The organism is Mycolicibacterium insubricum, from assembly GCF_010731615.1.
Taxonomy (GTDB): domain Bacteria; phylum Actinomycetota; class Actinomycetes; order Mycobacteriales; family Mycobacteriaceae; genus Mycobacterium; species Mycobacterium insubricum.
The window spans coordinates 1,478,020-1,591,581 of record NZ_AP022618.1; the positions used below are offsets into that span (position 1 = coordinate 1,478,020).

Consider the following 113,562-nt stretch of genomic DNA (forward strand, 5'->3'; position numbering starts at 1 on the left):
GGGCCTGCGGCACCGCCGCGGCCTGCCGGTGCGCGGCCAGCGGACCAAGACCAATGCGCGTACCCGCAAGGGCCCCAAGCGCACCATCGCCGGCAAGAAGAAGGCCAGGTAAGCCATGCCCCCTCAGAAGAAAGCCGCCGGCACCGCCAAGCGCGGCAAGACCACCACCCGGCGCCGGGAAAAGAAGAACATCCCGCACGGCGCCGCTCACATCAAGAGCACCTTCAACAACACCATCGTCTCGATCACCGACCCGGCCGGCAACGTGATCGCGTGGGCCTCCTCGGGTCACGTCGGCTTCAAGGGTTCGCGCAAGTCGACCCCGTTCGCCGCTCAGCTGGCCGCCGAGAACGCCGCCCGCAAGGCGCAGGAACACGGTGTCAAGAAGGTCGACGTCTTCGTCAAGGGCCCGGGCTCGGGCCGCGAGACCGCGATCCGTTCACTGCAGGCCGCCGGCCTTGAGGTCGGCCAGATCTCCGATGTCACCCCGCAGCCGCACAACGGCTGCCGTCCGCCCAAGCGGCGCCGGGTCTAGGGCTAGGGAGGATAAAGGAAGATGGCTCGTTACACCGGACCCGTCACCCGCAAGTCGCGGCGCCTCGGCGTCGACCTCGTCGGCGGTGACCAGTCGTTTGAGAAGCGCCCCTACCCGCCCGGCCAGCACGGCCGCGCGCGGATCAAGGAGAGCGAATACCGCCTGCAGCTGCAGGAGAAGCAGAAGGCCCGCTTCACCTACGGCGTCATGGAGAAGCAGTTCCGCCGGTACTACGAGGAAGCCGTGCGCAAGCCCGGCAAGACCGGTGAGAACCTGCTGCAGATCCTGGAGAGCCGGCTGGACAACGTCGTGTACCGCGCCGGCCTGGCGCGCACCCGGCGGATGGCCCGTCAGCTGGTCAGCCACGGCCACTTCACCGTCAACGGTGTGAAGGTCAACGTGCCCAGCTACCGGGTGTCGCAGTACGACATCATCGATGTCCGCGACAAGTCGCTGAACACCGATCCGTTCATCATCGCCCGCGAGACCGCCGGTGACCGCCCGATCCCGGGTTGGCTGCAGGTGGTCGGCGAGCGTCAGCGCATCCTGGTGCACCAGCTGCCCGAGCGCGCGCAGATCAGCGTGCCGCTGTCCGAGCAGCTCATCGTCGAGCTCTACTCGAAGTAATCACCCCCCAACCGGCATCAAATAGCGGGTGCCGAGAAGGAGAAACACCCAATGCTGATCTCACAGCGCCCCACCCTGACCGAAGACGTGCTGGCCGAGAACCGGTCGCAGTTCGTCATCGAGCCGCTGGAGCCGGGCTTCGGCTACACGCTCGGCAACTCGCTGCGGCGCACGCTGCTGTCGTCCATCCCGGGCGCGGCGGTCACCAGCATTCGCATCGACGGTGTGCTGCACGAGTTCACCACCGTTCCCGGGGTGAAGGAGGATGTCACCGACATCATCCTGAACCTCAAGGGCCTGGTGGTGTCCTCGGAGGAGGACGAGCCGGTCACCATGTACCTGCGCAAGCAGGGCCCGGGCACCGTCACCGCCGGTGACATCGTGCCGCCGGCCGGGGTCACCGTGCACAACCCGGACATGCACATCGCCACCCTGAACGACAAGGGCAAGCTGGAGGTCGAACTCGTCGTCGAGCGCGGCCGCGGCTACGTCCCCGCCGTGCAGAACAAGGCGTCGGGTGCCGAAATCGGCCGTATACCGGTCGATTCCATCTACTCGCCGGTGCTCAAGGTGACCTACAAGGTCGAGGCCACCCGTGTCGAGCAGCGCACCGACTTCGACAAGCTGATCCTGGACGTCGAGACCAAGAACTCCATCAGCCCGCGCGACGCGCTGGCCTCGGCCGGTAAGACCCTGGTCGAACTGTTCGGTCTGGCACGGGAACTCAACGTCGAGGCCGAGGGCATCGAGATCGGCCCGTCGCCGGCCGAGGCGGATCACATCGCCAGCTTCGCGCTGCCGATCGACGACCTGGACCTGACGGTGCGGTCGTACAACTGCCTCAAGCGCGAGGGTGTGCACACGGTGGGCGAGCTGGTGGCCCGCACGGAGTCCGATCTGCTGGACATCCGCAACTTCGGTCAGAAGTCCATCGATGAGGTGAAGATCAAGCTGCACCAGCTGGGTCTGGCCCTCAAGGATTCTCCGGCCACGTTCGACCCGTCCGAGGTTGCCGGTTACGACGTCGCCACCGGCACCTGGAACAGCGACGCCGGCTACGACCTGGACGACAACCAGGACTACGCCGAGACCGAGCAGCTTTAACCACAGGGCTTTTCAGCCAAACCGTCCCGGTCCTACCTGATACGGGGGCCGGCCCCATTTAGGAGATAGTCGCAATGCCCAAGCCCACTAAGGGAGCCCGCCTCGGCGGGTCGTCCTCGCACCAGAAGGCGCTGCTCGCCAACCTGGCGACCGCGCTGTTCGAGCACGGCCGGATCACCACGACCGAGCCGAAGGCGCGGGCGCTGCGGCCGTACGCGGAGAAGCTGATCACTCACGCCAAGAAGGGTGCGCTGCACAACCGTCGTGAGGTGATGAAGAAGATCCGGGACAAGGACGTCGTGCACATCCTGTTCGCCGAGATCGCCCCGTTCTACTCCGACCGCGACGGCGGCTACACCCGGATCATCAAGATCGAGAACCGTAAGGGCGACAACGCCCCGATGGCGGTCATCGAGCTGGTTCGGGAGAAGACGGTGACCTCGGAGGCCAACCGGGCCCGTCGGGCCGCGGCCAAGGCTGAGGCCCCCGTCGAGTCCGTCGAAGAGGTCAAGGCCGAGGACGAGGCCATCGCCGACGCCCAGACCGCCGAGGCCGAGGCGCCCGAAGCCGAAGCCGACGAGTAACAGCGACGTCGTGAACATGCCCGCCATCGACTCCGGTGGCGGGCATGTTCCGTTGGACGCAGTGCGATTGCGCCTCGACATCTCCTACGACGGAACGGAATTCGCCGGCTGGGCCACCCAGGCCGAGCAGCGCACCGTCGCCGGGGTGATCGAGGATGCGCTGTCGACGGTGTTCCGGGAACCGGTGACCGTGCGCGCCGCCGGGCGGACCGACACCGGCGTGCACGCCACCGGCCAGGTCGCACACATCGATGTCCCGGTCGCCGCGCTGCCGCACGCCTATCCGCGCACCCGCCGCCCGGCCGGTGAACCCGAATTCGAGCCGCTGGTCCGCCGGCTGGCGCGGTTCCTGCCCCCGGATGTGCGGATCCGCGACATCACGCGCGCGCCGGCCGGATTCGACGCCCGGTTCTCCGCCCTGCGCCGGCACTACGTCTACCGGCTGACTACGGCGCCCTACGGGGTCGACCCGCAGCGCGCGCGGTTGGTCACCGGATGGCCGCGCCCACTGGACGTCGATGCGATGAACGCCGCCGCGCGGGAGCTGCTCGGGCTGCGGGACTTCGCAGCATTCTGTCGACATCGCGACGGCGCCACCACGATCCGTGAACTGCAGCGCCTCGAGGTCGTGCGCGACGGCGACGACATCACCGTGCACGTCACCGCGGACGCCTTCTGCTGGAACATGGTCCGGTCGGTGGTCGGTGCACTGCTGGCGGTGGGGGAGGGCCGCCGCGACACCGGCTGGCTGGCCACGCTGCTGGGTGCCGACCGGCGCTCCAGCGAGTTCGCCGCGGCACCGGCGCGCGGGCTGACGCTGGTGGGCGTCGACTATCCGCCCGATGGCCAGCTGGCCGCGCGCATCCGGGTGACCCGCGACCTCAGATCCGCGCCGCGATGAAATTCGCGGCCTGGTTCACCATTCCGGCCTTGATGTAGGCCGGGGCAAGGTGGTCGGGCCAGCGGGTGCGCCAGTTCTGCGGGATGGTCGGATTGCAGATCGGGTCATCGCCGTGGCACAGCTCGATGGTGCGGTCGCGGTACACCGGGGAGAAACTGGTGATCGGGCCCACCCACTGAAAACCGTTGCCGAACAACGCCACCGCGGCGATATTGGGCGCCGCGCTGGCGGGCAGCGGATTGCGGAAGGTGACGAACGGCAGCGGAACCGCCAGCACGACGTCGGACACCGCCGCGCCCAGCGAATACCCGCCCACCACGATCCGGGTGCTCGGGCAACGGGCGATCATGCCCAGGATGTGCCGGCTCATGTCGTTGGCGCCGATGTCGACCTCGGTGTTGGCCGGATAGTTCACCGCATACAGCGAGATGTCCTTGCGCGCCTTGACCCGCAGCAGGTTGTACAGGGTGGCGCCGATCTCGCCCGGACCGGGCGCCTCCATGCGCCCACGGGCGAAAACCAGCTCGGCGTGCGGGCACGCCACCGCCTCGGCATCCAGCGTCAGCCGAAGCTGCTGTGGCGCAACGATGGTGGAGAACGTAAACAGCGCTGCACCGATGATCGCCGACCAGCGGGGCACTCTCACTCGCCCCATGGTAGCCAGCCCGACGGCGGAAACCCCGTGCGCGAGATTACGGACCGGTTGCGTCTTCAGATCAGCCCGGCAACGACACCGGCCTACCCAGGGTATGGCCCGCTAAAGCAGACCCGCGATGAAGCCCGCCGCCTGGTAGGCGGGTCCGCCCGCGTAGGCGCGGTGTGCCTCGACGTCGGTGGCGTCGAAGATGCCGAGGTTGCAGACCGGGTCACCGGCGTTGCACAGGTCGATCGCGCGGCCGGCCCAGACCGGGCTGTTGGCCAGTGACATGCCGAACTTTCCGGCCGGGTTACCGAACGTCACCAGCCCCGCGATGTGCTCCGGGGCGTTGCCCGGCAGCGGTGCATCGAAGCCCAGACCGGGGACCGGGACTGCGGCGAGCGCATCCACCACCGCCGCGCCCTGCGAATAGCCGCCCAGCACGATCCGGGTGGCGGGGCAGTTGTCCATCACCCACTGGATGTGCCAGCTGGCATCGTTGGCGCCCGCCGTCGCCTGGAGGAAGTCGTAGCTGGCCGGGTAGATCACACCGTAGGCGCCCACGCTGCGACCGCCGACCTTGCCGCGCAGCGCCTGCACGAACGCATTGCCGACGCGACCCACGCCGGGATCCTCGGTGGTGCCGCGAGCCCACACCACCTCGATGTCATTACAGCCTGCAGCATGCGCCGACGGCACGGCGGTGGTGGGCAGGGCGGCGGACAGGCCGACGGCGACTGGGGCTGCCGCCAGCGCGATCAGGGCGCGGACGGCACGGAAACGGCGCGGGGAACGATTAGCGGGCACCCTCAGATGTTAGCCGGTCGGGCTGGAGTTTTCCGTGGTGGTCGACGAGCAGCACCCGGGGTTCGGGATCTCCGGAACGGGCCAGCGCCAGCCCGGCCAGCACCACCAGGCCGCCGATTCCCTGCACCCAGCTGATCGTCTCGCCGACCAGCAACCACGCCCAGGCCACCGCGAACAACACCTCGGTGAGCCCCAGCAGGGAGGCGAAGCCGGGCTTGAGCAGGGCGATCCCGATGATGCCGAGGGCGTATGCGGCAGCGCAGGCAACCAGCGCCAGGGTCAGCACCGAGACCAGCGGCGACATCGTCGCACCGGCCAGCACCACGTCGTTGCCGGTGAACCGCAGCGGCATCAGGCCGGATCCGCCGAGGGCGAGGACGGCGGCCGCGCCGACCCACAGGCCGCCGGTGGCCAGCGTCAGCGGCCGTAGCGGGGTGCCGTCGTCGGCAGTGGTCTCGGAGATGTCGCCCATCATGAAGTAGCAGGCCGCGCACACCGCGGCGGCCAGTCCCCAGGCGATGCCGACACCGTTGATCCGGGCGCCGTGGGCGACGTCGAGCACCACCACGATCCCGGCGACGGCCATGCCCACCCCGGCCAGCGTCCGGTTGCTGGGCCGGCGCCGGGTGGACAGCCACAGCCATGCCGTCACCAGGACCGGAGAGGTGTACTCCAGCAGCAGTGCCACGGCGACCGACAGATGCTGGACGGCGTTGTAGTAGCAGAGCTGGGCCCCGGCGATGGGGATCAGGCCGTAAGTCAGGACCGTCCCGGCGTGCTTGCCCACCTCCCGGAGCCATCCGCGGTTGACGAAGGCACACACCACCGTCAACGCGACCGCCCCGCCGGCGAGCCGGGCGGCCACCGCGGCGGACGGGCTCCAGCCGGCGTCCAGCAGCGAGCGGGCGAATGATCCGGACACCCCGAAGCACAACGCCGAGAGCAGCGCGAACGTCGCGCCCAGCCGGAACCGGTCGGCCGGTGCGATGCGCTGCAACACGAACGTCTCCCTATGTCATGGGTAAACTCAGATTTGCTCATGACGGTAGAGCCGGAAGGAGTCATGAGTCAAATGAGTTTCAGTCATGACACGGAGCTGTCGCTGCGGGCCGTCGCCGCCCTGGTCAATAGCGCGGACGACGACCGGGACACCCTCGCCGACGCCGGCGCACTGGCCGACTACCTGGCCGAATGGGGCTGGACCGGCCGCCACGACGGCGATGACGCCGAACTCGCCGACGTCCGCCGGCTGCGCACCCGGCTCGGCGACATCTGGGCGCACGCCGGTGACGAGGAGCACACGGTCACCGCCGTCAACGCGCTGCTGGCCGACACCGACGCCCGGCCCTGGCTGACCCGGCACGCCGAACTGCCCGACTGGCATCTGCACTTCGGCGACCCCGAGGACCCGCTGGCCCAGCGCATGGGTGCCGAGGCTGCGATGGCGCTGGCCGACGTCATCCGGGCCGGCGAACTGCGCCGGCTGCGCTCCTGCGCCGCACCGGACTGCGACGCCGTGTTCATCGACCTGTCCCGCAACCGGTCCCGCCGGTTCTGCGACACCGGAAACTGTGGCAACCGGCTGCACGTCGCCGCCTACCGGGAACGCAAGAACACCGCCGCCCACCGATAGCCCTGTGCACGACGGAACCGCCCGGGGGCCGCGTCGGCCGTAACGTCGGCGCATGAACCACGCGAGCGGCGACCTGCGGTTCCTGCGCCGCCGGGCCGCCGCGGCGCTGCGGCCACCGGATAACTCCGGGCCGGCGCTGACGGCGGGGGCCGTGCTGACCGCGATGCTGCTGGCCACCCGCGCCGTCGACCTGCTGGGCCCCGCACCCACCGTCGGCGACGGCGCCGTCGTGATGTCGGCGGACACCGGGGCGCGCTACGTGCGGATCGGCGACACCGTGCACCCGGTCCTCAACCTCACCTCGGCCCGGCTGATCGCCGACAACCCGGCCGCACCCCGCCGGGTCTCCGCCGCGGCCCTGGCCGGGACGGCCCGCGGAGCCACCCTCGGCATCCCCGGCGCCCCCGACGACGTAGGAACGCCGCTGCCGACGACGACCTGGGCGGTCTGCGACAGCACCGAGGCCACCACCGTCCTGATCGATCAGCGGCCCCCGGCCGGGGACAGCGCCGCGCTGGTCACCGGGCCGTCGGGGCGTCGCTACCTGCTGACCGGCGGGCACCGCCACGAAGTCGCCGCCGACCCCGGCGTGAACCGGGCGCTGGGCGTCGACGCGGGGCGGGCCCGGCCGGTGTCCGCCACCCTGCTGGCACTGCTTCCCGAGGGCCCCCCGATTACGCCGGTGCGCGTCCCGTTGGCGGGCAACCCCGGACCGGCGGCTCTCGGCCACGTCCGGGTCGGCGAGGTCATCGGCACCGAACGCGCCGGCGCCCGCCGGTACTACCTGGTGCTGGCCGGCGGGGTGGCGCCGATCGGCGCGCTGGCCGCCGACCTGCTGCGGTTCACCGGCGGAGACCCGGGCGCTCGGATCCGCCCGGTATCGGCCGCCGCTCTCGCCGCGGTACCCACCGCCGCGCTGCCCGCGGTGGCCGGGCTGCCCGAGGCCGTCGGGGCCATCGACACCCGGGCCGACGGCGTGCTGTGCGCGGGCCTCGACGCCGACGGCGCGGCCCGGACCTGGGTGGCCGACGCCCCACCCCTGCCACCGGGACGACACGCCGTCGCACTGGCCGGAGCCGATGGCCCCGGCCCGGCCGTCGACGCGGTCTTCGTCCCACCCGGGCGATGCGTGTATCTGTCCGGGCCCGACGGCCGCTCGGTGCTCACCGACACCGGGGTGCGCTATCCGGTCGACGACGACGCCGCCCGGGTACTGGCACTGGGGGAGCATCCGCTGCCCGCACCGCCGGGGCTGACGGCCGGGCTGCCGACGGGCCCCACACTCAACCGCGCCGCAGCCGCCGTCGCCCACTGAGCCCAACGGCCAGCAGCGCCGCGCACACCCCGGCGCCGGCGAACGCGGTACCCCGGCCCCGATCGGCGCGGGCGGCCGCCGGTGCCGCGGGCAACGTCACCGGTGCAAAAACACCGGCCGCCGGAGCTTGGCTCTCCGGGCGCAGCGCGGCGCCGACATCGATCATCCCGTTGCCGGACAATGGATTCCAGGATCCACCGACAGCCGTCGCCTCAATCCGGGCCATCACCTGCCGAGCGGTCAACTCCGGGAAGGCGCTGCGCACCAACGCGGCCAGACCGCTGACCACCGGGGCGGCATAACTGGTCCCCGACAGCGGCCCGGGACGGCCGAACATCGTCACCTCGTTCAACAGTGAACGGCCGTCCGGATTCAGCGACACCAGATTCTCGCCCGGCGCGGCGACGTCCACCCACGGGCCGGCCAAGGTGAAGGCCGAGGCCGCTCCATCGGCGCCCAGCGAACCGACGGTGAGCACATAGTCGTCGTACCAGGCGGGGCTGACCGCGACCGTCGCGGTGCGCCAGTCCAATTGCGCACCGGTGGGCTGCTGCGCCGGGCACTGTCCCGGCCCCCCGGTGTTGCCGGCCGCGGCCACCACCACCGCATCCTTGACGTCGACCGCGTAGGCCAGAGCTGCACCGAGCGCACGGTCCTCGATCCCGCCGGCCGCGCACGCCACCGTCGAGATGTTGATGACCGTCGCGCCCAGATCCGCGGCGGTGCGCACCGCCGCGGCCAGCGTCCCGACGTCACCGACCCCGGTGACGCCCGGTTGCCCGGCCGGCCCGAACTTCATGCTGGTCTGCCGGATCGCGATGATCGTGGCGTCCGGGGCCAGCCCAAAGAACCCAGAGGGATCCTCGGGATCCGGTGTGGCCGCGATGATCCCGGCCACGATGGTGCCGTGGCCGTCGCAGTCGCCGGTGCCGTCCCCGGTCGCCACGAAATCACCGCCGGCGCGCACGTCGCGCAGCCGGCGGTGCCGGGTCACGCCGGTGTCGATGACGGCGATCCGCTGGCCCCGCCCCCGATTCGGCCCGGAAACCGACCGGGCTAGTGGGGCAAGGGGATTGACCTCGGGCTGCAGGTCCCGGGCCGCCCCGGCCACCGTGCACGCGCTGCGCTGACGGGTCGGGCGCACCGGTGCCGGTCGGGCCGGCTCCGGCAGCGCCGCGGAGTCCACCGCCGTCGGGCCGGTCGCCGGCGGCTCGGCGGCAACTGCGGGCAGCCGCACCAGCCCCAGCGTCCAGGCCGCCACCGGCAGTACCGCGACCATCGCCACCGTCCCGATCCGCGCCGCCGTACTCCGCCCACCCGACTCCGGGCGCACGCGACACAGTCCCACGGCGGCGGCCGCGGCAACCGGCGCCGCCACGGCGGCCACCGGCCAGCGCAGACCCAGAACCACCGTTGTGACACCGGCCGCGGCCACCGCCCCGGCCAGCAGAGCGATCCGGCGCGGCGCGTGCGGTTCGGCGGGCAGCCGGGCCGCGAGCAGCACCGCCAACAGCGCCGACCACAGTGTGGCCCGCATGGTGCCCGCCGGCAGCGAAGCCGCTGCCCCGACGGCGGCCAATACTGCTGCGGCACCGGTGAATCCGGTCAGTAGGGCGTGCCCACCGTCGGGCCCGGCATCGGGCCGCGGCGCGGACTCCGACAACTCGGCCGACAGTGCCGCCGATAGCCCGCTCACCCGAAGCGTCAGCCGCGCAGCACCGGCCAGCACCGCCGCGGCGGCCACGCCCAGCAGCACCCCGTCCCCGCCCGGCGGCAACCCGACCGAGCAGCCCACACCGCCGACGGCCGCGACGGCCACCCCCACGGTGGCCACCGCCGCCCCCTCGCCGCCACCCCGCGCACCGAGAATCGCGGCGGTCGCCACCGCGGCCCCGCACAGCAGCAGCCGCGGGGCCACCGCGGCGCCGGGCACCGCGAGATACCCGCAGAGCGCAATCGCCCACAGCGCCAGCCACCGGCCGCAATGCCCGGTCGCCGCCGTCGTCCAGTCCCGTTGGTGCGCATCGGCGGCCGCCGACAGTGCGTCCGCCAGCGACACCGGGTCGGGACTCGGCACCGGCCGGTCCCCGGTCAGTAACAACACGGCTCCCGAACCGACGCCGCACCGGGACAGCGTCAGCGCCGGATTCAGCGGCGGCCCACCGAGCTGCTGGCAGCCGAGCGGGGCCGCCGACGGCCAGCCACCGGTCGCGGCGTCGGCCGCCAGCGTGTGAACTGCGGGCAACAGGATGGCGATCGGGATGGCCGCCGGCAGCGTCAGATCCACCGCGCCGTTGCCGTAGCGCACGCACACCCGCACCGATTCGTCGATCATCGGGCGACGCTAAGCCCGTCCGGGACCCGGGTCTGATCCGTTGTGCACAGGGTGAATTGCGGGCCGGGGAGCGCGGATCTACCGTCAGCGGATGGCCGCCGTCGGCGATCTTCCCGCACCGCCCGCCCCGCCCCGCGAGGTGCGGATCCCGCTGGCCACCCGGCTGTCACCGGTGCTGATGGCGCTGAGCAGCATCGGGATGGTGGCGATGCTGGCCGACTCGCCAACCGGCGGCGGTAGCCACCGGATGATGTGGCTGCTGCCGATCACCATGATTGGATCGGCGCTGGCCAACCTGGTCGCCACCGGGCGGGCCGGGGCGCAGCGCCGGGAGCGCGATGAGCAGCGTCACCGCTATCTGGACCGGCTCGCCGACACCCACCGGGCGCTGACTGAATCCGCTGCCGCGCAACGTAACAGAATGCTTGCCCGGTATCCGGAACCGCACGCGCTGTGGGCGCTGATCGGCACCCCGGACATGTGGCAGGTCGGCCGGTCCGACCCCAGCTTCGGTCGGGTGCGGATCGGTCGCGGGCGGTGCGCGGCCGAATCGGTGCCGGCCGTCCCCGACATCGCCGAGGACGCCGATCCGTTGCTGGTCGCGGCGTTCCGCCGACTGGTCGACGGCCACGCCGAGCTGGCTGACGCGCCGGTGAGCGTCGCGCTGCCCGACGGCGCCGCGGTCGGGGTCACCGGCACACCAGAGGAGGTGCGTTCGCTGATCCGGGCCGTACTGTGCGGGCTGGCCGTCACCCACCCGCCCGACGAGCTGTCCATCACCGCAGCCGTCGACGAATGCGAGGCGCCGCACTGGGACTGGCTTAAATGGTTGCCGCACAACAACTCCGGCGCACGGTTCGTGGTCGTCGTAGGCGACGGAACCGCCGACAAAGCCGCGGTCGCGGCGCTGCCGGCCGGGAGAGTCGAACTGCGAATCGGCGGCACCGCGCAGGAACACACCCTGGAACTCGTCGAGAACCGGCTGAGCACCCGCGGATTCGGACTCTGCGCACCGGCACTGGAACCCGACCGGCTCGACGAGGCCAGCGCGGCCGAATGCGCCCGCCGCCTCGCCGCCGCGCACCGTCCGGCCGAACCCGCCGACACCGGCGATCTGCGCGTCCGCCTCGGGCTCGGCGAATCCGGAACCCCGGTGTACCTGGACATCAAGGAAGCCGCCCACGGCGGCATGGGCCCGCACGGACTCTGCGTGGGCGCCACCGGATCCGGGAAATCCGAGCTGCTGCGTACCGTCGCTCTCGGCATGATCGCCGCACACCCGCCCGAGGAGCTCAACCTCGCGCTGGTCGACTTCAAGGGCGGCGCGACGTTTCTCGGCCTGGACCGCACCAATCACGTGGCCGCGGTCATCACCAACCTGGCCGACGAGGCCGCACTGGTCGACCGGATGGCCGAGGCGCTGACCGGTGAGATCGCCCGCCGCCAACAGCTTCTGCGGGCCGCGGGAAACCTCGCCGGGATCACCGAGTACCGGCGCGCCCGCGCGACCGGCGCACCCCTGCCGCCACTGCCGGTGCTTTTCCTGATCATCGACGAGTTCTCCGAACTGCTCATCCAGCACCCGGAATTCGCCGAGGTCTTCGCCGCCATCGGCCGCCTCGGCCGCTCGCTGGGCATGCACCTGCTGTTGGCCACCCAGCGCCTCGACGAGGGCCGGCTGCGCGGCCTGGAAACACACCTGTCCTACCGGATCTGCCTGAAAACCCTGTCGGCCACCGAATCCCGCGCGGTGCTCGGCACCCCCGCCGCCTACGAGCTGCCCGCAGCCCCCGGTGCGGCCTACCTCAAGGTCGGATCCGCCGACCCGGTCGCGTTCCGCTGCGACTACGTCTCCGGGCCCGCACCGGCAACGCTCGCCCCAGCCACCGAACCGCAACTGTTCACCGCAGCCTCGGCAACCGCACCGCCGACGCCCGACGCACCGACCCTACTGGACGTCACCCTGGCGGCCCTCGCCGGCACCGGCGCACCGGCCCACCAGATCTGGCTGCCGCCGCTGACCCGGTCCCCGGAACTGGCCGACCTGGAAGGAGCCCGGGAACCCTGGACCGCGACGATCGGGCTGGTGGACCGGGTGGCCGAGCAGCGCCGCACCCCGTGGCGGGTGGACCTGTCCGGTGCCGACGGCAACGTCGCCGTGGTCGGTGCGGCCCGCTCCGGAAAGTCCACGACACTGGTCACCCTGATCACCGCGTTGGCTCTCGGCGCGGACCCGCGGGACCTCTGCGTGCACTGCCTGGACTTCGGCGGCGGGCTGCTCACCGGCCTGGCGGAGCTGCCGCAGGTCGCGACGGTGGCCACCCGCGCGGAGCCGGATCTGGTGCGCCGCATCGTCACTCACCTGCAGGCCCAGGTCCACCGCCGCGACGTCGCCGGCCCGATCGCCCAGCGACCCCGCATGTTCCTGGTCATCGACGGCCTGGCCACCCTGCGCCAGGAGTTCGACGACCTGGAATCGGCGATCACCGCATTGGCCGGCGCCGGACTGGGCGTCGGGATCCACCTGGTGTTGGCGACCCCCCGGTGGGCCGATATCCGGCCCGCGCTCAAGGACCACCTCGGTACCCGGATAGAACTGCGGCTCGGTGAACCGTTGGACTCCGAGGTGGACCGCCACCGCGCCGCGGCTGTGCCCCGCAACTGTCCCGGAGCCGGACTGACCACCGACGGCCAGCCGGGCCGCATCGCTCGGCCCGGGCCGCCCGCCGATACCGCGAAGATCCTGATGGCGCGGGACCCGGGCCACCGGGCCGAGCCGGTGCGCCTGCTGCCCACACTGGTGACCGCCGCCGAACTCGGCGACAGCGTCGGCCTCCCCGTCGGGCTGGTCGACGACGACGAACTCTCCACCGTGGGAATCGAATTCACCGATCAGCCCCACCTGCTGATCCTCGGCGACAGCGGCGCCGGGAAGACCGCCCTGCTGCGGCTGCTGTGCCGGCAGCTGCTGGCCGACCGGGCGCCGGGCACACTGCGCTTCTTCCTCTGCGATCCGCGCGGCACCCTGGCCGACCTGCTGCCGTCGGACTGTCTGCTGGCAGGCGTTGATGATCTGCTCGACGTCGTCGGGGGACCGGAGACCGTGGTGGTCTGCGACGACTACGACCTGCTCGGCGCAGCCGGGGCCGCCGCGCTGGAGCCGCTGATCGAGCCGGCGGCCCGCGCCCGCGACCTGCGCCTGCGGATCCTGCTGGCCCGGCGCAGCACCGGTTCCGGACGGGCCATGTACGACCCGCTGATCGCCGCGCTGCGGGACACGGATCCGATCGGGCTGGCGCTGAGCGGAAATCCCGAGGAACCGGCCCTGCTGGGGACGGTCCGCCCGCGCCGGCTGCCGCCCGGCCGGGGCGTGCTGATCACCCGCGGCGACGACCCACGCTGCGTGCAACTGGCCTGGAGCCCACCGCGATGACCGTCATCGCCGAGATCGGCCCCCGCCTCGTCCGCTGCCTCGACGGTGGGCCCGACGGCGGCCACACCGACCCGAACTCGGCCGCCGCCGCGCTGGCCGGCGGCGACGACGCGCTGACCCTGCTGGACTCGGAGGCGGTCCCGGTCGCAGCGGCCTGGCGTGCCGCGCTGGCCCCGTTGTTGACCGCCGGCGAGGACGCGCTGCTGATCCATCCGAGCCGCTGGCCGCCGATGCGGGTACGGGCCGTCACCGCGGTGGCTGCGGCGCTGTGCGGCGCCCCGGTGCGGCCGGTGGCGCGGCGCGAACTGCACACCGACGACACCGGGCTGTTCGTCGAGATCGACACCGACGCGGTGCTGCTGGGCGACCGGCGCCATCGCCGACTGTGCCACCGGCTCGGGGACCCCTCCGCTGTCGCGGACACCGTCGCCGCCGACCTGGCCGAGATCGGCCCGGGCGCCGTCGCCCTGGACAGCCCGCCCGGGGTGCCCGGCGCAGTCGATCTCGCCGCGCTGATCACCACCCGCCTCCGCGAGGCCGGACACCGCGTCGTCACCCCGACGGCCGCCGCGCTGGCCGCCGCCGCCCGGGCCACCGTCCCGGCCGCCGGGCCGGCGCACCGGCGCCGCCGTCGCGCGCTGGCCGCCGGCATCGCGGTGACCGCCGGCCTGGCGGGTGCCGCGGTGGCGGCCGCCCACCATCGACCGGTGCGGACGCTCGACGAACCGGGAACCAGCACCCTGATCGAGGGCCGGCTGGCGGTGACCGTCCCGGCCGACTGGACGGTGCGCCGGGTCACCGGCGGCCCCGGCTCGGCGCGCGTCGAAGTCCGCTCACCGCGGGATCCGCAGGTGGCGCTGCATCTGACCCAGGCCCGCTCCGGCGTCGACCCGGCGACGACGGCCGAGGTGCTGCGCCGCGCGGTCACCGCGGCGCCGCCGGGGGTGTTCGTCGACTTCGACGCAGAGGCGGACCGCTACGGACGATCGGGCATCGGCTACCGGGAGCTGCGTCCCGAACACGAGATCACTTGGACCGTGCTCGCCGACGACGAACTCCGCATCGGGATCGGCTGCCAGAGCCCGCCCGGGAGCGCCGCGGCGATCGCCGCGGCGTGCGAGACGGCGGTCCGCACCGCCCACGGAGTCCGGTGACCACCACCGGTTCAACACCATTTATTAGGAGATCAGATGAGCGACCAGAGCACTCTCAACGGCAACTTCACCCTGATGCGCTCGGTGGCCGACACCGCCGACGCCCGGGCCGGCGAATTGCGGACCCTGCTGGGCCGCTTCATCTCCGACATGCTCTCGGTCCCGCCGTCGGTCTGGGACGGTCTCGCGGCCCGGGAGTTCCGCACCGTGGTGGACCGGTGGAACGCGGAATCCGGCCAACTGTGCACCGCGCTGGAACGCATCGCGGAAACCCTGCGGGGCAACGCCGGTGGGCTCGGCTCGGCCGGTGACCGGCACGCCGACCGGATCGCGGCCGTCGGCCGCAACCTGGGCGGGCGGTGAATCATGGACGAGAACGTCTCCTACAACTTCGGTCTCATCGATTCGCTGGTGCGCCGGGAGATTCACGCCACCACCGCGCGTCTCAACGCTTCGCTGACCGACCTGCGGTCCCGGATCGCTCCGCTACGGGCCAGCTGGACGCGGGAAACCGCGACCGCGTTCGGCATCGAACAGGACCGCTGGGACCGGGCCGCCGCCGGACTCAATGACATCCTCACCCGGTTGGGTCATGCCGTCGGCGACGGCGCCGACGAGGTCGCAGCCACCGACCGTCGGGAAGCCCGCCGCTGGGGCTGAGCCCCGGCCCCACACCCGCCCGGGCCGCCGGAGAACGAGAGGAGAGCTCCGGATCCGGTGGCCCGGGTGACCCCGGTCACAAATGGCGATAGGGTGAACGGCATGGTCAACGCGGCATTCCGGGCCCGCGCGGCCGACCTGCGCAGCGCCCATGACCGATTCGTCGCCGGCGAGGTCGAACTCGCCGCGCTGGCCCCTGCCGTGCGACCCGTCGTTGCCGGCAGTTGGCAGCGCAGCCTGGCCAGCGGGGTGAACCCCGACCTGCCCGCCGGCCCGAGCGCCCGGTCCGTCGCCGATGTCCGCGCCGCGCACCCGCTGGCCGTGGCCCTGCCGGTGATCCGCAAACTCCTGGTCGCCGACGCCGTGGACGCCGGCGTCGTGGTGGCCGTCAGCGACGCCGACGGCACCCTGCTCTGGGTGGAGGGCGACCCCCGCGCCTGCCGCCGGGTGGAGACGATGAACTTCGTCCCCGGCGCCAACTGGAGTGAGGGGACGGCGGGCACCAACGCCCCCGGCACCGCGCTGACGCTGGACACCGAGGTGCAGATCCTCGGCTCCGAGCACTTCGCCCGGGTCGCCCGGCCGTGGAGCTGCACGGCCGTCCCGGTGCACGATCCGCACACCGGTGTCCCCCTGGGCGCCATCGACCTGACCGGCGGCGCATCGGTGGCGTCCCCGCAGACCCTGGCCCTGGTGCGCGCCACCGCGGTGGCCGTGGAAAACCACCTCGCGCTGCTGCGGCTGACCGGCACCGTCGTCGGGCCCACGCACGCCCCGCCGCACCTGACCGTGCTCGGCGCCGACCGGCCCCGCTGGATCACCGGCGCCGACACCGGCCGGACCCACCCGCTGACCCTGACAGGCCGGCACGCCGACATCCTGGTGCTGCTCAGCCGCCACCCCGAGGGACTGTCCGCCGACCATCTCGCGGTGCTGCTCGACGACAAGGACCTCGACGTGGTGACCGTGCGCGCCGAGATGTCGCGGCTGCGCAAGGTGATCGGTGCCGACCGGCTCAGCTCGCGGCCCTACCGGCTGACCGAACCGATCACCTCCGACATCGGCGCGGTGTTCGCCGACCTGGACGCCGGCGACGTCACCGCCGCCCTGCGCGGATATCCGGGACCGCTACTCCCGCAATCGGTTTCGCCGGCCATCGCGCGGCTGCGCACCGAACTGTCGGCGACCCTGCGGGCCGCGGTGCTGACCGAACACGCCCGCGGCAACCCCACGCTGCTGCGCCGCTGGCTGGATCTGCCCGAGGGACGCGACGACCGGGACGGCTGGCGGGCGCTGCGCGACGGTGCCCACGAGCCGCCGGCCCGGGCCCGCGCATCCGGGCGACTGGCCGGGATCGACTTCGAACTCGGCCTGGGCTGAAAACTCGCCACTTTTCGCCGCCCATTGCAACGGTGCTGCAACCCGCGCGCTCCTAATGTGAGTGATCACCGACACACTTGGGAGGAAGTCATGACCGTTTACGCACGACCGGGCACCGAGGGTGCGGCGATGGCGTTTCAATCCCGCTACGACAACTACATCGGTGGCCAGTGGGTCGCACCGACAGCCGGCCGGTACTTCGAGAACCGCACCCCGGTCACCGGCGAGGTGTTCTGCGAGGTCGCCCGCTCCGACGCCGACGACATCGACAAGGCCCTGGACGCCGCGCACGCCGCCGCACCGGCCTGGGGCAAGACCTCGCCCGCCGAGCGCGCGCTGATCCTCAACCGGATCGCCGACCGGATGGAAGCCAATCTGGAGTCGCTGGCCGTCGCCGAGAGCTGGGATAACGGCAAGCCGATCCGGGAGACCCTGAACGCCGACATCCCGCTGGCGATCGACCACTTCCGCTATTTCGCCGGGGCGATCCGCGCCCAGGAGGGGTCGCTGAGCCAGATCGACGAGGACACCGTCGCCTACCACTTCCACGAGCCGCTCGGCGTGGTCGGCCAGATCATCCCGTGGAACTTCCCGATCCTGATGGGCGTGTGGAAGCTGGCTCCGGCGCTGGCCGCCGGCAACGCCATCGTCCTCAAACCCGCCGAGCAGACCCCGGTGTCGATACTGCACCTGATGAGCATCGTCGGCGACCTGCTGCCGGCCGGCACGGTCAACATCGTCAACGGTTTCGGGGTGGAGGCCGGCAAGCCGCTGGCGTCCAGCCCACGGATCGCCAAGATCGCCTTCACCGGCGAGACCGGCACCGGCCGGCTGATCATGGGCTACGCCACCGAGAATCTGATCCCGGTGACTCTGGAGCTCGGCGGCAAGAGCCCCAACCTCTTCTTCTCCGACGTGCTGGCCGCCAACGACGACTACTGCGACAAGGCCCTGGAGGGCTTCACCATGTTCGCCCTCAACCAGGGGGAGGTGTGCACCTGTCCGTCGCGATCGCTGATCCAGGCCGACATCTTCGACGACTTCCTGTCCATGGCCGCCATCCGCACCAAGGAGATCCGCCAGGGTGATCCGCTGGATACCGAGACCATGATCGGCGCCCAGGCCTCCCGGGAACAGCTCGACAAGATCCTGTCCTACATCGAGATCGGCAAAAACGAAGGCGCACAACTGGTTACCGGTGGGCAACAGGCCGACCTCGGCGGTGACCTGTCCGGCGGCTACTACATCGACCCGACGGTGTTCACCGGTGACAATGACATGCGGATCTTCCAGGAGGAGATCTTCGGGCCCGTGCTGGCGGTCACCCCGTTCGCCGACTACGACGAGGCCATCCGGATCGCCAACGACACCAAGTTCGGTCTCGGGGCGGGGGTGTGGAGCCGCGACGGCCGGATCGCCTACCGGGCCGGCCGCGACATCCAGGCCGGCCGGGTGTGGACCAACACCTACCACCAGTACCCCGCGCACGCCGCCTTCGGTGGCTACAAGCAGTCCGGCATCGGCCGGGAGAACCACCTGATGATGCTCGATCACTACCAGCAGACGAAAAACCTGCTGGTGTCCTACGCTACCAAGGCACAGGGCTTTTTCTGATCCGGCCGTCGCCGTCCGAATCCTCTCCGCATCGCGTCACCGGTCATCCAGGAGCCTGCCGTGTCTCATCCCGAACACCACGAACATCACGTCGACCTCTCCGTCGAGGAACATCTGGAGAGCGACGAGTATCTGCGAAAACGCCAGCTGCGCAAGGGTAGTGCTGGCTGGCTGCTACTCGCCGGCCTCGGCGTCAGCTACGTCATCTCCGGCGATTTCTCCGGCTGGAACTACGGACTGGCCCAGGGTGGCTTCGGTGGTCTTCTGATCGCCGTTGTCGTCATCGCCGCCATGTACTTCTGCATGGTCCTCGGGCTGGCCGAGATGTCCTCGGCGCTGCCCGCGGCCGGCGGCGGCTACACCTTCGCCCGCCGCGCGCTTGGCCCCTGGGGCGGATTCGCCACCGGCACCGCGATCCTGATCGAGTACTCGATCGCGCCGGCGGCGATCGCCACCTTCATCGGCGGGTACGTCGAATCCCTGGGCCTGTTCGGCATTCACAAGGGCTGGTGGGTGTACCTGGCGGCGTTCGTCATCTTCATCGGCATCCACCTCGCCGGTGTGGGGGAGGCGCTGCGGCTGATGTTCGTCATCACCGCCATCGCGCTGCTGGGCCTGGTCATCTTCGCGGTCAACGCCGTCGGCAAGTTCGACGGCCACCGGCTGACCGACATCGTCCCGGACGCCGCGGCCGCCGGAGCCTCGCACTTCCTGCCGCACGGCTACCTCGGCATCTGGGCCGCCATCCCGTTCGCCATCTGGTTCTTCCTCGCCGTCGAGGGCGTCCCGCTGGCCGCCGAGGAGACCGCCAATCCGGAGCGCAACGTGCCGCGCGGCATCATCGCCGCGATGACGGTGCTGATCATCACCTGCGTGACCGTCCTGTTCCTGACCGCCGGTTCCGGTGGCGCGGAAGCGATGTCGCACGTCGACGATCCGCTGGTGCAGGCGCTCGGCGGCGAGGGCACGGCGGCCAAGCTGGTCAACTACATCGGCCTGGCCGGACTGATCGCCAGTTTCTTCTCCATCATCTACGCCTACTCCCGGCAGACCTTCGCGCTCTCGCGCGCCGGGTACCTGCCGACCACCTTGTCGATCACCAACAAGCGCAAGGCGCCGACGCTGGCGCTGATCGTGCCGGGCATCGTCGGGTTCCTGCTGTCGCTGACCGGCCACGGGGATCTCATCCTCAACATGGCGGTGTTCGGCGCGGCGTTGAGCTACGTGCTGATGATGGTCAGCCACATCGTGCTTCGGGTCCGGGAGCCGGGCATGAATCGCCCGTACCGGACCCCGGGCGGCATCGTCACCACCGGCTTCGCCCTCGTCGTCGCGATCATCGCGCTGATCGCCACCTTCCTGGTCAATCCGATCGCCGCGGGTCTGTGCCTGCTGGTGTTCGCCGCGTTCATGGCCTACTTCGCGCTCTACAGCCGGCACCGACTGGTGGCCAACTCGCCGGACGAGGAGTTCGCGATGCTCGCGGAGGCGGAAGCCGACCTGACATGAAGCGGCACCAGCAGGTCGGCGGCGTCAACTACGAATTCGACGGCCTCGTCGAGCTGATGGCCAAGGCCACCCCGCTGCGCTCCGGCGATCAGCTGGCCGGCTGCGCGGCCGAACACGACGCCGAGCGCGCCGCGGCGGCCTGGCTGCTCGCCGACCTGCCGCTGGACACCTTCCTGGAAGAACTGCTGGTCCCGTACGAGACCGACGAGGTCACCCGGCTGATCATCGATACCCATGACCGCCAGGCGTTCTCGGCGATTTCCCATCTGACCGTCGGCGGTTTCCGGGACTGGCTGTTGGAGACCATCGCTGGGGACGACGGCGCCGCCCGGATCGCCGCCGTCGTTGCTGGGCTGACCCCGGAGATGGTGGCCGCCACCGCCAAGATCATGCGCAACCAGGACCTGATCGCGGTGGCCGCCGCGCTGCGGGTGACCGCCGGGTTCCGCACCACCATCGGCCTGCCCGGCACCATGGCCACCCGGCTGCAGCCCAACCACCCCACCGACGACCCGCGGGGCATCGCCGCGGCCGTCCTCGACGGCCTGCTGCTGGGCTGCGGCGACGCCGTCATCGGCATCAACCCGGCCACCGACTCGCCCCAGGCCACCGCCGACCTGCTGGCGCTGCTCGACGACATCCGGCAGCGGTTCGGCATCCCGGCGCAGTCCTGCGTGCTGTCGCACATCACCACCACCATCGGCCTGATCGAGGCGGGGGCGCCGGTGGACCTGCCGTTCCAGTCCATCGCCGGCACCGAGGCCGCCAACCGGGCGTTCGGCGTGGACATCGCGCTGCTGCGGGAGGGCCGCGACGCCGCCCGCTCGCTGCACCGCGGCACCGTCGGTGACAACGTCATGTACCTGGAGACCGGGCAGGGCTCGGCGCTCAGCTCGGGCACTCACCTGGGCACCGGCGGCAAACCGGTGGACCAGCAGACGCTGGAGACCCGCGCCTACGCGGTGGCCCGGGACCTGCAACCGCTGCTGGTCAACACGGTCGTCGGATTCATCGGGCCGGAATACCTCTACGACGGCCGGCAGATCATCCGCGCCGGGCTGGAGGACCACTTCTGCGGCAAGCTGCTGGGGCTGCCGATGGGCGTCGACGTCTGCTACACCAACCACGCCGAGGCCGACCAGAACGACATGGACGTACTGCTGAACCTGCTGGCCGCGGCCGGCGTCGCGTTCGTCATCACCGTCCCCGGCGCCGACGACGTCATGCTCGGCTACCAGAGCCTGTCGTTTCACGACGCCCTGGTCACCCGGCGCACCTTCGGGCTGCACCCGGCCCCGGAATTCGAGGCCTGGCTGCAGCGGATCGGGATGGTCGACGACGCCGGCCGGCTCACCCCGTTCGACGTGCACCACTCACCGCTGCGCGCCATCGCGGGAGGTCGCCGTGCCCAATGATCCGGTGCCCAATGATCCTGCGGTCCAGGACTTCTGGAGCGAACTGCGCACCACCACCCAGGCCCGGATCGGGCTGGGCCGGGCCGGCAACTCGCTGCCGACCCGCAACGTCCTGGAACTGTCGGCCGCGCACGCCGCCGCCCGCGACGCCGTGCACGAGCCGCTGGATGTCGAGACCCTCGCGGCGGCGGTGACCCGGATCGGCATCGGCGAACCCGCCGTCGTATCCAGTAGGGCGAGCACCCGAGGGGAGTACCTGCGCCGCCCCGATTTCGGCCGGTTGCCCGCCGAGCAGACGGTGCTGCCCGAGACCCCCGCCGACATCGGTTTCGTGCTGGCCGACGGCCTGTCCCCGCTGGCGTTGGCCAAACACGGTGCGCCGCTGCTGGCCGAACTCGTCGCCCGGCTGGCTCCGCACTACACGCTGGCCCCGCCGGTCATCGCCACCCAGGCGCGCGTCGCCCTCGGCGACCACATCGGTGCCCGCGCAGGCTTCACCACCTTGCTGGTGATCATCGGCGAGCGCCCCGGCCTGTCGGTCGCCGACAGCCTCGGCATCTACCTGACGCACCGGCCCCGAGTGGGACTGTCCGACGCCGACCGCAACTGCATCTCCAACATCCACCCGCCCGACGGCCTCGGCTACGGCGACGCCGCCCGCATCGTCGCCGGCCTGGTGTCCGGCGCCCGGGAACTCGGTCGTTCCGGCGTCGACCTCAAGGACACGTCGCGGTCCGCGGAACTCGGCGGCACCGGTCGCGGCGAACTGATCTGAGCCACCCAGAGGAGAATCGTGACCCGCACCCGTCGTCTCATCGACGCCGCGACGCTGGCCGCCACGCTGGCCGCCCTGCCGGTGATCTCCGGCTGCGCCGGTCGGACCGGGCCCACCGAGCGGGCCGAGTGCCGCACCCTCGCCGAGGATCGAGCCTGGTACGGCGACAACCGGGACCGCATCGATGCGATGCTGGCCGACCTCGGCACCTGCGGTGCGGACGGGTCGGTACGAACGGGCGCCCCGCTGGCGCTGTTCGACTGGGACAACACGCTGGTCAAGAACGACATCGGCGACGCCACGTTCTTCTGGCTGGTCCGCAACGGGAAGATACGGGCGCCCGCGGACGGCAATTGGTCCTCCACCAGTGAATACCTGACCCCGGCGGCCGCCGCCGCTCTGGCTGCCGCCTGCGCGGGCGCCGAACCCGGTCAGCCGATGCCGACCGACACCGACACCGGCTGCGCCGACGAACTCGTATCGGTCTACACCGATAGCGCGACCACGACCGGCCGACCGGCCTTCGCCGGGTTCAACGCCCGCCGCATCGAACCCGCCTACGCCTGGGCGGCGCAGCTACAGGCCGGGTGGCGGGAATCGGACCTGACCGGATTCGCCGAAGCCGCGCGCGCGGAGAATCTTGCCGCGCCTGAGGGGGCCGAACAGCAGGTCGGCACCGGCCGACATACCGGTTGGGTTCGCTACTACCCGCAGATGCGTGACCTGGTGGAAAGCCTGCGCGCCAACGGATTCGATGTGCGGGTCATCTCGGCGTCGGCCGAACCGGTGGCGCGGGTGTGGGCCGCCGAACTCGGCATCCCGGCCGATCACGTGATGGGCGTCCGCGTCGGCCTCGACGGCGACACACTCACCTCGCGGCTGGTGCCCTGCGGAGGTGAGACGGCCATCCCGTATATCGAGGGCAAGCGCTGCCGGGTCAACGAAGAGGTATTCGGGGTGACCGGTACCGACGCGTTCGACCAGCTGCCCGAATCCCAGCGGGCCGCATTCGCCGCGGGCGACTCCGACACCGATGTCACGTTCCTCTCCGACGCCACCGCGCTGCGGCTGGTGCTCAACAGGAACAAGACCGAGGTGATGTGCGTGGCCTACGACAACGCGGACGGGCGCTGGTTGGTCAACCCGATGTTCATCGATCCCAAGAGGCAGAGCGCCGGGTACGCCTGCGCCTCCAAGGGCCACATCGAGCCCGGCGGCGGCACCGGTCCGCTGCACCGCCCGGATGGGAGCGTCGTCCCAGACCAGCAGGATCGGGTGTACTGAGGAGCGCCGTGTCGCCGCACCTAAACTCGGCACGGTGACCATCGGCCTGATCTGCGCCATCGACTCCGAGCTGGCGGCGCTGAGCGCGGCGCTGGAGGCCGAGCGGCACACCGACATCGCACACACCCGGTTCGCCGAGGGAACCCTCGACGGGCACCCGGTGGTGCTGGTGGGTGCCGGCATGGGCAAGGTCAACGCCGCCGTGGTGACCACCCTGCTGATCGAACGGTTCGGCGCGCGCGCCGTGGTGTTCTCCGGGGTGGCCGGCGGCCTGCGCCCGGATCTGGCGGTCGGCGACGTCGTCATCGCCGACCGGGTCATCCAGTGCGACGCCGGGCGCATCGAGGACGGCCGGTTGCGGGTGTACCAGCCCGGGCACGTCGAGTTCTTCAACCCCACCGACCGGCTCGGCTACGACGTCGACCCGGCGCTGCTGGCCCGGGTGCGCGAGGCGCTGGCCGGCCTGGAATCCGGCGCCCGCGTCGTCTACGACACCGTGCTGACCGGGGACCAGTACCTGCACTGCGAGGACACCCGCACCCGGCTGCACGCCGAGTTCGCCGGAGCGGCCATCGAGATGGAGGGCGGCGCGCTGGCCCAAGTCTGTGAGAGCTTCGGGGTGCCCTGGCTGGTGGTCCGCGCCCTGTCCGACCTGGCCGGACGCGATTCCATCCGGGATTTCACCGCGTTCGGTGCCGCTGTCGCCGAAACCTCGGCGGCCATCCTGCGCCGGCTGCTTCCGGTCGTTTTCGCCGACGGAGTTTGATCCTCTAGATCGCGGGTAACCCCCGGCCGGCTAGCCGTTTTGACCGGCGCCGATGCCCGCCGGTAAGCTCCTCCGTTGGCGTGCGTGCCCCTTCACCGGGCAGCTGGAGCCCGGGTCAATGTCGGTCGCCGGGACCTCCACATCGCGCGTCGACCGACATCCGTATAACCGAGAGGATAGGCACTGTGCCTACGTACACGCCGAAGGCGGGTGACACCACGCGCTCGTGGTACGTCATCGACGCCACCGACGTGGTGCTCGGCCGCCTCGCCGTCACCGCAGCCGACCTGCTGCGCGGCAAGGGCAAGCCGACATTCACGCCGAATTCCGATGAGGGTGACTTCGTCATCATCATCAACGCCGAGAAGATTGCCCTGTCCGGCAACAAGCTCACCAACAAGTTCGCCTACAGCCACTCCGGTTATCCGGGCGGTCTGCGCAAGCGCACCATCGGCGAACTGCTGGAGAAGCACCCGACCCGGGTCGTGGAGAACGCGATCGTCGGCATGCTGCCGCACAACAAGCTGTCGCGGCAGGTCCAGAAGAAGCTGAAGGTGTACGCGGGCCCGAATCACCCGCACGCGGCCCAGCAGCCCCAGGTCTACGAGATCAAGCAGGTGAGCCAGTGAGCGACGTCGAAACCACCGAGGTCTTCGTGACCGAGACCCCCGAGACCGTCGAGGTCGACGTGGTCGAGGCCGCCGCCCCGCGCGAGCCGGTCTACATCGACCGCCCGATCCAGACCGTCGGCCGCCGCAAGGAAGCCGTCGTCAGGGTCCGCCTGGTTCCCGGCAGCGGCAAGTTCGAACTGGACGGCCGCACCCTGGAGAACTACTTCCCGAACAAGGTGCACCAGCAGCTGATCAAGGCCCCGCTGGTCACTGTGGACCGGGTCGACAGCTTCGACATCTACGCCCACCTCGACGGTGGCGGCCCGTCCGGGCAGGCCGGCGCGCTGCGCCTGGCGATCGCCCGGGCACTGATCCTGGTGTCGCCCGAGGACCGTCCGGCGCTGAAGAAGGCCGGCTTCCTCACCCGTGACCCGCGCGCCACCGAGCGCAAGAAGTACGGCCTGAAGAAGGCCCGCAAGGCGCCGCAGTACAGCAAGCGCTGATCTGTTCGCTTCACTCCGACGGGCGGGTGTGCCGCAGTTGTGGCACGCCCGCCCTCGGCGTATCCACAGTCGGCGTTTCTACAGGAGGTGACCGGTGGCCCGATTGTTCGGTACCGACGGTGTGCGCGGGGTGGCCAACGGCGAGCTGACCGCCGAGCTGGCGCTCGGCCTGGCGGCCGCGGCCGCCGGTGAACTGGCGGGTGCGGCCCGACTCGCCGTCGTCGGCCGGGACCCCCGGATCAGCGGCGGGATGCTGGAGGCCGCCGTCGTCGCCGGCATCACCAGCGCCGGTATCGACGTGCTGCGGGTTGGGGTGTTGCCCACCCCGGCCGTCGCCCACCTCACCGGCGCCTACGGCGCCGACTTCGGCGTGATGATCTCCGCCTCGCATAATCCCATGCCCGACAACGGGATCAAGTTCTTCGGCGCCGGCGGGCACAAGCTCGACGACGCCACCGAGGACCGCATCGAGGGCCGGCTGGCCGCCGGGCCGGCGCAGCGCCCGACCGGGGCCGGCATCGGCCGGGTCATCGACGCCGACGACGCCGTGGCCCGCTACCTGGAGCACGTCGGCCGGGCCGCCACCGCGGCGCTGGACGGGCTGACCGTCGTCGTCGACTGCGCGCACGGCGCGGCGTCGGTCACCGCCCCGCTGGCCTACGAGTCGGCCGGGGCGAAGGTCATCGCCATCAACGCCGCCCCCGACGGCCTCAACATCAACGACGGCTGCGGCTCTACCCACCTGGACCAGGTCGCGGCCGCCGTCGTCGAACACGGCGCCGACCTGGGCCTGGCGCACGACGGTGACGCCGACCGCTGCCTCGCCGTGGACGCGGCCGGCAACGTCGTCGACGGCGACGCCATCATGGTCATCATGGCCATGGCCATGGCCGAGTCCGGCGAGCTGGCGTGCAACACCCTGGTCGCCACCGTGATGAGCAATCTGGGCCTGCACCTGGCCATGCGGGACGCCGGAATCACCGTGCGCACCACGGGCGTCGGCGACCGCTACGTGCTGGAGGAACTGCGCGCCGGGAACTTCTCGCTGGGCGGTGAACAGTCCGGGCACATCGTGCTGCCGGCGCTGGGCACCACCGGCGACGGGATCGCCACCGGCCTGCGGTTGATCTCCCGGATGGCCGAGACCGGCCGCTCGCTGGCGGAGCTGGCCGCCGCCATGCGGACCCTGCCGCAGGTGCTGATCAATGTGCCGGTGGCCGACAAGGACACCGTCGCCGCCACCGACGACGTGCAGGCCGCCGTCCGCGCTGCCGAGGACACCCTCGGTGACGAGGGGCGAATCCTGTTGCGGCCCTCGGGAACCGAGCAACTGGTCCGGGTGATGGTGGAGGCCGGCGACGCCGACACCGCCCGCACCCTCGCCGAGCGGGTTGCCGCGGTGGTGGGCGCCCAGAGCTGAGCCCGTCTCCGGCGGGAACCGATTCCGGGTGCGCGCCGTCTGAACAGGGTATGGGCGAACCACAGAACACCCGGGTGGACCTGGCCGCCGTCGCAGCGGTGGCCGACCGCTTCGATGCGCTGGCCGCGCGACTGGATGAGGCCGGCCGCGCGGCGCGGCCGAGATTCGACGGTGCAACGGCCGGCCGGGCACACGGCAACGCCGGCCGTGAACTGCAGCGGGCGGTGGAGGTGCTGATCACCGACGTGGCGGCCTGGGCCCGGGCCGACGCGGAGATTGCCGCCGCGCTGCGCAGCGGGGCCGCGCGCTACCGGGCCGGCGACACCGACGCCGCTGCCGGGATGGGCTGAGCTGTGGGCTCCCCGGATCGGGTGACCGCCCGGCTGGCCGACGGCCGGGCGGGCGTCACCGACCTGTCGACCCTGGTGCAGGCCGCTGCGCTGCGCGGCTATTCCGATGCCGACCTCACCCTGCACCCCGGGCAGCCGGGGGACTGGTACGCCACCGAGGACGGCCTGGACCTCGACGCGCTGGACGCCGACGCCGCCACCCTGCGATCCCTGGCCGCTGTGGCCGCCGAGGCCCTGGCCACCTCGCGGGAACTGCGAACCACGCTGACGGCGGCGTTCTCCGGCGCCGGTGCCACCGCCGCCGACGGCTTTCTGTCCCGCAACGCCGCCGCCGCCGCGACCGTCGGTGGCCGGCTGGAGCGCACCGCCCGCTGCTATCCGATACTGGCCGGACAGCTTTGGCGTGCGATCGATGCCAAGGTGACCGCGACGTGCGGGCTCGCCGGCCGGTGGGCGAACCGGCGCACCGAATGGCTGGCCGCCGCCTCGGCCGTGCTGGCCGGCAGCACCGATGAGCAGTCCACCGCGACCGTCGAGCGGTCGGTGAAACCGTTTGTTGCCGAGTCGGTCCGGGGCGACTGGCTGGCGGCCATGCGCACCGCGGTGGCCGCCGTCGAACAGGCCTACCGGGCTGCCGTCGATCAGCTGGCCGATGGTGCCGTCGTGCGTTTCGAGATTCCCGCGGATCTGGTGCCCTCGGCCCCGGCGAGGACCTCTGCGTCTGCGGCCGTGGCCGCTGCGCCTCCGGCTGCGGCGCCGACCAGCCCCGCTGCCGCCTCGGGTGACACAGTGCCACCGGATGTTTCGGCAGAACCGGGTGTATCGCCCTCGCAGTCATCCTCGGCCGTTCCGCCCGCTTCATCTACCGTGCCGGACACCGGGACGGGCTCGACACCCAATCTCGGTTCGCTGCCCACCCTGGGCTCCGGCTCCGGCCTGGGCCTGCCCGATTTCGGTGCCCTCGAGGACCCCTTCGGCGGCGACCCGCAACCTGACGCCGTTGATGACCAACAGACCGACGACCAGACGCCACACGACGAGAAGGGCCGGGACGAGAAAGCGGATGACAAGAAGGCCAGTGACGAGGAGTCCGGTGACGAGGAGTCCGGGGACCGCAGCCAAGCCGGCGACGATGCCAAAGTCGCCCCCGAGCCCGTCACGCCCGAGCCCGTCATACCGGTGATCCCGCCCGAGCCCGCCCAGACTCCCTGCGAGATCGCCGCCGACGAGCTACCCCAGGTTGGTGCCTGAGCCCCGCTCAGCCCTTCAGCAGCGCGACGAACTTCTCCTCGGGGGTACCGGCCACGAACTCCTCCGACGGCAGCGACGTGCGGGGCAGATCGTCCTCGGGGTCGGCGAACGCCCGGTAGGTCTTGTCGCCGGTCAGGGTGAACAGCAGATACCCGGTCAGCAGCGCACGCACGGTCTTCTGGGTGCGCCGGTCTGATCCGGGCAGCCCGGCGAACGACTGCAGGCGCCGGCCTTCGGCCAGCCCTCGGGGGGCGGCCTTCTTGACGATGCGCAGGGTCGCGGCCTCCCAGGCGGCGGCCAACTCCAGCGTCGAGGCGGTAATGCTGCTGGTGTCCTCCTCGGCGCCCAGGATCAACCCGGGGGTACTCAGGCCGGCCGCCGGTGCGGTGGCATCGGGCCTGCTGACCGTCGGAAACAGCGCGGCGGCCGCCCGCAGCCGTCCGCCCAGACCGGCTGCGGCGAACACCGCCGCCGACCCGCCGAACCCGTGTCCCGCGACGCCAAGCTTGCCCGGGTTGACGCTGATCTGCCCGGGTCCCAGCCGCACCCCGGTCAGAATGTCCAGTGTGGTGCCCAGGTCGTAGCTCAGATTCAGCACCGACGGCGCCAGCGTGGTCTCGGTGGCGGGGGCGCCCACCACGATGCCCCAGGACGCCAGATGCTCCAGCGTCCTGGTGTAGTTTCCGGCGGGTGTGAGCCAATCGTGGGCGAACGCCACACCGGGCAGTCCCAGCCCCGATTCGGGGGTGTACAGCACCCCGGGAAGACCGGCAAAGGCCAGGTCACCGCGTAGTACCCGGTGCGGTCCGCGGCGGGTGAGCCGGGCGAAAAGTCCCTTGGTGCTGGCCACCCGGTAAACCTAGCTCACCCTCGGCGAAAGCGGACCAGGCGGCACTCTGCACTACCCTGGATAGTCATGTGTGGAATCGTCGGCTACGTCGGGCCCCGGCCCGCCTGTGACATCGTCGTCGATGCACTGCGCCGGATGGAGTACCGCGGCTACGACTCGTCCGGCGTCGCGCTGGTCGACGACGACGGCGGACTGACCGTCCGGCGTCGGGCCGGCCGGCTGGCCAACCTGGAAGAGGCCCTGGCCGACACCGACCCGTCGGAGCTGACCGGCACCACCGGCGTCGGGCACACCCGCTGGGCCACCCACGGCCGGCCCACCGACCGCAACGCCCATCCGCACCGCGATGCCGCGGGCCGGTTCGCCGTCGTGCACAACGGCATCATCGAGAACTTCGCCTCGCTACGCGCCGAGCTGGAGGCTGCCGGCGTCGAGTTCGCCAGCGACACCGACACCGAGGTCGCCGTGCACCTGGTGAGCCGGGCGTTCGCCGACGGCCCGACCGCCGGGGACTTCGTCGCCTCCGTACTGGCGGTGCTGCGCCGCCTCGACGGGCACTTCACCCTGGTCTTCGCCTGCGCCGACGATCCCGACACCATCGTGGCCGCCCGGCGGTCCACTCCGCTGGTGGTCGGCGTCGGCGACGGCGAGATGTTCCTCGGCTCCGACGTCGCGGCGTTCATCGAGCACACCCGCGACGCCATCGAACTCGGCCAGGACACCGCCGTGGTGCTGCGCGCAGACGGAGCCCAAATCCTGGACTTCGACGGCAACGACGCCTCCGACCACGCTCGTCCCTTCCACATCGACTGGGACCTGTCGGCCGCGCAGAAGGGCGGCTACGACTACTTCATGGACAAGGAGATCGCCGAACAGCCCACCGCGGTCGGCGACACCCTGCTGGGGCATTTCGCCGACAACCGCATCGTGCTGGACGAACAGCGGCTCTCCGACCAGGAACTGCGCGAGATCGACAAGGTGTTCGTGGTGGCCTGCGGCACCGCCTACCACGCCGGCCTGCTGGCCAAGTACGCCATCGAGCACTGGACGCGGCTGCCGGTGGAGGTCGAACTGGCCTCGGAATTCCGCTACCGCGACCCGGTGCTGGACCGCTCCACCCTGGTGGTGGCGATCAGCCAGTCCGGCGAGACCGCCGACACCCTGGAGGCCGTCCGGCACGCCAAGGAGCAGAAGGCCAAGGTGCTGGCGATCTGCAACACCAACGGCAGTCAGATCCCGCGGGAAGCCGACGCGGTGCTCTACACCCGCGCCGGGCCGGAGATCGGCGTCGCCGCCACCAAGACGTTCCTGGCCCAGATCGTCGCCAACTACCTCGTCGGGCTGGCGCTGGCCCAGGCCCGCGGCACCAAGTACCCCGACGAGGTGCAGCGCGAATACCGCGAGCTGGAGGTCATGCCGGACCGCATCGCCGAGGTGCTGGACCGGATGGCGCCGGTCGCCGCCCTTGCCGAACAGTTCGCCCGGTCACAGACGGTGCTGTTCCTGGGCCGCCACGTCGGCTACCCGGTGGCGCTGGAAGGCGCGCTCAAGCTCAAGGAACTCGCCTATATGCATGCCGAGGGGTTTGCCGCCGGTGAGCTCAAGCACGGCCCGATCGCCCTGATCGAGGACGGGCTGCCGGTGATCGTGGTGATGCCCTCGCCCAAGGGTGCGGCGATGCTGCACGCGAAGCTGCTGTCCAATATCCGGGAGATCCAGGCCCGCGGCGCGGTCACCATCGTCATCGCCGAGGAGGGCGACGACACCGTGCGGCCCTACGCCGATCACCTGATCGAGCTGCCGGCCGTCTCGACGCTGTTCCAGCCGCTGCTGTCCACCATTCCGCTGCAGGTGTTCGCCGCCGCGGTGGCCCGGGCCCGCGGCTACGACGTCGACAAGCCGCGCAACCTCGCCAAATCGGTGACCGTCGAGTGAGCGAAATCCACCTGAGGGGAACATTTCCCGCCATCGGCCGGGCGGAGCTGGCAGAGTTCACCATGCTCGCCGAGCAGGTTCTGGCTGCGGTGCGCGCGGAACCGGGGGTGCTGCAGTACGACGTGTTCCTCAGCCCCGATCAGGCCCGTGCCGTCGCGCTGCAGCGCTACGCCGACTCCGATGCCGTGCTGAGCACCCTGGTCGCCACCCGCCCGCTCATCCAACGACTCGCCGCGCTCGCGGGCGGACTGGACCTCGAGGTGTTCGGGAACCTGTCCCCGCAACTGCAGGAGGTCTTCGCCGCCTCCCACACGGCGTCCGGTGCTCCGGTCTACTCCCGACTGATGGGCCTGTAGCGCCGGGCCGAGTCGCCTAGCCTGGCAGTCATGCGGCACTACTACTCCGTCCAGCAGATCCGCGACGCCGAGGCACCACTGCTGGCGTCCCTGCCCGACGGGGCCCTGATGCGCCGGGCGGCGTGGCCGCTGTCCGTCGCGATCGGAAGGGAGCTGCGCCGCCGCACCGGCGGCATCGTCGGGCGACGGATCTGCGCCGTCATCGGCTCGGGTGACAACGGCGGCGACGCGCTGTGGGCGGCGACATTCCTGCGCCGTCGGGGTGCCGCGGCCGACGCGGTGCTGCTCAATCCCGAGCATACGCACGCAAAGGGTTTGGCCGCGTTTCGTGCCGCGGGCGGACGGATCGTCGAGAAGATCAGCAACACAACCGATCTGGTGATCGACGGGGTGGTGGGTATCGGAGCCACCGGCCCGCTGCGGCCGGCAGCCGCCGCCGTGTTCGCCGCCAACACCGCACCGGTGGTCGCCGTCGACCTACCCAGCGGAATCGACGTCACCACCGGGGCGGTCACCGGGCCCGCCGTGCACGCCGCGCTGACCGTCACGTTCGGCGGTCTCAAACCCGTGCACGCGCTGGCCGACTGCGGTGGGGTCGAACTCGTCGACATCGGGCTCGACCTGCCCGAGGCCGACCTGCTGGCCTTCGAGGCCGCCGACGTCGCCACCCGCTGGCCGGTCCCGGGCCGCACCGATGACAAGTACACCCAGGGAGTCACCGGCGTGCTGGCCGGTTCGGCGACCTACCCCGGTGCGGCAATCCTGAGCAGCGGCGCCGCCGTCGCCAGCCACTCCGGGATGGTCCGCTACGCCGGCCCGGCGGCCGCCGAGGTGGTGTCGCACTGGCCGGAGGTGATCGCCACCGTCGACCACCGCGACGCCGGGCGGGTGCAGGCCTGGGTGGTCGGACCCGGACTGGGCACCGGGCATGAGGCCTCGGCGGTACTGCGCTTCGCGCTGGCCACCGACCTGCCGGTGCTCGTCGACGCCGACGCGCTGACCCTGCTGGCCGCACACCCCGAACTCGTCGTTGACCGCTCCGCGCCCACCCTGCTGACCCCCCACGCCGGAGAGTTCGCCCGGCTGGCCGGCAGTGCACCCGGCGACGACCGGGTCGGCGCCACCCGCGCCCTGGCCGCCCGGCTCGGGGCCACCGTGCTGCTCAAGGGCAACGTCACCGTCATCGCCGCTCCCGAGGGCCCCACCTACCTCAACCCGGCCGGCAACTCCTGGGCGGCGACCGCCGGTTCGGGCGACGTGCTGAGCGGCATCATCGGTGCTCTGCTGGCGGCCGGCGTGCCGCTGGCGGAAGCCGCCGCGGCCGGCGCGTTCGTACATTCCCGGGCCGCGGAACTGGCCGCCGAAGATCCCGGCCCCGCACCGGTCCCGATTTCCGCCACGCGGATCCTCACCCATATCCGTCCGGCACTGGCGGCGATTCTGTAAAAGAGACGTCATGCCGAACATCTCCCGTCACGCGTCCATCACCCCCGCCTACACCGGACGAATGGGGACAAACCCGATCCCAGCGCTGCGCCTGCCCGACGAATCGCTGGAACCGGAGGCGGCCTACCGCTTCATCCACGACGAACTCATGCTCGACGGCAGCTCCCGGCTGAATCTGGCCACCTTCGTCACCACCTGGATGGATCCCGAGGCCGACCAGCTGATGGCCGAGACGTTCGACAAGAACATGATCGACAAGGACGAGTACCCGGTCACCGCCGCCATCGAGCAGCGCTGCGTCTGCATGGTCGCCGACCTGTTCCACGCGGAGGACCTGCGCGACGACGACCCGTCCACCGCCGTCGGGGCATCGACCATCGGCTCGAGCGAGGCCGTCATGCTCGCCGGCCTGGCCCTCAAGTGGCGCTGGCGCGCCCGCATCGAGGCCCGGTACGGCAAGGACGCCTGGAAGGACCGCACCCCGAACCTGGTGATGGGGTCCAACGTGCAGGTGGTGTGGGAGAAGTTCGCCCGCTACTTCGACGTGGAAGCCCGCTACCTGCCGATGGCCCAGGACCGCTACGTCATCACCCCCGAGCAGGTCATCGCCGCCGTCGACGAGGACACCATCGGCGTGGTCACCATCCTGGGTACCACCTACACCGGTGAGTTGGAACCGGTCGCCGAGGTCTGCGCCGCGCTGGACAAGCTGGCTGCCTCCGACGACACCCGCGACGTGCCGGTGCACGTGGACGCCGCCAGCGGCGGATTCGTCGTGCCGTTCCTGGAGCCAGACCTGGTGTGGGACTTCCGGCTGCCGCGGGTCGCCTCGATCAACGTCAGTGGCCACAAATACGGATTGACCTATCCGGGCATCGGTTTCGTGGTCTGGCGCAACGCCGCGGCGCTGCCCGAGGAGCTGGTGTTCCGGGTGAACTACCTCGGCGGCGATATGCCGACCTTCACCCTGAACTTCTCCCGGCCGGGCAATCAGGTCGTCGGCCAGTACTACAACTTCCTGCGGTTGGGTCGGGCCGGATACGCCGAGGTGATGCGAACGCTCAGCGACACCGCGCAGTGGCTGTCCCACCAGCTGGCCGGATCGGGTCGCTTCGAGGTCATCACCGACGGGTCGGTGCTGCCGGTGCTGTCGTTCAAACTCGCCGGTGATCCGGGATTCACCGTGTTCGACGTCTCTGCCGGGCTGCGCGAGTACGGCTGGCAGGTGCCCGCCTACACCATGCCCGCCGACGCCACCGACGTCGCGGTGCTGCGCATCGTGGTCCGTGAGGGCTTCTCGGCGAATCTGGCCCGCGCGCTGTTCGAGGACCTGACGACGGTGCTGACGAAGCTGGACCGGCTGCGGCCCGGCGGTTTCGCCACCGAGGAGCATTTCGCCCACTGACCCCACGCCTGGGACAATGGCGGGCGGTGATTACTGAACCCGCCCGTCCCGGGCCCCTCGCGTTACGGTCGGCCGTGCCGACCGCCCTTGTCGACCTCGACGCCATCTGCGCCAACGTCGCCGTGCTGTGCGAAAAAGCCGGATCGGCACAGGTCATGGCGGTGGTCAAGGCCGACGGTTACGGGCACGGCGCCGCCGAGGCGGCCACCGCCGCGTTGGCCGGCGGCGCCGCCGAATTGGGTGTCGCCACGGTCGGGGAGGCTCTGGAGTTGCGCGCGGCCGGTATCACCGCGCCGCTGCTGGCCTGGTTGCACCCGCCCGGCACCGATTTCGCCCCGGCGCTGACCGCCGGGGTGCAACTCGGGGTGACGTCGTTGCGCCAGCTCGACGACGTCGTCACCGCAGCGGAAACCACCGGGACGACGGCCGTCGTCACCGTCAAGGTGGACACCGGGCTGAGCCGCTCCGGGGTGAGCGCCGCGGATTTCCCCGCGCTGATCGACGCGCTGGGCCGCGCCGTCGCCTCCGGCGCCGTCCGGGTGCGCGGCCTGATGTCGCACCTGGCCTGCGCCGATGACCCCGACAACCCGGCCAACGACCGTCAGGCCGAGCTGTTCGTGGCGCTGCGGGCGGCCGCCGCCGACGCCGGCGTGGCGTTCGAGGTTGCCCACCTGTCGAACTCGCCGGCCACCCTGGCCCGCCCCGATCTGGGGTTCGACATGGTCCGCACCGGTATCTCCGTGTACGGCTTCAACCCGGTGCCCGCGCACAGCGACGCGGCGCTGACCCCGGCGATGACGCTGTCCGCCCCGGTATCGATGGTGAAGAAGATCACCGCCGGTGCCGGCGTCTCCTACGGTCACACCTGGATCGCCGAACGCGACACCACCGTCGCCCTGATCCCGCTGGGCTACGCCGACGGCGTGTTCCGCGCGCTCAGCGGCCGGCTGCAGGTCGCCATCAACGGCCGCCGCTTCCCGAACGTCGGCCGGATCTGCATGGACCAGTTCGTCGTCGACCTCGGCCCGGACCCGGGCGGTGTCGCCGAAGGCGACGCGGCGGTACTCTTCGGCCCCGGAACCGGCGGCGAGGCGACCGCCACCGAGGTCGCCGCGCTGATCGGCACCATCGACTACGAAGTGGTGACCAGCCCCCGCGGCCGGGTCAACCGGATCTATCGAGGTGGGAGATGAACAAGCGCCGCCGCTGGCTGGCCGGGGCGGCCGGAATCGGCGCGGTGGGCACCGTCGCCGGGGTGTCCACCGCACGTTCGGTGCTGCGCCGCCGCGAGGACCCGTACCGCGACGAGGATTTCGGCGTCTTCGAGGCCGATCGCAGCTGCGTGGTCACCACCAGCGACGGGGTCGACCTGCAGGTCCGCGAGGTCGGACCGGTGGACGCCGCCGTCACCGTCGTCTTCGCGCACGGTTTCTGTATGAGCATGCGGGCCTTCCACTTCCAGCGCCGCGACATGACCGAGATGTGGGGCGATCAGGTCCGCATGGTGTTCTACGACCAGCGCGGACACGGCCGCTCCGGCGCCGGGCAACCGTCGAGCTACACCATCGAACGACTCGGCCGCGATCTCGAGGAGATCATCGCGATGCTCGCCACCCGCGGCTCGGTGGTCCTCGTCGGACACTCCATGGGCGGCATGACGGTGCTGTCGCATGCCCGCCAGTTCCCGTCCCGCTACGGCAGCCACATCGTCGGCGCGGCGATCATTTCCTCTGCGGCCGAGGGACTTTCCCGGTCCCCGTTGGGCGAGGTGCTGGCCAACCCCGCGCTGGAGGCGGCCCGGTTCACCGCCCGCTACGCACCCGGGGTGATCAGTGGCGGCCGCGGGCTGATCCGCTCACTGCTCGCCCCGGTCATGCAGGCCGCCTCGTTCGGCAGCGACGACGTCAGCCCCACGGTGGCCCGCTACGCCGAGACGATGATCCACCGCACCCCGGTACCGACCATGGTCGGTTTCCTGCACGCCCTCGGAGTGCACAATGAGACCGACGGCCTGGTGGCGCTGGCACGCATTGAGGTGCTGATCGCCTGCGGCACCGCCGACGTACTCACCACGCCCGAGCACTCCACCGAAATGGCCGCGGTACTGCCCAAATCGGAGCTGCTGCTGGTCGAAGGCGCCGGGCACCTGGTGCAGCTGGAGCAACCCGAGATCATCAACGAGGCGCTGGAAGAACTGGTGACTCGCGCCACCCCGAACAAGCTGGTGGCGCTGACCCGGCGGCTGCTGCGGGTGCGGGTCCGTGGCTGAGCGCATTGCGGCGGGGTCGGCGTCGCTGCCGACCGCCGAGGACACCCGGGCACTGGGCGAGCGGATCGGTGCGGGCCTGCGCGCCGGCGACGTCGTCGTGCTGGCCGGGCCCCTGGGCGCCGGAAAGACCATGCTCACCAAGGGCATTGCCCGGGCCATGGACGTCGAGGGTCCGATCACCTCACCCACCTATGTGCTGGCCCGGCTGCACCGCGCACGCCGCCCGGGCACACCGGACCTGGTGCACGTCGACGTCTACCGACTGCTGGACACCGGTACCGACCTGCTCGGCGAACTGGATTCGCTGGATCTGGACACCGAACTCGACGACGCCGTCGTGGTGGTGGAGTGGGGCGAGGGGCTGGCCGAGCGGCTCTCCGAGAACCACCTGGACGTCCGGCTGGAGCGCGCCGCGGGCACCGATGTGCGTACCGCGCAGTGGAATTGGGGGAGCGAGTCGTGACCCGGGTGGTGCTGGCGCTGGACACCGCCACCGCGGCCGTCACTGCCGGCCTGGTGCGCGTGGGGCCCGACGGCGCCGAGCTGCTGGCCGAGCGGATCACCGTCGACCCGCGCGCGCACGCCGAGCGGTTGACGCCCAACATCGTTGCGGCACTGGATGACTGTGGACTATCGATGACCGATATCGACGCCGTGGCGGTGGGCTGCGGCCCCGGCCCGTTCACCGGCCTGCGGGTCGGCATGGCGACGGCCGCCGCGCTCGGACACGCCCTCGACGTGCCGGTGCACCCGGTATGCACCCTCGACGCGATCGCGGCCGACGGCGCCGCCGGTGGTGATGAGCTGGTGGTCACCGACGCCCGTCGCCGCGAGGTGTACTGGGCCCGCTACCGCGACGGCGTGCGGGTCGAAGGACCGGCGGTCGCCGCGCCGGCCGACGTGCCCGCAGCGGCGGAGGCGCTGGCCGCTGGCCCGCGCTACCCGTCGTCGCTGCGGCTGGTGGCCGCCGTCGCTGATTTCGGCGCCGATCCCGAGCCGCTGGTTCCGCTGTACCTGCGCCGACCGGACGCCCGCACGCTGGCCGAACGGGGTCTGGCGTGACCGACGTCGTGCTGGACGCGCTGAGAGTCGAGGACGCGCCGCGCTGCGGCGACCTGGAGGCGCTGCTGTTCCCCGGCGACGACCCGTGGCCGGCGCGGGCGTTCGTCGCCGAATTGCACTCCCCACACACCCATTACGTGGCCGCCCGAGCCGACGGCACGTTGGTCGGCTACGCGGGCGCGGCGCGGTTGGGGGCGCGACCGCCGTACGAGTACGAGGTGCACACCATCGGCGTCGACCCGGACTACCAGGGCGCCGGTATCGGGCGCCGGCTGCTGGACGAGCTGCTGGCATTCGCCGCCGACGGGCCGGTGTTCCTGGAGGTGCGCACCGACAACGACGCGGCGATCGCGCTGTATCAGCGGGCCGGCTTCGAGAACGTCGGGCTGCGCAAGCGCTACTACCCGGTGAGCCGGGCCGACGCCTACACCATGCGCAAGGAGTGCCCGTGACCATCGTGCTGGCCATCGAAACCTCCTGCGACGAAACCGGAGTCGGTATCGCCGAACTGCACGAGGACGGCACCGTCGCCCTGCTGGCCGACGAGGTGGCCTCCAGCGTCGCCGAACACACCCGCTACGGCGGGGTGGTGCCCGAGGTCGCTTCTCGCGCGCATCTGGAGGCCCTCGGCCCGACCATGCGCCGGGCGATGGACACCGCGGGGGTCACCCGCCCCGACGCCGTCGCCGTGACCATCGGACCCGGCCTGGCCGGCGCTCTGCTGGTTGGGGTCGCGGCCGCCAAGGCCTATGCGGCGGCCTGGGGAGTGCCGCTCTACGGGGTCAACCACCTCGGCGGCCACCTGGCTGCCGACAGCTATGTGCACGGACCGCTGCCGGAGTCTGTGGCGCTGTTGGTGTCCGGCGGGCACACCCACCTGCTGCACATCCGGTCGCTGGGCGAACCCATCGTGGAACTCGGCAGCACCCTCGACGACGCCGCGGGAGAGGCCTACGACAAGGTGGCTCGCCTGCTGGGGCTGGGCTACCCGGGCGGGCGGGTTCTCGACGATCTCGCCCGCACCGGTGACCCGGAGGCGATCGTGTTCCCGCGCGGGATGACCGGTCCCCGCGACGATCCGTACGCGTTCAGCTTCTCCGGCCTCAAGACGGCCGTCGCCCGGCACCTGGAGGCCCACCCGAATGCGTCGCCGGCCGACGTCGCCGCGGGCTTCCAGGAGGCCGTCGCGGACGTGCTGACCCGCAAGGCCGTCCGCGCGACCACCGACGTCGGCGTCTCAACGCTGCTCATCGGCGGCGGGGTCGCCGCCAACTCCCGGCTGCGAGAGTTGGCCGAGGAGCGTTGCGCGGCAGCCGGTTTAACGCTGCGGGTACCTCCGCCGCGGCTGTGCACCGACAACGGCGGGATGATCGCCGCCTTCGCCGCGCATCTGCTGGCCGCCGGGGCCGTGCCGTCGGCACTGGAGGTGGCCAGCGATCCCGGTATGCCGATCACCATCAGCCAGCTGTACTGAGCAGCTGCAACGAGGGAGCTTCCATGACCGAGCATCTCGCCGACAAGTTGGCCGTCACCGAATTGCTGTACCGGTACGCGGAACTCATCGACGCCGGGGACTTCGACGGGGTGGGGGTCCTGCTCGGGCGGGGCAACTTCATGGGCGTGGCGGGCCCCGCGGCGATCGCCGGGCTGTTCGCCGCGACCACCCGCCGCTACCCGGATGCCAGAAATACACCTCGGACCCGGCACCTGGTGCTCAACCCGATCGTGGATGTCGACGGCGACACCGCCACCGCCCGTTCGACCTTCGTCGTGGTGCAGCGCACCGATACCTTGGCGCTGCAGCCGATCGTCGTCGGCCGGTACCGGGACTCCTTCGCCCGCGACGACGCCGGCTGGTACTTCACCGAACGGCTGGTCGACGTCGAGATGGTCGGTGACGTGTCCCAGCATCTGCTGGGGCTGGAAGGGCTGGACCTTTAGAACGGCGGGGGCTCGTCGTAGCCGGGCGGGGGAGTCCGGTCGGCCTCGGCGACCGCCGCACCCACTCGCGCGTGTTCCAATGCCCGGGCCAGCGCGTTGGACTCCCGTTCCTGCTTGATCCGCCGCGCGCGGGCCTTGCGCCGCGTGGTCTTGCGCACCGGCATCATCACGCCCGCATCCGGGCTCGGCGACTTGCGCCGGCGCCGCGGTGGCGGGGCGGGTCCGGTGCTCGTGTCCCAGTCCGGGAACAGCAGGGCACTGAGCGGCTTGGTGGTGTAGCTGTGACCGGTGGGGGTGGTGATGGTCAAGGTGCCGTCGGGCTCCTGATGGTTGGTCCAGCCGTGCCAGAAAGTTTTCACGAGATGATGCCGACGGCATCGCGGGCCGAGATTCGCCGGGTGGGTGGCTCCCCCGTCGGAGCGGGCGTCGACATGGTCGAGGTCGCATTGATAGGCCGGGCGGTCGCAGCCGGGGTGCCGGCAGGTCATGTCCCGACTGCGGATGAAATCCGCCAGGCCGGCCGAAGGCCGGTACCGGGGTTCCGGTTCGTCCTTGGGCTTGGGGAGGTCCTGGACCCGGGCCCCGTTGGCGATCACCTCGTCGAGAACGGTCGGCGGCAGGACGGTTCCGGGGCGATCCAGCATGATCGCGGCCTTGCGGGACGCCACGGTCTGGGCGACGACGTGAACGTGGATGGTGGCCGCGGGAATCTTGCCGGTCTTGGCCGGGCACTTCGGGTCATCGCAGCGACAGGTCAGGCGATCGGCGCGGGCACTCAGTGCACCGACGGCGTCGGCGCGGCGCTGCCTCAGGGTGCGGGGGTCGTCGTCGCACACGGTGCGAGCCAGGTTGTTCAGTGCGGCGTCGAACAGCACGGCATCGGTAGCGGTCAGCCGCCCCCACACGGTGGCCAGCCCGTTCTCGTCGTTGCGGGGATCGCCGATATTGATCTCCCGGCCCTCATAGCTGCCTTGGGCCCGGTGTACGGCGTCGGGATCGAGTTCGGCGACCGCCGCATCGATCGCCCTCTCCAGCTTCATCTTGGACAGCGCCGGGAATCCGAGGGCGGCCGCGGCCAGCCGGGCATCGATGCTGCGCAGCGCGTCGGCGTCGGTCACCAGAGAGGTGCGCTCGGCGAGCGTGGCCGCGGCGGTGACGTCGAAGGCCCCGGCCAGGAAGGCGGCACCCACCTTCGGAAGCCTGTCGGCCATGGCCAGCCCGATCCGCATCTGGCGCATCGCCCGGCCGTGGCCGACGGTCAGGGCGCACGAGATCTCCGCGGCTGCGGCATCCCAGTCGTCACATCCCCATTCGGGATGCTCCTCCTCGTCGCAGCGCCGGTGGGTGAACTCGGCGATGATGGCGAGCTTGCGGGCCTCGACGGCGTTGGCGGCTCGGTTCGCGGCGGTCATCGCGTCGATCAGGGCGGCGTCGTCCAGGCCGCGGAGCTCGGCCGGATCGGATACCACCACTTCGAACATACTGTCAATATTACGCCCAAAATATGATCTATACCACAAATGGGCGAAAAATTGTTCGATAAAGAACCATTCGGATCGGCTGGCAGCGAAATTGCAGCCCTCCGCCCTTGAGTGCTAGCACTCCCGTGTATAGAGTGCTAGCTGGCAGGCGGACGTCTCCTGTGTCGGCACCCGCGACGACGGCGCGAGGGGTTCGGCCAACTGCCGATACCTGGTAACAACGGTTCGGGCCGCGGCCCGGGCCTCCAACCTCAGAAGTGAAGGGGCTCCACATCGTGGCGAGCGTGAACATCAAGCCGCTGGAGGACAAGATCCTCGTGCAGGCCAACGAGGCCGAGACCACGACCGCGTCCGGTCTGGTCATTCCCGACACCGCCAAGGAGAAGCCGCAGGAAGGCACCGTCGTCGCAGTTGGCCCCGGCCGCTGGAACGAGGACGGCGACGAGCGGATTCCGCTGGACGTGTCGGAGGGCGACGTCGTCATCTACAGCAAGTACGGCGGCACCGAGATCAAGTACAACGGCCAGGAGTACCTGATCCTGTCGGCCCGCGACGTGCTGGCCGTCGTCTCCAAGTAGACAGATCGTGTTCCGCCCCGGAGATCGCTCGTGGATGCGGGCCATCTCCGGGGCGGTCGCGTACCCAGCGAAGTCCGCTATCTAGCGAAAGACTCTGATGAGCAAGCAAATTGAATTCAACGAGACCGCCCGCCGCGCGATGGAGGCCGGTGTCGACAAGCTGGCCGACGCGGTCAAGGTCACCCTGGGCCCGCGCGGCCGCCACGTCGTCCTGGCCAAGGCATGGGGCGGCCCGACCGTCACCAACGACGGCGTGACCATCGCCCGCGAGATCGACCTGGAAGACCCGTTCGAGAACCTGGGCGCCCAGCTGGTCAAGTCCGTCGCCACCAAGACCAACGACGTTGCCGGCGACGGCACCACCACCGCGACGGTGCTGGCACAGGCGCTGGTCAAGGCCGGCCTGCGCAACGTGGCCGCCGGCGCCAACCCGATCGCGCTCGGCGCCGGCATCGCCAAGGCCGCCGACGCCGTGTCGGAGGCACTGCTGGCCGCCGCGATCCCGGTCGACGGCAAGACCGCCATCGCCCAGGTCGCCACCGTGTCCTCGCGCGACGCGGAGGTCGGCGAAATGGTCGGCGAGGCGATGACGAAGGTCGGCAAGGACGGCGTCGTCACCATCGAGGAGTCCTCGACAATGGACACCTACCTCGAGGTCACCGACGGCGTCGGCTTCGACAAGGGCTTCATCTCGGCCTACTTCGTCACCGACTTCGACCTGCAGGAAGCGATCCTGGAAGACGCGCTGGTGCTGCTGCACCGCGACAAGATCAGCTCGCTGCCCGACCTGCTGCCGCTGCTGGAGAAGGTCGCCGAGTCCGGCAAGCCGTTGCTGATCGTCGCCGAGGACGTCGAGGGCGAGGCGCTGTCGACCCTGGTCGTCAACGCAATCCGCAAGACGCTCAAGGCCGTTGCGGTCAAGGCGCCGTTCTTCGGTGACCGACGCAAGGCGTTCCTCGATGATCTGGCCGTCGTCACCGGCGCTCAGGTCGTCAACCCCGATGTGGGGCTGCTGCTGCGCGAGGTCGGCCTCGACGTGCTGGGCACCGCCCGGCGCGTGGTGGTCAGCAAGGACGCCACCGTGATCGTCGACGGCGGCGGTACCGCCGCCGCCATCGACGAGCGTAAGCGCGTGCTGCGCAGCGAGATCGAGGCCAGCGATTCGGACTGGGACCGCGAGAAGCTGCAGGAGCGCCTGGCCAAGCTGGCCGGCGGCGTTGCGGTGATCAAGGTCGGTGCGGCCACCGAGACCGCCCTCAAGGAGCGCAAGCACCGCGTCGAGGACGCCGTCGCCGCCGCCAAGGCCGCGGTCGAGGAGGGCATCATCCCCGGCGGTGGTTCGGCGCTGGTGCACGCCCGCGCCGGGCTGGACGCCCTGCGTTCGTCGCTGTCCGGTGACGAGGCGATCGGCGTCGACGTGTTCGAGGCCGCCATCACCGCGCCGCTGTTCTGGATCGCCAGCAACGCCGGCCTGGACGGTGCCGTGGTGGTCAGCAAGGTTGCCGAAATGCCTGCCGGGCAGGGCTTCAACGCGGCCACGCTGTCCTACGGCGACCTGGTCGCCGACGGCATCATCGACCCGGTGAAGGTGACCCGCAACGCGGTGCTCAACGCCGCGTCGGTGGCCCGGATGATCTTGACCACCGAAACGGCTGTCGTCGAGAAGCCCGTCGAGGAGGACGAGCACGCCGGGCACGGCCACCACGGCCACGCCCACTAAGCAGTAGCCACGGGAACACCCTCGGTCCGCTTGGGCCGGGGGTGTTTTCGATTCTTCACGCGATCGAGACCTGGACGCGCCCCCTTCCGCGCCGGTTCCAGACCCACGGTGGGCAACAATCCGAAGATGCCGGAACCGCGCGGGATATCCCGCCAGGAATTTCTCCGCGGCGCCGTGGGTGCCGCGGGCGCTGTGGCCGCCGGAGCGCTCTTCGGACTGCCCCGAGCGGGCGCCGATCCGAGATCCGACGCCTGGGCAGAGCTCTCCAACGCCATCCAAGGGCAGGTGAAACTCCCCGACAACGGGCAGTTCGACGCCAGCAAGGCCGTGTTCAACACCAACTTCGACGGTATGAAGCCGGCCGCCGTCGTCACCCCGACCTCGTTGGCCGACGTGCAGAAGACGATGGAGTTCGCCGCCAAGCGTGGTGCCAACGTGGCACCGCGCGGCGGCGGTCACTCCTACGTCGGTGCGTCGACGGCCAACGGCGTCATGGTCCTGGACCTGCGGCAACTGCCCGGCGACATCGCCTACGACGCCGGCACCGGCCACGTCACGGTGACGCCGGCGACGCACCTCTACGACATCCACCAGGTATTGGCGGCGAACGGCCGGGGGATCCCGACCGGAACCTGCCCGACGGTCGGTGCGGGTGGCCACGCGCTCGGCGGCGGGCTGGGCGCCTCGTCGCGGCACGCCGGGCTGCTCTCCGACCAACTGGTGTCGGCGACGGTGGTGCTGCCAGGCGGGAACGCCGTCACCGCGTCGTCGGCGCAGAACCCGGATCTGTTCTGGGCGTTACGCGGCGGTGGCGGCGGCAATTTCGGCGTGACGACATCACTGACCTTCGCGACCTTCCCGGTCGGCGACGTCGACGTGGTGAACCTGCACTACCCGCTGCAGGCGTTCCCGCAGGTGCTACTCGGTTGGCAGAGCTGGCTGCGCACCGCCGACCGCAACAGTTGGGCGCTCGTCGACGCCGGCAACGACCCGCGGAATCCCGACTGCCGGATCCTGGCGACCTGTCCGGTGGGCACCGGTGGCGCCGTCGCGGCCGCGCTGACCAAGGCGGTGGGGGCGCAACCCGCCGCGACGGACACTCGCACCTTCAATCACCTGGACCTGGTGAAGTATCTCGCCGCCGACAACCTCAACCCGGCGCCGCTCGGCTACGTGGGCGGCTCCGATGTGTTCCAGACGATCACCCCGGCCGCCGCGCAGGGGATCGCCGCTGCCTTCAACGCGTTCCCGAGCGGAGCCGGGCGGCCGTTGGTGATCATGCACGCGCTCGACGGAGCGCTGGCCACCGTCGCGCCGGGTGCGACGGCATTCCCGTGGCGGCAGCACTCCGCACTGGTGCAGTGGTACGTGGAAACCTCCGGATCACCGGCGGCGGCCACCGGGTGGCTGGCGACCGCGCACCAGGCGGTCGCTTCGGCGTCGGTGGGCGCCTACGTGAACTATCTCGAGGTGAACCAACCCACGTCGCGGTATTTCGGCGCGAACCTGTCCCGGCTCAGCGCCACCCGGGCCAAGTACGACCCGAACCGGATCATGTTCTCCGGCCTGAACCTCTGACGGCACACGTGACAAAGTCCCCAAAAGAGCGGATCGTGATGGGCATCACATTCATGCCGGGTGCCGAGGGGGCAGGCCATGACCACCAAAGACAAATACACCGAAATCCCGGAATCGTATTCGTGGGGCGTCCCGTGCTCCGGCGAAACGCGCTTCACCTGGGAGTACGACGACAGCCGGGCGAGGCTGCTTTCCCTGTACCAGAAGGGTAAGGACAAGCAATGGGATGCCCAGTCGCGCATTGACTGGTCCACCGACGTCGACCCGATGAACCCGCTCGGGCTGCCCGACGAGGTGCTGCCGCTGTTCGGCAGCCCGATGTGGGAGTCCGCCGACGACAAGCTGCGGGCCGCCATGCGCCAGCACTCCCAAGCCTGGCAGTTCTCCCAGTTCCTGCACGGCGAGCAGGGCGCGATGATGTGCGCGGCCAAGATCGTCGAAGTGGTCCCGGACATGGACGCCAAGTTCTACGCCGCCACCCAGACCATGGATGAGGCCCGGCACGTCGAGACGTTCTCCCGGTTCCTGCAGGAGAAGATCGGCCTGGTCTACCCGATCAACAAGAACCTGACCGCGCTGCTGGACGACACCCTGCGCGATTCCCGTTGGGACATGCCGTATCTGGGCATGCAGGTGCTCGTCGAGGGGCTGGCGCTGGCTGCGTTCGGGGTGCAGCGCGACCTCGCCGCGCCGGGGTCACTGGGCAAGCAGGTGCTGGCGTATGTCATGCAGGACGAGGCGCGCCACGTCGCGTTCGGTCGCATCTCGCTCAAGGACTACTACCGCGAGCTGACCGACTCCGAACGCAACGATCGCGAGGAGTTCGTCGTCGACGCCTGCTACCTGATGCGCGACCGGTTCCGCGGCGAGGAGGTGTTCGAGACCCTGGGCCTCGACGTCCAGGCGTGTGCCCAATGGGTCGACACCGCACCCATGATGGCCCAGTTCCGGGCGTACCTGTTCAGCCGCATCGTGCCGATCGTCAAGGACATCGGGCTGTGGGGACCCAAGGTGCAGATGGCCTTCGCCGACATGGGGGTTATCGACATGGCCGGCATCGACATCGACGCCCTGATGAAGGCCGACGAGGACCAGGCCGAATCGCTGGAGCAGGCGCACGCCGAGATGGCCCGCCGCGCCGTCGAGGTCGACGGGATCATTGCGACCGGCGCGGCCTGACGCCGGATCAGACCACCAGACCCAGCAGCAGTACCCCGACCAGCCCGACCAGCGAGACCGCGCATTCCATCACCGACCAGGTCTTGAAGGTCTGGGTGACGGTCATGCCGAAATACTCCTTCACCAGCCAGAAGCCGGCGTCGTTCACATGCGACAGGAACACCGAACCGGCGCCGATCGCCAGCACCATCAGTGCCAGATGGGTGGAGCCGATCCCGGTCGCCAGCGGCGCCATGATGCCGGCCGCGGTGATCGTCGCGACCGTCGCGGACCCGGTCGCCACCCGGATGACGGCAGCCACCAGCCAGCCGGCCAACAGCAACGGCATCCCCGAATTCGCGATGCCGGAACCGATCACCTGACCGACACCGGAATCCACCAGCGTCTGCTTGAAACCGCCACCCGCGCCGACGATCAGCAGGATCGACGCCACCGGCGCGAACGCCGCGCCGGTCTCCGCCGAGACCTCGCTCGCCGAGCGGCCCAGCCGCAGGCCCAGCACCCACATCGCGTACAGCGCGGTGATCAGCAGCGCCTGCAGCGGGGTGCCGATGAACTTCAGCACCCCACCGATCGGGTGGTCTGCGTACCCGGTCGCCTTCACCGTCGTCATCAGCAGCATCAGCACGACGGGCATCAGCACCACCGACAGCGCCACGCCGAACGCCGGCCGAGGACCGGTGGGCTCGCGGTCGGCAGGGCCGAGCAGCTTGTCGGACGCCCCGATCGGCACCCAGCGGGCCATCGGCTTGGCCAGTAACGGGCCCGCGATCGCCACCGTCGGGACGGCGACCAGCAGTCCGAACGCCAGCGTCAGCCCCAGATTCGCCTCCAACCCGGCGATCGCGATCAGCGGCCCGGGATGCGGTGGCACCAGACCGTGCAGCGCGGACAGGCCGGCCAGCGCCGGAATACCGACCAGAATGACCGGCAGTTTCGCCCGCTTGGCCACCAGCATCACGATCGGGATCAACAGCACCACACCGACTTCGAAGAACAGCGGGATGCCGATGATGAACGCGGCGAAGGCCATCGCCCACGGCAGCCGCCGGACCGGCGTCTTCGCCAGGATGGTGTCGACGATCTCGTCGGCGCCGCCGGATTCGGTGAGGAACCGGCCGATCACCGCGCCGAGCACGATCAGCACCCCTACGTCACCGACCGTCTTGCCCAGGCCCGCGGTGAACGCGGTGAACGAGTCCTCGAAACCGACGTTCGCCGTGACCGCCATCGTCGCGGAGCCGAGCATCAGCGCGAAGAACGGGTGCATCTTGGCCCAGATGATGAGCGCGACGATCAACAGGATCGAGACGGCCGCCGCAACGACCAGCTGGGTGGTACCGGCGGCGGGCCTCGCCGCCTCGGCCAGGACGGACGCCACGGCAATCACCGGCTCACCCTATGTCGTAGACGGGCCGCGGCGCTTAGCATCGAGCACGATGACCGAGCCGACGTCCGTCCCCGAGGCCCGCCCCGTGCCGCTGTCCGATGCCGTCCCCCCGTTCGTGGTGGCCATCGACATCGGTTCGGGTTCCACGCGCAGCTGTGTTTACGACGCGTACGCCCGGCCGATCGAGAAGCATCTGGTCAAGGCCGACCATGCGTTCACCGAACGTGCCGACGGCACCGCCGAGATCGACGCCGACCAGGTCGTCCGCGAGGTGGCATCGGTGCTCACCGCGGCCATCGCCGGCATCGATGCGGGGGTCATCGCGGGCGTCGCGATGGACACCTTCGCCTCCTCACTGGTCTGCGTGGACGCCGCCGGGACCGCGCTGACGCCGTGCTTCACCTACGCCGATTCCCGGCCGGCCGGCCAACTGGCGCTCCTGCGCACCCAGCTGGACGAGGAAGGTGTGCACCAGCGCACCGGCACTCGGCTGCACACCAGCTATCACCCGGCGCGGTTGCGCTGGCTGCGTGACACCCATCCCGGTATCGCCTCTCGCACCGCGAAATTCCTGTCGCTGGGGGAGTACGTCTACGCGCGGCTGGCCGGGATCGAGGGCGCCGCAACCGCGACGACGGCGTGGGCGGGCATGCTCAACCGCCACACCCACGCGCTCGACGAGGAACTGCTGGCGGTGCTCGGCGTCGACGCCGACCGGTTCGCGCCGATCGTCGACCCGGACCGGCCGATCACCGACGTCGCACCGGCGGTGGCGGCGAACTGGCCGGCGCTGGCCGGTGCGGCGTGGTTCCCGGCGATCCCCGACGGCTACGCCTCCAACATCGGGGTGGGCGCCGACACTCCGACGACGGCTGCGCTTTCGGCGGCGACCTCCGGGGCGATCCGGGTGCTGGTCGACGGCACACCCGATCGACTCCCGCCGGGGCTGTGGTCCTATTCCGTTTCGCGATCTCAGGCCATCGTCGGCGGGGCGCTCAACGATGTCGGCCGAGCGATGAACTGGCTGCAGGCCACCCTGGCCCCGGTCACCGCGGAACAGATCCACGACGCTCTGACCGGCCCCGCCCGGCCGAATGTTCCACTGGTGCTGCCGTTCCTGACCGGCGAACGGGCGACCGGCTGGGCCGGCGACGCGCGCGCCGCGATCACCGGGATGTCTTCGTCGACGACGCCGACCGACATCTGGCGTGGCGTCGCCGAGGGCGTCGCCATCTCGTATGCCCGGGTCTTCGAACAGCTCCGTCGGGTCAACCCCGACGTGCAGCGGGTGATCGCATCCGGTGGGGTGACCGGTCACTACCCGGGCCTCATGCAGGTCGTCGCGCACGCCATCGGCTTCCCGGTGCAAGTAGTCGACGTCAAACGGGTCACCATGCGCGGCGCCGCGGTACTCGCCCTGTCGACGTTGGCTCCGGAAACGCCGCCGGCGCGGATCCCACAGACCGACCTCACCGTCCCCAACCCCACCGAACGGGCGTACTACGACGATCTGCTGCGGCGGTTCACCGAGTTGTACGACTCGGTGATCCGGTAACGCCGCGGCTTGCCCTCGCCGAGCTCGGCGAGCGTGCCGACGGTGTTCACCGGCACCGTCGCCCCGAAAATCAGGCGCAGCCGTGCGGCGATGTCTGCCGGATCCCCGCCGCACACCGTCGTGCGCACCTCGTCGCCGGACTGCTCGACCACCCAGCCCAGCGCCCCCGCGTCCTGCAACTGCTGGGTGAGGTCGACACACGGGACCGCGGATCCGTCGGCGGCGGTGAAGACGATGTCCTCGCGGCCCTCCAGATCGGCGATGGCCAAGCCATCCCCGAGATCGACCAGCCGACCGTAGTCTCCGGTGCGGTAACGCACCAGCGGCAGCAGCGGATTGCAGCCGGAGGTGACGACGAGCTCGCCGCGTTCCCCCGGCGGCACCGGTGCGCCGTGGCGATCGACGACCTCCACGTGGATCCGGGTGGGCAGCAGGCGAAACGGCCCGCCGTCGGGGCTGACCGCGATGGGCCTCGTCTCGTGCAGGCCGTAGATGTCGAGCACGGGCACCCCGAAACGGTCCCGCAACGCCGCGCGCAGCCCGGCGGCCAGGTGCTGTGCGCCGGAGACCACGGCCAGCGGGTGCAGGTCGGCCGCGGCCGGGCGCTCCAGCAGCGCGGCCAGGCTCGACGGGCTGCCACTGAGTACCTGCGGATCCCACCGGCGCAGGTAGGCGTCACGAGCATCGGGATCCCAGTCCCGCGGATCCAGATTCAGCCGAGCCATCGCTGCGTCACCGAACCCCGGTATCAGCGACGCATAGCTGAATGCCTGACGCTGCCAGACCAGCAGTGCCAGTGCCAGCCGATCCGGATCCGGGGACCAGTCGACACCGCGGGAGGCGAGCAGTGCCACCAGCAGCCAGAAGGTTCGGGCCACGTCCTCGATATCGTCGGGAATCATCAGCGCCGCGCCGGTGGTTCCGGAACTCGATCCGGTCACCATCCGGCTGAGATCGGCGTCCAACGGCACGAAGGCGGCGATATCGCCCCGCAGGTCAGCGCGGGAGATCAGCGGAAAATCGTTCAGCTCAACAAGATTCGGATAGGACCGGTAGGCCGGTAGCCGCCGGGCCACCGCCAGGTGGTCGGTGAGCCAACCGGCGGTGGACAACGGCTCGCGGGCCCGGGCCACCGCCACGGCGTCGAGCCGGTGGCCGGCCCGGTGCCGCCAGCGCGGAGCCCCGGGATGCGTCAGGACCTCCTCGAGCACCCGCCTTTGGGTGCTTGTCATGCCCGGCCACCGCTGCGCGTCGGTGAGCTCGACGGCGGCACCGTGTGCATAGTCGGTCAGTGCCAACGGGTCCGGGACGTCGGGGTCACTCATGGGTGTACCTCGCCGCCGCTTCCTGGGCGCGCCGTTCCCGAAGTCGGCGCTGCACCTCCATCCGGTGCAGATGCTCGGCCGCGGCGACCGCCAGCTCCCGATCGCGGCTCAGCGAGTCCAGCCGGACGGCGAAAGTCTGTGCCGCCTCCGGTGTCTCACCGGCCGGATGGTATCCGCACCACAGCAGGAAGAGCCGGGCGGCCTCCTCGCGGCGGTCCGGTTCGGCCAGCCACCGCGCCGGCGGCACCACGGGTGCCAGGCGCAGCCCGAGTGCGGCGACGGCGGTCAGACCGCTGAGCGGCTGACCGGCCACCAACCACAACCCGACGGCCGCGCCGCCACGGGCCTCCGGATAGCCGGCCAGTGCCCGGACCTCCGGGGTGTCGAGCACGTGCGCGCCCAGCACGTCGGCGGCCAATGCGGGCAACGAAACCCGGTCATCGAGGAAATCGCGCGGCAGCCCGCCGAGCCGGCCGGTGACCTCGGCAAGGGGCGGCCCGGCGGACAGCCGCCGCCACTGGGCCTGCTCGTCGTAGCCCAGGGTGAACCAGGCCGCCAGCGCCGGCGGCAATTCGTCTGCGGGCGGACGGTATTCAGCCACGACGGATCCGTTCGGCCAAGCGCGCGCAGGCAGCGGGCGCATCGGCCATCGAGTCCAGGTACTCCACGTCGTAGCCGGCGGCGGTCGCGGTCTTCGCGGTGGAGCGTCGAGCGTCCAGCAGAATCAGCGTCGCGGTGTCGCATTTGGTGCCCACCGCCGCGGCCACCCCGGCGTACTCCTGCTGGCCCTCGCCGAAGAACGACGCCAGTCCGTCGTCGGAGATCACCGCGAGGTGCCGGCGCACACCCCCGCCCGGCCGGGCGTAGCGGTTGGCCAGCAGGTCCAGCGGAAAGCTGGTGCCGTGGCCGAAATAGTGCAGCAGGGCTGAGATCGCCTCGCTGCGGTTGGCGGTCGGCCGCGGCGTGCCGGCCACCTGGCCCGGCCCGGAGAACGAGGTCACCCGAACCCGGCCACCTCCGGCGAGCACCGACTGCACCAGAATCGCCCCGGCCAGCAGGGCCGAGGAATCCCGCTCGGGCCGGGGCATCGATCCCGACGAGTCGATGTACAGATCCAGTTCGACCGGTTCGTCCCGGTGCTGCGGCTCGTCCTCCCCGGCCTCCCGGCGCCGGGTCGTCACCCCCGGGATCACCCATGGGCTGGCCGCAAACGTCGCCGCCCAGTCCAACAGCGCGGGGTCGTCGTCGACCTCCCAGACCGCCAGCGCGCCGGGCACATCACAGGATTGCGGAGCCGGGCCCGCCGGTTCGCGAAACGGCCGAATCCACGGCCGTGCCCGGTCGGTGTACCACGCGGTGAGCACATCGAGGACCGGCATCGTCGCGTACAACTGGAGTGTCTCGGCCAGCCCGTAGCCCTGTGCACCGGGTGGCTCATCGGAAGCACCGATGCCGCCGCGGCTCTCCAACGCGGGATGCACCGGCAACTCCCGCAACCGCGGGTCGCGCAGCACATCGGCGAGTTCGGCGGCGGTCGGCGGGTCCGCAGTGGCGTCGCCGGCGCACGGCACCGTGCTCAGTGTCGACGATTCCGATTCTGTGGCAAGCAGATACGGCGCGGCGATCAGCCCGAACCGCAGTGCTCCGCGCACCGGGTCGTTGGCGAAACTGCGCGCGGCGCGCGCCAGCAGCCGGGAGTCGAGCGCCGGGTCGGCGACCGCGATCGTCTCGGTCCCGTCGGTGCGCGGCGGTGGCGCGGCCGGGACCTCGGTGGGGCAGAGGGTGCCGTCGGGAAGCCCCCACAGATCCTCACAGGCGCGGAGAATGACCCAGAACAGCGGATCCGGCCGCTGGGTGTAGAGAATGCGCCACAGCCGCACCATGCCGGGCTCGGCGCCGGGGTTGCGGCGGCGTTGCAGGTCGACGACCCGGGTGTTGATCAGCAGATCGCTCCAGAGATTGGCGGCCAGCGCCGCGTTGTCCGCCAACCGCGTAACCGTGCCCACACTGCTGGCGGTCAGAGCGCGGGCCATCTGCTGGGTGATCAGCAGCGAGCCGCGCCGGGTGGACGGCGACAGCACATGGTGGCCGATCTCGTGGGCGAAGACGGTGGCCAGTTCGGTGTCGACCCCCAGACGGGCGGCCAGCACCGGGTCGATGGTGATCGACGGCGGGAAGCTGAACCAGGCGAAGCTGGGCGCCCCCGCGGCCGGGGCCTGGCGGGCGTCGTGCAGCCGCACACCCCACAGTGCCTGTGCGTCCTCCCACGCTCGGCGCTGCGTGTCGTTCAGGGCGGCGAAAGTCACTGCTGCCAACGGTATAACCACAGGTGATAGGACGTGGCGATGCGCCCGAACAGGCGCCCCGGGGCGGCCGGAGCGGGTGCGGGGGTCGATTGGACACGGGCGCCGAACACATCGCAACTGACCTGCCACCACTGCGATCCGGTGCGGACTTCGACCGTGCCGGTCCCGGTGGTCCTCACCTCCTCGGGTGGTTGCAGCCAGGGCCCGCCGAAGCCACGGAAGCCGCCGGCCACGCCGACCAGAGCTTCGGCGCCGGGAAAGTGAAACGGGTCGAGCCCTTGGCCGGCCAAAAACGACGCCCCGGTGCCGGGTGGCAGTCCGAGGGCGGCCTCGGTGACCTCGGGGGATAGTCCGGCGGCGCGGGACAGTGCGTCCTCGCGCAGCCGCACCACCCCGGCGCGCCACGCCGCCAGCACGGCGACCGACCGCAGCACCGCCGGGTCGTCACGCACAAGACCCGTTGCCGCGCACAGGAAATAGCGGTATCGAGCGACGTCCCCGGACCAGCCGCGGACCCGATCGACGGTGTCGCGCAACTCCGCGGGCGCGTCGGCGGGAAGATCGTCGGCACCCGGGACGCCGGCGTTGACGGCGAAGCCTGCGGTGATCATCGCGCGAGGTCGAGCCAGCGGCGATAGTTGGTGTAGCGCTGATGCAGGTACTTCAGTGCCAGCAGGTCGTCGTAGTCGCGGCCGTAGAGCTTTCCGGTGTCGGCGATCCTGCGGATCTCGGTCTCCACCATGGTGATCCGCCCGGCCACCGCAACCGCGTCGAGGTGATCGATCCCGGCATCGAACTGGACGAGGAGGGCACCGACCGGATCGTCGGAATCCCGCCCCAGCGCGGAGAATTGACGATTCGAGTCCGCCCACAGGTCGGCCAGCCAGCTCACCGAATCCAGGCCGAGTTCCTGATCGGAGCCGCCGTCGAAACGAGGATGGCGTCGGTTCGGCAGGAGTTTGCCCCGCAGCACGAACGGCAGCACCGCGCCGACGTCGTCCACGCCGACCTCGGCCTGACCCCGGAACCAGGCGATGGCCTTCGCGTAGGTGATCAGTACCAGGATCGCCCGCACCGAGATGCTCGTCACGGTCTGCGCACCCGGGTCGACCTCCAGGTCGGCACCGGAGTTCCGTTCGATGATCTCGCCGATGTCGATCCCGGCGGTTGCCGCGGTGTCCTTGGTGCGGTACTCGAAGCGGCGGCCGCCGTGCTGGACGAACTCGAAGTGCGACACGAAGAATTCGATGCGGCGCCGGACCGGGTCGGGGACCGGGACAGCGCGGATCGCGGCGGCGATGTCACGGCGGTCCTGTCCGCTGAGCACCAGTTCCGGCGGCACGTGCTCCTCCGGGCGTTCGTCGCTCTCCACCCGGGCGATCAGCTCGTCGAGGAACCGGGAGTTGAAACCGAGCGCAGCGACGGTGACGTCCATCCGATCGCGCAGCGCCTGGATGACCGCGAAGGTGCCCCCACCGGCGTCGTCGTTGGCGGTGAAAAACCAACTGTCGATACCGGTGTCGCCGGTGGTGGACAGTGACTGGTCGTAGGTTTCCACGTACCCCTCGGCCACCATGGTCAGCAGTGCCGACTGCGTCTTGGTGGGGATCCGGTTGTACTCGTCGATGATCTTGACCGGCAGTCGCAGCCAGTTGCGCCAGGCGACCCGGACCTCGTCGAGGCGTTCGGCGCTGATCAGGTCCTTGGGCAGCGGTGTGCCGACGAGATCACTGACCGTCAACTGGGGCTGGCCCTGGACCACCGCGGTGCGCACCCGCTGCGGATCGGTGCCGGCCAGCACGCCGAGCACGACGGCCAGGCTGGTCTTGCCGCGGCCCGGGCCGCCGATCAGCAGGCAGCGGCCGCCGACGGCGAAACTCAGCAGCGGCAACAGCACATTGGATGAATAGGACTGGTCACCGCCGAGTTCCAGCGCCGCTCCGGCATCGCCGACCGGAACGGACAGTGCGGTGTCGCCGCTGAAGCCGATGTCGTAGAAGGGGGAGATGACCGCGTTGTTGACGATCCAGAAATACGCCTGACGCAGCCGCTCATCCAGCGACGGTGCCGGCGGCCGGTGCTCGCCGAACAGATCGGCGGCGGTCAACGGGGACGCGGTGGCGGCCTGCGGACGGGTCGGCGATTGCGACACGTGCCCCCAGTGGTCCGCCATGGGCTGAGTCTATCGGCGCGGCAGGGGGCTGTCGGCACGCATTTCCAGCGGGTCGGCGAACCGGAACGCCTCCGGCAGCCGGGCTTCGACGGCGCGGACCGCCGCGGCCAGCCGGTGTCGCCGGTCACCGCGCAGCTCGGTCCACGGCACCGGCTGGCCGGCCAGCACCTCGCGGAACCGTCGCGCCATCTCCGGGCGGATGTGTTCGCCGTCGCGCATGCCGTCGGCGACGAACGGGATCTCGTCACCGGTCAGCAGATACAGCAGCGGGGGATGGTCCAGCGCGCGCCGGTAAAGCGCTGCCGGCCAGCGCCCGCGGTAGCGCTCGAACCACACCGCGGTGGCCAGCACGTCGGTGTCGCAGACCAGGAGCGGGCGCGGCGCGCGACGCGCCGCGGCGGCTTCGGCAGCGAGCTGGCGGTCGACGATGAGCTCGAATTCGTCGTCGCGCCAGGGGGCGTGCAGCCCGCCGGCGCGGATCTCGGTGTATTCCCTGCCGTACTCGGGCACCCACACGGTGCCCAGTACCCCGGCGAGATCGGCGGCCAGCGTGCTGGTACCGGTGGATTCGGCGCCGAGCACCACGACCCGCGGGGTCAACGCGCGGCGCACCGCCGCCGGCAGCAGATGCCAGTGCCCGGCGACGTCGGCGCGGACCGCACGCCCGGACACCGGGATTTCCGCGCGGTCGGCCCGCACCCACTCGGCGTCGAGGCGCCGGGCCAGCTCGGCACCGTAGTCGTCGCCGGTGAACACCGCGTCCACCGGCGCGTCCAGCAGAGCCGAGATCACCCGCATGTGCGCGTCCCAGGCCGCCGGCGAACCGTAGTCGACCTCGGCCTCGTCGTAGCCGCCGACCACGGTGACCGTCGGGTGCTCCTCGCGCAGCCATCCCATCCGGGTCTGCAGCGAGACGGATTCCACCTCCGAGGCCAGTACCTGCACCGTCACCCGCCCGCAGTCCATCGTGGCCCGGCGGATCAGCGCGCCGTGACCGGCGTGCAACGGGTAGAACTTGCCGAGCACCAGGCCGTGGCCGTACCGAGCGGTCACCGGTCGGACATCGCATTCTCCCGGGTCAGCGTCGCGCGCCAGCTGCGGTAGCCCGCGACGGCGATGCCGATGAAGATCAGGTACAAAAGCGCGGTCGGGACGAGTCCCTTGGCCAGGTAGAGGCCGACGTAGCCGGCGTCGACGGTGATCCACACCAGCCAGTTGTGCAACCAGCGCTTGTTGAGCATGAACTGCGCGGTCAGGCTCAGCCCGGTGGTGGCTGCGTCGGCGAGCTGGGTGGTGGAATCGGTCCAGGTGTCCAGCACCCACCACAGCCCGGCCGTCAGCGCCACGGTGGCGGCGGCCAGCGGCAGGACGGCACCGCGCGGCGTCGACCGCGGGGCGATCCGGTCGTCATCGAGGTGGGTGCCGCGCAACCAGCCGACCCAGCCCGCGACACCGAGACCGATGTACACCAGCTGCAACCCGGCCGCCGCATACAGCGCCGCACCGGTGAACACCACGAAGAACACCGAACTGTTGAGCAGGCCCAGCGGGAAGTTCCAGATGCTGCGCCGCGCGGCAAGTGCCACGCAGATCGCACCGGTGACGAAACCGAACAGCTCCAGCCAGTGCGCGCCGAGCCATTCACTCACCGCGCCATCTTGTCAGGCGCTGCGGCGCACCCCGCGCTTGATCATCAGCTCCCGCTCGGATTCGCTGAGCCCACCCCAGATGCCGTAGGGCTCGCCGACCCGCAGGGCGTGCGTGCGGCATTCGGTCAGTACCGGGCAGCTCTGGCACATCGCCTTGGCCCGATTCTCCCGCGCGGCGCGTTCCCGGCCGCGTTCGCCGTCGGGGTGGAAGAACATCGAGGAATCGACCCCTCGGCACAGGCCCTTCATCTGCCAATCCCAGATGTCGGCGTTGGGTCCGGGTAGTTGCTGCGGCTGTGGCATGGGACACCCCTTTGATCTGGCCTACGAGTGCTGTCGCCGATGACCGCTCGATACCCACAAATTAGGGGGGCCCAGCAAACGCCGTCAAGGAGCAAGCGCTGTGGTGAATCGCATAACCGCAGGCCAGGAATTTACGTCACGTTCATCATTGTGCGGACATGTCAACGGATTTCGGGAGTGCCCCGCGGTCGTATCCTGGGTGGATCGGTCGACGGCCACCGGCCGGACTTCTGTGGGCAACGTCGCGTTGATGCGTTTGTAACGTGTTTGCCGACAACTGTTAACGTGCGCTGTATGAGCGCCGAAGTGTTGCGCCGCGCGGCGTTCGGAGATCTGCCGTCGTACTGGCCGCTGCCGGGTGCCGACGGACCCGGGCAATCCTGGCTGCGCGCCGTCGCCGCCGGCGGCCAGGGGCACTACGCGGCGGCCCACGCCGAGCTGGAGCCGCTGCTGGGTGTCGCGGGGCCGCTGGGCTCGCTGGCGCACAGCACCCGGGCGTCGCTGCTGCGCCAGCTCGGCGCCCACGCCCTGGCCCGCGGGCTGGACGGCCGGGCGATGCTACTGGCCGGCACCGACCGGCAGGCCCGCGCCGACGCGCTGACCGGACTGGCCGCCGACGCCCTCGGGCTGGGCCGGTTCGCGGCATCGGCAACACTGCTGGCCCAGGCCTCCGACGCGGTGACCGACGATGTGCCGCGGCTGGCGATCCGGCTGGCCTGGGTGGGCGCCGAGCTGGCGATGGCCACCGGCGACGGGGCCACCGCGCTGCGGCGCGCCGAACGTGGAGTCGAACTGGCCGCCGATTTCGCATCGGTGCGCCATCGGGTGAAGAGCGCGGTGGTGCTGGCCGCGGCCCGGTGCGCTGCCGGTGACCTCGACGGCGCCCGGGAGGGGGCCGACGCCGCGCTGACCGACACCGAAACACATGGTCTGGTGCCGTTGCGCTGGGCACTCGCCAGTCTGCTGGCCGGAATCGGCAGCAGCCGCCCGCCGGAGCAGATCGCCGAGATCCGCGACACCGCGGCCGCGCTGGTCACCAGCCGCGGCGGGCACTGGCACCCCTGAGGCCGGCCCGCGGCGTTCGCGGCTTTCCCGACCCCGCGCAGGCGCCCCGTTATTGTGGGTTTTCGCCATGTAGCCGGAAAAAGTCCCGCTCGTAACGTTGGAGAGACCGCCGTCGATGACCATTCCAGGAGAGCGTCTTGACGCCGCGGTCGCAGAAGCGGTCGCCGGCGATCGAGATGCGCTCCGGGAAGTGCTGGAGACCATCCGCCCGATCGTGGTTCGGTATTGCCGAGCCCGCATCGGAACCGCGGAGCGCAGCGGTCTGTCAGCTGATGACGTCGCACAGGAGGTGTGCTTGGCCGCCATGATGGCGCTGCCGCGCTACCAGGATCAGGGACGACCGTTCCTGGCCTTTGTGTACGGCATCGCAGCGCATAAGGTCGCCGACGCCCACCGTGCTTCGGCCCGCAACCGTGCCGACCCCACCGACGAGGTGCCGGAGCGGTTCTCCACGACCGCCGGTCCCGAGCAGCGGGCGATCGACTCCGACGCCGCCGCGCGGATGGACGCCCTGCTGCAGGTACTGCCGGAGAAGCAGCGCGAGATCCTGATCCTGCGGGTGGTTGTCGGTCTGTCGGCGGAGGAGACGGCCGAGGCCGTCGGCTCCACCGCGGGCGCGGTACGGGTGGCCCAGCACCGGGCGCTGGCCAAGCTGCGCACCGAGATGACGGTGACGGGATACGACCGTGGCTGACTTCGGACACGACTCGCTCGACGAGATCCTGCGCACCGACGGGCTGCTCGATGCGCTGGCCGCCGAGCGCCGCATCATGGCCAACGACCCGGTGGACCTGGAACTGATCGGCCTGCTGGAGGGCTGGCGCGACGACGTCCGCCGGCACGGCCACCACGATGTGGTCACCGAGGGCGAGGCCGTCACCGCGCTGCGGGAAGGCCTGGCCGAACACCACCGGCCACGGCACGGCCGCGCCTGGGCCGGATCGGTGGCCGCGGTCATGCTGGGTCTCGGCGGGTTCGGCGCGGTGATCCACGGCGCCGGGCCGGGCGACAGCCTCTACGGTCTGCGTACCGCGCTGTTCGGCGAGGCGGACTCGGTGCGCGACGACGCGGTGGCCCTGGCCGCCCAGACCGAGATGGCGCAGGTGCGCGAGCTCATCGACAACGGCCAGTGGGAACAGGCGCAGCAGCGCCTCGAGGTGCTCAGCACCAAGGTGGCCAGCGTCGACAACCAGACCGTCAAGCACGATCTGCAGAACGAGCTGGACAACCTCAACGTGAAGGTCGAGCAGCGCGACCCCGAGGCGACGGTACCGTCGAGCACCACCGATCCGGGTCAGCTGCCCACCGGGGTGAGCACCTCGACGGTGGTCTCGCCGGAGACCTCGACGAGCGTCACCGAGACGACGAGTGCCACCGAGACAACCAGCGCATCGGAGACCACCTCCGAGACGTCGACGACGTCGAGCACGGCTGAGACCTCGACGACGACCTCAGCGACGGCAACGACGACGACCTCCAGCGCATCGGAGACGTCGACGACGGCAACGACGACGAGTTCGCCGAGCCCGACGACGACAACGTCGGCACCCCCGGCGCGGACGGCCGCCGGCGCCAGCCCGGAGCCGCAGGTTGCCCAGGCGACGCCGGAACCGACTCCGCCGGCGCACCACGGGCCGACACCGAATCAGACGGCCGCCCCGGGGCTGCACCTGCCGCCGGTCGGCTAGATCGGCTAGCGGCGGAACCCGTCGTTATCGGTGGTGGCGCCGTGCAGTGAGGCATCGGCGTAGCCGCGGCAGTAGTCCCAGGTGACGTAGGCGTCGGGCTCGGGATCATAAGCCGGCTCGTGTGGGCGGACGGTGCCGTCGACCAGCAGTTGCAGCAGGTTGGCGCGCAGCATGTCCCAGTCGTGGTAGTGGTCCTGCTGGCAGTCGTCGCAGCAGACCACCAGGCCGCGGATGCCGCGGTGGGCCAGCAGGGCCTCGTAGACCGCCAGGTCGGCGAGGTCGGCCTCGACGGCGGTGCGCTCGTGCGGGTCCAGTGGTTGACCCGGCTCCAGGTCGTCCATCGCCGTGGCCGGATCGATCGGGTCGTCGGCAAACGGGTCGGGCGGCAAACCCGGCGGAAGATGGTCGCGCACGGGCCCAGCCTACGCAGCCGGGCCGACATCGCGCCACCGAACACTCCGCCGATAGGATGAAGACTCGCCAGCGCCGATGGGAGGGCTCCACATATGTCCGTTGCCGAGGGGATCTCCGACGGCACCGTCTGGACCGGCGGGGACGACCCGCACAAGATCGCGATGCTGGGCCTGACATTCGACGACGTGCTGCTGCTGCCCGCGGCGTCCGACATCATCCCCGCGGTCGCCGACACCTCCAGTCAGCTGACCCGCCGGATCCGGCTGCGGGTGCCGCTCGTCAGCTCCGCCATGGACACCGTGACCGAATCCCGGATGGCCATCGCGATGGCCCGCGCCGGCGGCATGGGCGTGCTGCACCGCAACCTTCCGCTGGAGAACCAGGCCGCCCAGGTGGAGACCGTCAAGCGGTCCGAGGCCGGCATGGTCACCGACCCGGTCACCTGTTCGCCGGACGACTCGCTGGCCGAGGTTGACGCCAAGTGCGCGCGGTTCCGGATCTCCGGGCTGCCGGTGGTCAACGGCGCCGGGGAACTCGTCGGGATCATCACCAACCGCGACATGCGGTTCGAGGCCGACCAGCGCAAGCCGGTCTCCGAGGTGATGACCAAGGCGCCGCTGATCACCGCCCGCGAGGGGGTTTCCGCCGATGCCGCGCTGGGCCTGTTGCGCCGCAACAAGATCGAGAAACTGCCCATCGTCGACGGCAACGGCAAGCTGACCGGACTGATCACCGTCAAGGACTTCGTCAAGACCGAACAGCACCCCAACGCCACCAAGGACAGCGACGGCCGGCTGCTGGTCGGTGCCGCCGTCGGCGTCGGCGACGACGCCTGGGTGCGGGCGATGGCACTCACCGACGCCGGGGTCGACGTGCTGATCGTGGACACCGCGCATGCGCACAACCGCTCGGTGCTGGAGATGGTCGGCAAGCTCAAGGCCGAGGTCGGCGACCGGGTCGACGTGGTCGGCGGCAACGTCGCCACCCGCGCGGCCGCGGCCGCCCTGGTCGAGGCCGGCGCCGACGCCGTCAAGGTGGGTGTGGGACCGGGCTCCATCTGCACCACCCGGGTGGTCGCCGGGGTGGGTGCCCCGCAGATCACCGCGATCCTGGAGGCGACGGCGGCCTGCAAGCCGCACGGCGTGCCGGTGATCGCCGACGGCGGACTGCAGTACTCCGGCGACATCGCCAAGGCGCTGGCCGCCGGAGCGTCGACCGCCATGCTCGGCTCGCTGCTGGCCGGGACCGCCGAGTCCCCGGGGGACCTGATCTTCGTCAACGGCAAGCAGTTCAAGAGCTACCGCGGCATGGGTTCGCTCGGCGCGATGCAGGGCCGCGGCGAGGCCCGCTCCTACTCCAAGGACCGCTACTTCCAGGACGACGTGCTCAGTGAGGACAAGCTGGTGCCCGAGGGCATCGAGGGCCGGGTGCCGGTGCGCGGCCCGCTGAACACGGTGATCCACCAGCTCGTCGGCGGTCTGCGTGCGGCGATGGGATACACCGGTTCGGCGACCATCGAGGAGTTACAACAGGCACAATTCGTCCGGATCACGGCCGCGGGTCTCAAGGAGAGCCACCCGCACGACATCACCATGACCGTCGAAGCGCCGAACTACTACACCCGCTAGAACTACGAAACCCCCTAGAGGACACATCGGAATGCGCGACCTGGTCGAGATCGGGATGGGCCGCACCGCCCGTCGTACCTATGAGCTCGATGACATCAATATCGTGCCGTCCCGGCGCACCCGCTCGTCCCAGGACGTGTCGACGGCCTGGCAGCTGGACGCCTACCGGTTCGAGATCCCGGTGCTCGCCCACCCGACCGACGCGCTGGTCTCACCGGAGTTCGCCATCGAGCTGGGCCGCCTCGGCGGGCTCGGGGTGCTCAACGGCGAGGGCCTGATCGGCCGGCACGCCGACGTCGAGGCCGCGCTGGCCCGGGTGCTGGAGGCCGCCGCCGCCGAACCCGACGAGCCGAACGCGGCGATCCGGTTGCTGCAGCAACTGCACGCCGCACCGCTGGACCTCGAGCTGCTCGGCGCCGCGGTCGGGCGGATCCGCGACGCCGGCGTCACCACCGCGGTGCGGGTCAGCCCGCAGAACGCGGCGGCGCTGACTCCGACGCTGGTGGCCGCCGGGATCGACCTGCTGGTCATCCAGGGCACCATCATCTCCGCCGAGCGGGTGGCCAACGATGGGGAGCCGCTGAACCTCAAGACCTTCATCTCCGAACTGGACGTACCGGTGGTGGCCGGCGGTGTGCTCGACCACCGCACCGCGCTGCACCTGATGCGCACCGGGGCGGCCGGGGTGATCGTCGGCTACGGGTCGACGCTCGGGGTGACCACCAGCGACGAGGTGCTCGGCATCAGCGTGCCGATGGCGACGGCGATCGCCGACGCCGCGGCCGCGCGCCGCGAATACCTCGACGAGACCGGCGGCCGCTATGTGCACGTGCTGGCCGACGGCGACATCCACACCTCCGGTGACCTGGCCAAGGCGATCGCCTGCGGTGCGGACGCCGTCGTGCTGGGCACGCCGCTGGCCTCGGCCGCCGAGGCGCAGGGACAGGGCTGGTACTGGCCGTCGGCCGCCGCACACCCGTCGTTGCCGCGCGGTGCGCTGCTGCAGGTGGAGGTCGACGACCGGCCGTCGCTGCAGCGCGTGCTGACCGGTCCGTCCGACGACCCGTTCGGCTCGCTGAATCTGGTCGGCGGGCTGCGCCGGGCGATGGCCAAGGCCGGGTACTGCGATCTCAAGGAGTTCCAGAAGGTCGGGCTGTCGGTCCGCTCGTAGTTAGGGCGTCCTATCTAGCTTGTTACCGTTCGGTAAGGACATACTGACCGGATGGAACCGGATTTTGACGTTCTGATCATCGGCTCGGGTTTCGGCGGCAGCGTCAGCGCGCTGCGGTTGACCGAAAAGGGCTATCGGGTGGGTGTGCTGGAGGCCGGTCGCCGGTTCTCCGACGCGGAATTCGCGAACACCTCCTGGGACCTGCGGAAGTTCCTCTGGGCCCCGCAGCTCGGCTGCTACGGCATCCAGCGGATCCACCTGCTGCGCAACGTGATGATCCTGGCCGGCGCCGGGGTGGGCGGCGGGTCGCTGAACTACGCCAACACCCTCTACGTGCCGCCGGAGCCGTTCTTCGCCGACAAGCAGTGGGCGCACATCACCGACTGGAAAGCCGAGCTGATGCCGCACTATGAGCAGGCTCAGCGGATGCTCGGGGTGGTCACCAACCCGACCATCACCGACGCCGACAAGGTCATGAAGGCCGTCGCCGACGACATGGGCTGCGGTGACACCTTCGTGCGCACCCCGGTCGGGGTGTTCTTCGGTCGCGACGGTCAGCAGGAACCCGGCAAGACCGTGCCGGACCCGTACTTCGGCGGCGCCGGGCCGACCCGGACCGGCTGCATCGAATGCGGCGAATGCATGACCGGTTGCCGGCACGGGGCCAAGAACACCCTGGTCAAGAACTACCTCGGGCTTGCCGAATCGGCCGGCGCGCAGGTGTTCCCGATGACCACGGTGACCGGCTTCAGTCAGCGCGGCGACGGCATCTGGGAGGTGGTGACCGTGCCGACCGGCCGCAAGGTCCGGCGTAAGAAGACGACGTTCACCGCCCGGCACCTGATCGTCGCGGCGGGCACCTACAACACCCAGAAGCTGCTGTTCAAGGTGCGCGACGCCGGCCAGCTGCCGAAGCTGTCGGACCAGCTCGGCGTGCTGACCCGGACCAACTCGGAGTCGATCGTCGGCGCGGGGCGCCTGGAGGTCGGCAGCGACCTGGACCTGACCCACGGCGTGGCGATCACCTCGTCGATCCACCCCACCCCGGACACCCACGTGGAGCCGGTGCGCTACGGCAAGGGCTCCAACGCGATGGGCCTGCTGCAGACCCTGATGACCGACGGCGCCGGCCCGGAGGGCACCGACGTGCCCCGGTGGAAGCAGCTGGTGGACCAGACCCGGGAAAACCCGCGCCGGATGATGCGGCTGCTGAACCCGAAGCAGTGGAGCGAGCGCACCATGATCGCGCTGGTCATGCAGCACCTGGACAACTCGATCACCACGTTCACCCGCAAGACCAAGGCGGGGGTGCGGGTGATGGACAGCAAGCAGGGCCACGGCGAGCCGAACCCGACCTGGATCCCGGCCGGCAACGAGGTCACCCGGCGCATCGCCGCCAAGATCGACGGCGTCGCCGGCGGAACCTGGGGCGAGATCGCCAACATTCCGCTGACCGCGCACTTCCTCGGCGGCGCGGTGATCGCCGACGATCCCGAGCACGGCGTCATCGACCCCTATCAGCGGGTGCACGGCTATCCGACGCTGCACGTGATGGACGGCACCGCGGTGTCGGCCAACCTCGGCGTCAACCCGTCGCTGACCATCACCGCCCAGGCCGAACGGGCCACCTCGCTGTGGCCGAACAAGGGCGAGGACGACGCCCGGCCGGCGCAGGGAAAGCCGTATATCCGGATGGATCCCGTCGCGCCGGCGAAACCCGTCGTGCCGCTCGGGGCGCCCGGCGAACTGCGCCGGCTGCCGATCGAGCCGGTGTAGCCGCTCAGGCGGCCGGGGCCAGCGGGCTGCCGGCGACGCACCGGCTGGGACGGCCGTGCATGTCGACGGGCACGTCGCCCATCAGAGTGACCCGGTGCATAACGCGGTGCTGGTCGTCGTAGTCGGCCACGGCGCAGTGCTGGGTGGACCGGTTGTCCCAGACAGCGACGTCGCCGTACTCCCAGTTCCACCGAATGGTGTTCTGCGGCGCGGTGATCCGACGCTGGAGCAGCTCCAGCAGCGTCGTGGACTCCACCGCGTCCAGGCCGGTGAAACCGCGGACGAACTGGCCGGCGACCAGCACCGGCTCGCCGGTCTCCGGATGCACCCGCACCACCGGATGTTCGGTGCGGAAGTCGGGCTTCTCGAACGCCGCGCGCAGCAACCGCTGTTCCTCGGACAGCGGGGCGGCCGCGGCGTAGTCGTAGCGGTTGCTGTGCAACGCCCACAGGTTCTCGGTCAGCCGCTTGAGGGGTTCGGGCAGTTCGGCGTAGGCGGCGGCGGTGGACGCCCACAGCGTCGACCCGCCGTAGGGCGGCAGGGTGACCGGCCTCAGCACCGAGATCGCCGGGTAGTCGACGGTGAAGGTGACGTCGGTGTGCCAGCGATCGGCCTTGCCGTAGCGCGAGTCCAGCGGGGTGATGACCGGGGCCTCGGCGCCGGCGAGGTGGGCGCCGGCCGGGTGCCCGATCGGGGTGCCGAACAGCTCGGCGAATCGGCGCTGCCCGGCGTCGTCGAGGTGGTGCTGGCCGCGGAAGAAGATGACCCGGTGGCGCAGCAGCGCGGCCCGGATGCCGGCGACGGTCTCCGGGGCGAGGTCGCCGTCCAGGGCGATGCCGTCGATCCGGGCGCCCAGCGCCGACCCGAGTCGGGTGATGGTCAACGGGCTGGTTGCGGGGCTGGTCATGGGAGTCTCCTGCCGATCGAAGCGAAGTGTAGTCAGATGACTACGGTGGTGTGCGCTAGTGTAGACGAATGTCTACAGACGTGCCATCGGGGCGGGACGAGGTTTCCGCGGCGGTACTCGCCGCGGCCGCGGAACTGTTCGCCGAGCGGGGGCCGTCGGCCACGTCGATCCGCGACGTCGCGGCCCGGGCGAAGGTCAACCACGGTCTGGTGCACCGACATTTCGGGAGCAAGGAGAAGCTGGTCGGCGCGGTACTCGACCACCTGGCGGCCGAGCTGAACACCCTGCTCGATGCCGGCGCGCCGGAGGCGGACATCGACCGGGCGCTGGACCGCCAGGCCCGGGTGGTGGTGCGGGCGCTGATGGACGGCTACCCGGTGGGCGAGCTGCAGTCCAGCTTCCCGAACATCGCCCGGCTGCTGGATCGGGTGTCCCCGGGCGTCGACGATCTGTCCGCGCGGGTGGCCGCGGCCAATCTGCTGGCCACCCAGATCGGCTGGCGGCTGGTGGGCCCGTATCTGGTGACCGCGCTGGGGCTGGAGGAGCTGAGTGAGGAGCAGCTGCGCGCGGCGATCAAGGGCCCGTGGCCTAAGGTAAACCTGCCCTAACCGATCCGGTAGGCTCGGGCCTCGTGTCGACACTGCCACGCGAGCTGACCGATGTGAGCGACGCCGTCGCGGCGGTACCCGCACCGCCGATCCCGGTGGTGGCCGAACCCTATTCGATCCGGCTGGTCGAACCCGACCGGGACGCCGGAATGGTCTCGGAATGGATGAACCGCCCGCACCTGGTGACCGGCTGGGAATCGGCCTGGCCGGTGGACCGGTGGCACACCTATCTCGAAGCGCAGCTGGCCGGGGAGTATTCGCGCCCGCTGATCGGCGGCTTCCGCGGCCAGCCGCACGGCTACATCGAGATCTACCGGGCGGCAAAGGATTCCATCGCCCCGCGCTACGACGCCGACCCGCACGACCTGGGCATGCACGCCGCGATCGCCGAATTGCGGATGGTCAACCGGGGTTTCGCGCCGCTGCTGCTGCCGCGGCTGACTGCGGCGCTGTTCGACCTGGACCCGGACTGCCGGCGGATCATGTTCGATCCCGACCACCGCAACGACGGCGCCCGGCGGCTGTGCGAGTGGGCGGGCTGTGAGTTCCTCGGCGAGCACCAGATGTCCAACCGGCGGATGGCGCTGTATGCGTTGCACCGGCCGGCTCGACGAGCGGTGTAGTTCTACTCGGCGGGGCCGATCATCTCCCGGTAGCCGTCGAAGTCGGGCTTCATCGCCGCGGCGACCAGCTCCCACAGCACCTCGTCGGTGCCGCCGCCCACCCGGGCCAGTTTCATGTCCCGCCACCAGCGGCCCAGCGGCGTCTCGTCGACGAGATAGCCGGCGCCGCCGAAGATGTGCATGCACTCGGCGAGCACCTCTTCGCCGAGCCGGGCGGCGCTGACCTTCACCGCGGCCGCGGTGCGCAGGTCCAGCTTCCCGCCCGCGGCGATTCCGTTGAGCCCGTGCCGAAGCAGGTCGACGCGGGCCTGCATGTCGGCCATCCGCATGCGCAGCGCCTGATGCTCGAACAGGGTCGCGCCGAACTGGCGGCGGGTGACCATCCGGGCGTGGGTGATGCCCAGCACCTTCTGGCAGGACGAGGCCACCTGGCCGGCGATCGACATCCGTTCATGCGCCAGGCCCCAGGAGATGGCGGCCAGCCCGGTGCCGGCGCGGGCGATGAGTGCCTCCGCGGGCACCCAGGTGTCGATGTGCACCGCGGCGGTGTCCAGCGGGCCGGCGCCGACCTTGCGATAGGGCGTCTGCACCTCGGTCTGCGCCAGCGGCACCGCGATCAGCAGCACGTTGCCGTGCCGGCTGGCCGGATCGTGGTCGACGCTGCGCGCCACCACCAGGACATAGTCGGCGATCGGCGACAGGGACACGAACTTCTTGCGCCCGCTGATCGCGAAACCGCCGCGCTCCGAACGGACCTCGGTCTCCACGATCTGCAGGTCGGAGCCGCCGGATTCCTCCGACGCACCGATGCACAGCACCGCCTCGCCGCGGATGGCCCGCTCGGCGATGTCCTTGAGATGCTCGGATTTGCCGAACCGGCGCAGGATGGCGATCGCCGAGTCGTGCAGGCTTACGCCGACGCCGATGCCGCCGGAGCCCAGATGGCCCAGCCGGTAGGCCAGTTCCAGCAACTTGGCCACGTCCGGGTGCTGGTGATCACCCCACTTGGCGGTGAAAACACCGGAGCTGCCGAGGTATTCGATCAGTGCGCGGGGGAACCGCTCGGTCTTTTCGGCTTCGGCCGTCCAGGCCTTCACCCGCTCGTCGAACACCTCGCCGAGCAACTGCCGGTATTCGTCGACACCGATCTCGGTTGCTGCCGTCATCCCCGCGTGACCTCCAGTTCCTGCTTGACCGCCAGCCGCCGCAGCTTGCCCGAAGAGGTGCGCGGCAGCGTCCCGGGCGCGACGAACCGCACGTCGGCGGGCACCAGACCGCACTGGGAGGCCACCCGCGAGACGAGTTCGGCTCGGGCGCCGGCCTCGTCGGGACCGCGGAACTCCGCGGTGATGACCAGTCCTGGGCGCAGCGCGTCGGCGGCGGTGCCGACCGCGACGACCGCACCCTCGCGCACCCCGCGGACCTGCGCGGCGACCCGCTCCACCTCGGTGGGGAAGACGTTGCGCCCCGCGACGGTGATGAGTTCCTTCACCCGGCCGCAGACCACCAGGCCGTCGTCGGTGAGATAGCCGAGATCCCCGGTGGGGAACCAAGTTTGCGGATCCAGCGGCGCCTCACCGAGATAGCCCGACATCATGGAGCTACCGCGGATCTCGATCTGGCCGACGTCGCGGCCGGGGATGTCGGACTGTTCGTGGTCGATCGGGGCCAGGCGCAGTTCCATGCCGGGCACCGGGTGCCCGAGCGTCGCCTGTTTGCGCACCGAACCGGTTGCGTCGTCACGGATCTCGTCGTAGCGCAGACCGCTGCCCGGGACCGGTGCGGTGACCGCGCAGGTGGACTCGGCCAGCCCGTAGGACGGCGCGGCGGCACCGGGGTCCAGGCCGAATCGGGCCATTTCGGTCAGGAACAGCGCCAGCCCGTCGCAGTCGATCGGCTCGCCACCGTTGAGCGCGAATCGCAGTGCGCCGAGGTCGATATCGCTGATGCGGCGGGCGTATTTGCCGAGCACGTTGTAGGCGAAGTTCGGTGCGGCGGTCAGGGTCGCGCGGCTCTCGGAGAGCCAGTTCAGCCAGCGGAACGGCGAGGCGGAGAACGCGCCAGTCGGCGCCAGCCAGGTTTCGCAGCCGCTGAGCGCCCCGGACAGCAGGAAGGACAGGCCCATGTCGTGGTAGAGCGGCAGCCAGGTGAGACCGACGTCGACCGACGAGTCGGTGCTGGTCCGCTGCAGCAGCCCGCTCAGGTTGTTGAGCACCGCCTCGGCAGGCAGGGCCGCGGTGCGCGGGGTGCCGGTGGAGCCCGCGGTGCCCTGCAGCACCGCGGGGCCGTCGGTGGCGGGCGGGGTGAGGGGGGTGGTGGAGCCGGGTGCGGCGACATCCGGCAGATCGAGCACCGGGAGGGCGCCGGACCCGCGCAGCGGGTCGAGGGTGGGGCCGTGGCTGAACACCGCGCCGACGCCGATGCCGGCGAACCGGTCGAGGGTGGCACGGGCCCATTCGCCGACGTCGGCGCCGCGGACCGGTCCGGGCAGGATGGACACCGCGCGTCCGGCCAGCCAGGCTCCGTGGATCGCGGCGACGAATTCCACCGTCGGCTCGCCGACCAGGCCGACCTCGCCGCGGGTGCCGTCGAGCAGGCGTTGGGCGACGGCCAGGCCGCGGGCGTGCACCTCGGCCCACGGGTGTCGGATCCATTCCGCGCGGGCCGAGTCGAGAACCACCAGATCGTTGGCGGATTCGGTCATCGCCCGGGTCAGTGCGCTCGCCAGGACGTTCACCGGAGGCTCATTTCGCCGTCGGAACCTTGGCCAGAATGGCGTTTTCCAGATCGCCCACGGTGTCGCAGGTGAGCAGGTCCTCTTCGGTCAGCACGACGCCGAGCCGGTCCTCGATGGCGACCATGCCGACGGCGAACGCGACCGAGTCCAGACCGACGTCGTCGACGAGCCGGGACTCCCGGGTGACGCGGCTGATGTCGACGTTCAGGTCGTCGCGCAGAATCTCCTCGAGGGCGGCGTCGATGCGCTCCGGCGTTGAGCTCTCCATGCCCCAAACCTACACCATTGGTAAGCCTAGCCTTATTTCAGTATCAAGCCTCGGGGGAGGGCCCCCCGGCGTCTCCTAGACTGGCCCGGTGGAATCGCAGTCGGCCTCTCAGGTCCTTCGTCCGGTGCTCGTCGTCGACTTCGGCGCGCAGTACGCGCAGCTGATCGCCCGCCGGGTGCGTGAGGCCCGGGTGTACTCGGAGGTCATTCCGCACACCGCCACCGCCGCCGAGATCGCCGCGCGCCAGCCGCTGGCCGTGGTGCTCTCCGGCGGCCCAGCCAGTGTGTACGCCGACGGTGCGCCGGGCATCGACCCCGCGCTGTTCGACCTGGGTGTCCCGGTGTTCGGCATCTGCTACGGATTCCAGGCGATGGCGGTGGCCCTCGGCGGCACCGTCGCGCGCACCGGGGCCAGTGAATACGGCCGCACCGAACTGAATGTGACCGGCGGGCAACTGCATTCGGGTCTGCCCGGCACCCAGCCGGTGTGGATGAGCCACGGCGACGCGGTGACCGCCGCCCCGCCGGGATTCCAGGTGACCGCCGCCAGTGCCGGGGCCCCGGTGGCCGCGTTCGAGGACCGGGCCCGCCGGCTGGCCGGGGTGCAGTACCACCCCGAGGTGCTGCATTCGCCGCACGGCCAGCAGGTGCTGAGCCGGTTCCTGCACGAATTCGCCGGCATCGACGCGGCCTGGACTCCGGCCAATATCGCCGAGGGCCTCATCGAGGCGGTCCGCGTGCAGATCGGCGACGGGCGGGCGATCTGCGGCCTGAGCGGCGGGGTGGACTCCGCGGTCGCCGCCGCGCTGGTGCAGCGGGCCATCGGCGACCGGCTGACCTGTGTGTTCGTCGATCACGGGCTGCTGCGCGCCGGCGAGCGCACCCAGGTGGAACGCGACTTCGTCGCCGCCACCGGAGCCCGGCTGGTCACCGTCGACGCCCAGGCGCAGTTCCTGGACGCGCTGAGTGCGGTGAGCAACCCGGAGGGCAAGCGCAAGATCATCGGCCGCGAGTTCATCCGGTCCTTCGAGGCCGCGGTGCGCGACACCCTCGGCAGTTCCGAAGCCGAAACCGAGTTCCTGGTGCAGGGCACGCTGTATCCCGACGTGGTGGAATCCGGCGGCGGCACCGGCACGGCCAATATCAAGAGCCACCACAACGTCGGCGGGCTGCCCGACGACCTGAAGTTCACCCTCGTCGAGCCGCTGCGGCTGCTGTTCAAGGACGAGGTGCGCGCGGTCGGCCGGGAGCTGGGCCTGCCCGAGGAGATCGTGGCCCGCCAGCCGTTCCCGGGACCGGGCCTGGCCATCCGGATCGTCGGGGAGGTCACCGCGCAGCGGCTGGCCACTCTGCGCCGGGCCGACGCGATCGCCCGCGAGGAACTGACCATGGCGGGTCTGGACAACCAGATCTGGCAGTGCCCGGTGGTGCTGCTGGCCGACGTCCGCTCGGTCGGCGTGCAGGGTGACGGGCGCACCTACGGGCATCCGATCGTGCTGCGGCCGGTGTCCAGTGAGGACGCGATGACCGCGGACTGGACCCGGGTGCCCTACGAGGTGCTGGAGCGGATCTCGACGCGGATCACCAACGAGGTGCCCGAGGTCAACCGGGTGGTGCTGGACGTCACCAGCAAGCCGCCGGGCACCATCGAGTGGGAGTAGCCCGACGACGAAGCCCCGAGGGACGAGGGGTGAGGAGTCGGGCCATCGGGACTAGCCCTGACTCTCTGACTCCTTGACGCCTGTCGGTGGGCGGGTGTTTACTCGAGTGCATCGAACAGAAGTTCGAACAGGGACGGTTGTTCGGTGCGCGTGGAGGATGGTTCGATGGGCGTGTCTGCTCCGGAAAATCGAGCTGACCAGCTCGAACAGCTGAGAAAACGGATGGCTGCGATCTCCGGCCGGGTGGGTTCGTCGCACCGCGGACCGGGGACGGCGACGGCGCGCGCCCTGCCGGATGTGGCCCCGGAAAGTTTGCTGCCGGTCCCGGAATCGCTGCTCGGAGTGCTCCCCGGCGGGTTGCCGAGGGGCAGCGTCGCGGTGACCTCGGGGGCCCGGTCTCTGCCGCTGGGCATAGCCGCCGCGGTGACTGCTGCCGGGGGACACGCGGCCATCGTCGGGCTGCCCGGCGCCGGGCTGCTGGCCGCCGCCGAGATGGGTGCGGACCTGAGCCGGATCGCGATGATCCCGGACCCGGGCCCCGACCCGGTGGAGGTGGCCGCGGTGCTGACCGACGGCATGGACCTGGTGCTGCTGGGCATGACGGGTACGGCGGTGTCACCGGGGAGGGCCCGGGTGATCGGCGGGCGGCTGCGGCACCGGGGTGCGGTCCTGGTGGTCGTCGGTGGCGACTGGCCGGGACCCGCGCTGCGGCTGGACGCCCGGGTGCGCGGTTATGAGACGACCGTCGCCGAGCCCGGCCGGGGTCGGCTGTGCCGCGTGCGGCTGGCGGTCCGGGCCCGGGGGCGCGGGGTGGGCATCCCGAGGCCGGCATGAGCACCCGGGTGCTGGCGCTGTGGTGCATGGACTGGCCGGCGGTCGCGGCGGCCGCGGCCGCCGATCTGCCCGGCACTGCACCGGTGGCGATCACCTGCGCAAACCGGGTGATCGCCTGCTCGGCGGCGGCCCGGGCCGCCGGGGTGCGGCGCGGGTTGCGCCGCCGGGAGGCCCAGGCCCGCTGCCCGGCGGTGCACATCGCGGCGGCCGACACCGCCCGCGACGCCCGGTACTTCGAGGCGGTAGCCGCGACGGTGGCCGATCTGGTGCCCCGCGCCGAGGTGCTGCGCCCGGGGCTGCTGGTGGTCTCCGCGCGCGGCGCGGCCCGCTATTTCGGGTCGGAGGCCGCCGCCGGGGAACGGCTGGTCGATGCGGTGGCCGCGGCCGGCGCCGAATGCCAGATCGGCGTCGCCGACCGGCTGCCCACCGCGGTGTTGGCCGCCCGGGCCGGGGTCGCCGTCGAACCCGGCGGTGACGCGGCGTTCCTGGCCGGGCGCTCGATCCGGGAACTGGCCGTCGAACCCAGCCTGTGCGACCCCACTCGGTCGGACCTGGTGGATCTGTTGTGGCGCATGGGAATCCGCAGCATCGGCCAGTTCGCCGCGCTGAGCCGGGCGGAGGTGGCCACCCGGTTCGGGACCGACGCGGTGATCGCCCACCGGATGGCGGCGGCCGAACCCGCCCGGCCGCCGTCGGGCACCGATCCGCCCGCCGAGTTGACCGTCGAACTGTCCTGCGACCCGCCGATCGACCGGGTGGACGCCGCGGCGTTCGCCGGCCGCAGCCTGGCCGCCGCGTTGCACCGCGGACTGCAGGACGCCGGGGTGGGCTGCACCCGGCTGGCCATTCACGCCGCGACCGCCGACGGCGCGGAACTGGTCCGGGTGTGGCGGTGCGCCGAACCGTTGACCGCCGACGCCACCGCCGACCGGGTGCGCTGGCAGCTCGACGGCTGGCTGACCCGCCGGGTTCGGCGAGCGGCGCTTTTCCGCGAGCACGAGGCCCGGCGGCGACTGGACCGCCGGGTTCGGCGAGCGGCGGAGCGCCCGGCGGGCCCGATCACGGTGCTGCGGCTGGAACCGGTGGAGGTGATCTCGGCGGCGGCGCTGCAGCTGCCGCTGTGGGGCGGCGGCGGTGAGGCCGACCGGGCCCGCGCCCGTCGGGCACTGGTCCGGGTGCAGGGTCTGCTGGGTCCGGAGGCGGTGCAGATCCCGGTGCCCTCCGGTGGCCGCGGGCCGGCCGAGCGGATCGTGCTGACCCCGCTGGGGGACGAGCCCGTCGTGCGCGACGACCCGGCCCAGCCGTGGCCGGGGCGGCTGCCCGAACCGGCGCCGGCGGTACTGCTCGACGATCCGGTGGACCTGCTCGCCGCGGACGGGGAACCGGTGCACGTCACCGGCCGGGGTCTGTTCAGCGCCACCCCGGCCCGGCTGGCCGGGCGCTACGCCGGCGCGCTGGACTGGTGGGCCGGGCCGTGGCTGGTCGACGAACGCTGGTGGGATCCGCAGGCCGGCTCACCCGGTCGCACCGCCCGGGCCCAGGTGCTGCTGGCCGGGGAACCGCAGGCCCCCGGTGCCGCGCTGCTGCTGTGCTACCGCCGCCGCCGCTGGTATCTGGAGGGCAGCTATGAGTGAAGTCGGGCCGCCCGAATCAACTCAGCCCTCGGGCAAAGGCGGCCACCCGCACCAGATAGCGGTCGAAGAACACCTGCGGAAGGCCCGGGCCGTCGACGGCGATGCGGGCGTTGGCCGGCCGGCCCCAGTGCCCGGTCCAGTCGGCCACGGTCATGCCGCGGGTCAGGGCGCCGCCGAGCTCGACGCCGATGGTCGCATCCCGGGTGATCACCAGCGACGGGTCGAGTGCGACCGCCGCCGCGAACGGGTCGTGCACATGCGCCAGGTACCCCTCGCCGACGGACTCGTGGAACTCGAAGTAGAACCGCAGCGCATCGGTGAGCACCCGCACCAGCGGATTGGCCGACGGGTCACCGGGCACACCGGCGGCGGCGGCCAGCTCGGCCAGATACGGCGGCCGCAGCGCCATGCGTTCGGTGATGTTGAGCCCGCAGACGATCGGCAGTTCGCCGCGGTGGCCGTCGGCCACCGCCGCGCCCCAGGCGGTGAACACCTCGGCGGCGGCCTCGGGGTCGACGGCGATGTTCCACTCGGCGACCGGCGTGGTGTTGCCGCGGTACTCGAACGACCCGCCCATGATCACCAGCCGGCGCAGCAGCCGCGGCAGTTCCGGCTCGGCGCGCAGGGCCAGCGCCAGATTCGTCAGCGGGCCGGTGGCCAGCCCGATCAGCTCGCCGGGATGATCGCGGGCGGCCCGGATCCAGGCGGTGGCGGCGTCGTAGTCGGTCGGTGAGCTGCTCGCCGGTGCGAGTTCGGCATAGCCGAGCCCGGCGGGGCCGTGGGTGTCCTCGGCGGTGCGCAGCGGAATGCTCAGCGGCACAGCAGAACCCGTCGACACCGGAATATCCGGTGCCCCGCACAGCGCCAACAGGGCCAGGTTGTTCTCGCACACCTGCGCCACGCCGACGTTGCCCGCGGTCGATGCGACGCCGACGAGTTCGGCCTCCGGGCTGGCCAGCAGGTAGACCAGCGCCATCGCGTCGTCGACACCGGTGTCGACGTCGGCGAACACCGGCAGGCGCGGCCGGCTCCCCACTGACCCACTCATCGGCGGCCCAGGAACCCTTCCTGGGTGACCGTGCACACCAGTGCGCCGGAGCGGTTGTAGACCTCGCCGCAGCCCAGGCCGGTGCCGCCGGAGGCCGACGGACTGCGATGGTCGAACAGCAGCCAGTCGGAGAAGTCGACCGGCCGGTGAAACCACACCGCGTGATCCAGCGAGGCCATCACCTCCAGGTCGGCCCAGTTGCGGCCCACCGCCAGCTGCACCGGATCCAGCACCGACCAGTCGGTGAGATAGATCAGCAGGCCGGTGGCCAGCAGCGGATCGGTCAGCAGCTGGACCGGCGGTGCGGTGGCCGCGCGCAGCCACATCCGGCACTGCGCGGGCGCATCGGCCGGCACCGGCCCCGCCCGCCGGATGGCGCTGCGCAGCGGCGGCGGATCCACGTAGCGCATGTCCCAGGTGTTCAGCCAGGCCAGCTCGGCGGCCTCGGCGACGCTGAAATCGTCGGGCTCCAACTGCTCGACGACGCGCGGCAGCGATTCCGGCGCCGGCACCCGGGGGATCCCGGCGGCGAACTCCGGCCCGTCGACCGGGGCGATGAACGACGCGAGTGCCTCCATCAGGAACACCCCGTCCTGGGTCACCGTCACCCGTCGGGTGGACAGCGTGCGGCCCTCGCGCAGCACGGTCACCTCATAGCGCAGCGGGATCCGCGGATTCCCGGGCCGCAGGAACGCCACGTGCAGACTGTGCAACCGCCGGTCGCCGACGGTGTCGGCGGCCGCCAGTGCGGACTGGGCGGCCACCTGACCGCCGTACACCCGGGTCCGTGCCGCGCCGTCGTCGGGCTGCGGGCCCAGGTACACGTTCGGGCCGTCGGGCAGCGGGCGTAGCACCGCCAGAATGTCGTTCAGCGAAACCGCCATACCCCTAATCCAGCCATGCCGGGTGTTCCGGCGCACAACCGGGTACCGGGTGTCGTTGGTCCCCAATGTCGTTACCACCTTCCCCCGTATCCCCGCGCGGTTGCGGCTAGTCTCGCGGAGGGAAGGGAGCATGCACATGTCCACAGCCGAATCAACCGGTGCCGTCCTCGTCGGGGTCGACGGCTCCGTCTCGTCGCGGGTGGCCGTCGACTGGGGTGCCCGCTACGCCAAGCTGCACAACCAGCCGCTGCGCCTGGTCAACATCATCAGTTCGCCGGTGATGATGGCCTGGCCCGAGGCCCCGCTGCCCGACGGCTACCTGCAGTGGCAGGAGGAGCAGAGCCGGGATCTCCTGGACGCCGCCGTGGCCACCGCCGCGGAGGCCGTCACCGGAGTCGAGGTCACCACCGAAATCCTCAGCGGCCCAACGGTGGCCACCATGATCGAACTCACCCGCGAGGCCGGGATCGTGGTGGTCGGCTGCCGCGGGCGCGGCGCTCTGGCCCGCGGCCTGCTCGGCTCGGTGAGCTCCACGCTGGTGCGCCACGCGCACTGCCCGGTCGCGGTGGTGCACGACGAGGACCCGCTGATGGCCGATCCGGCCAAGGCGCCGGTGCTGGTCGGGATCGACGGTTCCCGCGCCTCGGAGGCCGCCACCGCGATCGCCTTCGACGAGGCGTCGCGGCGCGGCGTCGATCTGGTGGCCGTGCACGCGATGAGCGACGCCGATGTGCTGTCGATGCCGGGGCAGCAGTTCTCCGAGTTCGAGCAGCGCGGCCAGGAGGTGCTCGCCGAGCGGCTGGCCGGCTATTCCGAGCGCTACCCCGACGTCGCGGTCCGGCGGATCGTGGTGTGGGACAAGCCCGCCAACACGCTGATCGAACAGTCCGACAACGCCCAGCTGGTGGTGGTCGGCAGCCACGGCCGCGGCGGATTCACCGGGATGCTGCTGGGCTCGGTGAGCGCGTCGGTGGTCCAGGCGGTACGGATGCCGGTGATCGTCGCGAGGGCCTGACACCGTGACCATCATCAAGGGTTTCGACGAGTTGCGGCTGACCGACGCGGAGGAAGCCGGCGGCAAGGGTGCCAACCTCGGCGAGATGGCGGGCGCCGGGCTTCCGGTGCCGCCCGGTTTCGTCCTGCTGCGCGACGCCTACCTGGAGTCGATGCGGGCGGCCGGGGTGGACCGGGAGCTGGTGAAACTGCACCGCGAGGCGATTGCCGCCTCCGGCGACGAGACTCGGCTCGGTGAGTTGTCCAACCGGTGTCGCGACCTGGTGGCCCGGGCCGGTATGACCGAGGCGGTGCGCACCGAACTGCTGGAGCACTACCGCCGGCTCGGTGCCGACGTCGTGGTGGCCGTGCGGTCCTCGGCGACCGGAGAGGACGGCAAGGACGCCTCGTTCGCCGGGATGAACGAGACGCTGACCAACATCGCCGGTGACGAGGACCTGCTCGACGCGGTGCGGCGCTGTTGGATGTCGCTGTTCGGTCCGCGGGTGATCGCCTACCGCGCCAGCCGGGGTTTCACCGCCGAACCGGCGATGGCGGTGGTGGTGCAGACCATGATCGCCTCGCAGCGTTCCGGTGTCGCCTTCACCGCCGACCCGTCGACCGGGGCCCGCGACCACGTCGTGGTGGAAGCCGCCCTCGGCCAGGGCGAGGTGGTGGTGTCCGGGCTGGTACAGCCGGACACCTATGTGCTGGACAAGAACGGGTGCAAGATCCTCGACGTGCGGGTCGGGCACCAGGATTTCCGGATCGTTCGCGGGCCGGACGGCCACGATCGCACCGAGGACCTCGATCCGGCGCTGGCCGACGCCCGGGTGCTCGACGACGACGAGCTGTACCGGGTGGCGAAGCTGGTGGTCGCCGTCGAAGCGCACTACGGCTGCCCGCAGGACACCGAGTGGGCCATCGTCGACGGCGTCATCTGGCTGGTGCAGGCCCGCCCGATCACCACGCTGGGCAGCGCCGCGCCGGCGGCCGGGACGGTGCTGGCCCGCGGCCTGTCGGCGGCGCCGGGGGTGGCCGGCGGCCGGGTCCGGGTGCTGCGTTCCCCGGATCAGGGTGTCGCGCTGGTGACCGGCGAGGTGCTGGTGGCGCCGATGACCAACCCGGACTGGCTGCCGACGCTGCGCCGCGCCGCGGCGATCATCACCGACACCGGCGGCATGACCTGTCACGCCGCGATCGTCGCCAGGGAACTCGGGGTGCCGTGCATCGTCGGGGCGCGCACCGCCACCACCGACCTGGCCGACGGCACCGAGGTGACCGTCGACGGCACCCACGGGCAGGTGCGGGCGGGGGCGCCGGCCGCCGCGCCCGCCGCGGTCACCGTCACCGAACGCAGCGGGCCCGTCGTCGCCGCGGAGGTCACCGCGACGAAGATCTACGTCAACCTGGCCATGCCGGACAGTGCGGAAACCGTTGCCGCGCAAGATGTCGACGGCGTCGGTCTGCTGCGCGCGGAGTTCATCCTGACTGAGGCGCTGGCCGGCCGGCATCCTCGTGCCATGATGGCCGCCGGCGAGAGCGACGCGCTGGTCGATGCGCTGGCCGGGGCCGTCGGGCGGATCGCCGCCGCGTTCGGCAATCGGCCGGTGATCTACCGGGCCACCGACTTCCGCAGCAACGAGTTCGCGAACCTGGTCGGTGGCGCGGAATACGAACCCGTCGAACACAATCCGATGATCGGCTATCGGGGCTGCTACCGCTACGTCAAGGAACCCGAGCTATTCGCGCTGGAATGTCGGGCGCTGGCCCGGATCCGGGAGACCAGCCCCAATCTGGGCCTGATGATCCCCTTTGTGCGGACGAAATGGGAACTGGAGGAATGCCTTTCGCTGGTCGATGCCAGCGAGCTGGGACGCCAGCGCGGACTGCACCGCTGGGTGATGGCCGAGGTGCCCTCGGTGGTGCACTGGCTGCCGCAATACATCGGGCTGGGCATCGACGGGGTGTCGATCGGCAGCAACGACCTGACCCAGCTGATGCTCGGGGTGGACCGCGACTCCGACGTATGCGCCGAACTGTTCGACACCGCCGACGAGGCGGTGCTGGACGCGATCGGCCAGATCATCGCGGCCGCCCGCCGCGGCGGGATCACCTCGTCGCTGTGCGGCCAGGCACCGTCGAACGACCCGGCCTTCGCCGAGCACCTGGTGCGGATGGGCATCACCTCGGTGTCGGTGAACCCGGACGCCGCCGCGGCCGCGCGCCGGGTGGTGGCCGCCGCCGAGCGCCGGATCCTGCTGGAGGCCGCCCGCGGGAACTAGACCTGGCGGGCCAGGTCGGCGACGGCCGACTCGATGCCCTCGGCGAGCAGGTCGAGGTCGGGGTTGCTGTCATAGTCGGCGAGGATGCCGAAGGTCAGGTCGTCGGCGTAGGACAGCATGGCGACGCCGATGCGCAGTCGTACCGCCAGCGGCGGGATGGGCAGCATGGCGACCACCGTCCGGCCCAGCATCCGCACCTGCTCGCGCGGGCCGGGCACGTTGGTGGCCAGGCCGGCGATGTTGCGCTGCGGCAGCCGGCTGACCGCCCGCACCGTCCACGCGGTCAGCGGGAACGGCAGGAACCGGTTGGCGACGTCGACGACGTTGGCCCCGGCCTGGCGCTGGCCGCTGGACTTGGCGCGGCGCATCCGGCGCCGCAGCGTCTTGAGCTGTTCCAGGGGGGTCTGCAGGTCGACGGGCAGCAGCGGCAGCATCAGCGACACCCGGTTGTCCGGGGTGTCCAGAGCGGCGGTGTCGCGCACCGAGACCGGGATGAGGGTGCGCAGCGAGTCGGGCCGGGGTGATTCGCCCCGGTTCAGCATGACCTGGCGGTAGCCGTGCGTGACGGCGGCCAGCGCGACGTCGTTGAAGGTGGCGTCGAAGGCGTGGGCGATCGCGCGGATGTCGGCGATCGGCACCCGGACGGCCCGGTAGCGGCGCAGGGAGCCGACGGGTCCGTTGAGGGAGGACTCCGGTGCCGGGCGCACCATGTCGCCGACGATGGTGACCGAACCGCGCACCGTCTGGATCGCCAGGTCGGCGGCGCCGGCCGACAGCTCCCAGGCGGCCTTGCCCCAGTCCAGCGGGTTGAGACTGATCCGGGACAGCAGGCTGGGGTGCTCGGTCTCGTGCGCCTCGTGCAGGTGGGTGGCGAACGATCCGGTGGTGCCGTCGTCGTCGTTGAGCGCCGCCATCATCGCCGTCGCCGACACCCCGTCGGCGACGGCGTGATGCAGCTTGACGATCAGCGCCCACCGGTCGTCGGCCAGCCCCTCGACCAGCCAGCACTCCCAGAGCGGATAGTTGCGGTCCAGCCGTCGTTCGATGATCTCGGAGACCAGGTCGAACAGCTCGGCGTCGCCGCCGGGGGCGGGCAGCGCCACCCGGCGCAGGTGGTGGCCCAGGTCCAGTTCGTCGACGTCGGCCCAGTGCGGCGGTTCCAGGTCCAGCGGGTGGGTGCGCACCACCTGCCGCAGCCGCGGCGCCGCGGCCAGCCGCCCGCCGAGGACGGTGGTGAACTCCTCGAAGTCCGGTGCCGGGCCCTCCAGGATCGTGACGCTACCGATCGCCAGGCTGACCCGCGGATCGGAATCCTCGACCTGCAGGAAACCGGCGTCAAGGACCGATAGTCGTTCCATGGGCTCCACTATGCCCGCTGGGCTGGGTGTTTCGTCAGTGCCGGAAGATGCCGGGGGCCGGGACCTCGGGCACCGGCCGCCACCGATGATAATCGAACAATAGTTCGATATGCTGGGTGCATGGGTTGGCACAGCGGGCCGCCGAGCTGGGCCGAGATGGAACGGGTGCTCGACGGCCGCCCGCGGCGCGCGGGCCTGCCGCTGACCTCGGCGGCCCGGCCGGAGCCCCGGGCGCCGCGGTGCGGGCCGGCCGAGGTTGCCTACGCGGAGCTGCACGCACACTCGGCCTACAGCTTCCTCGACGGCGCCAGCACCCCGGAGGAACTGGCCGCCGAGGCCGCCCGGCTGGGGCTGCGGGCGCTGGCGCTGACCGACCACGACGGGCTCTACGGCGTGGTGCGGCTGGCCGAGGCCGCCCGGGAACTGGAGCTGGCGACGGTGTTCGGCGCCGAACTGTCGCTGGACCCCGGGCCCGGGCAGCGCACCGAGGTCCCGGACCCGCCCGGGCCGCACCTGCTGGTGCTGGCCCGCGGACCCGAGGGCTACCGGCGGCTGTCCCGGCAACTGGCCGCCGCGCACCTGGTCGGCGGCCGGAAGGGCAAGCCGCGCTACGACTTCGACGCACTGACCGAGGCCGCCGGTGGGCACTGGCACATCCTCACCGGCTGCCGCAAGGGACACGTGCGCACCGCGCTGAGCGACGGCGGGCCGGCTGCTGCCGCGGCGGCCCTGGCCGACCTGGTGGACCGGTTCGGTGCCGACCGCGTCAGCGTGGAACTGACCCACCACGGCGGGCCGCTGGACGACGAGCGCAACGCCGCGCTGGCCGAACTGGCACCGCGGTTCGGGGTGGGCCTGATCGCCACCACTGCGGCGCACTTCGCCACACCGGAGCGCGGCCGGCTGGCCGCGGCGATGGGTGCGATCCGGGCGCGGGAGTCGGTGTCTTCGGCCGCCGGCTGGCTGGCCCCGCTCGGTGGGGCGCACCTGCGGTCCGGTGCGGAGATGGCGGCGATCTTCGCGCACCGGCCCGAGGTGGTCACCGCCGCAGCCGAACTGGGGGAGCAGTGCGCATTCGGGCTGGCGCTGATCGCGCCCCGGCTGCCGCCGTTCGACGTGCCCGCCGGGCACACCGAGGACAGTTGGCTGCGTGAACTCGTGCACCGCGGCGCCGGCCGACGCTACGGGACGCCGGACTCGGCGCCGCGGGCCTATGCCCAGCTGGAGCGGGAACTGGGCATCATCGCGGCGCTGGGTTTCCCCGGCTACTTCCTGGTGGTGCACGACATCGTGGCATTCTGCCGGGACAACGACATCCTGTGCCAGGGTCGCGGATCGGCGGCCAACTCGGCGGTCTGCTATGCCCTCGGGGTCACCGCGGTGGACCCGATCGTCAACGAGCTGCTGTTCGAACGGTTCCTGTCCCCGGCCCGCGACGGCCCGCCCGATATCGACATCGACATCGAATCCGACCGCCGCGAGGAGGTCATCCAGTACGTCTACACCCGCTACGGGCGAGAGCACGCCGCGCAGGTCGCCAACGTCATCACCTACCGCCGCCGCAGCGCGGTGCGGGACATGGCCCGCGCGCTGGGCTTCTCCCAAGGGCAGCAGGACGCCTGGAGCAGGCAGATAAGCAGGTGGGGTGGGGCCAGGGATGCGCCCGAGGTGGAAGGCATCCCGGAGCAGGTGCTGGAGCTGGCCGGCCAGATCAAGGATCTGCCGCGGCATCTCGGTATCCACTCCGGCGGCATGGTGATCTGTGACCGGCCGATCGCCGATGTCTGCCCGGTGGAGTGGGCCCGGATGGAAAACCGCAGTGTGCTGCAGTGGGACAAGGACGACTGTGCGGCAATAGGTTTGGTGAAGTTCGACCTGCTGGGCCTGGGCATGCTCTCGGCGCTGCACTACGCCAAGGACCTGATCGCCGAGCATCAGGGCATCGCCGTCGACTTCGCCACGCTCGACCTGTCCGAGCCGGCGGTCTACGAAATGCTGCAGCGCGCCGATTCGGTCGGGGTGTTCCAGGTGGAGTCCCGTGCCCAGATGGCCACCCTGCCGAGGCTGAAACCGCGGAACTTCTACGACCTGGTGGTCGAGGTGGCGCTGATCCGGCCCGGCCCGATCCAAGGCGGTTCGGTGCACCCCTACATCCGGCGCCGCAACGAACTGGAACCGATCCACTACGACCACCCGTCGATGGAGCCCGCTCTGCGGAAAACCCTGGGAGTTCCCCTTTTCCAGGAACAGCTGATGCAGCTGGCAGTGGACTGTGCCGGATTCACCCCGGCCGAGGCCGACCAGCTGCGCCGGGCGATGGGCTCCAAACGCTCCACCGAGCGGATGCGCCGGTTGCGCGGCCGGTTCTACCAGGGCATGGAACGACTGCACGGCATCACCGGGGAACTGGCCGAGCGGATCTATGAAAAACTGGAGGCGTTCGCCAACTTCGGCTTCCCGGAAAGCCATGCGCTGAGCTTCGCCTCGCTGGTGTTCTACTCGTCCTGGCTCAAGCTGCACCACCCGGCCGCGTTCTGCGCGGCGCTGCTGCGGGCCCAGCCGATGGGCTTCTACTCGCCGCAGTCGCTGGTCGCCGACGCCCGCCGGCACGGCGTGCTCGTGCACGGACCGTGCGTCAACGCCAGTTCCGTGCACGCCGACCTGGAGAACGCCGGCACCGAGATCCGGCTCGGGCTGGGTGCGGTCCGCCACATCGGCGAGGACCTGGCCACCCGGATCCTCGAGGAGCGAAATACCAACGGGCGCTACCATTCTCTGCTGGACCTGACCGGTCGGGTGCAGCTGTCCGTGCCGCAGACCGAGGCGCTGGCCACCGGTGGGGCGCTGGGCTGCTTCGGCACCGACCGTCGTCAGGCGCTGTGGGCCGCCGGCGCGGCCGCCGCCGAGCGGCCGGACCGGCTGCCCGGGATCGGCACCGCCGCCGCCGCGCCGAGCCTGCCCGGCATGAGCCGGCTGGAACTGGCCGCCGCCGACGTGTGGGCCACCGGCGTCTCCCCGGACAGCTTTCCCACCGAGTTCCTGCGCGAGGCGCTCGACGAGCGCGGGGTGCTGGCCGCGGCGCGTCTGCTGGGCGTGCCCGACGGCACCCGGGTGCTGGTGGCCGGCGCGGTCACCCACCGGCAGCGCCCGGCCACCGCCGGCGGGGTCACCTTCGTCAACCTGGAGGACGAGACCGGCATGGTCAACGTGCTGTGCTCACCCGGGGTGTGGGCCCGCTACCGGCGGCTGGCGCAGACCGCGCCGGCGCTGACCGTGCGGGGCATCGTGCAGAACGCCAGCGGGGCGGTCACCGTCATCGCCGACGCGATGGCCCGCCTCGAGCTGTCGGTGGGTTCGCGCTCGCGGGATTTCCGCTGAGTCACGCGACCGGCGTGGTCCACACCTTGTCCACGGCGATCCGGATCCGGGTGTTGAAGTCGCCCATCATCTCGACGTACCCCAGCCTCTCGGCCAGCTCGTCGTACTTGGCCCAGTAACGCTCGTCGGTGCGCGGGTCGACCGGTTCCGGCTCGACCGTCGCGACGCCGCCGACCACGATCACCCCGCCGCCGTCGCCGTCGGAGTCCAGGTTCAGGCTGACCCGCGGGTGGTTGCCGATGTGGCGGACCTTGGCACCGGTCGGGTGGCTGTACACGACGACGTCGGTGCCGTCGAGCAGGAACCACACCAGCCGCGGAACCGGCTGTCCGGATTTGGCGACGGTGGTCAGCCAGCCGTCGGTGTCGTCGGTGAGGCGTTGGATAACTTCGGCGTTCAGGTCAATGGGCATGCCGCCAAATGTAGTCTCGCGATATGGCCCTGGAACTGAGCAACGATGAACTGCTGACCACCACCCGCTCGGTGCGCAAGCGCCTGGACTTCGACCGCCCGGTGCCCCGGGAGCTGCTGATGGAATGCCTGGACATCGCCCTGCAGGCCCCGTCGGGCTCCAATGCCCAAGGGTGGCAATGGATTTTCGTCGACGACCCGGACATCAAGAAGGCGCTCGCCGACATCTACCGCTCCAACGCCACCGGGTACCTGCAGTTGGCGCCGCCCGAGCGCGGCGACATCCGCGACCAGCAGCAGGTCGCGGTGCGCGATTCGGCAAGCTACCTCAACGAGAACTTCGAGAAGGCGCCGGTGCTGATGATCCCGTGCCTGGAGGGTCGGCCCGACGGCGTGGACGCCGGGATGAGCGCGTCCTACTGGGGATCGCTGCTGCCCGCGGTGTGGAGCTTCATGCTGGCGCTGCGGGCCCGCGGCCTCGGCTCGGCCTGGACCACGCTGCACCTGATCGGCGACGGGGAGCGCCAAGCCGCCGAGCTGCTCGGTATCCCGTTCAAGGACTACGCCCAGGGCGGGCTGTTCCCGATCGCCTACACCAAGGGCACCGACTTCAAGAAGGCCCGTCGGCTACCCGCCGAGCAGCTCACCCACTGGAACCACTGGTAGCCGCGCGCGTCACACCGCGCCGGTGAACCCGTGCTGGCGCCACGCCTCGTAGCAGGCCACCGCGGCGGCGTTCGACAGGTTCAGCGACCGGCGGCCGGCCAGCATCGGGATCCGCAGCTGGGCGCTGATGTGCGGGTCGGCCAGGGTCTCGTCGTCCAGCCCGGTGGGCTCCGGGCCGAACATCAGCACGTCGGTCGGCCGGTAGGCGACGTCGGTGAACGACGTCCGGGCGTGCGCGGTGAACGCGAACACCCGCGCCGGCATCAGCGCCTCCCAGGCTGCGGCCAGCGACGGGTGCACCGTCACCGACGCCAGGTCGTGATAGTCCAGCCCGGCGCGGCGCAGCTTGGGTTCGGACAGGTCGAACCCGAGCGGCTCCACCAGGTGCAGGTGGGTTCCGGTGGCGGCGACCATCCGGATCGCGTTGCCGGTATTCGGAGCTATCCGGGGGGAGTGGAACAGCAGGTGGAACATGCCAACGATGATGGCAGCATGGCCGAACCGAGCTGGACCGACCGGGAGTTCACCGGCGCCGACTTCCGCGACGAGGACCTCACCGGGCTGTGCACCGAACGCACGGTGTTCGACGGCTGCGACTTCACCGGCGCCACCCTGAGCGAGTCGCGCCATGTCGGCTCGGCGTTTCGCAACTGCGTCTTCACCCGCGCCACCCTGTGGCATTCGAGCTTCACCGGCTGCTCGCTGATCGGGTCGGTGTTCGGTGACGCCCGGCTGCGGCCGATCACCTTCGACGAGGTGGACCTGACCCTGGCGACCTTGGGCGGGGCCGACCTGCGCAAGGTCGACCTGTCCGGGTGCCGGCTGCGGGAGGCCTCGCTGGTGCAGGCCGACCTGCGCGAGGCAAACCTGGCCGGCGCGGACCTGACCGGGGCGCGCACACTCGGCGCCCGGCTCGACGGCGCGGATCTGCGCGGCGCCCGGGTGGATGCGGACCTGTGGACCACCGCGTCGCTGCGCGGTGCGAAGATCGACGTCGCCCAGGCGCTGACGTATGCCGTCGCGCACGGGCTGAACGTCGCCGGTGACTAGCAGTGTCCGGGGATCAGGACTTCCGGCGCAGCAGCGTGCCCTCGCCCTTGAGCCGGATCTTCCAGCGCACGAAGCCGGTGTAGACCGCGCACAGCAGGACCAACAGGCCGAACACGGTCAGCCAGGTGCCCGAGGTGTGATGCCACATCCGGTCGTCGGGCAGTATCGGTGGCCCGACAATGTTCGTCAGATCGATGGTCGACGCGGACGAGGCGAAGCCCCAGCGGGCCGGGGTGACCCAGGACAGCTGATCGAGCCCCACCCGCCCGGTCACCGGGATCAGGCCGCCGGAGAACACCAGCTGGCTCATCACCGCCACCACCAGCAGCGGCATGATCTGCTCGGCGGACTTTGCCAGCGCCGACAGCGCCAGGCCGGTCATCGCCGCGGCGATGCAGGTCATCGACATGTCTACATACATCTCGAGGTTGCGGCTGGATAGGAACGCGCCGTGCTCGACGACGCAGCGCTGCACCGCGTCGGCGATATCCGGGGTGGGCTGGCCGTTTTTGCCGAGGTACATGCCCGGACCGCTGGTTGTCGGTTGGCACTTGCCGGCTTCACCACCCCAGCCGTTGCCGACCAGGGCGATGGTCATCACGATGGACGACTGGATGATGGCGAACAGCGTGAACACCGCGATCTTGGCCAGCAGGTAGGCGGTGGTGGACAACCCGACCGCCTGCTCGCGGCGGAAGATGGCCCGCTCGCCGATCAGCGCGCGGATGGTCAACGCGGTGCCCATGAAGATCGCGCCGACGTTGAGCATGACCAGGATCTGGCCGGGTTCGTTCGGCGATTCACCACCCAGCAGCGTCGGGACCGGAACGCCGAAGCCGATGCTCTTGCCGTCGGGACCGCCGCCGGGCACCGACAGGGACAGCGCGCCCATGATGAACGGCAGAAACAGCAGGAACGCCGAGTAGCCGCGGTCGGAGATGATCAGCCGGAACTGGCGGCGGGCAACGGTGGAGAACTGCCGGAGCAACGAGGTCTTGGCCGGTGCGCCCAGGTCGGCGGGTGGCCGGGCCGGCGGCTGCGGCGGTGGCGGTCCGGAGCGCGCCAGGTAGCGCTGGTGCGAGGCCTGCGGATCGCCGGCGACGGTGGAGAAGATGTCGGCCCAGTTGGTGGTGCCGAGCTGCGACCCGATCTCACTGGGCGAGCCGCAGAACGCGGTCATGCCGCCCGGCGCCAGCAGCAGCACCTGGTCGCACACGTCGAGGTAGGTCAGCGAGTGGGTGACCACCAGCACCACGCGGCCGGCGTCGGCCAGCTGGCGCAGCATGGTCATCACCGCGCGGTCCAGCGCCGGGTCCAGACCCGACGTCGGCTCGTCGAGGATCAGCAGCGACGGGCCGGTGAGCAGCTCGAGCGCCACCGACGCACGCTTGCGCTGGCCGCCGGAGAGCTTGTCCACCCGGGTGTCCAGGTGGTTGGTCATCTCGAGTTCCTCGAGGACCTGCAGGACGACCCGTTCGCGGTCCTCCTTGGTGGTGTCCGGCGGCAGCCGCAGCTCGGCGGCATACATCAGCGCCTGCTTGACGGTGAGTTCGCCGTGCACCACGTCGTCCTGGGGCACCATGCCGATCCGGGAGCGCAGCGAGGCGTACTCGGCGTGGATGTCGTGACCCTCGAAGGTCACCGTGCCCGACGTCGGGTGGGTCAGGCCGGCGACCTGGCGGGCGAAGGTCGACTTTCCCGCGCCGGACGGCCCGATCACCGCGGTCAGGGTGCCCGGCCGCGCGTCGATGGAGATGTTGTTGAGCAGAGTCTTGTTGCCCTCGATGGTCCAGGTCAGGCCGTGGACCTCCAGGCCGCCGGTCTTGGTGGCCGTCATGTCGGCGGCGCGCCGGGTCAGCGTGGTGCCGTCGAAGACCAGGTCGATGTTGCCGATGGTGACCACGTCGCCGGAGCGCAGCTGGGCCGAATCGACCCGGCTGCCGTTGACGAACGTGCCGTTGATCGAGCGGTTGTCCAGGATCTGGGTGCCCGACGGGCCGGTGATCAGGGTGGCGTGGTGCCGCGACGCCAGCACGTCGGGGATGACGATGTCGTTGTCGGTGGCGCGGCCGATCTTGATCGACCCGGGCGGGGCCTCGCCGCCGCGGCCGGGCCGCAGCATCTTGAGCATGCTGGTGGCCAGGTTGGCGCCGTCCCCGCCGCGGGGTGCAGCGGCCGGGCCCATCATGGTGGGGGCGTTGCCGACGGGCGGGGCGACCGGGCCGCTGGGCACCGGCGGCCGCGCGCCGGTGGGGTACTGGCGCGGCGGCGCGATCGTCGGGTTCGCCGCAGACGGCGGCCGCATGCCGCCGGAGGACATGCCGGCCGACGGCACGCCGCCGGACATCGGGATGGCGCTGGTGGCCGGGGTGCGCCCGGCCGTGCCGGTGTGCCGCCCGACGCCGAAGGTCAGCTGCGGGCCGTCCGGGTTGCCGATGTTGACGGCCGTGCCGTCGCCGATCTCGATGGTGGGCACCCGGCGGCCGTTGACGAACATGCCGTTGAGCGAGCCGTTGTCGATCGCCAGCCACCGGCCGCGGTCGAACCGCAGGATCAGGTGCGCTCGCGATATCAGCGGGTGCGCGATGCGGACGTCGGCCCGCAGGTCGCGGCCGACGACGATGTCATTGCCTGGGGCGAAATTGCGCGAGGAACCGTCGTACCGAACGGTCAGGGTGGGCGCAGCTGGTCCGGTCATCGTCCCTAACTCTAAACGGCCCTATGCCCAAACGCCGCGATTGGTGCTACCGGTCCGGTGCACCGGTCAGCGTGCAGTGGGTATGGCTGTAGATGGTGGGCATGCACTCGTTGCAGTGGTTGCAGATCGAGCGGACCGAACCGTCGGCCTCGATGCGGGCCAGCAGATCCGGCTCGGCCAGCAGCGCCCGGCCCATGGCGACGAAGTCGAAGCCTTCGGCCATCGCCAGATCCATGGTCTCGCGGTTGGTGATGCCGCCGAGCAGGATCAGCGGCAGGCTCAGCTCGGCGCGGAACTGTTTTGCCTCGCGCAGCAGGAACGCCTCCCGGTACGGGTACTTGCGGATGAACTTGTTCCCCGACGCCCGGATTCCCCAGCTCATCGGCGGTTTGAAGGCCGCGGCGAACTCCTTGACCGGGGCGCCGCCGCGGAACAGGTACATCGGATTGAGCAGCGAGCTGCCGGCCGTCAGCTCCAGGGCGTCCAGCCCGCCGTCGTCTTGGAGCCAGCGGGCGGTCTGCAGCGACTCGTCGAGGTTGATGCCGCCGCGCACCCCGTCGGACATGTTGAGCTTGGCGGTCACCGCGATGGATCCGCCCTGCTCGTCGACCGCTTGGCGGACCGCGTTCACCACCCCGCGGGCCACCTTCGCGCGGTTCTCCAGCGAACCACCGAACTCGTCGGCGCGACGGTTGACCAGTGGCGACAGGAACGAACTTGCCAGGTAGTTGTGGCCGAGATGGATCTCGACGGCGTCGAAACCGGCGTCGATGGCGATCCGGGCGGCGCCCGCGTGCGCGGCCATCACGTCGAGGATGTCGTCGCGGGTGGCGCGCCGGGCGAAGCGCATGGCGATCGGGTTGAAGAACTTCACCGGGGCCAGCGCCTCGGCCCGGTTGGAGCGGGAGTCGGCCACCGGACCGGCGTGCCCGATTTGCGCGCTGATCTTCGCGCCCTCGGCGTGGATGGCGTCGGTGAGCCGGCGCAGGCCCGCAAGTGCCTCGGGGCGCATCCAGATCTGGCGCGCGTCGGTCCGGCCACCCGGGGTGACGGCGCAGTAGGCCACCGTCGTCATCCCGACGCCACCGGCGGCCGGCCGGCGGTGGTAGTGGATCAGGTCATCGGTGACCAGCGCCTCGGGAGTGGCGGCCTCGAAGGTGGCGGCCTTGATGATCCGATTGCGCAGGGTGATCGGTCCCAGCTGGGCGGGACTGAACACATTTGGGCTGGTGTTCACTGGGGCACTCCAACACGGCGCCGGTAGGAGTGTCAATGGCAGAATTGCAGCCGTGACTGCGACGGTGCTCGACGGTAAGGCGTTTCGCGACGAGATCTTCGTCGACCTGGCCCAGCGGGTGGCCGCGCTGACCGCGGCCGGCCGGACCCCCGGCCTGGGCACCGTGCTGGTCGGCTCCGATCCCGGATCGCAGGCCTACGTGCGCGGCAAGCACGCCGACTGCGCCCAGGTCGGCATCACCTCGATCCGCCGCGACCTGCCCGCCGACACCACCACCGAGCAGCTCAACTCCGTCATCGACGAACTCAACGCCGACCCGGCGTGCACCGGCTACATCGTGCAGCTGCCGCTGCCGCGCCACCTCGACGAGAACGCCGCACTGGAACGCATCGACCCCGACCGCGACGCCGACGGCCTGCACCCGATGAACCTGGGCCGGCTGGTACTCGGCAAGGAGGCGCCGCTGCCCTGCACCCCGCGCGGCATCGTGGCGCTGCTGCGCCGCTACGACGTGCCGATCGCCGGGGCGCACGTGGTGGTGATCGGGCGCGGCGTGACCGTCGGGCGCCCGCTCGGCCTGCTTTTGACCCGGCGCACCGAGAACGCCACGGTCACCTTGTGCCACACCGGAACCCGCGATCTGGCGGCCCTGACCCGGCAGGCCGACATCGTCGTCGCCGCGGTCGGCGTGCCGCACCTGGTGACCGCCGACATGGTGCGCCCTGGCGCAGCCGTCGTCGACGTCGGGGTGTCCCGGGTCGACGGCAAGCTCACCGGCGATGTGCACCCGGACGTGTGGGAGGTGGCCGGCCACGTGTCGCCCAACCCCGGCGGCGTCGGCCCGCTGACCCGGGCGTTCCTGCTGACCAACGTCGTCGAACGCGCCGAGGCGCTCGGGTGAATCCGAGCGCGACCTGGCAGAGCTTCCAGGACCGGGTGATCCGCCGTCAGTGGCCGATCATCAGCGTGTTCCTGATCTTCGTCGGGGCGTTCGGTCTGGTCGCCGCCGGCTTCTGGCGCCGTGGCGCCCTGCTGATCGGCATCGGCGTCGGGGTGGCCGCCGCTCTGCGGCTGCTGCTGTCCGACGAGGTCGCCGGGCTGCTGGTGGTGCGCAGCCGCGGCCTGGATTTCGCGACCACCGCCACCGCTGCGACGGCCATGGTGTTCATCGCCTGGACCATCGACCCGCTCGGGACGGCCTGACGGTCCGGCCGGGTCGCGCTACTCCGGACCGCTGCCGAGAGCGAGTTTCATCGCGGCGGCGGCGATGGGGCGAGCCCAGGCGGGGACGCAGGTGAGGTCGGGCGGTGCCGCTATCTGCGTGTCGACGACGTGCAGTACCAGGGACGGCCTCGGCGTCTGCCCGGCCTTCGGATCACCGTCGACGGAGTTGTCGTAGACCCGCAGCTCGGTCAGCGCGGGTAACAGGGAGATGAGGTTCATCCGGCTGTGCCGCCAGCGGCGGCGGATGTCGATCTCGGGGATGTCGTGCCCGCCCGCGGCGACGCGGTTGCGTACCCGCCGCAGGTGAAGTTCCGGGCTGCTCAATCCCACATACAGCACGCGCACCTGAAAACCCGCATCCGCGGCCGCGGTGAGCTTTTGGGGGATCGTGGCGCCGCCGAGCGTGGTCTCAATGGCGAAATCGAGGCGATCGTCGATCGCACGCTGCAGCAGCTCGGTGCCTTTGAGCCACGCCAGGGCATTGGCCCGGGCCTGGTCGAGGCCCGGGTTGGCGGCGATCAATTTTGCGGCGGTCTCGTCGGGGTTGTAGTACTGCCCGCCGGAGGCCCGGATCATCGCCCCGCCGAGGCTGGACTTGCCGGCGCCATTGACTCCGGCCAGGACAGAGATCCGGGGCGGTTCGGTCACGACGACGGGTTGGCCATCCGCACGGCCGCATCACCGAGTTCTTCGGGGGTTGCGCTGAAGGCCGCGGCGACGCCGGATTTCGACCTCGGGGTCTGCATCTGCGCCAGCAATGCGTCGAATTCGTCGGTGAGTTCGTCGAGTTCCGGGGTGGCGGCGCGGGTCAGGGCTTCGAACTCGGCCACCGAAAGCAACACGGCCTTGGTGGCATTGTGCTTGGTGATCGCCACCGCCCCGGTCAGTGTGGCCTGCTCGATGATCGATCCGAACTCGTTCTTGAATCGGGTGGCCGGCACCGTCGGCAGATCGACCAGTTCGCCGGCCCGGTTGCGGAAGCTCAAAGGTCCCATCGGGCTATTTTAGTCGATTTGGCTATTTTAGTCAGCCCAGGTCGGTCCGCACACACGTGGTGATGTAGGGCAGCGCGACACCGGGGGAGTTGGCCAGCGCCGGGTGGGTGGCCAGCAGTTCCCGGACCCGCTCCAGCGCCCGGGTCTGCACGTCGGCCGGCGAGGTGATGCAGTAGCTGCGCGAGGCGACCAGGTCGATCAGCGCCTGCGGCGTCAGGTAATTCGTCCACTCCACCCGGTGCCGTTCCACATCGGTGAACGGCGCCGGCAGCCCGGAATGCGCATCCAAGGGGTCGTGGGCGAAGCCGACGATCTCGCCGAGCTCGCGGACCCAGCCCAGCCGCTGGTCCGGGGTGTTCCACAGCAGTCCCAGCCGACCGCCCGGGCGCAGCACCCGGGCCACCTCGGGCACCGCCCGCTCCGGGTCCACCCAGTGCCAGGCCTGGGCCACCAGCACCGCGTCCACGCTCTCGTTTGGCAGCGGGATCTCCTCGGCGGTGCCCAGCAGCGCGGGGGTGTCCGGCAGCGACGCCGAAAGCACCTCCAGCATCTCCGCGATCGGGTCGACGGCCACCACGTCCAGGCCGCGTTCCACCAGCCGGGTGGTCAGCTTGCCGGTACCGGCGCCGAGGTCCAGCACCTTGGTCGCACCGCGGGGCAGCAGCCAGTCGATCGCCTCCGGCGGGTACGACGGGCGGCCCCGCTCGTAGGCGGCGGCCTGGGCACCGAAGGACAGGGAGCGCGGTGTGCTCATCGCTGTCCTCGATCGATTCGATCGCTCACTCGCTGCGCTCGCTCGTTCCTCATCGGTGCGCGGCCAGCTCGAGGGTGCGACGCAGCAGGCCGGCGACCGCGTCCGCCTCGATCAGGAACGCGTCGTGCCCGCACGGCGAGTCGATCACGTCCAGGCCGGCGCAGCCGGGCAGCAATTCGGCCAACTCCTGCTGCAGCCGCAGCGGGTAGAGCCGGTCGGAGGTGACCCCGCCGACCACCGTCGGCACCGGGCAGGACGCCAGCGCGGCGGCCACCCCGCCGCGCCCGCGGCCGACGTCATGGCTGCTCAGCGCGTCCGAAAGCAGCACGTAGGAACCCGCGTCAAACCGGCCGACCAGCTTGTCGCCCTGATGCTGCAGGTAGCTCTGCACGCTGTAGCGCCCGCCGGTCAGCGGGTCCTCGCTGCCCTGCGCGCCGTTGCCGAACCGTTCGTCGAGCTCGGCCTCGCCGCGGTAGGTCAGGTGCGCGATGCGCCGTGCCACGTCGAGTCCGGCGGCCGGGACGTCGCCGGTGTCGTGGTAGTCGCCGCCGTGCCAGTTCGGGTCGGTCTTGATCGCCGCGATCTGGGTGCTCTGGGTGCCGATCTGGTCGGCGGTGGCCCGGGCGCCGACGGCCAGCACCAGCGCGGCCCGCACGTCGTCGGGATGCTCGATCGCCCATTCCAGGGCACGGGCGCCGCCCATCGAGCCGCCCAACACGGCGGCCACCTCGGTGATGCCCAGCGCCGCCAGCGCGGCCACATCGGCGGCGACCTGGTCGCGGATGGTCACCGTCGGGAACCGGGATCCCCACGGCTTGCCGTCTCGGGCCAGCGAACTCGGTCCGGTCGAACCGCGGCAGCCGCCGAGCACGTTGGTGGCGACCAGGCACCAGCGGTCGGTGTCGATCGGGGCGCCGGGACCGGCCATGCCGTCCCACCAGCCCGGTGTGGGGTGGCCCGGGCCGGCCGGCGGGCCGGCCGGCCCGATGACATGCGAGTCGCCGGTCAGCGCGTGCAGCGCGACGACGACGTTGTCGCCGGCCGGGGACAGCTCACCCCAGCGCTGCACGGCGATGGTGACATCCGGCAGCACCGCGCCGCGCTCCAGCGTCAGCGACCCGATGTCGACCAGGCCGATCTCACCCTCGGCCGGCAGTGTCACGGTTGGCACGTCGAAGATTGTCACCTGTGCCCCTCGGCGGCGGCCGCGGCGGTCAGGCCGCGGGCCAGATCGGCCAGGATGTCGTCGATACCCTCCAGTCCGACGGCCAGCCGGACCAGCCCCGGGGTCACCCCGGACGCCCGCTGCTCGGCGTCGGACAGCTGCTGGTGGGTGGTGGAGGCAGGGTGGATCACCAGCGAGCGGACGTCGCCGATGTTGGCGACGTGACTGTGCAGCGTCAGCGCGTCGACGAACGCCTTGCCCGCGGCCAGCCCGCCGGCCAGCTCGAACGCCAGCACCGCTCCGGTGCCGCGCGGGGCCAGTTCCCGGCCCCGGGCGTACCACGGGGAATCGGGCAGACCGGCGTAGTTGACCCGGTTCACCCCGGGTGCGGCGGCCAGGAACTCCGCGACCCGCTGCGCGTTGGCCACGTGGCGTTCCATCCGTAGGCTCAGCGTCTCCAGGCCCTGGGCGATCAGGAAGGCGTTGAACGGCGCACCCGCGGAGCCCAGGTCGCGCAGCAACTGCACCCGGGCCTTCAGCGCATAGGCCGGTGCGCCCAGGTCGGCGTACACCACACCGTGGTAGCTCTCGTCGGGCGTGGTGAAGCCGGGGTGCCGGCCCTGGGTCCAGTCGAAGGTGCCACCGTCGATGATCAGCCCGGCGATCGCCGTGCCGTGCCCGCCGAGATACTTCGTCGCCGAGTGCACGACGATGTCGGCGCCGTGTTCGAACGGCCGGATCAGGTACGGCGTGGCGATCGTGTTGTCCACGATCAGCGGGATGCCGTGCTGGTGCGCGACGGCGGATACCCCGGGGATGTCGAAGACGTCGCCCTGCGGGTTGGCGATCGTCTCGCCGAAGAACGCCCTGGTGTTCGGGCGGATCGCCGCCGCCCAGGACGCCGGGTCGTCGGGGTCCTCGACGAAGTCGAACTCGACGCCCAGCTTGCGCAGGGTGTGGTGGAACAGGTTGTAGGTGCCGCCGTAGAGCCGTGGGGAGCTCACCACATGGTCACCGGCACCGGCGACGTTGAGGATCGCCAGCGTCGAGGCGGACTGCCCCGAGGACAGGAACAACCCGGCCACCCCGCCTTCGAGGGCGGCGACGCGCTGTTCGACGACGTCGGCGGTCGGGTTCATGATCCGGGTGTAGATGTTGCCCGGTTCGGCCAGGCTGAACAGCGCCGCGGCGTGATCGGTGTCGTTGAAGACGTACGACGTGGTCTGGTAGATCGGCAGGGCTCGGGCCCCGGTGGTGGCGTCCGGCTGCTGGCCGGCGTGGATCTGCTTGGTCTCGAAGGACCAGTTCTGCTCTGGAGAGGACGACGCCTCTGTGGATGACGACACGGAATTACCCCTGTTCTCGATGGGGTCCGGACATCAGCGGACCCGCGCTTGCCGTGTAGCCGTGGCTACCCAACCTGGTCATCACCCGGGGCACCCCACCGCGGTTGGAGGGTTGCCGGCCAGCAAGCCGGGGCTATGCGCTGGCACTCATGACCGATATGCAGAATATCCCAACTCGGCGATGCTCTGCCAGCGGGCGTTCAAGCGGGCAGTTCGCCGGCCGGCCGGCCCAGGTGCTCGTCGATGAATCCGGCGATCAGCGCGGCGGTGCGACCCGGGTCCTCGAACATCGGGATGTGCCCGGAACGGTCCAGGTGGGTGACGACGTGCCCCGGGGGGAGTTCCCGCTCGAACTGGCGGGTAAACCGCGGGTGCGGCAGCACCCGGTCCTTATCGCAGATGACCAGGTTGGTCGGTGCGTCGGCGTTGGCCAGCTCCGCCAGACCGGGCAGCAGCAACGCCTTGGCGAGCAGTTGGAAGTACGCCGCGCAGTGCGTGACGTCGTCGATGATGGCGGGCAGATCGGCCTCGGGCAGGCGTTCCGGGGTGGAGCTGATCGGCACGCTGGCGAACCACCGGGTGAACGGGAACCGCAGCACCCGCTGACCGAGCAGTTTCGCGACGATCCACACCGGCAGTCCGGCGACGAACTTGCCGACGATCTCGAACTTCACCCAGGACAGGTGGTGCCAGCCGCCGGCCGGGGCGATCGCGGTCAGGGTGCGGGCGCGGCCGCGGCGCATCAGCTCGAACGCCACCCAGCCGCCCAGCGAGTTGCCGACGATGTGGGCGGTGCGCCAGCCGAGGGCGTCCATCCGGCGTTCGACGTCGTCGGCGAGTTCCTTGGTGTCCAGGAACCAGCGCGCCTTGATGCCGCCGTTGTGGCCCGGCATGGTCGGGGCGTACACCTCGAACCGGCCGGTGTCGGCCAGTATCGGCGCGACGTCCTTCCAGACGTTCTGGGACATCATGAACGGGTGCAGCAACACCACCGGCTCACCGGAGCCGAGGTGAATCGGGTCGCGGACGGGTCGCATCGCTGCACTGTAACAACCAGCTAGGGTCAGCGGTCGTGATCGTCACAACCATCAACGTCAACGGAATTCGCGCCGCGGTGAAGCAGCGTTCCGCCGAGAATCTCGGCCTGCTGCCCTGGTTGACGACCACCCGCGCCGACGTGGTCTGCCTGCAGGAAACCCGCGCCGACGACGACCAGCTGGCCGGGGCCCTCGCCCCGGCGCTGGACGACGGCTGGCACCTGGCGCACGCGGCGCCGTCGCGCAAGGGCCGCAACGGGGTGGCGGTGCTCGCCCGCGTCCCGTTCACCGACATCCGCGCCGGTTGCGGCCACGACGAGTTCGCCGACCACGGTCGCTACCTGGAGGTCGATCTGAACATCGGCGGCGACGAGGTGACGGTGGCCAGCATCTACGTGCCCACCGGTGAGGCCGAGACCGAGCGGCAGGCGGAGAAGGAACGGTTCCTGGCCGCCACCGAGGTGCGCCTCGCCGAGCTGGTCGACGGGGCGCCGGCGCGTGGCCGCGAGGCCGTGGTGTGCGGCGACTGGAACATCGCCCACGCCGAGGCCGACCTGAAGAACTGGCGGGGCAACCGCAACAAGGCCGGCTTCCTGCCCGAGGAGCGCCAGTGGGTGGCCGACCGGCTGGCCGCGGGCTGGTCGGACGTCGTGCGCGGGCTGCACCCCGGCGTCGACGGCCCGTACAGCTGGTGGTCCTGGCGGGGCAAGGCGTTCGACAACGACGCCGGCTGGCGCATCGACTATCAGCTGGCCACCGCCGGTCTGGCCGCCCGCGCGGTGGCCGCCGGCACCGAGCGTCCGGCGGCGTACGCGCTGCGCTGGTCCGACCACGCCCCGGTGACCGTCGAGTACCGGTAGCGGCCCATCGCCGGCCCAGCCGGGCGTGACAAGATCGAACCACCATGAACAGACCGGTCGTCTTCTCCGGGGCTCAGCCCACCTCCGATTCACTGCATTTGGGCAACGCCCTGGGCGCGATCAAGCAGTGGGCCGGGATGCAGGACGATCACCAGGCCTACTTCTGCGTCGTCGACCTGCACGCCATCACCGTCGCCCAGGACCCCGCCGAACTGCGCCGCCGCACCCTGGTCACCGCCGCGCAGTACCTGGCGCTGGGTATCGACCCGGCGCGGGCCACCGTCTTCGTGCAGTCGCATGTCCCCGCGCATGCCGAATTGTCTTGGGTGCTGGGCTGTTTCACCGGTTTCGGGCAGGCGTCGCGGATGACCCAGTTCAAGGACAAGTCGGCCCGCCACGGCGCCGACGCCACCACCGTCGGGCTGTTCACCTACCCGGTGCTGATGGCCGCCGACATCCTGGCCTACAACACCGACCTGGTGCCCGTCGGCGAGGACCAGCGCCAGCACCTGGAACTCGCCCGCGACCTCGCGCAGCGGTTCAACGCCCGCTTCCCGGGCACCTTCGTCGTGCCGGAGGCGCTGATCCCCAAGGCCACCGCCAAGATCTACGACCTGGCCGACCCGGCGGTGAAGATGAGCAAATCCGCGGCCACCGACGCCGGGCTGATCTCGCTGCTCGACGACCCGGCGCGCACCGCCAAGAAGATCCGCTCGGCGGTCACCGACAGCGAGCGCGAGATCCGGTTCGACCCGGACGCCAAGCCCGGCATCTCCAACCTGCTGACCATCCAGTCCGCCATCACCGGCACCCCGGTCGCGCAGCTGGTCGACGGCTACGCCGGGCGCGGCTACGGGGACCTCAAGAAAGAGACCGCCGAGGTCGTCGTCGACTACGTCACCCCGATCCGGGCCCGGGTCGAGGAGCTGCTGGCCGAGCGCGACGAGCTGGAGGCGGTGCTCGCCGCCGGGGCGCAGAAGGCCCGCGACGTCACCGAGGCGACGCTGAGCCGGGTGTACGACGCGCTGGGGTTGCTGCCCCGACGATGACCGGACCGGACGAGGCGGCGAAAAAACCGGGTCTGCTGGACCGGTTGCGGTCCCGCTGGCACTGGTTCGACCACATCTGGGCCGCCCAGACCCGGTACAACGACGCCAAGGGCGACTTCTACGCCGCCGGCATCACCTACTTCACCGTTTTCGCGATGTTCCCGCTGCTCATGGTGGGCTTCGCGGTCGGCGGGTTCGTGCTGGTCAACCACCCCGATCTGCTGGATCGCATCGAGAACCAGATCAGGGCGACGATCACCGGGGACCTGGGGCCGCAGCTCATCGCGCTGATGGACGCCGCGATCGCGTCCCGCACCTCCGTCGGTGTGATCGGTTTGGCGGCGGCCGCGTGGGCCGGGCTGGGCTGGATGGCCAACCTGCGGGAGGCGCTGAGCCAGATGTGGGGGCAGCAGCGCCGGGCCCGGCCGAACTTCGTCATCGCGAAGCTGTCGGACCTGGCCGCGCTGCTGTCGGCGTTCGTGGCGATCCTGGCCACGGTGGCACTGACGGCATTGGGCAGTACGTCACTGCTGGACAACCTGCTGCATTGGCTGCGGGTACCGGACTCGATACTGACGACGATCGCGCTGCGGGCGGTTTCGGTACTGATGTCGCTGACGGTGTCCTGGCTGCTGTTCACCTGGATGATCGCCCGGTTGCCCCGTGAGTCGGTGACCCTGCGCTCGAGTGCTCGGGCCGGGTTGATCGCGGCGGTCGGCTTCGAGGGATTCAAGCAGGTGGCCTCGGTCTATCTGCAGTCGGTGGTTTCCGGCCCGGCCGGCGCGACGTTCGGCCCGGTGCTGGGTCTGATGGTGTTCGCCTACGTGACCGCCCGGCTGGTGCTGTTCTCCACCGCCTGGGCGGCGACCGCCCGGGAGAACGTCGAGCCGGTGATCGCCCCGCCGCCACCCGCGGTCATCTACAACCGGCCCGTCACCCGCGGAGTCCCGGCACCGGTGTACCTGCTCGGGGCGGCGGTCGCCGGGGCGCTGGGCGCGCTGAGCTGGTCGCGGCGCCCGCGCCACCGACGAGCGTCAGTGGCTGACCAGTTGTAGCCCGACCACACAGCCGATGAGGCCGGTGAGCAGGGCGATCTTGGCGAACGATGCGGCTTCGGCGCCGCTGGCCATGGCCACCGCCACCGTCAGCGCCGCGCCGATACCGACCCACACCGCATAGCTGGTCCCCGGCGGCAGGAAGCGCATGGCGTAGCCGAGTCCCAGCATCGACACCACCACCGCGACACCGAAGATCGCGGTGGGCATCGGCCGGGACAGCCCGTCGGAGCGGCTCAGCGCGGTCGCCCACACCGCTTCCAGGGCACCGGAGAGAATCAGGATCAACCATGCCACGATCCGACGGTAACAAGGCACGGTAGCGTCGCGAACATGGCGCTTTCCACCGACTGGAGTGCCCGGATGGGCCTCGGCGTCCCGATCGTCAACGCGCCGATGGGCGGGGCGGCCGGCGGGCACCTGGCCGCCGCCGTCAGCGCGGCCGGCGGGCTGGGCATGATCGGCATGGGCAGCGGCGGCCGGCCGGGGCCGCTGGCCGCCGAACTGGCCGCCCTCGGTGATGCCCGGCCGTTCGGGATCGGGCTGGTGTCCTGGGTGGCCCGCGATCATCCGGGGCTGCTGGAAACCGCGCTGGCCGCGGCCCCGCAGCTGCTGTGCGTCAGTTTCGGCGACGACTGGTCCTGGGTGGCGCGGGCACACGACGCCGGAATCCCCGCGGCCACCCAGGTCGCCGACGTGGCGGCGGCCCGTCGCGCCGCCGACGCCGGGGTGGACGTGCTGGTGGCCCGCGGCGCCGAGGGCGGCGGGCACGGCGAGCCGCGGATCGGCACCCTGGCGCTGCTGTCCGAGGTGCTCGACGCGGTGGGTGTTCCGGTGCTGGCCGCCGGCGGCATCGCGACCGCCCGGGCGCTGGCCGCCGTACTGGCCGCCGGCGCCGCGGGCGCCTGGGTCGGCACCGGGTTCGCGGCCTGCCCGGAGGCGCTCACCCCGGAACCGGTGCGGGCCGCGCTGCTGGCCGCGGACTCCGTCGACACCGCGCTGACCACCGAGTTCGACGTCGCGGCGGGCTACTGTTGGCCGCCGTCGCAACCCGAGCGGGTGCTGCGCGACCCCGACGGCCGGCTCACACCGGTCAACGCCGGGCAGGCGGTGGGTTCGGTGACGACGGCGCGCCCGGCGGCCGCGGTGATCGACGACCTGTGCACCGGCGCGGCGGCGCTGCTGGCCCGCTGGGCCCGATCAGACCTTGACGGTGTTCCGGTTCAGTGACCGGGCGCCCATGATCAGGCTGAACACCACCAGTGCGCCGACCACCCCGACGCCGACCCGCACCGGGGTCGCGTCGGCGGCCGGTACCAGGGCGGCGGCCTGGTTGACCGGCGCGTCGGACGCCGCCGGACGGATCAGCGACGGATCCGGGTCGACCAGCGTGCCGACCGACGTGCCGCGCGGGGTGGCGAAGCCGTAGTCCAGCAGGCGGGCGGCCTGTTCCCACGGGGCGATCGGCAGCCGGGTGCCGCGCAGCAGCACCGCGACCAGCCGTCGTCCGTCGCGCTCGGCGGCGCCGACGAAGGTCTGCCCGGCGTCGTCGGTGTATCCGGTCTTGCCGCCCAGGGCCCCGTCGTAGTTGGTCAGCAGCTTGTTGTCGTTCTCCAGCTCATACGCCGGGTGATCACCGGCCTCCGGGGTGGAGTGGCCCGGGAACATGTAGGACCGGGTGGCGACGACCTGGGCGAACTCCGGTTTGGTCCAGGCGTAGCGGTAGAACAGCCCGATGTCGTAGGCCGACGTGCTCATCCCGGGCCCGTCCAGGCCCGACGGGGTGGCCACCCGGGTGTCGCGGGCACCGAGCTTGCTGGCCAGCGTGTTGAGCTTGCCGAGGGCGGCGTCCATGCCGCCGAGCTGGCCGGCCAGCGCGTGCGCGGCGTCGTTGCCCGAGTGCATCAGCAGGCCGTGCAGCAGGTCGTTGACGGTGTAGGTGCCCCCGACGTCGACGCCGACCTTGGTGCCCTCGGCGGCGGCGTCCTCGGCGGTCCCGGCGACCGGCTTGTTGAGGTTCAGGTCGTTGATGGCCTGGGTGGCCACCAGCACCTTGATGATCGACGCCGGGCGGTGCCGGCCGTGCGGATCGCGGGCGGCGATGATCTCACCGGTGTCCAGGTCGGCGACCAGCCAGGCCTCGGCCGAGACGTCCTCGGGCACCGGGGCGGTGTTGGCGGCCGTGACGATGCCGCAGTCACCCAGCGCGGCCCCGCCGACGGGTTTGGCCGGCACCGGCAGCGGAGCGGGGGCGTCCTCGCCGGGGGCGGGCACCTCGGAGGCGTCCACGGCCGGCGGGGTGTTGACCTGGTACGGGCAGCTGGGCGCGGGCGCCGGATCGGCGGCGGCCACCCCCGGGACCAGCACCGGTCCGGCCAGCAGAAACAGCGACGCGGCCAGGCCGGCGGCGCGTCGCGCGGTGCTGTGTAGCGGTGTTGTCGAGTTCCCCATCGCCAACCGAGGGTAGGGGACGGTAGTCGCGAAGTCCCGCCGCCGCGCGGCGAACGGTGTTATTTGTGATGCAGTTGTGGCGATTACCCCGGGATCGGGCAGTGCGCCAGCGCGGGGAACTCCAGCGACGACAGCCACAGCCGGTCGCCGGCCACCACGACACCGGTGACCGCGCCGAAGTCGTCGCGGTGGTCCTCGATGCCGGCGACGGGCGCCCCACTGTCGGGGTCGAAGGCCACCGCCCACACCATCGGCGAGATGGTGGGCAGCAGCCGCGAGGGCAGGCGCCACAGCAGTTTGCGCAGCACCGGGGCCCGCGGTGCCAGGAATTCGGCGGCGGTGACGATCGGGCTGACCATCGCCACCCAGATGCGCCCGTCGGGGCCGGTACAGATGTTGTCCGGCAGGCCGGACAGGTGCACCGCGAGTTCGGTGACGGTGCCCTTGTCCGGTCCGGTCAGCCAGTACTTCGACAGCTTTCGCGCCTGGGTCTCGGCGAACACCAGTGCCGAACCGTCGGCGGTGACGGTGAGCCCGTTGGCGAAGTACAGCCCGTCCACCACCGGGTGCACGCTGCCGTCGGGATCGAGGCGATACAGGCCGCCGGTTCCGCGGGCCTCGATGATCGCCGCCTGGTAGTGGTGGAAATGGAATCGGCTGGTCGACTCGGTGAAATAGATTGTGCCATCGGCGGTTTCGGTGACGTTCGAGCAGAACTTCAGTGCCCGTCCGTTCACCTCGGTGACCAGCGTGCGCAGCTGCCCGGTCGCCGGGTCCAGTGCCAGCAGCCCGCGCAGGCTGTCGCAGATCAGCAGCCGGTGATCGCGGGCGACGTGCAGGCCCAGCGGCCGTCCGCCGGTGTCGGCGACGACGGTCGTCGCGCCGTCGGGATGCACCCGCACGATGCGCCCGTCGACCAGACCGGTCCACAGGTCCCCGGCGGTGTCGACGACGACGTCCTCGGGCCCGTCGCCGGGCATCGGCACCACGGTCAGATCGGCGGGCGGGTACTGCGGCAGTTTCTCGACCGGGGGCGGGGTCCAGCGGACCGGGTGGATCGACGGTTTCGGCGGGGTGGCTGCGTTGGACGGCACGGGTTCGACGCTACGTCGGGCGGGCTCAGTAGAGGAAGGGAACCAGTGCCTTGCGGTCGCTCGGGTAGTCGGCGAAGCGCTCCTTGTACCACCGCTGGGTGTCGCGGGCCCGGGGGATCAGGTTGCCGGCGGTGATCAGCAGGATCGCGACGCCCGGCAGCGCCCAGGTCAGGATCGCGAAGCCGGTCCAGGCCGTCAGCTCGCCCAGATAGGCGGGGCTGGTGACGAATCGGAAGCCGCCGCCGAACGGGATCCGGTACTCCGCGGCGCCGGGGTTGTTCTTGTCGCGCAGGTTCCGCACGACCGATTCGGAGTGCACCAGCAGGGCGAACCCGCACAGGTAGATCGCCAGGCCCAGCAGGAACCGGGGGTCGGTCAGCCAGTCGGTGCCGTACCGGCCGAAGTAGTCGTGGCTGAACAACGCCCCGTTGAGGTAGCCGTGCATGGCGGTGACCAGCATGCCCATCACCACCACCGACAGGTTGAACGTGCTGCGCTTGCCCGGCACCTGGCGGATCGCCAGCGGGAAGAACCAGCCGCGGTTGGCGTAGTGCAGTGCCCAGATACCGGCCAGCACCAGCGATGTCGGCTCCCACCGGGCCGGTCCGGTCAGATAGGCGACGGCGAACACCACCGTCGCCGGAATCTCCATCAGCCACCAGCCGAGCTTCGGGTTAAGGTTGAAGCCGAGCTTGGCCGAGGAGAATCGGCCGTAGGAGCTCTGCCCGAAGAACCCGCCGATGATCACGAAGGCGGCGAACGCGAACGCCGCGGTCAAGACGGTGTCGTAGCAGGTGTCCCCGGTGTACCAGTGCATGGTGAATGTTCTACCGGGGTCAGCGGGCGAACATCAAAGCCCGCTTGACCTCCTGGATCGCCTTGGTGACCTCGATGCCGCGGGGGCAGGCCTCGGTGCAGTTGAAGGTGGTGCGGCAGCGCCACACCCCGTCGACCTCGTTGAGGATGTCCAGTCGCTCGGCGGCCGCCTCGTCACGCGAATCGAAGATGAAGCGGTGTGCGTTGACGATCGCGGCCGGCCCGAAGTAGGAACCCTCGTTCCAGAACACCGGGCAGCTGGTGGTGCAGCAGGCGCACAGGATGCACTTGGTGGTGTCGTCGTAGCGGGCCCGGTCGGTCTGGGACTGGATCCGCTCGCGGGTCGGCGGGTTGCCGGAGGTGATCAGGAACGGCTTGACGGCGCGGTAGGCGTCGAAGAACGGTTCCATGTCGACGACCAGGTCCTTCTCCACCGGCAGGCCGCGGATCGGCTCGATGGTGATGGTCAGCGGCTTGCCGTTCTTGGGCAGCAGGTCGCGCATCAGCACCTTGCAGGCCAGCCGGTTCACGCCGTTGACCCGCATGGCGTCCGAGCCGCACACGCCGTGCGCGCAGGACCGGCGGAAGGTCAGCGTGCCGTCCAGGTAGCCCTTCACGTACAGCAGCAGGTTCAGCAGCCGGTCACTGGGCAGGCACGGCACCCGGTAGCTGGCGAAGCCGGCGGCGTCGGGGTCCTCCGGGTTGAACCGGGCGATCTTGAGGGTGACCATGACCGCGCCGTCGGGAATCGGCGGCAGCGGCGGGTCACCGGCTTCGGGCTGGCTCAGAACAGGGGCACTCATCGTCAGTACTTCCGTTCCTTGGGCTCGTAGCGGGTCTGGACGACGGGCTTGAAGTCCAGCCGGATGTCGGCCAGCAGACCGTCACCCTCCTTGTAGGCCATGGTGTGCCGCATGAAGTTGACGTCGTCGCGGTCCGGGTAGTCCTCGCGGGCGTGGCCGCCGCGGGACTCCTTGCGGTTGAGTGCACCGGTCACCGTCACCTCGGCGAGCTCCAGCAGGAAGCCCAGCTCGATGGCCTCCAGCAGATCCGAGTTGAAGCGCTTGCCCTTGTCGTGCACGGTGATTCGGGAGTACCGCTCCTTGAGGGCATGGATGTCGGTGAGCGCCTGCTTGAGCGTCTCCTCGGTGCGGAACACCGCGGCGTTGTTGTCCATCGACTGCTGCAGCGCGCTGCGGATGTCGGCGACGCGCTCGTTGCCGTGCTCGCTGAGGATGTCGCCGACCCAGTCGATCACCATCGCGGCCGGTTCGGCCGGCATGTCGACGAAGTCGTGGCTGGCGGCGTACTCGGCGGCGGCGATGCCGGCCCGGCGGCCGAACACGTTGATGTCCAGCAGCGAGTTGGTGCCCAGCCGGTTGGAGCCGTGCACCGACACGCACGCGCATTCACCGGCCGCGTACAGGCCCGGCACGACGTTGGTGTTGTCGCGCAGCACCTGGCCGGCCACGTTGGTCGGGATGCCGCCCATCACGTAGTGACAGGTCGGGTACACCGGCACCAGCTCGGTCACCGGGTCCACGCCCAGGTAGGTGCGGGCGAACTCGGTGATGTCGGGGAGTTTGGCCTCCAGCACGTCGGCGCCGAGGTGGCGCACGTCGATGTAGACGTAGTCCTTGTTCGGTCCGGCGCCGCGGCCCTCCAGGACCTCCAGCACCATCGAGCGGGCCACGATGTCGCGGGGGGCCAGGTCGACGATGGTGGGGGCGTAGCGCTCCATGAACCGTTCGCCCTCGCCGTTGAGCAACCGGCCGCCCTCGCCGCGCACGGCCTCCGATATCAGGATGCCCAGGCCGGCCAGGCCGGTCGGGTGGAACTGGTGAAACTCCATGTCCTCCAACGGAAGTCCCTTGCGGAACACGATGCCCAGGCCGTCGCCGGTCAGGGTGTGCGCGTTGGAGGTGGTCTTGTACATCCGGCCCGAACCGCCGGTGGCGAAGACGATCGCCTTGGCGTGGAAGATGTGGATGTCGCCGGAGGCCAGTTCGTAGGCGACGATGCCGGTGGCGACCGGGCCGCCCGGGGTCTCGGTCAGCACCAGGTCCAGGGCGTAGAACTCGTTGAAGAACTCCACGTCGTGCTTGACGCAGTTTTGGTACAGCGTCTGCAGGATCATGTGGCCGGTGCGGTCGGCGGCGTAACAGGCGCGCCGCACCGGGGCCTTGCCGTGATCGCGGGTGTGGCCGCCGAACCGGCGCTGGTCGATGCGGCCCTCGGGGGTGCGGTTGAACGGCATCCCCATCTTCTCCAGGTCATAGACCGCGTCGATGGCTTCCTTGCACATGATCTCGACGGCGTCCTGGTCGGCGAGGTAGTCCCCGCCCTTGACGGTGTCGAAGGTGTGCCACTCCCAGTTGTCTTCCTCGACGTTGGCCAGGGCCGCGCACATGCCGCCCTGGGCCGCGCCGGTGTGGGAGCGGGTGGGGTAGAGCTTGGTCAGCACCGCGGTGCGCACCCGCGGGCCGGCCTCCACCGCGGCGCGCATCCCGGCGCCGCCGGCGCCGACGATGACGACGTCGTAGCGATGTTCCTGAATCATCGATGGCCTTCCGGAGATCTATTTGACGGGAACGGCGAAGGTCACCAGGACGTAGCTGCCCAGCACCACGGTGAAACCGGTGACCAGCAGAAGCAGCGAGTTCAGGTAGAACTTGGTGACGTTCTTGCGGGCGTAGTCGCCGATGATGGTGCGCATGCCGTTGGCGCCGTGGATTATTGCCAGCCAGAGCATCGCCATGTCCCAGATCTGCCAGAACGGAGACGCCCAACGCTCGGCGACGTAGTTGAAGTCGACCCGGTAGACACCGTTTTCCATCATCAGCCCGATGAACAGGTGGCCGATGACCAGGAAGATCAGCGCCACGCCGGAGAACCGCATGAACAACCAGGCGTACTTCTCGAAGTACGGGATGCCGCGCGGCTTGCGCGGTGCCCGCGGGTGATCCAGGCTGGCCGGCCGGTCGAATTCCTTCTCCATCACCGGGGCGATGCGATCCTCGCGGTGATGCGGGGTCCATTCAGTGGTCATTTCGCCATTCCAAACCAGTGAAAGTGTTCTGCCATGTGGATGCCGAGGGTCACCAGGGCCGGCACCATGACCAGCAGCCAGATGACCGCGACGGCGGCCAGCATCTTGCGCTGATGGCGCGGGCCCTCGGACCAGAAGTCGATGAGGATGATCCGCACGCCGTTGAAGGCGTGGAACAGAACGGCCGCGACCAGGCCGATTTCCATCAGGCCGACGAGCGGGGTCTTGTAGGAGCCGACCACCTCGTTGTAGACCTCCGGGCTGACCCGCACCATGGCGGTGTCGAGCACGTGCACGATGAGGAAGAAGAAGATCGTCGCGCCGGTGATCCGGTGCAGAACCCACGCCCACATGCCCGCGTCACCGCGGTACAGGGTGCGTCGGCGTCGGGGACCCGCTTTGGCGGGCTCGGCCGGTGCCGCTGTCGTCATTCAGCGCCTCCAACGTCGTCGGTGGACGCCGGGGGAGGACACCCGCCCCGGCGTGGCGGTGTCCTCCGGAAGTCTTCAGGTGAGGGCGGCTTGCTCGGGAGGACCGTCGCATGGACTCTAGTCCCATGCGGTGCTACGGAACCAACCAAACCCGGAGGCCCGGGGCGGGATGCTACCGGTACCTAGGTTTGGCTGCCCTTAGTTACTCGCGAGTTGGGATGTGTGCTGAAATGTCGTCGGAGGCGAGGTTGCGATGACCGAGACTGGATCCGGGATCGAATGGAAGTTGTTGCGGGACAAGGCAATAGAGATATCAGGTCGGGCCTACGCGCCGTACTCGCGGTTCCCGGTGGGCGCCGCGGCGCTGTGTGACGACGGTCGCATCGTCACCGGAACCAATGTGGAGAATGTCTCATATGGCCTGGGTCTCTGCGCCGAATGCGCTGTGGTCTGCGCCACCGTCTCCGGAGGGGGCGGCCGGCTGCTGGCGCTGGCTGTCGTCGACGCCGACGGGCGGCCGCTGTCGCCCTGCGGCCGCTGCCGCCAACTGCTCTACGAACACGGCGGGCCCGGCATGCTGATCGATACCGCCGCCGGGCCGCGGCCGCTGGCGGAGTTGCTGCCGGACGCCTTCGGGCCCGACGACCTGGAGCGGGTGCGATGACCGATGCGCCGACGGTGATCAGGACCAAGCGCGACGGCGGCCGGCTCGCCGACGCCGAGATCGACTGGGTCGTCGACGCCTACACCCGCGGGGACGTCGGCGACGAGCAGATGGCCGCGCTGCTGATGGCGATCTTCCTGCGCGGCATGGACGCCGCCGAGATCGCCCGCTGGACCGCCGCGATGATCGGCTCGGGCACCCGCTTCGACTTCACCGACCTGCGCCGCGACGGCCGGCCGCTGTCGCTGGTGGACAAGCACTCCACCGGCGGGGTCGGCGACAAGATCACCATCGTGCTGGTCCCGGTGATCGTGGCCTGCGGCGGCGCCGTTCCGCAGGCGTCCGGCCGCGGGCTCGGCCACACCGGGGGCACCCTCGACAAGCTCGAAGCCATCCCCGGGTTCAGCGGCGAGCTGACACTGGACCGGATCCGCGACCAGCTCACCCGCGTCGGTGCGGCCATCTTCGCCGCCGGCGAACTCGCCCCGGCCGACCGCAAGCTGTACGCGCTGCGCGACATCACCGCCACCGTCGACTCGCTGCCGCTGATCGCCTCGTCGATCATGAGCAAGAAACTGGCGGAGGGCACCGGGTCCCTGGTGCTCGACGTCAAGGTCGGCTCCGGGGCGTTCCTGTCCGACCCTGCCGACGCCGCGGCGCTGGCCGCGACGATGGTCGACCTCGGTGCCGGGTACGGCGTGCCGACCCGCGCACTGTTGACCGATATGTCGAATCCGTTGGGGCGCACCGCCGGCAACGCACTGGAGGTCGCCGAATCGCTCGACGTGCTGGCCGGCGGCGGGCCGCCGGACATCGTCGAACTCACCCTGGCGCTGGCCGGCGAGATGCTGACCCTGGCCGGGATCGACGGCCGGGACCCCGCGGACACCCTCGCCGACGGCAGCGCGATGGATGCGTTCCGGGCGATGGTGAGTGCCCAGGGCGGCGACCTGGACGCCGGGCTGCCGACGGCGACCGTCACCGAGACCGTCACCGCGGCAGGCGGCGGGGTGATGGGCGATATCGACGCCCACGCCGTCGGGATGGCGGTCTGGCGCCTGGGTGCCGGGCGCACCGTCGCCGGGCAGCGCGTGCAGGCCGGGGCCGGCATCGAAATCCACCGCCGCCCCGGCGAACCGGTCACCGCCGGGCAACCGCTGTTCACCCTGCACACCGACACCCCCGAGCGGCTGCCCGCGGCGCTGGCCGAACTCGACGGCGCGTGGAGCATCGGGGCCACCCGGCCGCCGGTGCGACCGCTGATCCTCGGGCGGGTGCCGCGGTGAACACTGCGCGAACCGGCGCGCGTTATCCGGCCCGAATCCGGGCGCGTCGCCGATGATGGACCGATGAGCACCGACCTGCTGAACCCGCCGGAACACGCGCTCATCCGCTTGGCGCCGAAGGTGCTGCTGCACGATCACCTCGACGGCGGGCTGCGGCCGTCCACCGTGCTGGAGATCGCCGCGGCCACCGGCTACGACGGGCTGCCCGCCACCAACCCCGACGAACTGGCCGCGTGGTTCCGCACCGCCGCGCACAGCGGATCACTGGTCCGCTACCTGGAACCGTTCGCCCACACCGTCGCCGTCATGCAGACCGCCGACGCGCTGCACCGCGTCGCCTACGAATGCGTGCAGGACCTGGCCGCCGACGCAGTCGTCTACGCCGAGGTCCGATTCGCCCCCGAACTGCACCTGGACGCCGGGCTGAGTCTGGACGAGGTCGTCGAGGCGGTACTCGCCGGATTCGCCGACGGGCAGCGGGACGCGGCAGCCGACGGCACGCCGATCCTGGTGCGCTGCCTGGTCACCGCCATGCGGCACGCCGCACGCTCCCAGGAGATCGCCGAGCTGGCCATCCGGTTCCGCCACCGCGGCGTGGTCGGCTTCGACATCGCCGGCGCGGAGGCCGGATACCCACCCACCCGGCATCTGGACGCCTTCGAATACATGCGGAACCACAACGGACACTTCACCATTCATGCCGGTGAGGCGTTCGGCCTGCCGTCCATCCACGATGCGCTGGCGTTCTGCGGGGCCAACCGGCTCGGCCACGGGGTGCGCATCGTCGACGACATCACCGTCGCGGCCGACGGCAGCTACCACCTCGGCGAGCTCGCGGCGCTGGTGCGCGACAACCGGGTTCCGCTGGAGCTGTGCCCGTCGTCGAACGTGCAGACCGGCGCGGTGCCCAGCATCGCCGAGCATCCCTTCGACCTGCTGGCCCGGCTGCGGTTTCGGGTGACCGTCAACACCGACAACCGGCTGATGAGCGACACCACGATGAGCGACGAGATGATCCGGCTGGTGGACGCATTCGGCTACGGCTGGAGCGACCTGCAGCGCTTCACCATCAACGCGATGAAGTCCGCGTTCCTGCCGTTCGACCAGCGCCTGGAACTGATCGACGACGTCATCAAGCCCCGGTACGCGGTGTTGGCCGGCTGACTCGACGAGCCCGCTCGCTTACTCCCGCCTCAGTCGCGACGCTGTGGTGGTTGTCGTCGACTCCTTCGGCGGGGCTCGCTGCGCTCGCTTACTCCCGCCTCAGTCGCGACTCCACGAACCTCTGGAGGGATTCATACGCCGAGGCGGCGTCGGCGTGGGACACATCGGCGTCGGTGCCGTCGAGCACCTGAGCGACGAAGGCGCCGAAGGGTTTGCCCGCGTCGAGGGCCTTGTCGACGACGTCGTCCTCGGAGTAGTCGCCCACGTCGCGCAGCAACTCGACGACCAGCTCCAGGTGATCGGGGTCGACGGTGTCGTCGGTGATGTCGTCGGTCAGGTCGGTCAGCACGTAGATGTTCTCCTCGGTCACCCGGACATCGAGGGAACCGTCGGTGGCGGCCGTGCGGATGTCGTCGTAGGTGACCAGATCGGACAGATCGTGATCGTGCTCGTCGGCCAGGTAGCGGGCCAGGGCGCGCTCGGAGGGAAACACACTGATCCGGCCGTTGCGGCCCAGGAAGATCGGCCGGTCGTTGAAATAGCAGCGCAGCGTGAACAGGCTGCCGTTGCCGGTCATGATCTGGATCGGATCGATGCCGACGCGCTCCCAGAACTTCTCGTCGCTGCCCAGCACCGCGGTGTCACCGGCCGCCCGGCGGCGCTCCGGAGCGTCGTCGTCGTCGTCGTCGGCGTCCGGCTCGGTGCCCTCGACCAGATCATCGTCCTCGGTGGCCGGCGGATCGGCGTCGAGCTCCTCGGCCGCCGCCGCGGAAAGCTTCTCGTCGACCTCCGGGGTCTCCAGCACCTCCTCTAGCGCCGCCAGCACCTTCTCCCAGCTGCGGGCGATGATGGTGCCCAGGGCATTCCAGCGCTTGCGGCCGGCCCGGCCGGCGAACTCCGACACGCCGTTGTTCAGACTGGTCAGCGACGGGTTGCCGTTGAAGAACTTGGTCACCGCCGGCAGCTCGCACACCGAACCGATGGCCGACACCACCGACAGCGCGGCGGCCAGCTGGGCCACCGACTCCTCCGACGGCTTGCCGGCGGCGAGCTCCTCGACCGCGATCAGATCGAAGTGGTGATCCTCCCCGGGCTTGACCGAGTGCGCGTTCGCACCCCTCAGCGTCTCCCAGGCGGGATGGTCGGTCAGATCGTTCTCGGCGCCGGAGCGCACGAACGCGGCCAGATCGGCGGCGCTGGTGAACGCGTACAGGGCCTCGTCGTGACCCAGAAACGCCTCCCACTCGTCGCCGGCATCACGCCACGGCGGAGCCCAGAGAGTGAACAGGTCGCCGGCGGTCACGCTCAGCCGGATAGGAACGAGGTCAGCTGCCATGCGGCTCAGGATAACGATGCCGCGGCCGGGCCGGTGATCTCGTAGGGTCTGTCGCCATGGATGTCCGCGTCATCGACCACCCGCTGGCCGCCGTCCGGCTGAGCACCCTGCGCGACGAGAACACCGACGACGCGACGTTCCGCGCGGCGCTGGCCGAGCTCGCCACGATGCTGATCTACGAGGCCACCCGCGACCTCGACCGCATCCCCTACCCCCTGACCACCCCGGTCTCGGGCACCGTCGGCCACCGGCTGGCCGCGGCTCCGCTGCTGGTCCCGGTGCTGCGCGCCGGTCTGGGCATGCTGGCCCCGGCACAGGTGCTGCTGCCGCAGTCGCGCACCGGGTTCATCGGCGTCGCCCGCGACGAGCACACCCACGTCGCCCATGAATACCTGGTCTCGCTGCCCGAGGACCTCAGCGGCACCCCGGTGCTGGTGCTCGACCCGATGCTGGCCACCGGCGGGTCGATGACCGACGCGCTGGGGCGATTGGCCGAACGCGGCGCCACCGATGTCACCGCGGTCTGTGTGGTGTGCGCCCCGGAGGGCATTGCCGCGGTGACCGCGATCCAGGAGAACTCGCTGCCCGGGTTGCGGCTGGTCACCGCCGTCATCGACGACGGCCTCAACGACGCCAAGTTCATCGTGCCGGGCCTCGGCGATGCGGGGGACCGCCAGTTCGGGCCCCGCTGAACACCGATCGGGTTACAGCTCGGCGATGACTCCGGCCAGCAGCTCCCCGAGACGTGCGGCCGAGTCCCGGCCGGCGTCGAGCACCTCGGCGTGCGACAGGGGCTCCCCGGTCATCCCCGCCGCCAGGTTCGTCACCAGCGACACCCCGAGCACCTCGGCCCCGGCCGCCCGGGCGGCGATCGTCTCGTGCACCGTCGACATGCCCACCAGATCCGCCCCCAGGATCCGCAGCATCCGGATCTCCGCCGGCGTCTCATAGTGCGGGCCGGGCAGACCTGCGTAGACACCTTCGGCCAGCGCCGGATCGATCCGCCGGGCCAGCTCCCGCAGCCGCGGCGAGTACGCGTCGACCAGATCCACGAACTGCGCACCGACCAGCGGGGACCGCGCCGTCAGGTTCAGGTGGTCGGCGATCAGCACCGGAGCGCCCACTCGGTACTCCGGGCGCAGACCGCCGGCGGCGTTGGTCAGCACCACCGTCCGGGCTCCAGCCGCACAGGCCGCCCGCACCGGGTGCACCACGACCGACAGGTCGTGGCCCTCATAGGCGTGGGTGCGGCCCAGCAGCACCAGCACCCGGTGACCGGCGATGGCCAGTGAACGCAGCTGCCCGCCGTGCCCGGCGGCCGTCGGCGCGGTGAACCCGGGCAGTTCGGCCATGTCGGCGACGACGTCGGCGGGGCCCAGCACGTCGGCGGCCGCCGCCCAGCCCGAGCCCAGCACCACCGCCACGTCGTGACGGGCGAAACCGGTGCGCTCGGCGATGACATTCGCGGCGACCTCGGCCACCGCCAGCGGGTCGGTGCTCATGGCCGGGCAGCTTAATCCCCCTCAAATACGGGGCGGTTCGGCGAGGGTAGGCGGAGATGGCGCGAGCGCAGCGAGTGCCGGCGGAGCCGGACCGACACCGGGACCGCCCCTTTGAGCACGGGGTGGGATACTCGCAGGATGCCGATCGCCGCCGCCGCC

109 protein-coding genes, 1 pseudogene and 1 riboswitch (1 of these 111 only partly in view) are annotated in these 113,562 nt (G+C 70.9%); of the genes and pseudogenes, 66 read left to right on the forward strand and 44 right to left on the reverse strand.

Annotated features, from left to right (window positions below; translation table 11 throughout):
• The 6 genes from rpsM to truA form a co-directional block, all read left to right on the forward strand.
• A protein-coding gene (gene rpsM, locus G6N16_RS07100; protein ID WP_060998921.1) for a 30S ribosomal protein S13 crosses the window boundary here: on the forward strand, positions 1-112 show its 3' portion. Its footprint begins 263 nt before the window's first position; the window shows 112 of its 375 coding nt (coding positions 264-375); its start codon lies off the left edge, out of view; it ends in the stop codon at positions 110-112.
• 3 nt (positions 113-115) lie between these two features.
• Positions 116-535, forward strand: coding sequence for a 30S ribosomal protein S11 (rpsK, locus tag G6N16_RS07105; RefSeq protein WP_083032720.1), 420 nt, complete (start codon positions 116-118; stop codon positions 533-535).
• A gap of 21 nt (positions 536-556) precedes the next feature.
• Positions 557-1,162 carry a 30S ribosomal protein S4 gene (gene rpsD, locus G6N16_RS07110; protein WP_083032721.1) on the forward strand — a complete coding sequence of 202 codons (606 nt, stop codon included), beginning with the start codon at positions 557-559 and terminating at the stop codon, positions 1,160-1,162.
• 51 nt (positions 1,163-1,213) lie between these two features.
• On the forward strand, positions 1,214-2,266 hold the full coding sequence (locus tag G6N16_RS07115) for a DNA-directed RNA polymerase subunit alpha (protein ID WP_083032723.1): 1,053 nt from the start codon (positions 1,214-1,216) through the stop codon (positions 2,264-2,266).
• Between the two features lie 74 nt (positions 2,267-2,340).
• Entirely contained in the window at positions 2,341-2,850 is a 510-nt protein-coding gene (gene rplQ, locus G6N16_RS07120) for a 50S ribosomal protein L17 (protein WP_083032724.1), read from the forward strand.
• A 16-nt stretch (positions 2,851-2,866) separates the two neighbouring features.
• Positions 2,867-3,751, forward strand: coding sequence for a tRNA pseudouridine(38-40) synthase TruA (gene truA, locus G6N16_RS07125; RefSeq protein WP_083032752.1), 885 nt, complete (start codon positions 2,867-2,869; stop codon positions 3,749-3,751).
• Here truA and G6N16_RS07130 read toward each other — a convergent pair.
• The 3 genes from G6N16_RS07130 to G6N16_RS07140 all read right to left on the reverse strand — a co-directional run bounded on the left by G6N16_RS07130 (position 3,732) and on the right by G6N16_RS07140 (position 6,195).
• Positions 3,732-4,406, reverse strand: a complete 675-nt coding sequence (locus G6N16_RS07130) for a cutinase family protein (RefSeq protein WP_083032726.1) — start codon at positions 4,404-4,406, stop codon at positions 3,732-3,734. The two genes, truA and G6N16_RS07130, sit on opposite strands and share 20 nt — an antisense overlap.
• A gap of 102 nt (positions 4,407-4,508) precedes the next feature.
• Positions 4,509-5,195 carry a cutinase family protein gene (locus G6N16_RS07135; RefSeq protein ID WP_110810931.1) on the reverse strand — a complete coding sequence of 229 codons (687 nt, stop codon included), beginning with the start codon at positions 5,193-5,195 and terminating at the stop codon, positions 4,509-4,511.
• The gene (locus G6N16_RS07140; protein ID WP_083032727.1) at positions 5,185-6,195 is read right to left on the reverse strand and encodes an EamA family transporter; all 1,011 of its coding nucleotides are present in this window, start codon (positions 6,193-6,195) and stop codon (positions 5,185-5,187) included. Before G6N16_RS07140 ends, G6N16_RS07135 begins: the two co-directional genes overlap by 11 nt.
• A 72-nt stretch (positions 6,196-6,267) precedes the next feature.
• Here G6N16_RS07140 and G6N16_RS07145 point away from each other — a divergent pair, with 72 nt between their 5' ends.
• Entirely contained in the window at positions 6,268-6,828 is a 561-nt protein-coding gene (locus tag G6N16_RS07145) for a CGNR zinc finger domain-containing protein (RefSeq protein ID WP_083032729.1), read from the forward strand.
• Between the two features lie 52 nt (positions 6,829-6,880).
• Entirely contained in the window at positions 6,881-8,143 is a 1,263-nt protein-coding gene (eccB, locus tag G6N16_RS07150) for a type VII secretion protein EccB (protein ID WP_083032730.1), read from the forward strand.
• Here the strand turns inward: eccB and mycP are convergent.
• On the reverse strand, positions 8,112-9,422 hold the full coding sequence (gene mycP, locus G6N16_RS21740) for a type VII secretion-associated serine protease mycosin (protein WP_407663682.1): 1,311 nt from the start codon (positions 9,420-9,422) through the stop codon (positions 8,112-8,114). The genes eccB and mycP overlap by 32 nt on opposite strands.
• A gap of 825 nt (positions 9,423-10,247) precedes the next feature.
• Positions 10,248-10,478: pseudogene (locus G6N16_RS21745) on the reverse strand (EsaB/YukD family protein); the annotation flags it as partial.
• Positions 10,479-10,569: 91 nt separating this feature from the next.
• Between G6N16_RS21745 and eccCb the strand changes: the two are divergent.
• The 16 genes from eccCb to G6N16_RS07235 all read left to right on the forward strand — a co-directional run bounded on the left by eccCb (position 10,570) and on the right by G6N16_RS07235 (position 28,603).
• Positions 10,570-13,911 carry a type VII secretion protein EccCb gene (eccCb, locus tag G6N16_RS07160; protein WP_083032733.1) on the forward strand — a complete coding sequence of 1,114 codons (3,342 nt, stop codon included), beginning with the start codon at positions 10,570-10,572 and terminating at the stop codon, positions 13,909-13,911.
• The gene (locus G6N16_RS07165) at positions 13,908-15,065 is read left to right on the forward strand and encodes a type VII secretion-associated protein (protein ID WP_083032735.1); all 1,158 of its coding nucleotides are present in this window, start codon (positions 13,908-13,910) and stop codon (positions 15,063-15,065) included. The genes eccCb and G6N16_RS07165 overlap by 4 nt, the downstream gene beginning before the upstream one ends.
• Positions 15,066-15,101: 36 nt before the next feature.
• A complete protein-coding gene (locus G6N16_RS07170; protein ID WP_083032736.1) occupies positions 15,102-15,428 on the forward strand; it encodes a WXG100 family type VII secretion target in 327 nt (108 codons plus the stop codon).
• A gap of 3 nt (positions 15,429-15,431) precedes the next feature.
• Entirely contained in the window at positions 15,432-15,725 is a 294-nt protein-coding gene (locus G6N16_RS07175) for a WXG100 family type VII secretion target (protein ID WP_083032738.1), read from the forward strand.
• 102 nt (positions 15,726-15,827) lie between these two features.
• Positions 15,828-17,105, forward strand: a complete 1,278-nt coding sequence (locus G6N16_RS07180; protein WP_083032755.1) for a helix-turn-helix domain-containing protein — start codon at positions 15,828-15,830, stop codon at positions 17,103-17,105.
• 90 nt (positions 17,106-17,195) lie between these two features.
• On the forward strand, positions 17,196-18,719 hold the full coding sequence (exaC, locus tag G6N16_RS07185; protein ID WP_083032739.1) for an acetaldehyde dehydrogenase ExaC: 1,524 nt from the start codon (positions 17,196-17,198) through the stop codon (positions 18,717-18,719).
• Between the two features lie 60 nt (positions 18,720-18,779).
• Complete coding sequence (gene eat / locus G6N16_RS07190; RefSeq protein ID WP_083032741.1) at positions 18,780-20,228, forward strand: ethanolamine permease; 1,449 nt, start codon at positions 18,780-18,782, stop codon at positions 20,226-20,228.
• Positions 20,225-21,643 (forward strand): ethanolamine ammonia-lyase subunit EutB, encoded by a 1,419-nt coding sequence (locus tag G6N16_RS07195; RefSeq protein ID WP_083032743.1) that lies wholly within the window; start codon positions 20,225-20,227, stop codon positions 21,641-21,643. Before eat ends, G6N16_RS07195 begins: the two co-directional genes overlap by 4 nt.
• The gene (gene eutC / locus G6N16_RS07200; RefSeq protein ID WP_234805970.1) at positions 21,633-22,418 is read left to right on the forward strand and encodes an ethanolamine ammonia-lyase subunit EutC; all 786 of its coding nucleotides are present in this window, start codon (positions 21,633-21,635) and stop codon (positions 22,416-22,418) included. The genes G6N16_RS07195 and eutC overlap by 11 nt, the downstream gene beginning before the upstream one ends.
• Positions 22,419-22,436: 18 nt before the next feature.
• A complete protein-coding gene (locus G6N16_RS07205) occupies positions 22,437-23,702 on the forward strand; it encodes a haloacid dehalogenase-like hydrolase (protein ID WP_083032744.1) in 1,266 nt (421 codons plus the stop codon).
• 34 nt (positions 23,703-23,736) lie between these two features.
• On the forward strand, positions 23,737-24,468 hold the full coding sequence (locus tag G6N16_RS07210) for a 5'-methylthioadenosine/adenosylhomocysteine nucleosidase (RefSeq protein ID WP_083032746.1): 732 nt from the start codon (positions 23,737-23,739) through the stop codon (positions 24,466-24,468).
• Between the two features lie 185 nt (positions 24,469-24,653).
• Entirely contained in the window at positions 24,654-25,097 is a 444-nt protein-coding gene (rplM, locus tag G6N16_RS07215; RefSeq protein ID WP_083032747.1) for a 50S ribosomal protein L13, read from the forward strand.
• A 26-nt stretch (positions 25,098-25,123) separates the two neighbouring features.
• On the forward strand, positions 25,124-25,582 hold the full coding sequence (rpsI, locus tag G6N16_RS07220; RefSeq protein ID WP_083032759.1) for a 30S ribosomal protein S9: 459 nt from the start codon (positions 25,124-25,126) through the stop codon (positions 25,580-25,582).
• 94 nt (positions 25,583-25,676) lie between these two features.
• Positions 25,677-27,002 (forward strand): phosphoglucosamine mutase, encoded by a 1,326-nt coding sequence (glmM, locus tag G6N16_RS07225; RefSeq protein WP_083032749.1) that lies wholly within the window; start codon positions 25,677-25,679, stop codon positions 27,000-27,002.
• Between the two features lie 50 nt (positions 27,003-27,052).
• Entirely contained in the window at positions 27,053-27,352 is a 300-nt protein-coding gene (locus G6N16_RS07230) for a type VII secretion target (RefSeq protein ID WP_083032750.1), read from the forward strand.
• A 3-nt stretch (positions 27,353-27,355) separates the two neighbouring features.
• Positions 27,356-28,603, forward strand: coding sequence for a hypothetical protein (locus G6N16_RS07235; RefSeq protein WP_163787812.1), 1,248 nt, complete (start codon positions 27,356-27,358; stop codon positions 28,601-28,603).
• A gap of 7 nt (positions 28,604-28,610) precedes the next feature.
• On the opposite strand, the gene G6N16_RS07240 is transcribed toward G6N16_RS07235, so the two are convergent.
• Complete coding sequence (locus G6N16_RS07240) at positions 28,611-29,453, reverse strand: dienelactone hydrolase family protein (protein ID WP_083031997.1); 843 nt, start codon at positions 29,451-29,453, stop codon at positions 28,611-28,613.
• 66 nt (positions 29,454-29,519) lie between these two features.
• On the opposite strand from G6N16_RS07240, the gene glmS reads away from it, so the two are divergent.
• From glmS to G6N16_RS07295, 11 genes are all read left to right on the forward strand, one after another.
• Positions 29,520-31,388: a glutamine--fructose-6-phosphate transaminase (isomerizing) gene (gene glmS / locus G6N16_RS07245; RefSeq protein ID WP_083031995.1), complete on the forward strand. Its 1,869-nt coding sequence runs from the start codon at positions 29,520-29,522 to the stop codon at positions 31,386-31,388.
• On the forward strand, positions 31,385-31,744 hold the full coding sequence (locus G6N16_RS07250) for a putative quinol monooxygenase (RefSeq protein WP_083031994.1): 360 nt from the start codon (positions 31,385-31,387) through the stop codon (positions 31,742-31,744). Before glmS ends, G6N16_RS07250 begins: the two co-directional genes overlap by 4 nt.
• A gap of 30 nt (positions 31,745-31,774) precedes the next feature.
• Positions 31,775-33,190, forward strand: a complete 1,416-nt coding sequence (locus G6N16_RS07255; RefSeq protein WP_083031992.1) for an NAD(P)H-hydrate dehydratase — start codon at positions 31,775-31,777, stop codon at positions 33,188-33,190.
• Between the two features lie 10 nt (positions 33,191-33,200).
• Positions 33,201-34,595: a glutamate decarboxylase gene (locus G6N16_RS07260; RefSeq protein ID WP_083031991.1), complete on the forward strand. Its 1,395-nt coding sequence runs from the start codon at positions 33,201-33,203 to the stop codon at positions 34,593-34,595.
• A 74-nt stretch (positions 34,596-34,669) separates the two neighbouring features.
• Complete coding sequence (gene alr, locus G6N16_RS07265) at positions 34,670-35,788, forward strand: alanine racemase (protein ID WP_234805913.1); 1,119 nt, start codon at positions 34,670-34,672, stop codon at positions 35,786-35,788.
• The gene (locus G6N16_RS07270; protein ID WP_083031989.1) at positions 35,785-36,864 is read left to right on the forward strand and encodes an alpha/beta fold hydrolase; all 1,080 of its coding nucleotides are present in this window, start codon (positions 35,785-35,787) and stop codon (positions 36,862-36,864) included. Before alr ends, G6N16_RS07270 begins: the two co-directional genes overlap by 4 nt.
• Complete coding sequence (tsaE, locus tag G6N16_RS07275; protein WP_083031988.1) at positions 36,857-37,327, forward strand: tRNA (adenosine(37)-N6)-threonylcarbamoyltransferase complex ATPase subunit type 1 TsaE; 471 nt, start codon at positions 36,857-36,859, stop codon at positions 37,325-37,327. Before G6N16_RS07270 ends, tsaE begins: the two co-directional genes overlap by 8 nt.
• On the forward strand, positions 37,324-37,926 hold the full coding sequence (gene tsaB / locus G6N16_RS07280) for a tRNA (adenosine(37)-N6)-threonylcarbamoyltransferase complex dimerization subunit type 1 TsaB (RefSeq protein WP_083031986.1): 603 nt from the start codon (positions 37,324-37,326) through the stop codon (positions 37,924-37,926). The genes tsaE and tsaB overlap by 4 nt, the downstream gene beginning before the upstream one ends.
• Positions 37,923-38,378 carry a ribosomal protein S18-alanine N-acetyltransferase gene (gene rimI, locus G6N16_RS07285; RefSeq protein ID WP_083031985.1) on the forward strand — a complete coding sequence of 152 codons (456 nt, stop codon included), beginning with the start codon at positions 37,923-37,925 and terminating at the stop codon, positions 38,376-38,378. The genes tsaB and rimI overlap by 4 nt, the downstream gene beginning before the upstream one ends.
• Entirely contained in the window at positions 38,375-39,400 is a 1,026-nt protein-coding gene (gene tsaD, locus G6N16_RS07290; protein ID WP_083032004.1) for a tRNA (adenosine(37)-N6)-threonylcarbamoyltransferase complex transferase subunit TsaD, read from the forward strand. The genes rimI and tsaD overlap by 4 nt, the downstream gene beginning before the upstream one ends.
• A 23-nt stretch (positions 39,401-39,423) precedes the next feature.
• Complete coding sequence (locus G6N16_RS07295) at positions 39,424-39,867, forward strand: nuclear transport factor 2 family protein (protein ID WP_163787813.1); 444 nt, start codon at positions 39,424-39,426, stop codon at positions 39,865-39,867.
• Here G6N16_RS07295 and G6N16_RS07300 read toward each other — a convergent pair.
• Positions 39,864-41,348 (reverse strand): HNH endonuclease signature motif containing protein, encoded by a 1,485-nt coding sequence (locus tag G6N16_RS07300; protein WP_083031982.1) that lies wholly within the window; start codon positions 41,346-41,348, stop codon positions 39,864-39,866. The genes G6N16_RS07295 and G6N16_RS07300 overlap by 4 nt on opposite strands.
• A gap of 275 nt (positions 41,349-41,623) precedes the next feature.
• On the opposite strand from G6N16_RS07300, the gene groES reads away from it, so the two are divergent.
• From groES to G6N16_RS07320, 4 genes are all read left to right on the forward strand, one after another.
• Positions 41,624-41,926 (forward strand): co-chaperone GroES, encoded by a 303-nt coding sequence (gene groES, locus G6N16_RS07305; protein ID WP_083032003.1) that lies wholly within the window; start codon positions 41,624-41,626, stop codon positions 41,924-41,926.
• A gap of 97 nt (positions 41,927-42,023) precedes the next feature.
• Entirely contained in the window at positions 42,024-43,646 is a 1,623-nt protein-coding gene (groL, locus tag G6N16_RS07310; RefSeq protein ID WP_083031980.1) for a chaperonin GroEL, read from the forward strand.
• A 126-nt stretch (positions 43,647-43,772) separates the two neighbouring features.
• A complete protein-coding gene (locus G6N16_RS07315) occupies positions 43,773-45,224 on the forward strand; it encodes an FAD-binding oxidoreductase (protein WP_083032001.1) in 1,452 nt (483 codons plus the stop codon).
• Positions 45,225-45,302: 78 nt separating this feature from the next.
• Positions 45,303-46,403, forward strand: coding sequence for a ferritin-like domain-containing protein (locus G6N16_RS07320; RefSeq protein ID WP_083031979.1), 1,101 nt, complete (start codon positions 45,303-45,305; stop codon positions 46,401-46,403).
• 7 nt (positions 46,404-46,410) lie between these two features.
• Here the strand turns inward: G6N16_RS07320 and G6N16_RS07325 are convergent, their stop codons facing one another.
• On the reverse strand, positions 46,411-47,790 hold the full coding sequence (locus G6N16_RS07325) for a GntP family permease (RefSeq protein ID WP_179961248.1): 1,380 nt from the start codon (positions 47,788-47,790) through the stop codon (positions 46,411-46,413).
• A 52-nt stretch (positions 47,791-47,842) separates the two neighbouring features.
• Between G6N16_RS07325 and G6N16_RS07330 the strand changes: the two genes are divergently transcribed.
• Positions 47,843-49,348 (forward strand): gluconokinase, encoded by a 1,506-nt coding sequence (locus tag G6N16_RS07330; RefSeq protein WP_083031977.1) that lies wholly within the window; start codon positions 47,843-47,845, stop codon positions 49,346-49,348.
• Here G6N16_RS07330 and G6N16_RS07335 read toward each other — a convergent pair.
• Genes G6N16_RS07335 through G6N16_RS07370 form a run of 8 tightly spaced genes read right to left on the reverse strand, consistent with a single transcriptional unit; the run spans position 49,294 to position 57,104 of the window.
• A complete protein-coding gene (locus G6N16_RS07335) occupies positions 49,294-50,673 on the reverse strand; it encodes an AMP-binding protein (protein ID WP_083031976.1) in 1,380 nt (459 codons plus the stop codon). The two genes, G6N16_RS07330 and G6N16_RS07335, sit on opposite strands and share 55 nt — an antisense overlap.
• On the reverse strand, positions 50,666-51,274 hold the full coding sequence (locus tag G6N16_RS07340; RefSeq protein WP_083031974.1) for a hypothetical protein: 609 nt from the start codon (positions 51,272-51,274) through the stop codon (positions 50,666-50,668). The genes G6N16_RS07335 and G6N16_RS07340 overlap by 8 nt, the downstream gene beginning before the upstream one ends.
• Positions 51,267-52,979, reverse strand: coding sequence for a vWA domain-containing protein (locus G6N16_RS07345; RefSeq protein WP_083031973.1), 1,713 nt, complete (start codon positions 52,977-52,979; stop codon positions 51,267-51,269). The genes G6N16_RS07340 and G6N16_RS07345 overlap by 8 nt, the downstream gene beginning before the upstream one ends.
• Entirely contained in the window at positions 52,976-53,590 is a 615-nt protein-coding gene (locus tag G6N16_RS07350; RefSeq protein ID WP_083031971.1) for a hypothetical protein, read from the reverse strand. The genes G6N16_RS07345 and G6N16_RS07350 overlap by 4 nt, the downstream gene beginning before the upstream one ends.
• Positions 53,587-55,152: an AAA family ATPase gene (locus G6N16_RS07355; RefSeq protein WP_083031970.1), complete on the reverse strand. Its 1,566-nt coding sequence runs from the start codon at positions 55,150-55,152 to the stop codon at positions 53,587-53,589. The genes G6N16_RS07350 and G6N16_RS07355 overlap by 4 nt, the downstream gene beginning before the upstream one ends.
• Positions 55,153-55,161: 9 nt before the next feature.
• Positions 55,162-56,205, reverse strand: coding sequence for an AAA family ATPase (locus G6N16_RS07360; RefSeq protein ID WP_234805912.1), 1,044 nt, complete (start codon positions 56,203-56,205; stop codon positions 55,162-55,164).
• Complete coding sequence (gene pnuC / locus G6N16_RS07365; protein ID WP_083031968.1) at positions 56,202-56,801, reverse strand: nicotinamide riboside transporter PnuC; 600 nt, start codon at positions 56,799-56,801, stop codon at positions 56,202-56,204. The genes G6N16_RS07360 and pnuC overlap by 4 nt, the downstream gene beginning before the upstream one ends.
• A 12-nt stretch (positions 56,802-56,813) precedes the next feature.
• Positions 56,814-57,104, reverse strand: coding sequence for a WhiB family transcriptional regulator (locus tag G6N16_RS07370; protein ID WP_083031967.1), 291 nt, complete (start codon positions 57,102-57,104; stop codon positions 56,814-56,816).
• A 294-nt stretch (positions 57,105-57,398) separates the two neighbouring features.
• Between G6N16_RS07370 and G6N16_RS07375 the strand changes: the two genes are divergently transcribed.
• The 3 genes from G6N16_RS07375 (at position 57,399) to G6N16_RS07385 (ending at position 59,857) form a co-directional block, all read left to right on the forward strand.
• Positions 57,399-58,169, forward strand: coding sequence for a hypothetical protein (locus G6N16_RS07375; protein WP_083031965.1), 771 nt, complete (start codon positions 57,399-57,401; stop codon positions 58,167-58,169).
• A gap of 115 nt (positions 58,170-58,284) precedes the next feature.
• A complete protein-coding gene (locus G6N16_RS07380) occupies positions 58,285-58,863 on the forward strand; it encodes a sigma-70 family RNA polymerase sigma factor (protein WP_083031964.1) in 579 nt (192 codons plus the stop codon).
• The gene (locus G6N16_RS07385; protein ID WP_083031962.1) at positions 58,856-59,857 is read left to right on the forward strand and encodes an anti-sigma-D factor RsdA; all 1,002 of its coding nucleotides are present in this window, start codon (positions 58,856-58,858) and stop codon (positions 59,855-59,857) included. The genes G6N16_RS07380 and G6N16_RS07385 overlap by 8 nt, the downstream gene beginning before the upstream one ends.
• 5 nt (positions 59,858-59,862) lie before the next feature.
• Here G6N16_RS07385 and G6N16_RS07390 read toward each other — a convergent pair whose 3' ends face one another.
• Positions 59,863-60,270 carry a DUF5319 domain-containing protein gene (locus G6N16_RS07390; protein ID WP_083031960.1) on the reverse strand — a complete coding sequence of 136 codons (408 nt, stop codon included), beginning with the start codon at positions 60,268-60,270 and terminating at the stop codon, positions 59,863-59,865.
• A 93-nt stretch (positions 60,271-60,363) separates the two neighbouring features.
• Here G6N16_RS07390 and guaB point away from each other — a divergent pair, with 93 nt between their 5' ends.
• The 3 genes from guaB to G6N16_RS07405 are packed head-to-tail and all read left to right on the forward strand — an operon-like array spanning position 60,364 to position 64,846.
• Positions 60,364-61,899, forward strand: coding sequence for an IMP dehydrogenase (gene guaB, locus G6N16_RS07395; RefSeq protein WP_083031959.1), 1,536 nt, complete (start codon positions 60,364-60,366; stop codon positions 61,897-61,899).
• A gap of 31 nt (positions 61,900-61,930) precedes the next feature.
• A complete protein-coding gene (locus G6N16_RS07400) occupies positions 61,931-63,070 on the forward strand; it encodes a GuaB3 family IMP dehydrogenase-related protein (protein ID WP_083031957.1) in 1,140 nt (379 codons plus the stop codon).
• Between the two features lie 51 nt (positions 63,071-63,121).
• Positions 63,122-64,846, forward strand: coding sequence for an FAD-dependent oxidoreductase (locus G6N16_RS07405; protein WP_083031955.1), 1,725 nt, complete (start codon positions 63,122-63,124; stop codon positions 64,844-64,846).
• Positions 64,847-64,850: 4 nt separating this feature from the next.
• Here the strand turns inward: G6N16_RS07405 and G6N16_RS07410 are convergent, their stop codons facing one another.
• Positions 64,851-65,753 carry a TauD/TfdA dioxygenase family protein gene (locus G6N16_RS07410; protein WP_083031954.1) on the reverse strand — a complete coding sequence of 301 codons (903 nt, stop codon included), beginning with the start codon at positions 65,751-65,753 and terminating at the stop codon, positions 64,851-64,853.
• 68 nt (positions 65,754-65,821) lie between these two features.
• Between G6N16_RS07410 and G6N16_RS07415 the strand changes: the two genes are divergently transcribed.
• Both G6N16_RS07415 and G6N16_RS07420 read left to right on the forward strand, forming a co-directional pair.
• Positions 65,822-66,361 carry a TetR/AcrR family transcriptional regulator gene (locus tag G6N16_RS07415; RefSeq protein ID WP_083031952.1) on the forward strand — a complete coding sequence of 180 codons (540 nt, stop codon included), beginning with the start codon at positions 65,822-65,824 and terminating at the stop codon, positions 66,359-66,361.
• A gap of 23 nt (positions 66,362-66,384) precedes the next feature.
• The gene (locus G6N16_RS07420) at positions 66,385-66,984 is read left to right on the forward strand and encodes a GNAT family N-acetyltransferase (protein ID WP_083031951.1); all 600 of its coding nucleotides are present in this window, start codon (positions 66,385-66,387) and stop codon (positions 66,982-66,984) included.
• Between the two features lie 2 nt (positions 66,985-66,986).
• On the opposite strand, the gene mbtN is transcribed toward G6N16_RS07420, so the two are convergent.
• Genes mbtN through G6N16_RS07435 form a run of 3 tightly spaced genes read right to left on the reverse strand, consistent with a single transcriptional unit; the run spans position 66,987 to position 69,989 of the window.
• The gene (gene mbtN, locus G6N16_RS07425; RefSeq protein ID WP_083031949.1) at positions 66,987-68,150 is read right to left on the reverse strand and encodes a mycobactin biosynthesis acyl-ACP dehydrogenase MbtN; all 1,164 of its coding nucleotides are present in this window, start codon (positions 68,148-68,150) and stop codon (positions 66,987-66,989) included.
• Positions 68,147-69,721, reverse strand: coding sequence for a long-chain-fatty acid--ACP ligase MbtM (gene mbtM / locus G6N16_RS07430; RefSeq protein WP_163787814.1), 1,575 nt, complete (start codon positions 69,719-69,721; stop codon positions 68,147-68,149). Before mbtM ends, mbtN begins: the two co-directional genes overlap by 4 nt.
• Positions 69,722-69,728: 7 nt before the next feature.
• On the reverse strand, positions 69,729-69,989 hold the full coding sequence (locus tag G6N16_RS07435; RefSeq protein WP_083034020.1) for a mycobactin biosynthesis acyl carrier protein MbtL: 261 nt from the start codon (positions 69,987-69,989) through the stop codon (positions 69,729-69,731).
• 88 nt (positions 69,990-70,077) lie between these two features.
• Between G6N16_RS07435 and guaA the strand changes: the two genes are divergently transcribed.
• The 3 genes from guaA to G6N16_RS07450 all read left to right on the forward strand — a co-directional run bounded on the left by guaA (position 70,078) and on the right by G6N16_RS07450 (position 74,117).
• Positions 70,078-71,649: a glutamine-hydrolyzing GMP synthase gene (guaA, locus tag G6N16_RS07440; RefSeq protein WP_456152494.1), complete on the forward strand. Its 1,572-nt coding sequence runs from the start codon at positions 70,078-70,080 to the stop codon at positions 71,647-71,649.
• A gap of 222 nt (positions 71,650-71,871) precedes the next feature.
• The gene (locus G6N16_RS07445) at positions 71,872-72,483 is read left to right on the forward strand and encodes a DnaE2-dependent mutagenesis accessory factor ImuA' (protein ID WP_234805856.1); all 612 of its coding nucleotides are present in this window, start codon (positions 71,872-71,874) and stop codon (positions 72,481-72,483) included.
• On the forward strand, positions 72,480-74,117 hold the full coding sequence (locus G6N16_RS07450; protein WP_083031146.1) for a DNA polymerase Y family protein: 1,638 nt from the start codon (positions 72,480-72,482) through the stop codon (positions 74,115-74,117). Before G6N16_RS07445 ends, G6N16_RS07450 begins: the two co-directional genes overlap by 4 nt.
• Positions 74,118-74,133: 16 nt before the next feature.
• Here the strand turns inward: G6N16_RS07450 and G6N16_RS07455 are convergent, their stop codons facing one another.
• Complete coding sequence (locus G6N16_RS07455) at positions 74,134-75,165, reverse strand: nucleoside hydrolase (RefSeq protein WP_163787815.1); 1,032 nt, start codon at positions 75,163-75,165, stop codon at positions 74,134-74,136.
• On the reverse strand, positions 75,162-76,049 hold the full coding sequence (locus tag G6N16_RS07460) for an acyl-CoA thioesterase (RefSeq protein ID WP_163787816.1): 888 nt from the start codon (positions 76,047-76,049) through the stop codon (positions 75,162-75,164). Before G6N16_RS07460 ends, G6N16_RS07455 begins: the two co-directional genes overlap by 4 nt.
• Positions 76,050-76,185: 136 nt before the next feature.
• Between G6N16_RS07460 and G6N16_RS07465 the strand changes: the two genes are divergently transcribed.
• Entirely contained in the window at positions 76,186-77,064 is an 879-nt protein-coding gene (locus G6N16_RS07465) for a universal stress protein (protein ID WP_083031135.1), read from the forward strand.
• A 10-nt stretch (positions 77,065-77,074) separates the two neighbouring features.
• Entirely contained in the window at positions 77,075-79,327 is a 2,253-nt protein-coding gene (gene ppsA, locus G6N16_RS07470) for a phosphoenolpyruvate synthase (RefSeq protein ID WP_083031145.1), read from the forward strand.
• Here the strand turns inward: ppsA and G6N16_RS07475 are convergent.
• Positions 79,324-80,685 (reverse strand): WS/DGAT/MGAT family O-acyltransferase, encoded by a 1,362-nt coding sequence (locus tag G6N16_RS07475; RefSeq protein WP_083031133.1) that lies wholly within the window; start codon positions 80,683-80,685, stop codon positions 79,324-79,326. The genes ppsA and G6N16_RS07475 overlap by 4 nt on opposite strands.
• A 120-nt stretch (positions 80,686-80,805) precedes the next feature.
• Here G6N16_RS07475 and G6N16_RS07480 point away from each other — a divergent pair, with 120 nt between their 5' ends.
• Complete coding sequence (locus G6N16_RS07480) at positions 80,806-84,063, forward strand: error-prone DNA polymerase (protein WP_083031132.1); 3,258 nt, start codon at positions 80,806-80,808, stop codon at positions 84,061-84,063.
• Between the two features lies 1 nt (position 84,064).
• Here G6N16_RS07480 and G6N16_RS07485 read toward each other — a convergent pair whose 3' ends face one another.
• The gene (locus G6N16_RS07485; RefSeq protein WP_083031130.1) at positions 84,065-84,475 is read right to left on the reverse strand and encodes a TIGR03667 family PPOX class F420-dependent oxidoreductase; all 411 of its coding nucleotides are present in this window, start codon (positions 84,473-84,475) and stop codon (positions 84,065-84,067) included.
• A 23-nt stretch (positions 84,476-84,498) separates the two neighbouring features.
• On the opposite strand from G6N16_RS07485, the gene G6N16_RS07490 reads away from it, so the two are divergent.
• Positions 84,499-85,140, forward strand: a complete 642-nt coding sequence (locus G6N16_RS07490) for a nitroreductase family protein (protein ID WP_083031129.1) — start codon at positions 84,499-84,501, stop codon at positions 85,138-85,140.
• A 9-nt stretch (positions 85,141-85,149) separates the two neighbouring features.
• Here the strand turns inward: G6N16_RS07490 and G6N16_RS07495 are convergent, their stop codons facing one another.
• Positions 85,150-85,614, reverse strand: a complete 465-nt coding sequence (locus G6N16_RS07495; RefSeq protein ID WP_083031127.1) for a tRNA (cytidine(34)-2'-O)-methyltransferase — start codon at positions 85,612-85,614, stop codon at positions 85,150-85,152.
• Between the two features lie 18 nt (positions 85,615-85,632).
• On the opposite strand from G6N16_RS07495, the gene G6N16_RS07500 reads away from it, so the two are divergent.
• Positions 85,633-86,190, forward strand: a complete 558-nt coding sequence (locus tag G6N16_RS07500) for a pentapeptide repeat-containing protein (protein ID WP_083031125.1) — start codon at positions 85,633-85,635, stop codon at positions 86,188-86,190.
• Between the two features lie 13 nt (positions 86,191-86,203).
• Here G6N16_RS07500 and G6N16_RS07505 read toward each other — a convergent pair whose 3' ends face one another.
• Both G6N16_RS07505 and G6N16_RS07510 read right to left on the reverse strand, forming a co-directional pair.
• Complete coding sequence (locus G6N16_RS07505) at positions 86,204-88,888, reverse strand: ATP-binding cassette domain-containing protein (RefSeq protein WP_083031124.1); 2,685 nt, start codon at positions 88,886-88,888, stop codon at positions 86,204-86,206.
• 46 nt (positions 88,889-88,934) lie between these two features.
• Entirely contained in the window at positions 88,935-90,125 is a 1,191-nt protein-coding gene (locus G6N16_RS07510) for an NADH:flavin oxidoreductase (RefSeq protein ID WP_083031122.1), read from the reverse strand.
• A 52-nt stretch (positions 90,126-90,177) separates the two neighbouring features.
• Between G6N16_RS07510 and G6N16_RS07515 the strand changes: the two genes are divergently transcribed.
• Both G6N16_RS07515 and G6N16_RS07520 read left to right on the forward strand, forming a co-directional pair.
• Positions 90,178-91,026: a bifunctional methylenetetrahydrofolate dehydrogenase/methenyltetrahydrofolate cyclohydrolase gene (locus tag G6N16_RS07515; protein ID WP_083031120.1), complete on the forward strand. Its 849-nt coding sequence runs from the start codon at positions 90,178-90,180 to the stop codon at positions 91,024-91,026.
• Complete coding sequence (locus G6N16_RS07520) at positions 91,023-91,328, forward strand: DUF3017 domain-containing protein (protein WP_083031119.1); 306 nt, start codon at positions 91,023-91,025, stop codon at positions 91,326-91,328. The genes G6N16_RS07515 and G6N16_RS07520 overlap by 4 nt, the downstream gene beginning before the upstream one ends.
• An 18-nt stretch (positions 91,329-91,346) precedes the next feature.
• On the opposite strand, the gene G6N16_RS07525 is transcribed toward G6N16_RS07520, so the two are convergent.
• The 6 genes from G6N16_RS07525 to G6N16_RS07550 form a co-directional block, all read right to left on the reverse strand.
• Positions 91,347-91,997: an ATPase gene (locus G6N16_RS07525; protein WP_083031117.1), complete on the reverse strand. Its 651-nt coding sequence runs from the start codon at positions 91,995-91,997 to the stop codon at positions 91,347-91,349.
• On the reverse strand, positions 91,994-92,344 hold the full coding sequence (locus tag G6N16_RS07530; RefSeq protein WP_083031115.1) for a type II toxin-antitoxin system prevent-host-death family antitoxin: 351 nt from the start codon (positions 92,342-92,344) through the stop codon (positions 91,994-91,996). The genes G6N16_RS07525 and G6N16_RS07530 overlap by 4 nt, the downstream gene beginning before the upstream one ends.
• A 31-nt stretch (positions 92,345-92,375) precedes the next feature.
• Complete coding sequence (locus G6N16_RS07535; RefSeq protein WP_083031114.1) at positions 92,376-93,098, reverse strand: class I SAM-dependent methyltransferase; 723 nt, start codon at positions 93,096-93,098, stop codon at positions 92,376-92,378.
• 49 nt (positions 93,099-93,147) lie between these two features.
• Positions 93,148-94,284 (reverse strand): homoserine O-acetyltransferase MetX, encoded by a 1,137-nt coding sequence (gene metX / locus G6N16_RS07540; RefSeq protein ID WP_163787817.1) that lies wholly within the window; start codon positions 94,282-94,284, stop codon positions 93,148-93,150.
• A complete protein-coding gene (locus tag G6N16_RS07545) occupies positions 94,281-95,609 on the reverse strand; it encodes a bifunctional o-acetylhomoserine/o-acetylserine sulfhydrylase (RefSeq protein WP_083031110.1) in 1,329 nt (442 codons plus the stop codon). Before G6N16_RS07545 ends, metX begins: the two co-directional genes overlap by 4 nt.
• A gap of 39 nt (positions 95,610-95,648) precedes the next feature.
• A riboswitch (SAM riboswitch) is annotated at positions 95,649-95,764 on the reverse strand.
• Positions 95,765-95,809: 45 nt separating this feature from the next.
• Positions 95,810-96,646: an epoxide hydrolase EphH gene (locus G6N16_RS07550; RefSeq protein WP_083031109.1), complete on the reverse strand. Its 837-nt coding sequence runs from the start codon at positions 96,644-96,646 to the stop codon at positions 95,810-95,812.
• 35 nt (positions 96,647-96,681) lie between these two features.
• Here G6N16_RS07550 and G6N16_RS07555 point away from each other — a divergent pair, with 35 nt between their 5' ends.
• From G6N16_RS07555 to yhjD, 3 genes are read left to right on the forward strand one after another with little or no spacing between them, the layout of a single operon-like run.
• Positions 96,682-97,506 (forward strand): exodeoxyribonuclease III, encoded by an 825-nt coding sequence (locus G6N16_RS07555; RefSeq protein ID WP_083031107.1) that lies wholly within the window; start codon positions 96,682-96,684, stop codon positions 97,504-97,506.
• A gap of 44 nt (positions 97,507-97,550) precedes the next feature.
• Positions 97,551-98,555 (forward strand): tryptophan--tRNA ligase, encoded by a 1,005-nt coding sequence (trpS, locus tag G6N16_RS07560; RefSeq protein WP_083031106.1) that lies wholly within the window; start codon positions 97,551-97,553, stop codon positions 98,553-98,555.
• Positions 98,552-99,610 carry an inner membrane protein YhjD gene (yhjD, locus tag G6N16_RS07565; protein WP_083031104.1) on the forward strand — a complete coding sequence of 353 codons (1,059 nt, stop codon included), beginning with the start codon at positions 98,552-98,554 and terminating at the stop codon, positions 99,608-99,610. The genes trpS and yhjD overlap by 4 nt, the downstream gene beginning before the upstream one ends.
• Here yhjD and G6N16_RS07570 read toward each other — a convergent pair.
• Complete coding sequence (locus tag G6N16_RS07570; protein WP_083031103.1) at positions 99,590-99,907, reverse strand: DMT family transporter; 318 nt, start codon at positions 99,905-99,907, stop codon at positions 99,590-99,592. The two genes, yhjD and G6N16_RS07570, sit on opposite strands and share 21 nt — an antisense overlap.
• 36 nt (positions 99,908-99,943) lie before the next feature.
• Here G6N16_RS07570 and G6N16_RS07575 point away from each other — a divergent pair, with 36 nt between their 5' ends.
• Complete coding sequence (locus tag G6N16_RS07575; RefSeq protein WP_083031101.1) at positions 99,944-100,840, forward strand: nitronate monooxygenase; 897 nt, start codon at positions 99,944-99,946, stop codon at positions 100,838-100,840.
• On the opposite strand, the gene G6N16_RS07580 is transcribed toward G6N16_RS07575, so the two are convergent.
• The 7 genes from G6N16_RS07580 to sdhC form a co-directional block, all read right to left on the reverse strand.
• The gene (locus G6N16_RS07580) at positions 100,811-102,061 is read right to left on the reverse strand and encodes a D-alanyl-D-alanine carboxypeptidase family protein (RefSeq protein WP_083031099.1); all 1,251 of its coding nucleotides are present in this window, start codon (positions 102,059-102,061) and stop codon (positions 100,811-100,813) included. The genes G6N16_RS07575 and G6N16_RS07580 overlap by 30 nt on opposite strands.
• 83 nt (positions 102,062-102,144) lie before the next feature.
• Positions 102,145-103,155 carry an SMP-30/gluconolactonase/LRE family protein gene (locus tag G6N16_RS07585; protein ID WP_234805855.1) on the reverse strand — a complete coding sequence of 337 codons (1,011 nt, stop codon included), beginning with the start codon at positions 103,153-103,155 and terminating at the stop codon, positions 102,145-102,147.
• 25 nt (positions 103,156-103,180) lie between these two features.
• Complete coding sequence (locus G6N16_RS07590) at positions 103,181-103,972, reverse strand: phosphatidylethanolamine N-methyltransferase family domain-containing protein (RefSeq protein ID WP_083031098.1); 792 nt, start codon at positions 103,970-103,972, stop codon at positions 103,181-103,183.
• Between the two features lie 19 nt (positions 103,973-103,991).
• A complete protein-coding gene (locus G6N16_RS07595; protein ID WP_083031096.1) occupies positions 103,992-104,774 on the reverse strand; it encodes a succinate dehydrogenase iron-sulfur subunit in 783 nt (260 codons plus the stop codon).
• Between the two features lie 2 nt (positions 104,775-104,776).
• A complete protein-coding gene (gene sdhA / locus G6N16_RS07600) occupies positions 104,777-106,531 on the reverse strand; it encodes a succinate dehydrogenase flavoprotein subunit (protein ID WP_083031095.1) in 1,755 nt (584 codons plus the stop codon).
• An 18-nt stretch (positions 106,532-106,549) separates the two neighbouring features.
• Complete coding sequence (locus G6N16_RS07605; RefSeq protein WP_083031093.1) at positions 106,550-107,020, reverse strand: succinate dehydrogenase hydrophobic membrane anchor subunit; 471 nt, start codon at positions 107,018-107,020, stop codon at positions 106,550-106,552.
• Positions 107,017-107,451: a succinate dehydrogenase, cytochrome b556 subunit gene (sdhC, locus tag G6N16_RS07610; protein WP_083031092.1), complete on the reverse strand. Its 435-nt coding sequence runs from the start codon at positions 107,449-107,451 to the stop codon at positions 107,017-107,019. Before sdhC ends, G6N16_RS07605 begins: the two co-directional genes overlap by 4 nt.
• Before the next feature lie 253 nt (positions 107,452-107,704).
• On the opposite strand from sdhC, the gene G6N16_RS07615 reads away from it, so the two are divergent.
• The 3 genes from G6N16_RS07615 (at position 107,705) to G6N16_RS07625 (ending at position 110,565) form a co-directional block, all read left to right on the forward strand.
• Positions 107,705-108,115 (forward strand): cytidine deaminase, encoded by a 411-nt coding sequence (locus tag G6N16_RS07615; protein ID WP_083031090.1) that lies wholly within the window; start codon positions 107,705-107,707, stop codon positions 108,113-108,115.
• Positions 108,112-109,401: a thymidine phosphorylase gene (locus G6N16_RS07620; RefSeq protein ID WP_083031089.1), complete on the forward strand. Its 1,290-nt coding sequence runs from the start codon at positions 108,112-108,114 to the stop codon at positions 109,399-109,401. Before G6N16_RS07615 ends, G6N16_RS07620 begins: the two co-directional genes overlap by 4 nt.
• 63 nt (positions 109,402-109,464) lie before the next feature.
• Positions 109,465-110,565, forward strand: a complete 1,101-nt coding sequence (locus tag G6N16_RS07625; RefSeq protein WP_083031087.1) for an adenosine deaminase — start codon at positions 109,465-109,467, stop codon at positions 110,563-110,565.
• Between the two features lie 88 nt (positions 110,566-110,653).
• Here the strand turns inward: G6N16_RS07625 and G6N16_RS07630 are convergent, their stop codons facing one another.
• Complete coding sequence (locus G6N16_RS07630) at positions 110,654-111,901, reverse strand: SatS C-terminal domain-containing protein (RefSeq protein ID WP_083031086.1); 1,248 nt, start codon at positions 111,899-111,901, stop codon at positions 110,654-110,656.
• A gap of 56 nt (positions 111,902-111,957) precedes the next feature.
• Between G6N16_RS07630 and upp the strand changes: the two genes are divergently transcribed.
• On the forward strand, positions 111,958-112,593 hold the full coding sequence (upp, locus tag G6N16_RS07635) for a uracil phosphoribosyltransferase (RefSeq protein WP_083031084.1): 636 nt from the start codon (positions 111,958-111,960) through the stop codon (positions 112,591-112,593).
• A 12-nt stretch (positions 112,594-112,605) separates the two neighbouring features.
• Here upp and G6N16_RS07640 read toward each other — a convergent pair whose 3' ends face one another.
• On the reverse strand, positions 112,606-113,403 hold the full coding sequence (locus tag G6N16_RS07640) for a purine-nucleoside phosphorylase (RefSeq protein ID WP_083031083.1): 798 nt from the start codon (positions 113,401-113,403) through the stop codon (positions 112,606-112,608).
• Positions 113,404-113,562 lie beyond the last annotated feature (159 nt).

Bases quoted from the DNA above. Each gene is read 5' to 3' on its own strand.
- rpsK (WP_083032720.1), top strand. From the start codon at position 116: ATGCCCCCTCAGAAGAAAGCCGCCGGCACCGCCAAGCGCGGCAAGACC.
- rpsD (WP_083032721.1), top strand. From the start codon at position 557: ATGGCTCGTTACACCGGACCCGTCACCCGCAAGTCGCGGCGCCTCGGC.
- G6N16_RS07115 (WP_083032723.1), top strand. From the start codon at position 1,214: ATGCTGATCTCACAGCGCCCCACCCTGACCGAAGACGTGCTGGCCGAG.
- rplQ (WP_083032724.1), top strand. From the start codon at position 2,341: ATGCCCAAGCCCACTAAGGGAGCCCGCCTCGGCGGGTCGTCCTCGCAC.
- truA (WP_083032752.1), top strand. From the start codon at position 2,867: ATGCCCGCCATCGACTCCGGTGGCGGGCATGTTCCGTTGGACGCAGTG.
- G6N16_RS07130 (WP_083032726.1), bottom strand. From the start codon at position 4,406: ATGGGGCGAGTGAGAGTGCCCCGCTGGTCGGCGATCATCGGTGCAGCG.
- G6N16_RS07145 (WP_083032729.1), top strand. From the start codon at position 6,268: ATGAGTTTCAGTCATGACACGGAGCTGTCGCTGCGGGCCGTCGCCGCC.
- eccB (WP_083032730.1), top strand. From the start codon at position 6,881: ATGAACCACGCGAGCGGCGACCTGCGGTTCCTGCGCCGCCGGGCCGCC.
- mycP (WP_407663682.1), bottom strand. From the start codon at position 9,422: ATGGTCGCGGTACTGCCGGTGGCGGCCTGGACGCTGGGGCTGGTGCGG.
- eccCb (WP_083032733.1), top strand. From the start codon at position 10,570: ATGGCCGCCGTCGGCGATCTTCCCGCACCGCCCGCCCCGCCCCGCGAG.
- G6N16_RS07165 (WP_083032735.1), top strand. From the start codon at position 13,908: ATGACCGTCATCGCCGAGATCGGCCCCCGCCTCGTCCGCTGCCTCGAC.
- G6N16_RS07170 (WP_083032736.1), top strand. From the start codon at position 15,102: ATGAGCGACCAGAGCACTCTCAACGGCAACTTCACCCTGATGCGCTCG.
- G6N16_RS07175 (WP_083032738.1), top strand. From the start codon at position 15,432: ATGGACGAGAACGTCTCCTACAACTTCGGTCTCATCGATTCGCTGGTG.
- G6N16_RS07180 (WP_083032755.1), top strand. From the start codon at position 15,828: ATGGTCAACGCGGCATTCCGGGCCCGCGCGGCCGACCTGCGCAGCGCC.
- exaC (WP_083032739.1), top strand. From the start codon at position 17,196: ATGACCGTTTACGCACGACCGGGCACCGAGGGTGCGGCGATGGCGTTT.
- G6N16_RS07195 (WP_083032743.1), top strand. From the start codon at position 20,225: ATGAAGCGGCACCAGCAGGTCGGCGGCGTCAACTACGAATTCGACGGC.
- G6N16_RS07230 (WP_083032750.1), top strand. From the start codon at position 27,053: ATGGGCGAACCACAGAACACCCGGGTGGACCTGGCCGCCGTCGCAGCG.
- glmS (WP_083031995.1), top strand. From the start codon at position 29,520: ATGTGTGGAATCGTCGGCTACGTCGGGCCCCGGCCCGCCTGTGACATC.
- G6N16_RS07255 (WP_083031992.1), top strand. From the start codon at position 31,775: ATGCGGCACTACTACTCCGTCCAGCAGATCCGCGACGCCGAGGCACCA.
- G6N16_RS07260 (WP_083031991.1), top strand. From the start codon at position 33,201: ATGCCGAACATCTCCCGTCACGCGTCCATCACCCCCGCCTACACCGGA.
- G6N16_RS07270 (WP_083031989.1), top strand. From the start codon at position 35,785: ATGAACAAGCGCCGCCGCTGGCTGGCCGGGGCGGCCGGAATCGGCGCG.
- G6N16_RS07295 (WP_163787813.1), top strand. From the start codon at position 39,424: ATGACCGAGCATCTCGCCGACAAGTTGGCCGTCACCGAATTGCTGTAC.
- G6N16_RS07300 (WP_083031982.1), bottom strand. From the start codon at position 41,348: ATGTTCGAAGTGGTGGTATCCGATCCGGCCGAGCTCCGCGGCCTGGAC.
- groL (WP_083031980.1), top strand. From the start codon at position 42,024: ATGAGCAAGCAAATTGAATTCAACGAGACCGCCCGCCGCGCGATGGAG.
- G6N16_RS07315 (WP_083032001.1), top strand. From the start codon at position 43,773: ATGCCGGAACCGCGCGGGATATCCCGCCAGGAATTTCTCCGCGGCGCC.
- G6N16_RS07320 (WP_083031979.1), top strand. From the start codon at position 45,303: ATGACCACCAAAGACAAATACACCGAAATCCCGGAATCGTATTCGTGG.
- G6N16_RS07330 (WP_083031977.1), top strand. From the start codon at position 47,843: ATGACCGAGCCGACGTCCGTCCCCGAGGCCCGCCCCGTGCCGCTGTCC.
- G6N16_RS07335 (WP_083031976.1), bottom strand. From the start codon at position 50,673: ATGAGTGACCCCGACGTCCCGGACCCGTTGGCACTGACCGACTATGCA.
- G6N16_RS07350 (WP_083031971.1), bottom strand. From the start codon at position 53,590: ATGATCACCGCAGGCTTCGCCGTCAACGCCGGCGTCCCGGGTGCCGAC.
- G6N16_RS07355 (WP_083031970.1), bottom strand. From the start codon at position 55,152: ATGGCGGACCACTGGGGGCACGTGTCGCAATCGCCGACCCGTCCGCAG.
- G6N16_RS07370 (WP_083031967.1), bottom strand. From the start codon at position 57,104: ATGCCACAGCCGCAGCAACTACCCGGACCCAACGCCGACATCTGGGAT.
- G6N16_RS07375 (WP_083031965.1), top strand. From the start codon at position 57,399: ATGAGCGCCGAAGTGTTGCGCCGCGCGGCGTTCGGAGATCTGCCGTCG.
- G6N16_RS07380 (WP_083031964.1), top strand. From the start codon at position 58,285: ATGACCATTCCAGGAGAGCGTCTTGACGCCGCGGTCGCAGAAGCGGTC.
- guaB (WP_083031959.1), top strand. From the start codon at position 60,364: ATGTCCGTTGCCGAGGGGATCTCCGACGGCACCGTCTGGACCGGCGGG.
- G6N16_RS07400 (WP_083031957.1), top strand. From the start codon at position 61,931: ATGCGCGACCTGGTCGAGATCGGGATGGGCCGCACCGCCCGTCGTACC.
- G6N16_RS07405 (WP_083031955.1), top strand. From the start codon at position 63,122: ATGGAACCGGATTTTGACGTTCTGATCATCGGCTCGGGTTTCGGCGGC.
- G6N16_RS07410 (WP_083031954.1), bottom strand. From the start codon at position 65,753: ATGACCAGCCCCGCAACCAGCCCGTTGACCATCACCCGACTCGGGTCG.
- G6N16_RS07415 (WP_083031952.1), top strand. From the start codon at position 65,822: ATGTCTACAGACGTGCCATCGGGGCGGGACGAGGTTTCCGCGGCGGTA.
- mbtN (WP_083031949.1), bottom strand. From the start codon at position 68,150: ATGACGGCAGCAACCGAGATCGGTGTCGACGAATACCGGCAGTTGCTC.
- G6N16_RS07435 (WP_083034020.1), bottom strand. From the start codon at position 69,989: ATGGAGAGCTCAACGCCGGAGCGCATCGACGCCGCCCTCGAGGAGATT.
- G6N16_RS07445 (WP_234805856.1), top strand. From the start codon at position 71,872: ATGGCTGCGATCTCCGGCCGGGTGGGTTCGTCGCACCGCGGACCGGGG.
- G6N16_RS07450 (WP_083031146.1), top strand. From the start codon at position 72,480: ATGAGCACCCGGGTGCTGGCGCTGTGGTGCATGGACTGGCCGGCGGTC.
- G6N16_RS07455 (WP_163787815.1), bottom strand. From the start codon at position 75,165: ATGAGTGGGTCAGTGGGGAGCCGGCCGCGCCTGCCGGTGTTCGCCGAC.
- G6N16_RS07460 (WP_163787816.1), bottom strand. From the start codon at position 76,049: ATGGCGGTTTCGCTGAACGACATTCTGGCGGTGCTACGCCCGCTGCCC.
- G6N16_RS07465 (WP_083031135.1), top strand. From the start codon at position 76,186: ATGTCCACAGCCGAATCAACCGGTGCCGTCCTCGTCGGGGTCGACGGC.
- G6N16_RS07475 (WP_083031133.1), bottom strand. From the start codon at position 80,685: ATGGAACGACTATCGGTCCTTGACGCCGGTTTCCTGCAGGTCGAGGAT.
- G6N16_RS07480 (WP_083031132.1), top strand. From the start codon at position 80,806: ATGGGTTGGCACAGCGGGCCGCCGAGCTGGGCCGAGATGGAACGGGTG.
- G6N16_RS07485 (WP_083031130.1), bottom strand. From the start codon at position 84,475: ATGCCCATTGACCTGAACGCCGAAGTTATCCAACGCCTCACCGACGAC.
- G6N16_RS07490 (WP_083031129.1), top strand. From the start codon at position 84,499: ATGGCCCTGGAACTGAGCAACGATGAACTGCTGACCACCACCCGCTCG.
- G6N16_RS07495 (WP_083031127.1), bottom strand. From the start codon at position 85,614: ATGTTCCACCTGCTGTTCCACTCCCCCCGGATAGCTCCGAATACCGGC.
- G6N16_RS07500 (WP_083031125.1), top strand. From the start codon at position 85,633: ATGGCCGAACCGAGCTGGACCGACCGGGAGTTCACCGGCGCCGACTTC.
- G6N16_RS07505 (WP_083031124.1), bottom strand. From the start codon at position 88,888: ATGACCGGACCAGCTGCGCCCACCCTGACCGTTCGGTACGACGGTTCC.
- G6N16_RS07530 (WP_083031115.1), bottom strand. From the start codon at position 92,344: ATGGGACCTTTGAGCTTCCGCAACCGGGCCGGCGAACTGGTCGATCTG.
- G6N16_RS07535 (WP_083031114.1), bottom strand. From the start codon at position 93,098: ATGAGCACACCGCGCTCCCTGTCCTTCGGTGCCCAGGCCGCCGCCTAC.
- G6N16_RS07550 (WP_083031109.1), bottom strand. From the start codon at position 96,646: ATGCGACCCGTCCGCGACCCGATTCACCTCGGCTCCGGTGAGCCGGTG.
- trpS (WP_083031106.1), top strand. From the start codon at position 97,551: ATGAACAGACCGGTCGTCTTCTCCGGGGCTCAGCCCACCTCCGATTCA.
- yhjD (WP_083031104.1), top strand. From the start codon at position 98,552: ATGACCGGACCGGACGAGGCGGCGAAAAAACCGGGTCTGCTGGACCGG.
- G6N16_RS07575 (WP_083031101.1), top strand. From the start codon at position 99,944: ATGGCGCTTTCCACCGACTGGAGTGCCCGGATGGGCCTCGGCGTCCCG.
- G6N16_RS07580 (WP_083031099.1), bottom strand. From the start codon at position 102,061: ATGGGGAACTCGACAACACCGCTACACAGCACCGCGCGACGCGCCGCC.
- G6N16_RS07590 (WP_083031098.1), bottom strand. From the start codon at position 103,972: ATGCACTGGTACACCGGGGACACCTGCTACGACACCGTCTTGACCGCG.
- G6N16_RS07595 (WP_083031096.1), bottom strand. From the start codon at position 104,774: ATGAGTGCCCCTGTTCTGAGCCAGCCCGAAGCCGGTGACCCGCCGCTG.
- sdhA (WP_083031095.1), bottom strand. From the start codon at position 106,531: ATGATTCAGGAACATCGCTACGACGTCGTCATCGTCGGCGCCGGCGGC.
- G6N16_RS07605 (WP_083031093.1), bottom strand. From the start codon at position 107,020: ATGACCACTGAATGGACCCCGCATCACCGCGAGGATCGCATCGCCCCG.
- sdhC (WP_083031092.1), bottom strand. From the start codon at position 107,451: ATGACGACAGCGGCACCGGCCGAGCCCGCCAAAGCGGGTCCCCGACGC.
- G6N16_RS07615 (WP_083031090.1), top strand. From the start codon at position 107,705: ATGACCGAGACTGGATCCGGGATCGAATGGAAGTTGTTGCGGGACAAG.
- G6N16_RS07620 (WP_083031089.1), top strand. From the start codon at position 108,112: ATGACCGATGCGCCGACGGTGATCAGGACCAAGCGCGACGGCGGCCGG.
- G6N16_RS07625 (WP_083031087.1), top strand. From the start codon at position 109,465: ATGAGCACCGACCTGCTGAACCCGCCGGAACACGCGCTCATCCGCTTG.
- G6N16_RS07630 (WP_083031086.1), bottom strand. From the start codon at position 111,901: ATGGCAGCTGACCTCGTTCCTATCCGGCTGAGCGTGACCGCCGGCGAC.
- upp (WP_083031084.1), top strand. From the start codon at position 111,958: ATGGATGTCCGCGTCATCGACCACCCGCTGGCCGCCGTCCGGCTGAGC.
- G6N16_RS07640 (WP_083031083.1), bottom strand. From the start codon at position 113,403: ATGAGCACCGACCCGCTGGCGGTGGCCGAGGTCGCCGCGAATGTCATC.